Annotated in this window: 110 protein-coding genes (2 of these 110 running past the window's edge); 28 read left to right on the top strand and 82 right to left on the bottom strand. The window is 64.2% G+C overall.

The features are described 5' to 3' along the window. On the top strand, positions 1-1,228 hold the 3' portion of the coding sequence (locus D6B98_RS00840) for a mannitol dehydrogenase family protein (RefSeq protein ID WP_126255063.1). Its footprint begins 257 nt before the window's first position; 1,228 of the gene's 1,485 nt are visible here — the last part of the coding sequence; the start codon falls outside the window, past its left edge; its stop codon occupies positions 1,226-1,228. A gap of 95 nt (positions 1,229-1,323) precedes the next feature. Beyond that, complete coding sequence (locus tag D6B98_RS00835; protein ID WP_126255062.1) at positions 1,324-1,731, top strand: nuclear transport factor 2 family protein; 408 nt, start codon at positions 1,324-1,326, stop codon at positions 1,729-1,731. Between the two features lie 24 nt (positions 1,732-1,755). Here D6B98_RS00835 and D6B98_RS00830 read toward each other — a convergent pair whose 3' ends face one another. Continuing rightward, positions 1,756-2,511 (bottom strand): HAD family hydrolase, encoded by a 756-nt coding sequence (locus D6B98_RS00830; protein WP_164718299.1) that lies wholly within the window; start codon positions 2,509-2,511, stop codon positions 1,756-1,758. Between the two features lie 143 nt (positions 2,512-2,654). On the opposite strand from D6B98_RS00830, the gene D6B98_RS00825 reads away from it, so the two are divergent. From D6B98_RS00825 to D6B98_RS00815, 3 genes are all read left to right on the top strand, one after another. Next, positions 2,655-3,503, top strand: a complete 849-nt coding sequence (locus D6B98_RS00825) for an SDR family oxidoreductase (RefSeq protein ID WP_126255061.1) — start codon at positions 2,655-2,657, stop codon at positions 3,501-3,503. A 118-nt stretch (positions 3,504-3,621) separates the two neighbouring features. Then, a complete protein-coding gene (locus D6B98_RS00820; RefSeq protein ID WP_126255060.1) occupies positions 3,622-4,890 on the top strand; it encodes a serine hydrolase domain-containing protein in 1,269 nt (422 codons plus the stop codon). A 536-nt stretch (positions 4,891-5,426) separates the two neighbouring features. Then, a complete protein-coding gene (locus D6B98_RS00815; RefSeq protein ID WP_126255059.1) occupies positions 5,427-6,005 on the top strand; it encodes a MarR family winged helix-turn-helix transcriptional regulator in 579 nt (192 codons plus the stop codon). 10 nt (positions 6,006-6,015) lie between these two features. Here D6B98_RS00815 and D6B98_RS00810 read toward each other — a convergent pair whose 3' ends face one another. After that, the gene (locus D6B98_RS00810) at positions 6,016-6,978 is read right to left on the bottom strand and encodes a hypothetical protein (protein WP_126255058.1); all 963 of its coding nucleotides are present in this window, start codon (positions 6,976-6,978) and stop codon (positions 6,016-6,018) included. Between the two features lie 816 nt (positions 6,979-7,794). Here D6B98_RS00810 and D6B98_RS00800 point away from each other — a divergent pair. Then, positions 7,795-8,565 (top strand): winged helix-turn-helix transcriptional regulator, encoded by a 771-nt coding sequence (locus D6B98_RS00800; RefSeq protein ID WP_164718298.1) that lies wholly within the window; start codon positions 7,795-7,797, stop codon positions 8,563-8,565. Between the two features lie 399 nt (positions 8,566-8,964). On the opposite strand, the gene D6B98_RS00795 is transcribed toward D6B98_RS00800, so the two are convergent. From D6B98_RS00795 to motA, 37 genes are all read right to left on the bottom strand, one after another. Next, positions 8,965-9,423: a hypothetical protein gene (locus D6B98_RS00795; protein WP_126255056.1), complete on the bottom strand. Its 459-nt coding sequence runs from the start codon at positions 9,421-9,423 to the stop codon at positions 8,965-8,967. Beyond that, positions 9,420-9,932 carry a flagellar biosynthesis protein FlgN gene (locus tag D6B98_RS00790; RefSeq protein ID WP_126255055.1) on the bottom strand — a complete coding sequence of 171 codons (513 nt, stop codon included), beginning with the start codon at positions 9,930-9,932 and terminating at the stop codon, positions 9,420-9,422. Before D6B98_RS00790 ends, D6B98_RS00795 begins: the two co-directional genes overlap by 4 nt. Before the next feature lie 43 nt (positions 9,933-9,975). Next, positions 9,976-10,449 carry a rod-binding protein gene (locus D6B98_RS00785; protein ID WP_164718297.1) on the bottom strand — a complete coding sequence of 158 codons (474 nt, stop codon included), beginning with the start codon at positions 10,447-10,449 and terminating at the stop codon, positions 9,976-9,978. Beyond that, entirely contained in the window at positions 10,446-10,865 is a 420-nt protein-coding gene (locus tag D6B98_RS00780; protein WP_126255053.1) for a hypothetical protein, read from the bottom strand. The genes D6B98_RS00785 and D6B98_RS00780 overlap by 4 nt, the downstream gene beginning before the upstream one ends. A gap of 6 nt (positions 10,866-10,871) precedes the next feature. Then, complete coding sequence (gene fliR / locus D6B98_RS00775) at positions 10,872-11,624, bottom strand: flagellar biosynthesis protein FliR (protein ID WP_126255052.1); 753 nt, start codon at positions 11,622-11,624, stop codon at positions 10,872-10,874. Beyond that, a complete protein-coding gene (gene flhA, locus D6B98_RS00770) occupies positions 11,621-13,702 on the bottom strand; it encodes a flagellar biosynthesis protein FlhA (RefSeq protein ID WP_126255051.1) in 2,082 nt (693 codons plus the stop codon). Before flhA ends, fliR begins: the two co-directional genes overlap by 4 nt. A 77-nt stretch (positions 13,703-13,779) precedes the next feature. Further along, a complete protein-coding gene (gene fliQ / locus D6B98_RS00765; protein WP_126255050.1) occupies positions 13,780-14,046 on the bottom strand; it encodes a flagellar biosynthesis protein FliQ in 267 nt (88 codons plus the stop codon). Then, positions 14,043-14,462, bottom strand: coding sequence for a flagellar hook assembly protein FlgD (gene flgD, locus D6B98_RS00760; RefSeq protein ID WP_126255049.1), 420 nt, complete (start codon positions 14,460-14,462; stop codon positions 14,043-14,045). Before flgD ends, fliQ begins: the two co-directional genes overlap by 4 nt. A gap of 14 nt (positions 14,463-14,476) precedes the next feature. After that, positions 14,477-14,887 (bottom strand): flagellar biosynthesis repressor FlbT, encoded by a 411-nt coding sequence (gene flbT, locus D6B98_RS00755; protein ID WP_126255048.1) that lies wholly within the window; start codon positions 14,885-14,887, stop codon positions 14,477-14,479. After that, complete coding sequence (gene flaF, locus D6B98_RS00750; protein WP_164718296.1) at positions 14,887-15,231, bottom strand: flagellar biosynthesis regulator FlaF; 345 nt, start codon at positions 15,229-15,231, stop codon at positions 14,887-14,889. The genes flbT and flaF overlap by 1 nt, the downstream gene beginning before the upstream one ends. A gap of 54 nt (positions 15,232-15,285) precedes the next feature. Beyond that, a complete protein-coding gene (locus tag D6B98_RS00745) occupies positions 15,286-16,332 on the bottom strand; it encodes a flagellar hook-associated family protein (protein ID WP_126255046.1) in 1,047 nt (348 codons plus the stop codon). Between the two features lie 3 nt (positions 16,333-16,335). Beyond that, positions 16,336-17,811: a flagellar hook-associated protein FlgK gene (gene flgK, locus D6B98_RS00740; RefSeq protein WP_126255045.1), complete on the bottom strand. Its 1,476-nt coding sequence runs from the start codon at positions 17,809-17,811 to the stop codon at positions 16,336-16,338. Between the two features lie 34 nt (positions 17,812-17,845). Beyond that, on the bottom strand, positions 17,846-19,075 hold the full coding sequence (locus tag D6B98_RS00735; protein ID WP_126255044.1) for a flagellar hook protein FlgE: 1,230 nt from the start codon (positions 19,073-19,075) through the stop codon (positions 17,846-17,848). Between the two features lie 121 nt (positions 19,076-19,196). Then, a complete protein-coding gene (locus D6B98_RS00730) occupies positions 19,197-19,781 on the bottom strand; it encodes a transglycosylase SLT domain-containing protein (protein WP_126255043.1) in 585 nt (194 codons plus the stop codon). After that, positions 19,732-21,072 (bottom strand): flagellar hook-length control protein FliK, encoded by a 1,341-nt coding sequence (gene fliK / locus D6B98_RS00725; protein WP_126255042.1) that lies wholly within the window; start codon positions 21,070-21,072, stop codon positions 19,732-19,734. The genes D6B98_RS00730 and fliK overlap by 50 nt, the downstream gene beginning before the upstream one ends. After that, positions 21,069-22,247: a chemotaxis protein gene (locus tag D6B98_RS00720; RefSeq protein WP_126255041.1), complete on the bottom strand. Its 1,179-nt coding sequence runs from the start codon at positions 22,245-22,247 to the stop codon at positions 21,069-21,071. Before D6B98_RS00720 ends, fliK begins: the two co-directional genes overlap by 4 nt. Continuing rightward, a complete protein-coding gene (locus tag D6B98_RS00715) occupies positions 22,244-23,545 on the bottom strand; it encodes a MotB family protein (protein WP_126255040.1) in 1,302 nt (433 codons plus the stop codon). The genes D6B98_RS00720 and D6B98_RS00715 overlap by 4 nt, the downstream gene beginning before the upstream one ends. Positions 23,546-23,551: 6 nt before the next feature. After that, the gene (locus D6B98_RS00710) at positions 23,552-24,235 is read right to left on the bottom strand and encodes a hypothetical protein (protein WP_126255039.1); all 684 of its coding nucleotides are present in this window, start codon (positions 24,233-24,235) and stop codon (positions 23,552-23,554) included. Further along, positions 24,232-25,857 (bottom strand): flagellar basal-body MS-ring/collar protein FliF, encoded by a 1,626-nt coding sequence (gene fliF, locus D6B98_RS00705; RefSeq protein ID WP_164718295.1) that lies wholly within the window; start codon positions 25,855-25,857, stop codon positions 24,232-24,234. Before fliF ends, D6B98_RS00710 begins: the two co-directional genes overlap by 4 nt. Before the next feature lie 301 nt (positions 25,858-26,158). Further along, positions 26,159-27,070, bottom strand: coding sequence for a flagellin N-terminal helical domain-containing protein (locus D6B98_RS00700; protein ID WP_126255037.1), 912 nt, complete (start codon positions 27,068-27,070; stop codon positions 26,159-26,161). 266 nt (positions 27,071-27,336) lie between these two features. Next, complete coding sequence (locus D6B98_RS00695) at positions 27,337-28,242, bottom strand: flagellin N-terminal helical domain-containing protein (RefSeq protein WP_126255036.1); 906 nt, start codon at positions 28,240-28,242, stop codon at positions 27,337-27,339. Positions 28,243-28,484: 242 nt separating this feature from the next. Continuing rightward, positions 28,485-29,225, bottom strand: coding sequence for a flagellar type III secretion system pore protein FliP (gene fliP, locus D6B98_RS00690; protein WP_126255035.1), 741 nt, complete (start codon positions 29,223-29,225; stop codon positions 28,485-28,487). After that, positions 29,222-29,665, bottom strand: coding sequence for a flagellar basal body-associated FliL family protein (locus D6B98_RS00685; protein WP_126255034.1), 444 nt, complete (start codon positions 29,663-29,665; stop codon positions 29,222-29,224). The genes fliP and D6B98_RS00685 overlap by 4 nt, the downstream gene beginning before the upstream one ends. A 42-nt stretch (positions 29,666-29,707) precedes the next feature. Beyond that, positions 29,708-30,415, bottom strand: a complete 708-nt coding sequence (gene flgH / locus D6B98_RS00680) for a flagellar basal body L-ring protein FlgH (protein WP_126255033.1) — start codon at positions 30,413-30,415, stop codon at positions 29,708-29,710. Next, positions 30,416-31,177 (bottom strand): MotE family protein, encoded by a 762-nt coding sequence (locus D6B98_RS00675; RefSeq protein WP_126255032.1) that lies wholly within the window; start codon positions 31,175-31,177, stop codon positions 30,416-30,418. It abuts the gene before it with no gap. A 68-nt stretch (positions 31,178-31,245) separates the two neighbouring features. Further along, on the bottom strand, positions 31,246-32,376 hold the full coding sequence (flgI, locus tag D6B98_RS00670; RefSeq protein WP_126255031.1) for a flagellar basal body P-ring protein FlgI: 1,131 nt from the start codon (positions 32,374-32,376) through the stop codon (positions 31,246-31,248). Next, positions 32,373-32,849: a flagellar basal body P-ring formation chaperone FlgA gene (gene flgA / locus D6B98_RS00665; protein WP_164718294.1), complete on the bottom strand. Its 477-nt coding sequence runs from the start codon at positions 32,847-32,849 to the stop codon at positions 32,373-32,375. Before flgA ends, flgI begins: the two co-directional genes overlap by 4 nt. A 13-nt stretch (positions 32,850-32,862) precedes the next feature. Next, positions 32,863-33,651: a flagellar basal-body rod protein FlgG gene (flgG, locus tag D6B98_RS00660; protein WP_126255029.1), complete on the bottom strand. Its 789-nt coding sequence runs from the start codon at positions 33,649-33,651 to the stop codon at positions 32,863-32,865. Between the two features lie 18 nt (positions 33,652-33,669). Beyond that, entirely contained in the window at positions 33,670-33,999 is a 330-nt protein-coding gene (fliE, locus tag D6B98_RS00655; protein ID WP_126255028.1) for a flagellar hook-basal body complex protein FliE, read from the bottom strand. Positions 34,000-34,001: 2 nt separating this feature from the next. Further along, on the bottom strand, positions 34,002-34,418 hold the full coding sequence (gene flgC / locus D6B98_RS00650; RefSeq protein WP_126255027.1) for a flagellar basal body rod protein FlgC: 417 nt from the start codon (positions 34,416-34,418) through the stop codon (positions 34,002-34,004). Positions 34,419-34,429: 11 nt separating this feature from the next. After that, positions 34,430-34,831 (bottom strand): flagellar basal body rod protein FlgB, encoded by a 402-nt coding sequence (flgB, locus tag D6B98_RS00645; protein WP_126255026.1) that lies wholly within the window; start codon positions 34,829-34,831, stop codon positions 34,430-34,432. 64 nt (positions 34,832-34,895) lie between these two features. Further along, on the bottom strand, positions 34,896-35,984 hold the full coding sequence (gene flhB, locus D6B98_RS00640) for a flagellar biosynthesis protein FlhB (RefSeq protein WP_126255025.1): 1,089 nt from the start codon (positions 35,982-35,984) through the stop codon (positions 34,896-34,898). Positions 35,985-35,997: 13 nt separating this feature from the next. Continuing rightward, a complete protein-coding gene (locus D6B98_RS00635; protein ID WP_126255024.1) occupies positions 35,998-37,038 on the bottom strand; it encodes a flagellar motor switch protein FliG in 1,041 nt (346 codons plus the stop codon). A 2-nt stretch (positions 37,039-37,040) separates the two neighbouring features. Further along, positions 37,041-37,430 carry a flagellar motor switch protein FliN gene (gene fliN, locus D6B98_RS00630; RefSeq protein ID WP_126255023.1) on the bottom strand — a complete coding sequence of 130 codons (390 nt, stop codon included), beginning with the start codon at positions 37,428-37,430 and terminating at the stop codon, positions 37,041-37,043. 74 nt (positions 37,431-37,504) lie between these two features. Further along, positions 37,505-37,819, bottom strand: coding sequence for a hypothetical protein (locus tag D6B98_RS00625; protein WP_126255022.1), 315 nt, complete (start codon positions 37,817-37,819; stop codon positions 37,505-37,507). After that, positions 37,800-38,741, bottom strand: coding sequence for a flagellar motor switch protein FliM (locus D6B98_RS00620; RefSeq protein WP_126255021.1), 942 nt, complete (start codon positions 38,739-38,741; stop codon positions 37,800-37,802). The genes D6B98_RS00625 and D6B98_RS00620 overlap by 20 nt, the downstream gene beginning before the upstream one ends. Continuing rightward, on the bottom strand, positions 38,738-39,634 hold the full coding sequence (gene motA / locus D6B98_RS00615) for a flagellar motor stator protein MotA (RefSeq protein WP_126255020.1): 897 nt from the start codon (positions 39,632-39,634) through the stop codon (positions 38,738-38,740). Before motA ends, D6B98_RS00620 begins: the two co-directional genes overlap by 4 nt. 143 nt (positions 39,635-39,777) lie before the next feature. On the opposite strand from motA, the gene D6B98_RS00610 reads away from it, so the two are divergent. The 5 genes from D6B98_RS00610 to D6B98_RS00590 all read left to right on the top strand — a co-directional run bounded on the left by D6B98_RS00610 (position 39,778) and on the right by D6B98_RS00590 (position 45,369). Further along, complete coding sequence (locus tag D6B98_RS00610) at positions 39,778-40,566, top strand: DUF1217 domain-containing protein (RefSeq protein WP_126255019.1); 789 nt, start codon at positions 39,778-39,780, stop codon at positions 40,564-40,566. A 3-nt stretch (positions 40,567-40,569) separates the two neighbouring features. Further along, positions 40,570-41,298, top strand: a complete 729-nt coding sequence (gene flgF / locus D6B98_RS00605; protein ID WP_126255018.1) for a flagellar basal-body rod protein FlgF — start codon at positions 40,570-40,572, stop codon at positions 41,296-41,298. A gap of 43 nt (positions 41,299-41,341) precedes the next feature. Then, positions 41,342-42,667 carry a flagellar protein export ATPase FliI gene (gene fliI, locus D6B98_RS00600; protein ID WP_126255017.1) on the top strand — a complete coding sequence of 442 codons (1,326 nt, stop codon included), beginning with the start codon at positions 41,342-41,344 and terminating at the stop codon, positions 42,665-42,667. Positions 42,668-43,414: 747 nt separating this feature from the next. Continuing rightward, positions 43,415-44,050, top strand: coding sequence for a MarR family winged helix-turn-helix transcriptional regulator (locus D6B98_RS00595; RefSeq protein ID WP_126255016.1), 636 nt, complete (start codon positions 43,415-43,417; stop codon positions 44,048-44,050). A 254-nt stretch (positions 44,051-44,304) separates the two neighbouring features. Beyond that, positions 44,305-45,369, top strand: a complete 1,065-nt coding sequence (locus D6B98_RS00590; RefSeq protein ID WP_126255015.1) for a ketopantoate reductase family protein — start codon at positions 44,305-44,307, stop codon at positions 45,367-45,369. A 29-nt stretch (positions 45,370-45,398) separates the two neighbouring features. Here D6B98_RS00590 and D6B98_RS00585 read toward each other — a convergent pair whose 3' ends face one another. Further along, a complete protein-coding gene (locus D6B98_RS00585; protein WP_126255014.1) occupies positions 45,399-45,983 on the bottom strand; it encodes a LysE family translocator in 585 nt (194 codons plus the stop codon). A 271-nt stretch (positions 45,984-46,254) separates the two neighbouring features. On the opposite strand from D6B98_RS00585, the gene D6B98_RS00580 reads away from it, so the two are divergent. Continuing rightward, positions 46,255-47,766: a helicase HerA domain-containing protein gene (locus D6B98_RS00580; protein WP_126255013.1), complete on the top strand. Its 1,512-nt coding sequence runs from the start codon at positions 46,255-46,257 to the stop codon at positions 47,764-47,766. Positions 47,767-47,769: 3 nt separating this feature from the next. Here the strand turns inward: D6B98_RS00580 and D6B98_RS00575 are convergent, their stop codons facing one another. The 8 genes from D6B98_RS00575 to D6B98_RS00540 form a co-directional block, all read right to left on the bottom strand. Then, on the bottom strand, positions 47,770-48,510 hold the full coding sequence (locus D6B98_RS00575) for an ABC transporter ATP-binding protein (RefSeq protein WP_126255012.1): 741 nt from the start codon (positions 48,508-48,510) through the stop codon (positions 47,770-47,772). Continuing rightward, positions 48,507-49,352, bottom strand: coding sequence for an ABC transporter ATP-binding protein (locus D6B98_RS00570; protein ID WP_164718293.1), 846 nt, complete (start codon positions 49,350-49,352; stop codon positions 48,507-48,509). The genes D6B98_RS00575 and D6B98_RS00570 overlap by 4 nt, the downstream gene beginning before the upstream one ends. Next, positions 49,352-51,175 carry an ABC transporter permease gene (locus D6B98_RS00565; RefSeq protein ID WP_126255010.1) on the bottom strand — a complete coding sequence of 608 codons (1,824 nt, stop codon included), beginning with the start codon at positions 51,173-51,175 and terminating at the stop codon, positions 49,352-49,354. The genes D6B98_RS00570 and D6B98_RS00565 overlap by 1 nt, the downstream gene beginning before the upstream one ends. A 54-nt stretch (positions 51,176-51,229) precedes the next feature. Further along, positions 51,230-52,387 carry an ABC transporter substrate-binding protein gene (locus D6B98_RS00560; RefSeq protein WP_126255009.1) on the bottom strand — a complete coding sequence of 386 codons (1,158 nt, stop codon included), beginning with the start codon at positions 52,385-52,387 and terminating at the stop codon, positions 51,230-51,232. Between the two features lie 58 nt (positions 52,388-52,445). Further along, entirely contained in the window at positions 52,446-53,021 is a 576-nt protein-coding gene (locus tag D6B98_RS00555; RefSeq protein WP_126255008.1) for an alkylhydroperoxidase domain protein, read from the bottom strand. Positions 53,022-53,033: 12 nt separating this feature from the next. Next, positions 53,034-53,633 carry a CMD domain protein gene (locus tag D6B98_RS00550; RefSeq protein ID WP_164718292.1) on the bottom strand — a complete coding sequence of 200 codons (600 nt, stop codon included), beginning with the start codon at positions 53,631-53,633 and terminating at the stop codon, positions 53,034-53,036. A gap of 37 nt (positions 53,634-53,670) precedes the next feature. Further along, entirely contained in the window at positions 53,671-54,705 is a 1,035-nt protein-coding gene (locus D6B98_RS00545) for a putative FMN-dependent luciferase-like monooxygenase (protein WP_126255006.1), read from the bottom strand. A 171-nt stretch (positions 54,706-54,876) separates the two neighbouring features. Further along, the gene (locus D6B98_RS00540; protein ID WP_126255005.1) at positions 54,877-55,671 is read right to left on the bottom strand and encodes a MetQ/NlpA family ABC transporter substrate-binding protein; all 795 of its coding nucleotides are present in this window, start codon (positions 55,669-55,671) and stop codon (positions 54,877-54,879) included. Between the two features lie 12 nt (positions 55,672-55,683). Between D6B98_RS00540 and D6B98_RS00535 the strand changes: the two genes are divergently transcribed. Next, positions 55,684-55,929: a hypothetical protein gene (locus tag D6B98_RS00535; RefSeq protein ID WP_126255004.1), complete on the top strand. Its 246-nt coding sequence runs from the start codon at positions 55,684-55,686 to the stop codon at positions 55,927-55,929. Between the two features lie 236 nt (positions 55,930-56,165). After that, on the top strand, positions 56,166-57,953 hold the full coding sequence (locus D6B98_RS00530) for a peptide ABC transporter substrate-binding protein (protein ID WP_126255003.1): 1,788 nt from the start codon (positions 56,166-56,168) through the stop codon (positions 57,951-57,953). A 407-nt stretch (positions 57,954-58,360) separates the two neighbouring features. Here D6B98_RS00530 and D6B98_RS00525 read toward each other — a convergent pair whose 3' ends face one another. Together D6B98_RS00525 and D6B98_RS00515 are read right to left on the bottom strand one after the other, a co-directional pair. After that, positions 58,361-58,648 carry a DUF2934 domain-containing protein gene (locus D6B98_RS00525; RefSeq protein WP_126255002.1) on the bottom strand — a complete coding sequence of 96 codons (288 nt, stop codon included), beginning with the start codon at positions 58,646-58,648 and terminating at the stop codon, positions 58,361-58,363. A 183-nt stretch (positions 58,649-58,831) separates the two neighbouring features. Continuing rightward, complete coding sequence (locus D6B98_RS00515) at positions 58,832-59,035, bottom strand: DUF2934 domain-containing protein (RefSeq protein ID WP_430644555.1); 204 nt, start codon at positions 59,033-59,035, stop codon at positions 58,832-58,834. A 307-nt stretch (positions 59,036-59,342) separates the two neighbouring features. Between D6B98_RS00515 and D6B98_RS00510 the strand changes: the two genes are divergently transcribed. Next, positions 59,343-60,380, top strand: a complete 1,038-nt coding sequence (locus D6B98_RS00510; protein ID WP_126254999.1) for a FecCD family ABC transporter permease — start codon at positions 59,343-59,345, stop codon at positions 60,378-60,380. Then, positions 60,374-61,126, top strand: a complete 753-nt coding sequence (locus tag D6B98_RS00505; protein ID WP_126254998.1) for an ABC transporter ATP-binding protein — start codon at positions 60,374-60,376, stop codon at positions 61,124-61,126. Before D6B98_RS00510 ends, D6B98_RS00505 begins: the two co-directional genes overlap by 7 nt. 27 nt (positions 61,127-61,153) lie before the next feature. Here the strand turns inward: D6B98_RS00505 and D6B98_RS00500 are convergent, their stop codons facing one another. From D6B98_RS00500 to D6B98_RS00455, 10 genes are all read right to left on the bottom strand, one after another. Next, positions 61,154-62,077 (bottom strand): alpha/beta hydrolase, encoded by a 924-nt coding sequence (locus tag D6B98_RS00500; protein ID WP_126254997.1) that lies wholly within the window; start codon positions 62,075-62,077, stop codon positions 61,154-61,156. Further along, positions 62,070-62,831 (bottom strand): 2,3-dihydro-2,3-dihydroxybenzoate dehydrogenase, encoded by a 762-nt coding sequence (locus D6B98_RS00495; RefSeq protein ID WP_245481204.1) that lies wholly within the window; start codon positions 62,829-62,831, stop codon positions 62,070-62,072. Before D6B98_RS00495 ends, D6B98_RS00500 begins: the two co-directional genes overlap by 8 nt. Further along, positions 62,828-66,769 carry a non-ribosomal peptide synthetase gene (locus D6B98_RS00490; protein WP_126254995.1) on the bottom strand — a complete coding sequence of 1,314 codons (3,942 nt, stop codon included), beginning with the start codon at positions 66,767-66,769 and terminating at the stop codon, positions 62,828-62,830. The genes D6B98_RS00495 and D6B98_RS00490 overlap by 4 nt, the downstream gene beginning before the upstream one ends. After that, a complete protein-coding gene (locus tag D6B98_RS00485; protein WP_164718290.1) occupies positions 66,766-67,023 on the bottom strand; it encodes a phosphopantetheine-binding protein in 258 nt (85 codons plus the stop codon). The genes D6B98_RS00490 and D6B98_RS00485 overlap by 4 nt, the downstream gene beginning before the upstream one ends. Then, positions 67,020-67,670, bottom strand: coding sequence for an isochorismatase family protein (locus D6B98_RS00480; RefSeq protein WP_164718289.1), 651 nt, complete (start codon positions 67,668-67,670; stop codon positions 67,020-67,022). Before D6B98_RS00480 ends, D6B98_RS00485 begins: the two co-directional genes overlap by 4 nt. Before the next feature lies 1 nt (position 67,671). Then, the gene (locus tag D6B98_RS00475; protein ID WP_126254993.1) at positions 67,672-69,300 is read right to left on the bottom strand and encodes a (2,3-dihydroxybenzoyl)adenylate synthase; all 1,629 of its coding nucleotides are present in this window, start codon (positions 69,298-69,300) and stop codon (positions 67,672-67,674) included. A gap of 8 nt (positions 69,301-69,308) precedes the next feature. Then, positions 69,309-70,517: an isochorismate synthase gene (locus tag D6B98_RS00470; protein WP_205680429.1), complete on the bottom strand. Its 1,209-nt coding sequence runs from the start codon at positions 70,515-70,517 to the stop codon at positions 69,309-69,311. Positions 70,518-70,581: 64 nt separating this feature from the next. Next, complete coding sequence (locus D6B98_RS00465) at positions 70,582-71,712, bottom strand: ABC transporter substrate-binding protein (RefSeq protein ID WP_126255847.1); 1,131 nt, start codon at positions 71,710-71,712, stop codon at positions 70,582-70,584. Positions 71,713-71,802: 90 nt separating this feature from the next. Further along, positions 71,803-74,172 carry a TonB-dependent siderophore receptor gene (locus D6B98_RS00460; RefSeq protein WP_126254992.1) on the bottom strand — a complete coding sequence of 790 codons (2,370 nt, stop codon included), beginning with the start codon at positions 74,170-74,172 and terminating at the stop codon, positions 71,803-71,805. 155 nt (positions 74,173-74,327) lie between these two features. Continuing rightward, positions 74,328-75,176, bottom strand: a complete 849-nt coding sequence (locus tag D6B98_RS00455; RefSeq protein WP_126254991.1) for a helix-turn-helix transcriptional regulator — start codon at positions 75,174-75,176, stop codon at positions 74,328-74,330. Positions 75,177-75,606: 430 nt separating this feature from the next. Between D6B98_RS00455 and D6B98_RS00450 the strand changes: the two genes are divergently transcribed. Both D6B98_RS00450 and ppsA read left to right on the top strand, forming a co-directional pair. After that, positions 75,607-76,548, top strand: coding sequence for a 1-phosphofructokinase family hexose kinase (locus D6B98_RS00450; RefSeq protein WP_126254990.1), 942 nt, complete (start codon positions 75,607-75,609; stop codon positions 76,546-76,548). 105 nt (positions 76,549-76,653) lie between these two features. Beyond that, complete coding sequence (gene ppsA / locus D6B98_RS00445) at positions 76,654-79,122, top strand: phosphoenolpyruvate synthase (protein WP_126254989.1); 2,469 nt, start codon at positions 76,654-76,656, stop codon at positions 79,120-79,122. A gap of 771 nt (positions 79,123-79,893) precedes the next feature. On the opposite strand, the gene D6B98_RS00435 is transcribed toward ppsA, so the two are convergent. From D6B98_RS00435 to D6B98_RS00420, 4 genes are all read right to left on the bottom strand, one after another. Next, complete coding sequence (locus tag D6B98_RS00435) at positions 79,894-81,843, bottom strand: S8 family serine peptidase (protein WP_126254988.1); 1,950 nt, start codon at positions 81,841-81,843, stop codon at positions 79,894-79,896. Positions 81,844-81,890: 47 nt separating this feature from the next. After that, positions 81,891-82,121 (bottom strand): hypothetical protein, encoded by a 231-nt coding sequence (locus tag D6B98_RS00430; RefSeq protein WP_126254987.1) that lies wholly within the window; start codon positions 82,119-82,121, stop codon positions 81,891-81,893. 62 nt (positions 82,122-82,183) lie between these two features. Then, the gene (locus D6B98_RS00425; RefSeq protein ID WP_126254986.1) at positions 82,184-83,353 is read right to left on the bottom strand and encodes a hypothetical protein; all 1,170 of its coding nucleotides are present in this window, start codon (positions 83,351-83,353) and stop codon (positions 82,184-82,186) included. Positions 83,354-83,449: 96 nt separating this feature from the next. Next, positions 83,450-84,277: an AfsR/SARP family transcriptional regulator gene (locus D6B98_RS00420; RefSeq protein ID WP_126254985.1), complete on the bottom strand. Its 828-nt coding sequence runs from the start codon at positions 84,275-84,277 to the stop codon at positions 83,450-83,452. 1,399 nt (positions 84,278-85,676) lie between these two features. On the opposite strand from D6B98_RS00420, the gene D6B98_RS00410 reads away from it, so the two are divergent. The 4 genes from D6B98_RS00410 to D6B98_RS00395 all read left to right on the top strand — a co-directional run bounded on the left by D6B98_RS00410 (position 85,677) and on the right by D6B98_RS00395 (position 89,001). Next, positions 85,677-85,871: a hypothetical protein gene (locus tag D6B98_RS00410; RefSeq protein ID WP_126254983.1), complete on the top strand. Its 195-nt coding sequence runs from the start codon at positions 85,677-85,679 to the stop codon at positions 85,869-85,871. A 947-nt stretch (positions 85,872-86,818) separates the two neighbouring features. Further along, positions 86,819-87,175, top strand: a complete 357-nt coding sequence (locus D6B98_RS00405) for a hypothetical protein (protein WP_245481203.1) — start codon at positions 86,819-86,821, stop codon at positions 87,173-87,175. Positions 87,176-87,416: 241 nt separating this feature from the next. Continuing rightward, positions 87,417-88,229, top strand: coding sequence for a sensor histidine kinase (locus D6B98_RS00400; RefSeq protein WP_126254981.1), 813 nt, complete (start codon positions 87,417-87,419; stop codon positions 88,227-88,229). A 238-nt stretch (positions 88,230-88,467) separates the two neighbouring features. Further along, positions 88,468-89,001: a DUF1003 domain-containing protein gene (locus D6B98_RS00395; RefSeq protein ID WP_126254980.1), complete on the top strand. Its 534-nt coding sequence runs from the start codon at positions 88,468-88,470 to the stop codon at positions 88,999-89,001. A gap of 10 nt (positions 89,002-89,011) precedes the next feature. Here D6B98_RS00395 and D6B98_RS00390 read toward each other — a convergent pair whose 3' ends face one another. Beyond that, positions 89,012-89,383: a signal transduction histidine kinase gene (locus D6B98_RS00390; RefSeq protein WP_126254979.1), complete on the bottom strand. Its 372-nt coding sequence runs from the start codon at positions 89,381-89,383 to the stop codon at positions 89,012-89,014. A 12-nt stretch (positions 89,384-89,395) separates the two neighbouring features. After that, positions 89,396-89,914: a hypothetical protein gene (locus tag D6B98_RS00385; protein WP_126254978.1), complete on the bottom strand. Its 519-nt coding sequence runs from the start codon at positions 89,912-89,914 to the stop codon at positions 89,396-89,398. 447 nt (positions 89,915-90,361) lie between these two features. Between D6B98_RS00385 and D6B98_RS00380 the strand changes: the two genes are divergently transcribed. Next, positions 90,362-91,039, top strand: coding sequence for a Crp/Fnr family transcriptional regulator (locus D6B98_RS00380; protein ID WP_126254977.1), 678 nt, complete (start codon positions 90,362-90,364; stop codon positions 91,037-91,039). Positions 91,040-91,184: 145 nt separating this feature from the next. On the opposite strand, the gene D6B98_RS00375 is transcribed toward D6B98_RS00380, so the two are convergent. The 9 genes from D6B98_RS00375 to D6B98_RS00340 form a co-directional block, all read right to left on the bottom strand. Beyond that, positions 91,185-91,943, bottom strand: a complete 759-nt coding sequence (locus D6B98_RS00375; RefSeq protein WP_245481201.1) for a DUF1236 domain-containing protein — start codon at positions 91,941-91,943, stop codon at positions 91,185-91,187. A 112-nt stretch (positions 91,944-92,055) separates the two neighbouring features. Next, positions 92,056-92,301: a hypothetical protein gene (locus D6B98_RS00370; protein WP_126254976.1), complete on the bottom strand. Its 246-nt coding sequence runs from the start codon at positions 92,299-92,301 to the stop codon at positions 92,056-92,058. A gap of 98 nt (positions 92,302-92,399) precedes the next feature. Beyond that, positions 92,400-92,753, bottom strand: coding sequence for a phasin family protein (locus D6B98_RS00365; RefSeq protein ID WP_126254975.1), 354 nt, complete (start codon positions 92,751-92,753; stop codon positions 92,400-92,402). A 201-nt stretch (positions 92,754-92,954) separates the two neighbouring features. Next, a complete protein-coding gene (locus D6B98_RS00360; RefSeq protein ID WP_126254974.1) occupies positions 92,955-93,191 on the bottom strand; it encodes a hypothetical protein in 237 nt (78 codons plus the stop codon). A 290-nt stretch (positions 93,192-93,481) separates the two neighbouring features. Continuing rightward, complete coding sequence (locus tag D6B98_RS39640; RefSeq protein ID WP_164718288.1) at positions 93,482-93,646, bottom strand: hypothetical protein; 165 nt, start codon at positions 93,644-93,646, stop codon at positions 93,482-93,484. 167 nt (positions 93,647-93,813) lie between these two features. Beyond that, a complete protein-coding gene (locus D6B98_RS00355) occupies positions 93,814-95,757 on the bottom strand; it encodes a glycosyltransferase (RefSeq protein WP_126254973.1) in 1,944 nt (647 codons plus the stop codon). Further along, on the bottom strand, positions 95,754-97,136 hold the full coding sequence (locus D6B98_RS00350; protein WP_126254972.1) for an HlyD family secretion protein: 1,383 nt from the start codon (positions 97,134-97,136) through the stop codon (positions 95,754-95,756). Before D6B98_RS00350 ends, D6B98_RS00355 begins: the two co-directional genes overlap by 4 nt. Positions 97,137-97,288: 152 nt before the next feature. Further along, positions 97,289-99,280 carry a putative bifunctional diguanylate cyclase/phosphodiesterase gene (locus tag D6B98_RS00345; RefSeq protein ID WP_126254971.1) on the bottom strand — a complete coding sequence of 664 codons (1,992 nt, stop codon included), beginning with the start codon at positions 99,278-99,280 and terminating at the stop codon, positions 97,289-97,291. A gap of 6 nt (positions 99,281-99,286) precedes the next feature. Then, a complete protein-coding gene (locus D6B98_RS00340; protein WP_126254970.1) occupies positions 99,287-100,291 on the bottom strand; it encodes a TRAP transporter substrate-binding protein in 1,005 nt (334 codons plus the stop codon). An 849-nt stretch (positions 100,292-101,140) separates the two neighbouring features. On the opposite strand from D6B98_RS00340, the gene D6B98_RS00335 reads away from it, so the two are divergent. After that, positions 101,141-101,401, top strand: a complete 261-nt coding sequence (locus D6B98_RS00335; protein WP_126254969.1) for a DUF1488 family protein — start codon at positions 101,141-101,143, stop codon at positions 101,399-101,401. A 122-nt stretch (positions 101,402-101,523) separates the two neighbouring features. Here D6B98_RS00335 and D6B98_RS00330 read toward each other — a convergent pair whose 3' ends face one another. The 5 genes from D6B98_RS00330 to D6B98_RS00310 all read right to left on the bottom strand — a co-directional run bounded on the left by D6B98_RS00330 (position 101,524) and on the right by D6B98_RS00310 (position 106,143). Then, positions 101,524-101,907 (bottom strand): hypothetical protein, encoded by a 384-nt coding sequence (locus D6B98_RS00330; protein WP_126254968.1) that lies wholly within the window; start codon positions 101,905-101,907, stop codon positions 101,524-101,526. A 256-nt stretch (positions 101,908-102,163) separates the two neighbouring features. Continuing rightward, positions 102,164-103,813, bottom strand: a complete 1,650-nt coding sequence (gene groL / locus D6B98_RS00325; RefSeq protein ID WP_126254967.1) for a chaperonin GroEL — start codon at positions 103,811-103,813, stop codon at positions 102,164-102,166. A 153-nt stretch (positions 103,814-103,966) separates the two neighbouring features. Continuing rightward, complete coding sequence (locus D6B98_RS00320; RefSeq protein ID WP_126254966.1) at positions 103,967-104,284, bottom strand: co-chaperone GroES; 318 nt, start codon at positions 104,282-104,284, stop codon at positions 103,967-103,969. Positions 104,285-104,693: 409 nt separating this feature from the next. Continuing rightward, positions 104,694-105,494, bottom strand: coding sequence for an SDR family NAD(P)-dependent oxidoreductase (locus tag D6B98_RS00315; RefSeq protein WP_126254965.1), 801 nt, complete (start codon positions 105,492-105,494; stop codon positions 104,694-104,696). A gap of 70 nt (positions 105,495-105,564) precedes the next feature. After that, positions 105,565-106,143 (bottom strand): TetR/AcrR family transcriptional regulator, encoded by a 579-nt coding sequence (locus D6B98_RS00310; protein WP_126254964.1) that lies wholly within the window; start codon positions 106,141-106,143, stop codon positions 105,565-105,567. 207 nt (positions 106,144-106,350) lie between these two features. Here D6B98_RS00310 and D6B98_RS00305 point away from each other — a divergent pair, with 207 nt between their 5' ends. From D6B98_RS00305 to D6B98_RS00290, 4 genes are all read left to right on the top strand, one after another. Next, positions 106,351-107,463: an efflux RND transporter periplasmic adaptor subunit gene (locus D6B98_RS00305; RefSeq protein ID WP_349644811.1), complete on the top strand. Its 1,113-nt coding sequence runs from the start codon at positions 106,351-106,353 to the stop codon at positions 107,461-107,463. Continuing rightward, on the top strand, positions 107,460-110,570 hold the full coding sequence (locus D6B98_RS00300) for an efflux RND transporter permease subunit (protein WP_126254963.1): 3,111 nt from the start codon (positions 107,460-107,462) through the stop codon (positions 110,568-110,570). The genes D6B98_RS00305 and D6B98_RS00300 overlap by 4 nt, the downstream gene beginning before the upstream one ends. 12 nt (positions 110,571-110,582) lie before the next feature. Beyond that, complete coding sequence (locus tag D6B98_RS00295) at positions 110,583-110,840, top strand: DUF3551 domain-containing protein (protein WP_245481199.1); 258 nt, start codon at positions 110,583-110,585, stop codon at positions 110,838-110,840. A gap of 168 nt (positions 110,841-111,008) precedes the next feature. Continuing rightward, on the top strand, positions 111,009-112,169 hold the full coding sequence (locus D6B98_RS00290) for an iron-containing alcohol dehydrogenase (protein ID WP_126254962.1): 1,161 nt from the start codon (positions 111,009-111,011) through the stop codon (positions 112,167-112,169). On the opposite strand, the gene D6B98_RS00285 is transcribed toward D6B98_RS00290, so the two are convergent. Both D6B98_RS00285 and D6B98_RS00280 read right to left on the bottom strand, forming a co-directional pair. Beyond that, a complete protein-coding gene (locus tag D6B98_RS00285) occupies positions 112,141-112,488 on the bottom strand; it encodes a hypothetical protein (RefSeq protein WP_126254961.1) in 348 nt (115 codons plus the stop codon). The two genes, D6B98_RS00290 and D6B98_RS00285, sit on opposite strands and share 29 nt — an antisense overlap. Before the next feature lie 196 nt (positions 112,489-112,684). Then, a protein-coding gene (locus tag D6B98_RS00280; protein ID WP_126254960.1) for a winged helix-turn-helix transcriptional regulator crosses the window boundary here: on the bottom strand, positions 112,685-113,138 show its 3' portion. The gene runs 5 nt beyond the window's last position; 454 of the gene's 459 nt are visible here — the last part of the coding sequence; the start codon falls outside the window, past its right edge — the gene reads right to left on this strand; the stop codon is at positions 112,685-112,687.

Below are 113,138 nucleotides of genomic sequence, written 5' to 3'. Positions count from 1 at the left end.
GGTAGCCGTACGCGCCGCCGAAGGCACCGAGCATCGTGTCATCGGCGCGCTGCTCGACAGTGTCGTCGCACGCGAGAAGCCGGCGGCCCTGGTCGAGCGGATGGCCGATCCCGCCACCCGCATCGTCTCGCTCACCGTCACCGAGAAGGGCTATTGCCACACGCCGCAGACCGGCGATCTCGACGAGCGGCACCCTGACGTCGTGCATGACCTGAACAATTTCGACGCGCCGCGATCGGCGCCCGGTTTCATCGTCGCGGCGCTGGCGCGGCGGCGCGCGCTCGGAGCCAAGCCCTTCACCGTGTTGTGCTGCGACAATCTCGCCGCCAATGGCCACACCGCGCAGCGGATCGTGACGCAGTTCGCGGCGCTGCGCTCCAAGGATCTCGGCAAGTGGATCGCGGACAATGCCGCCTTCCCCTCGACCATGGTCGACCGTATCGTTCCTGAAACCACGGATGCCGACCGGGACGCCGTGTCATCCGCGCTGGGCCTGCGTGACGCCTGGCCCGTGATGACCGAGCCTTTCACGCAATGGGTGGTCGAGGACCGCTTCACGGCGGGCCGGCCCGATCTTGCCGCCGCCGGCGTCGAGCTCGTCAGCGACGTCAAGCCGTTCGAGCTGATGAAGCTGCGGCTGCTCAACGCCAGCCATTCGGCGCTGGCCTATCTCGGCTATCTCGCGGGCTATGAGACCATCGCCGACACCATGCAGGATCCGCATTTCGCGCGCCTCGCCGCGCGGGTGATGGAGGAGGCAGCGGTGACGCTGACGATGCCGTCTGGCACGGATCTCGCCGCCTATCGCGCCTCGCTGCTGAAGCGCTTTTCCAATCCGGCGCTGCATCACCGCACCTGGCAGATCGCGATGGACGGCTCGCAAAAGCTGCCGCAGCGCCTGCTCGGCGCGATGCAGGACCGCCTCGCCAGGAACCTTCCGATTGCAACGCATGCGCTCGCGGTGGCCGGCTGGATGCGCTACGTCAGCGCAACAGACGAACAGGGCCGCGCCATCGACGTGCGCGATCCGCTTGCCGCCGAGTTCGCAAAGCTGACGCGCGAGGCGGGGCCCGTCGCGGAGCGGCTCGCGCCTGCGCTGCTCGGGGTGGAGAAGGTGTTCGGACCACTGGGTTCGGAGCCGCGCCTGCGTGAGGCGGTCACCGCGGCCCTCGGCCGCCTCTACCAGGATGGGGCGCGGCGGGCGGTGGAGTCGCTCGTCTCGGCCTGACCACAGCGGGCAATGCTGCACTGCGGTCCAAATTGAACCGAAGTCGAACGGAAGTCGCGCTTGATTTTTGCCCCTCCTTGCCCCACCCGGGAGCGATGGCAAAAGACAGCAAGATCATCGCCGCCAACGCGGCCTTCTACGCCGCGTTTTCAGCAGGCGACTTCGCCGGCATGGAACAGATGTGGGCGGATGACGACGGCATTTCCTGCATCCATCCCGGCTGGCCTGCGATCGTCGGCCGCGCCACGGTGATGGGAAGCTGGCGCGACATCCTGCAAAATCCCGAGCGGCCGCAGATCGTCTGCGCCGAGCCGCAGGCGATCGTCGACGGCGACAGCGCCCGCGTGCTCTGCATCGAGATCGTGGACGGCACCGCCTTGGCCGCCGCGAACCATTTCCGCCGCGTCGGTGACGAGTGGCGCCTGGTGCATCACCAGTCGAGCCCGATCGCCCAGATTGTCGAGCAGGCAGAGGACGATAGGACGAGCCACCGCGTCCACTGAAAGCGGCGAACGAGCGGGCGTGTTCTACTGTGCATGGGGTTGTTTTTCGGTTTCTTGTTTGGCGATGTCGAGTTCCGACAGATCATCCAGCACGAACCGTGCCGCGCTGAAATCCTCGTCGCGGAAGAACATGCTGCGGGTGATCACGACCGGAATGCCGGCGCGTGAGGCCGCGATCAGGCCGTTGGCGGAATCCTCGATGGCGAAGCAGTCGGCCGCACCCAGTTTCAGCCGTGCCAGCGTTTCGAGATAGACGTCCGGCGCGGGTTTCTTGTGCCTGACGTCGTCGCCGGCCACGATGGCATCGAACTCCGCAGCCCAGCTCGCCCCCAGCGCCTGCGACAAGAGCGCATCGATGTTGCCGTGCGAGGTCGTGGTCGCGATGGCGAGCCGCTGGCCGCGTGCCTTGGCCGCGGCGAGCAGCTCGATCACGCCCGGCCTCAAGGCACAGCAGCCGGTCTCGACCAGCTCGGCATAATACGCGGTCTTGATGCGGTGGAGCGCGGCGATGTCCGCATCCGACAGCGGCGGAGCGATCGCCAGCCGGGCGTGGTAGGCGCGCATCCGCTCCTTGCCGCCAGTCACCTGCAGCAGCTCCTTGTAGACGGCGCGGTCCCAGTGCCAGTCGAGACCGTAACGGGCGAAGGCATGGTTGAAGGCCTGCCGATGCAGTTCCTCGGTCTCGGCCAGGGTGCCGTCGACGTCGAAGATCAGCGCGGCCGCGCGCCGGATCAGGTCGGTGGCATTGGCCGGCCCCAAGGCGAGCGCTTCTGCCTGCATGATCGAGACCTCCCTGTGAGAGGCGAACATCGCCTGAGCCAGGAGGCGAGACAAATCGCAATATCTTTTGCCGGACCCAAAAATCTCTTATGAGCGAAGGACGCGCAACTCGCGCGGGAACTTTGACCTTTCGCGGGAGACGCATGCGGCTCTTCATTCTCGGCCTCGGCTACAGCGCCTTGCATTTCGTCCGCAAACACGGCGGCGGCTTCTCGCATCTCGCCGGCACCGTGCGCGATCCAGCGCAGCGGAACGACCTCGCCGGCATCGAGCTCCACGCCTTCTGCGGCAGCCCTCCGTCGCGCGAGACGGTCGAGCAGGTGCGCGACGCCGACGTGCTTCTGGTGTCGATCCCGCCTGGCAGCACCGGCGATCCCGCCATCGCAGCGTTCGGCGACGTGCTGGCGGCGGGCCGGCGCAAGATCGTCTATCTCTCCACCATCGGCGTCTATGGCGATCATGGCGGCGGCTGGGTCGACGAGAGCACCCCGCCACAGGCCACGCTCGACCGTGCGCGCCTGCGGGTTGCCGCCGAGCAGGCCTGGATGGACGTGGCGCACGGCAATGCCGCGATCCTGCGGCTTGCCGGCATCTATGGTCCCAGCCGCAACGCACTGGCAACGCTGCGCGCGGGAACGGCGCGGCGCATCATCAAGCCCGGTCAGGTCTTCAACCGCATCCATGTGGAAGACATCGCCAGTGCAATCATGGCCGCCATAGGACATGGAAGTGGCGGCACCTGGAACGTCTGCGACGACGAGCCTGCGCCGCCGCAGGACGTGATCGCCTATGCCGCGAAGCTGATGGGCGTTGCGCCTCCGCCGGAAGAGGCGTTCGCGACGGCCGAGTTGTCGCCGATGGCCCGCAGCTTCTATGCCAGCAGCGCCCGTGTCTCCAACGCGACATTGAAGCGCGAGCTCGGCGTCGCGCTTGCCCACCCGACCTATCGGCACGGCCTCGATGCGCTGTGGCGCGCGGGCGAAGGACGATAGCGCTCCGGCATTCCTGGCGCCCCAGTCATGCCCCGCCCGTGCTTGACTTCGCGTCGATGCGGACGTGATCTAGGCCTCCAGCGAGCCACCGCATAACGAGCTCGCCTGGGAGGACGCAATGATCAAGACGATCGCCATGATCGCGACGGCGGCTGCCGTCATCGCATACGGCACGGCCAGCGCCGCACCACTGCCCGAAGCCAATCCCGACGACGTCGGCTTTTCCAAGCAGGGCCTGGCACGCCTCGACAATTTCTTCGCGGGCGAGATCGCCGCCAAGCGCGTGCCCGGCGCCGTCGTCGCCGTGGCGCGGGACGGCAAGCTGGTGCACTACAAGGCCTACGGCCTGCTCGATCCGGACAAGGGCACGCCGATGCCGGTCGATGCGATCTTCGCGCTGGCCTCGATGACCAAGCCGATGGCGGCAGTCGCGGGCCTGACGCTGATGGAGCAGGGGCGGCTGCCGCTCCAGGCCAAGCTGTCCAATTACTATCCCGGCTTCGCCGACATGAAGGTCGGCGTGACCGAGACCAACGGTTCGCTCAAGCTCGAGCCCCAGGCCTCGCCGATCTTCATCCACGATCTCTATCGGCACACGTCCGGATTGATGTATGGCGGCCGGCCGGACTCATCGAGCCCGGTGGCGCGGCAATATCCTGACGGCATTGCTCCGGCGATCGAAGGCGACACCCAGGCCTTCATCGACCGCATCACCAAGCTGCCGCTGGCGCACCAGCCCTCGACCGCGTTCGAATACGGCTTTTCGATCGACGTGCTCGGCGCGGTCGTCGAGAAGGTGAGCGAGCAGAAGCTCGGCGACTATCTCGCGGCCAATGTCTGGCAGCCGCTCGGCATGAAGGACGCGACCTTCCACCCGACCGATGCGCAGCGCCCTCGCCTCGCCCGCCCCTTCGCCAAGGATCCGCTGACCGGCAAGCCGCAAGCCATCAAGCTCCTGGACACGCCGACCAGGTTCGATTGCGGCGGCGCCTGCGCGTTCGCCACGATCGGCGACTACCTCCGCTTCGGCCAGATGCTGCTCAACGGCGGCGAACTCGACGGCCAGCGCATCCTTTCCCCGAAGACCGTGCATCACATGACGGCCAACCATCTCGGTCCCGAGATCAAGAACAACGTGGCCAATGTCGAGCCGCATCGTGCCGGCTTCGGCTTCGGCCTTTCGGTCGCGGTCCGGACCAGCGAGGGGCTGTCATCGGTCCCCGGCAACCCCGGCGAGTTTACCTGGAACGGTGCCTACGGAACGCAGTTCTTCTGCGATCCCAGGGAGCGTCTCGTCGTCGTGGTCGGAACGGCGGCGCCGGGCGAGCTCAGGAAATACTACCGCGAGCAAGTGCAGGACATCGTCTATGGCGCGATGACGAAGTGAGACCTGCGCCATTTTGACGGAGAAGGGCGGCCACCTGGGCCGCCCTCGAAATTCAGCATCACTTCCTGAACCCTGCCTGCGCCTGCGAGACTAGCGTGCCGGACTTAACCGTCCAGCTGCGTTGCGCCGCAACATCCGTTAACCGAAAAAGACGGTTCTCTCCCGGCTGATCACATGGCCGGGGACCGCCGGCGATGCAGATGCTCGCGCATTCCACGTGCTCAACTGCAACAAATGGGCACTGCGATGGCCGCAAAGACGCATCATGTTGCTCGCACATCACGCATGACCGCCAGATCACGTGCCAGCCGCCGTCATTTGATTGAAATTTTCAAAGGACTTGAGCCGTGCGATTTACTCGAACTTTCTTTGTGACGTCCTAGTTCCACGGCCGGAAGTTCCAATGGCGAGCTTCTACCCCGCGCACGGTGCACATCCGGCAACGGACGGACGGCGAGGCGGGACTTCATCTCGTCCACTCCGATTGCGCTACAAAAGGCTCAATTGAATAAAGCTTTATCCGACCTGGAATTGAAATGAATTTGGCTCGCGAATCGATTGAACTGTTGGAGCAGGTCGCACGCATCTTGTGGTTCGAAGGCACCAAGCACGGCTTGCGCGACCGCGAGTGGATGGCGCTGCGGTTTCTCTCCCGCGCCAACCGCTTCTCCCGGACGCCTTCGGCGCTCGCAAGTTATGTCGGCACCACGCGCGGCACCGCATCCTTCATCATCGGGGAGCTCGAGCGGCTCGGTTATCTCGAGCGGAAACGCTCAGCCACCGACAAGCGCTCGGTGATGCTGAGCGTGACGCAGCAGGGCAAGAAATTCCTGGTGCGCGATCCCGTCAACGTTCTGGTCGAGGCGATTGCCGGGCTCGACGACGAGGTCAAGATCCGCTTCCGCGACACGTTCCGGCACGTGCTGGATCAGTCGGACACGGCCGAGCAGCGGCACCACACCGACGTCTGCAAGCGATGCATCTTCCTCCGGGAAGAGCGCACCACCACGGACAGCAAGGCGACGGCCGAGTTCAGCTGCCGCCTGTTCCGCTCGCCGATCGCGGAGGCGGAGGTCGATCTGCTGTGCACCAGCTTCGAGCATCACCGCCAATAGAAGGCGGCCTTCAGGGCGTCGCCTTGCGTGACGAATAGACGACGCCCCCGCTGGTCTCCACCACCAGGCGCCCATTCTCGTTCCTGATCTCCTCGATGCGGCCAAGGCCGGGCACCTGCTGTCCCAGCACGGCTTCGATGACGCCGTTCGGACTCTGCAGGATGGCAATTCCTTCGTAGGCCTGACGGACCGACCAACCCTTGATCACCTTGCGCGGCGCCGACACGCGCTCGGACGGAGACACCGAGCCCGTGAACTCGGGCGCTGCGACCGAGGCCATCATCGGTCCTTGCTGTGACGAGGGCTGCGACTGCACCATTGCCGGTGCCGGCGCCTGGACCTGCGCCTGAGCTTGTCCTTGGGCGAGCTTGTCGAGCTTGACCGTCGAGGACGAGCTTACCCGCTCGATGCGATCCAGGTTCTCGGCGAACCTGCCGAACCGATCATTGGTTGCCTTGCTCGATTGATCGACTGCGGTGCGGAGGCCGTCGAGATTTTCCGACACGCCCGACACCTGCTTGCGCAGCTGTGCGACCGTCTCGCGCAGGATCCGGATCTCCGTACTGGCCGCGACGTTGTTCTGCGCGGGCTGCGTGGCGAGATAGGCGATCACGCCGGTGCAGGCGCAGACCACAAGCATGGCTGCGACTGCCAATGTCGCGAGCGGTGCAACCCATGGCGGCCGGGGCGGCGGGGGCTTGGCCACGATCACGGCCGGCTTGATCACGGTCGGCGCAGGCTTGGGTATCGCCATCTTGTCGAGACGCGCTTTGGCGCGAATACGTTTAAGTCCCTCGAGCGCCTCCTTGGCGAGAGCTTCATCGCTCGCCGCGGCCGACGCACGCTTTGCGCCCGCAGCAGGCCTGGTCGCTCGCGCCGTATTGTCCTTTGCATCGCGCGGATCGGGAGCCGGCTTCGCCGTCGCGAAAACATCAGCGGTCGCGTCGGGACGAGCTTGTCCATCGGACAACATGTGAAAATGCTCCGTTCGGTTCGATCTGTCGAATGGTGACGTTATTTGTCGAAGCTTGCCTGAAACGTGCGTATCGGAAGATCTTCATCGCGCGCGCGGCGACATCACGAGGCAACAACCGCGTCACGCACGTGGCGAGAGTGCGACTCGAAAGACACACCCTCGCCAAGATTTCGCCAAGCTGAGTCGCGCCGCCGTACATGAGTCGAATGGCCGCATGTGGAAAAGCGCGGATGCGAGTCAATCCCGGGTTGAAAAACCCTCGGTCTACCTGAGCCGCAGCACCACCCGAAATAGCTGTAATTGTACGGGGATACGGAACTTTAGAACCGTCACGGTGCAAAACTAGTTCAGCTTCCAAATCAACTGATGCGATTGAATATATCAAGAAACAACCCGACACAAATCAACAGCATCAAGCACACGTAGCAATCGCTTTATTACGCACGCTTGATCGGGAATCGGCAATTGTTACGGTCCTAGTCAAGTGATTCTCGCCAGTTGGCGAGGAGATCGACACAGTCAGTGGCGTTCGGACGCAATGAGCAACCTGGCGCAACTGTTCTAAGTCGCTTCTCAATCCGCTCCGCGAGGCGTCCGTAAGACGCCCGCCGGGCCTCACCCAGTAAGCGTTCAGTATCGAGTCGAAGTAGCAGGCCTGCGAGACGCAGGCACTGAAGGCGTAGGGCTGCCCGCGAATGTCGAAACCATAGCAACGGTTCGCGGGAAGGAATGTCGTCAAACAGCACGTTGCCGAGCCGGGGCATCACAACAACCAGCCGGCCGCAACAAGTGCGAAACAGGGGCGAAAGACTGATGTATATTATCGTTGATGATCGCGAGAGCGTCGCGAACAGCTACGTCGGAGGGCTCGTTCGCGAGGGCGTATCCTCGATCGGATTCTCCTGCGGGGAATTCTGGGACTGGCTGCAATCCGCGAGCGAATCGGATCTGGCGGCGGTCGATGCCTTCCTCCTCGGGGATTGCGACGGCCGCGCAAGCCTGCCGCGGGCCATGCGCAAGCGTTCCTCGGCTCCCATCATCGCCGTGAGCGGCCAGAAGATGCTCAAGAACACGCTGGAGCTGTTCGAATCTGGCGTCGACGATGTCGTGCATGTGCCGGTTCACCTCCGTGAGATCCTGGCCCGAACGGCCGCGATCGCGCGCCGCCGGGTGGGCGAGCTGCCCAGGCCCTGCGAGACCAGGATCCAGGTCTTCTTCAACGGCCGCGACCCCGAGATCGCGGGCCACGCCCTCACCCTGCCCCGCCGCGAACTGCGCATTCTCGAATATATGGTCAGCAACCACGGCAAGTGGATCACCAAGACGCAGATCTTCAACGCGGTCTACGGCATCTTCGAGTCCACCTTCGACGAAAGCGTGATCGAGAGTCACGTCAGCAAGCTGCGCAAGAAGCTCCGCGACCGCCTCGGCTTCGACGCGATCGTGGCCCGCCGCTATGTCGGCTACCGCCTCGACATCCCCGCCGGCGACACGATGGAGGAGCCGGAGCAGGAGCTCGACGAGGTCGGCATCCTCCTGAACAGGACGCATGCCGTCGCGGCAGCCTACCCCGCCGGCAACTGAGGCGGCCTCCGGACCAGCAACGGCCTCCGCGAAACACCTTCGCGGAGGGCGTTGCACGTTTGGCGGCGGCGACAATCGGATGAGCCCTGCTGAGCCGCGATGACGGCGCCTTTCCTTCTCCATAAGGCCGGCATTGCAAAGCGGTGACCTGAGCGCACGCCTCGTCCTTCGAGACGGCGCTGACGCGCCTCCTCAGGATGAGGCTAATCGGCGTCGGTGCCTGTTGAAACGACAGCCGCGCACTCGATCCTCATCCTGAGGGCCCGCCAACGGCGGGCGTCTCGAAGGATGGCAACAGCGGAAGTCGATTCCCTATGCGATTGCTCCCACAAGGGCGTCGGGAACGGAGAGAATATCGCTGTGTCGGCCCGGCGCGAGCCGACTTGGGGTCGTCGCGCGCTACGGCTTCTGCTGGAATTCCTCCTTGGAGACGTAGTTGAAGTCCTCGACGAGGACGTCCTGGACGATGTCAGCCTGCATCCGCTCGTTGACGCGCTGCTTGATGGCCGTGGTCAGGATCGAGAGGTCGTAACGGGCGAGCTTCCTGAAGTCGAGACGGTCGTCGGCATAGATCCTGCGGAAGGCCTCGTCGACGACGAACGGCTCCGGCGGAACGTTGAGCTGGTGCATCGTCCGCGCCTCCACGGTGTAGACGAAGCGCGCGACGATATAGCCCTGCACGTTGCCGTTCTCGACCATGGGCACGCTCAGTGCCCGCGTCTTCTGGTATTGCAGCCCATCGAGATATTCGTCCTTTGCCGGCAGCAGGCTGCCGTTTTCCTTCCAATAGGCCACCGCATAGCTCGTGCCTGCGGTGAGGATGCATACCCAGAGCCCGGCCAGCACCAGTCTGATCATGTTCCGTCCTGCGCTGCACGACCGGTATAGGTGCCGTCCGACTCGGCCTCCTTGATCGCCCTGACGATGATGCCGGCGACCTCGCGCACCGCGTCGTAGTGCATTTCGAGGATCGAGCGATTGCGCTCGAGTTTCTCGCGCAGCCGCTGAATCTCTTCGGTGACCTCGATTTCGCCGCCGAGATGCATCCGCGCCCGCATCAGGCGGACGAATTCGAGCATGCTCCGGCTCTTGCGCGCGCTGAAGTCGTCGAAATCGATCTTTTGGCCCGCCGTGAGCGCGGCCGTCTCCTCTTCGACGATGCTCTCGAGCCGGCGGATCGCAGACAGCAGGCCGCGCACCTCGTCCGACCTCGCCGCGTCGGCGCCGTCGACCACGGCCTCGCTGCTCGCGACCGGCAGCAACACGGGCAGCAGCGCATCGTCTGCCGCCGCCTCCGTCGCGATCACCTCGATATCCGCGACCGGCTGTTCGATCACCATGGCCGCCGCGCCGTCTTGTGCCTGCATAGGAAATTCACCCCTCAACGTGTGTCACTTATTCTTCGAATCGTCATCCGGCCTTGCCTGGCGTGCTCGGTGCCGGCGGATGCGCGGCGGCGAGCCGCTCGGCGATGCCGATGCCCTTGCCCTTTGCCAGCTGGTTGCCGAGCTGCTCCGCCAGCATCGACTTCCAGACGCCGCCGGCCGTGCCCTTGCCGAAGACCTCCTCCGATTCCTTCGGCAACATCGTCTCGACGAAACTCTGGAGGATGAAAGCCTCGAACTTCCGATAGACCTCGCCGGACGCCGGCGCCTTGATCACCCGAACCGGCTCCCCGTTCAACGCGTCCGACTGCACCTCGGCCGCCTTTGTTGCGGGTTGCCCGGCGACGGCCGCCTTGCCGGCCTCGGCATCCATCGTGGCGGCGAAGTCGGCATCGGAAGATTTCAGCGCATCGAGCTTCGCGGTCGCCGCGCGCTGCGTCACGGGATCGGCGGCCTCGAGGACGTCGAGAACGAGGTCTGGCGTCGCTGTCACGATCATGTCTTGTTCCGGTTGGCTGGCCGTGGCGTCCACGCGCGCACGGCGGGGCTTGGTCCCGTCATTTCCTCGAGAGCCCGCTTCTCCGCGTCGCGGAGCTTGTCGGCCAGCGCCGCCTTCGCGACCTGCTCGAGCTGCTTCACGCGGCGGTTCTCGGCGCGGACCTGATCGAGCTGCTGTGCGGCCTGCGTCTGCACCGCGCGCGCACCGACGCTCGTCCTGTTCAAGCGCCGCGCGATCGATTCGCTCGACGAGCCCGCCGGCGGCTTGCCGTCGTTCAAGGCTCCCACCAGCCATTCCTGTTCGTCCTGCAGGCTGCGCTCCTGCTGCCGCAACTGCGCAAGCTGCCATTCGGACAGCCGGAGCTGGAGCTTCACCAGCGAGACCATCCGGCCGAGCTTGTCCGCGCGCGACGTCACCACCGCTCACTCCGCAAGCCACGACGAGACGCCGAGCATGAATTGCGTCAGCAGTTCGTCGCTGGTGAGGTAGAGCAGCAGGAAGCCCCCGAACAGCACGAATGGCACGGAGATGAAATAGACCGGGATCGCCGGCGTCAACTTGTTGATCAGGCCGACCGCCAGGTTGACGATCACGGAATAGACGATGAAGGGGCTGGTGATCCGCAGCGTCAGCACGAACGCCTCCGACAGGCGACCGACGAGCTGGTCGAGCGCCATGCTGCCGCCGAGCCTGTCACCGGGATGCCAGACGTCGTAGGAATTCATCAACCCACGCAGGACCTGCCAGTGCTGGTCGGTCATGAAAAACAGCGTGGTGACGGCCGCCATGATCAGCGGCACCAGCGCCGGCGCCGGATCGGTGTCGCCGACCGGCGTGCCCGGGATGTTGCTGAGGCCGATCGCGCTCGCCATCACGGTCGCCATGGTCTGGAGCGCGAGGAAGAACACCCGCCCGCCGAGCCCGATGACGCTGCCGACCAGCAGCTCGGAGCAGATCAGGAGCGCCAGCGTCAGCGGCGCCGCGTTGTCCGTGAGGGGCTTCAGCACCGCGATCAGGATCGGCGCCAGCGCAAAGGTCGTGACCAGCGCGACGAACAGGCGGACCTGAGCCGGAACGTTGACGCTGGAATAGCCGGGCACCAGCATCAGGCAGGCGCCGATGCGGCAGAACACGATGAACGTCACCAGCACGCTGTCGGCGAGGCCAGAGATCACGAGATGGCTCCGAGTGCCCGGATCTCGGCACTGCGCGCGACCTCGACATGCGACAGCACCGGCAATGTCGGGAACACCCGCTCCAGGATCATCCGGACATAGGGACGCGCTTCGGGCGTCACCGCCAGCACCACGCTGGTGCCGCTCTCGGTGAACTTGCGGATCGCAGCGCTGGCTTCGGTCGCGAACTGCTCGATCAGGCGCGGATCGGCGTCGAACTCGACGACGTCGCCCTTGGCGTCGCGCTTCAGGCTCTGGTGGAATGCGAGGTCCCAGCGATTGCCGAGACGGACGACGTTGAGCACGCCGTTGTCGGAGAGGTCGCCGCAGATCTGCTGGGCAAGCCGCATCCGCACGTGCTCGGCAACCTGCTCGGAGCGCCGCACGTGGGGCGCGATCTCGGCGATCGCCTCGAGGATGAGGTGGAGGTTGCGAATGGAGATCCGCTCGGCCAGCAGGATCTTCAGGATCGCCAGCAGACCCGAATAGGAGATCTGCGACGGGCAGAGGTCCTCGACCAGGCGCTTATACTCGGGATCGAGCCGGTCCAGCAGCGCGCGCATGTCCTTGTAGGACAAGAGCTGGGCGAGGTTCGCCCTGATCACTTCGCTCAAGTGCGTGAGCAGCACCGACAGGTTGTCGACCGGCTTGCAGCCCTGCCGCTTGACCTCGTCGGTGAAGGCTTCGGTCACCCACAGCGCCTTCATGCCGAAAGCGGGCTCGATCACCTCCTCGCCCGGCACGTCGGGCTTGCCGTCCTTGTCGACCAGCACCAGCACCTCGCCGAGCCTGAGCTCGCCATGGGCGACGCGGGTGTCGTGGATCCGGATCTGGTAGCCCTTGGGATCGATCGAGAGATTGTCGGTGAGCTTGATCTCGGGAATGACGAAGCCGTACTGCTTGGCGAACTTCTTGCGGATCTTGGCCACGCGGTGCGCGAGCTCGGTGCGCGAGCCCAAGAGATGGACCGAAAGGTGGCCGCCGAGCGCCAGCTCGATCTCGGCGGTCTTGAGCTGCTCCTTGACGGATTCCTTGGCCTCGGTCTGGGCGCGCTCGTCGGCCTTAAGGGCCGCCTCCTTCCGCTCCCGGGCGGCCTGCCGCCTCGGCAGCGTATAGCCGACGAAGGCCATGACACCGCCGAGCAGCACGAAGGGCGCCATCGGCAGGCCCGGCATCAGGGCGAGCACGAACATCATCAGGGCGGCGGCCGACACCGCGCGCGGATAGCCGCCGAGCTGCCGCAGCACCGCCTGCTCCGCCGACCCCCGGGTGCCGCCCTTGGAGACCAGCAGGCCCGCCGACAGCGACACGATCAGCGCCGGCATCTGCGACACCAGACCATCGCCGACGGAGAGCTTGGTATAGACGTCGGCGGCGCGCGTCAGGGTCAGCCCGTGATGGGTGACGCCGATGACGATGCCGCCGAAGATGTTGATCGCGGTGATGATGAGGCCGGCGATGGCGTCGCCGCGGACGAATTTCGAGGCACCGTCCATGGCGCCGAAGAACGCGCTCTCCTCTTCGAGCTCGCGGCGGCGGCGCTGGGCTTCCTTGTCGTCGATCAGGCCGGCGGACAAATCCGCGTCGATCGCCATCTGCTTGCCGGGAATGGCGTCCAGGGTAAAGCGGGCGCCGACCTCGGCGATACGCGTCGCGCCCTTGGTGATCACGACGAAGTTCACGGTGACCAGGATGGCGAAGATGATCAGGCCGATGACGAAATCGCCGCCCATGACGAACTTCGAGAAGCCGGCGACGACGTAGCCGGCGGCGTGCTCGCCCTCCCCGCCTCGCGACAGGATCAGGCGCGTCGTCGCGATGTTCAGCGCCAGGCGCAGGATCGTCGCGATCAGCAGCACGGTCGGAAAGGCCGAGAAGTCGAGCGGCCGCTGAATCCACAGCGCGACCATCAGGATCAGCGCCGACAGCGCGATCGAGAACGCAAGGCCGAGGTCGATCAGGATCGGGGGAATGGGCAGGAACAGAATCGTGAGCATGGTCACGATGCCGGCCGCGAAGAAGGCGTCGGCCCCGAGGCGGCGCGGGCTGGGCAGGCTAGCAGCTAACGTATCGGCCATGGGTCACCGGCAGAGGGGTCCGGTTCGCAATCTGCCGCGCAAAGCTTACGCGAGGGTGGTGGCCGGGGCTGGCGGGATCAGAAGCCGTGCTCGATCCGCGAATAGACCATCTCGGTGAAAGTGGAGAGATGGGCGCCGATGAAGGAACCGGAGACGGCAACGACCAGCAGAATGACGATGATCTTCGGAACGAAGGTCAGCGTCATCTCCTGGATCTGGGTGAGGGCCTGGATCAGCGCGATCACGGTGCCGACCAGCATCGCGGCGCCGACCGCGGGCCCGGAGGCGACGATGATGGTCCAGATCGCCGCCTGGACGATGTCGAGAGCGTCGCGCTCGTTCATGACTGGCTGATCGTGAGCCCGGGCCCGACCGCGACCTTGGTGCCGTCCTGGAGGGTCGCGATGGAGCCGTCGCTGTTGATGGCGACCGAAACGACCTTGCCGCTGAAGCTGGCACCGGTGGAGTCGGTGAAGCTGACCGTCTTCCCGATCAGGCCGTTGGCCTGCGACAACGACTGCGACGACAGCAGCGCGTCCAGCTTCGAGTTCGTCTGCATCGCCTGCTCGACCGTCGAGAGCTGGGCGAACTGGCTCATATATTGCGAGGTGTCCATCGGATTGGTCGGATCCTGGTTCTTCATCTCGGCGATCAGGAGCTGAAGAAACGTGTTGTAGTCGACGCTGTTGCTCGACGTCGTCGTGGTCTGGCTGGTCAAATCGGACTTGCCGGTCGTATCGGTCGCGCTGGTGACGTTCATGTCTCTCTCCGCTATCAGGCAGCCTCGACGGGGGAAACGGGGGTGGCGCCGGCCAGGATCGCCTGCTCCACCGGGAACAGGGCCCGGATCCGCTTGAGCGCCTCGAAGTAGCGCGTCGCCTGGACCAGCTCGTCGACCGCGCCGAGGCCCTCCAGCATCTCGCGGCTCTCGCACACGGCACACAGGGCGGCGTGATGCTGCGCGTAGAGCGCCGCGGCGTCGCGGATGTCGGTCGGATTCATCAGCATGAGCTGGACGATGAAATAGAGCTGCCGCAGCGCCGTGGTGGCGTCGGACGCCTGCATGACCTGCCCTTCGAGCAGGAACATCACGTCGTTGACGAGCTCGACAGAGACCTTGCGGTCCACGCGAAGCACCGCGCCGTTGATGTAGATGCGTTCGCCCGCCCGCAATGAGACTTTCATCAAAGCGCGTCTCGGATCAGGCGGTTGATTTCGATGAGCTGCACCACGTCGTTCGATCTCTCCTCGCGAAGACGGTCGGCTTCCTTGACGACCCACAGGCCGATCGAGATGATGTCGGCGCGCAGCTTGTCCGGCAGCCCGTTTTCCGGGTGCGAGAGATCCTCGATGAAGATCGTCCACAGCCGCCGCACGTAGAGCAGGCTCTCGACCAGGTCCTCGAGGCTGAAGCGCCCCTTCTGGAGTCGTTCGAGCCGATCGATGCCGAGGCTGAGCGCCTGCCGCTCGCGGCCCCGCGCTTCAAAGCCACTCTCGTCGACGACCGCTTCATAGGCTTCAAACGTCATCAGAACCACGCTGCGCAGGAGACCGAATAACAGGACAAGGTTGCGAACCGGACTTTAGAGATAGTTGATGAGGCTGATCTGCTGGAGCTGCGAGGTGAGCGCGAGCGCCGTCTTGATCTGGGTCTGCAAGGTGTTGACCCGGACCGAAGCCTCGGTCGGGTCGACCGCCTCCATCTGGACGATCTGGTTGTTGAGGATGTCCTTCTGTATCTTCAGCTTCTCGGATGCGCCGGTGACCCTTTGCTGGATCGAGCCGACGGTCCCACCGAGCACGGCGAGATCGTTAATCGCACCGCTGACCAGACTGATGGCCTTGTCGACGACGACCTGGAACGTGGCCTTGCTCAGGCCAGTGTTGCCGAGATCGGTGAGCATGGTGTAGGCCTCGGCCAGCTTGCGGAAGCCGGGCTGGTTGGCGCTGACCGAGCTGTCGACGACCTCGGTCGTGGAGATGCGGCTCGACAGCGTCTGGTCCGTGGCCGCCGACCAATTGGTGTTCCAGGCCGGGCTTGCGAACTCGGGATCGAGCACGTTGTCGAGGAAATTCTGCATCTGCGCCGGCGTGATCGTGCTGACGCCTGCCGCGGACTGCGAGAAGCCGAACGTCGCCAGGAAGTCCGCATCGACCTGGTTCTTGCTGGCCGAGCCGGCCGTGTAGCTCGTGACCGGAACGGTCTGCGTGTTGATGCCGCCGAACAGATACGACCCGTTGTAGGAGACGTTGAGCGCGCCGATCAGGTCCTGGAGGTTCGCGGACGCGCTCGGCAGGATGATCTTCGCGCCGCTGTCTGCATCGCGGGCCGCGATCAGGTTCTTGAGGAATTCCGACGCCGTCGTGCCGAGCTGGGTGATCCGGTTCTGGGTCACGTCGAGGCGCCCCGAAACCAGCTCGTTGGTGTCGACCAGCTGATCGGCGAAGTTGAAATCGGCCCGCAGCGCCACGTCGCGGCCCGTTGCCGTGCCGAGCTCAAGGCCGACATCGGCGAACCGGCCGGTGGTCGCCTCCTTCGAAGCCTTGGTCAGCGCGCTCTGATTATTCGTGATCGACGACCTCAGCGACGATGACAGCATCAGGGTCGAGACGTAGTTCGCGCTCATCATGACTCAATTCCCCACGGCGGCCAGCAGGCTCTGCAACATCTCGTCGACGGTCGAAATGATCTTCGACGACGCCGAGTAGGTACGCTCGACCTGGAGCATCAACGACATCTCGTCGTCCATATTGACACCGGCGACGTTGGACAGCGCCGCGGTGCTGCGGTCGAGCAGTGTGTTCTGGTACTTGACGTTGTCGTCCGCGGCCTTGCGATGGCTTTCGATCCAGCTCGCCGAGGACGAGGCGAACTCGATCACGCTGCCGCTCGGCTTGCCTTGGGCGGTGACGTCGAACGGCTGCGGCGCGTTCATGTTGTCGATGAGCTGATGGAGCCGCGTCGAGAAGCCGGCGTTGCCGGTCGTATTGTAATTATAGGCGGCGCTGCCGCTGATGGCGCCGTCGCGCAGAAGGTTGGGGTTGCCGCCCGCGGCCGGATCGACCGATGCAGCGACCGCGATCGTGCCGGCAAGGCCCACCGAGATGGTGGCGCTTGCGGGCATTGCGGGCGCGCCGGGATAGGTGAAGAGGCCGGGCACGTCGGGCAGCGCGCTGGCGGACTGATCGACCTCCCTGAAGGCATCGATCAGGCCGCGCGCGATTTCGTCGAGCTGGCTCTGATACGTCACCGTGTCCTGGTCCCGCAGCTGGGCAAGGCCGGCGAGCTTGCCGGACTTGAGCGGCATGACGGAATTGGCACCGGTCACCGGAACGCCGTCGATGAAGACGGCATTGCCTGTGGTGCCGGCCGTGTAGGCGTTGGTCGGCGCAAAGCTCACGGCGCGCGCCGTCTTGTCGAACAGCACGACGCCGCTGTCGGTATAGAGCGCCGCATCGCCATTGGGACGGAGCGACATGGTGACGCCGACCTCCTGTGACAGCGTCGCGACGATGCTGTCGCGCTGGTCGAGATAGTCGGTGACGTCGTCGCCGGTGATCGTGCCCTTCACGATCGCGGTATTGACGGTCTCGAACTGGGTCAGCAGCTGGTTGATGTTCGCGACCGACGTCGCCATGTCGACGTCCGCTCCCTCGCGAACCGACTGCACGGTCTTGGTGGCCTGGTTGAGCGCGGTCGCCATGTCCTTGGCGGACGTCACGGCGGCCTGCGCCAGGGTCGCATTGTCGGTGGAATTGGCGTATTGCTGCAGCGCCTGCTTCAGCTTGTTGAGCTGGGCGGTCGGCGACTGTTCGAGCTCGGGATCGTCCACCGTCGCGACCGCGATCTTCTGCAGGCCGTCATAGATCACGCTCTGCTTGGCGGACGACGACGTCGCGGTCAGGACGTTGCTGTAGAGGCCGGAAGAGGCCGCGCGCTGGATCGCCGCGACATAGACGCCGGCGCCGGGAAAATTGTCCAGCATGGTGAGCTTGCGCGAATAGCCGGGGGCGCTGGCCCCGGCGATGTTGCGCGAGATCGTCGCCGACTGGATGCCCGACGCCATCAGCGAGGAGCGGGCGGAGTTGAGTGCGGCGGTAATGGACATGACGTGCCCTTGCCCGAAACGAGCGCTGAATTGTTCAGCGCTTCAGGTTGACGACGACGTCGAGCAGGTCGGCGCCGGTCTGGAACGATTTCGAGTTCGCGGTGAAGCCGCGCTGGGCCTCGATCATCGAGGTCAGCTCGTCCGCGAGATCGACGTTGGAATCTTCCAGCGCGCCGGACTTGACGGTGCCGAGACCGCCCTGGCCGGCGAGGCCGACCTGCACGTTTCCGGACTCGAGGTTGGGCGAATAGACGTTGCCGACCTCGGGTGTCAGATGGTCCGGGCTCGGCACGGTGGCGAGGGCGATCTGGAAGCTCGGCAGCGTGGTGCCGTTCTTGAGCACGGCGGTGACGACACCCTTGTCGTCGATATTCACCTTCTCCACGGCGGACGGAGCGTTGCCGTCGACCGTCGCCTTGAAGTCGAAGGAGGCAGCGACCTGGGTCATCGCCGACAGATCGATATTGAAGGCCGCGGAACCGCCGGGGATCGCGACCGTGAGCGACGTCGGGCTCGCCGCGGCCAGCTTGCCCTTGCCGGTCGCAGAGACGTCGAAGGTGAACGTGGTCGCGGGGCCGGCCGTCGTCAGCGCGGTGGCGCCGTTGTAGACCTGGATATCCCAGGTATTGGCGCCCGTCTTGGCGGCGTAGACGTCGAGCGTCACGGCGTTGCCGATGTTGTCGTAGGTCACCATCGACGTCTTCGACGTGTAATTGGCGGGTCCTGCCGGCGCCGCGATCGCGGTGGCGCTCGGATCGAGATTGGCGGCCACGGTCGCCTTGGTCGACGGTGCGGCCTGGAGCGCCATCTGGTTGACGTTGATGACCTGGAGACCGCCGAAGCCGTTGGCGGCGACGTTGGGCACGGCGCCGTTCGCGATGTTATAGCCCATCAGCTGGAAGCCGGCGGTGTTGACGAGGTTGCCGGTGTTGTCGGGCACGAACGCGCCGGCGCGGGTGAGGAAGTTGTTTCCGTTCGCGTCCTGCACCACGAAGAAGCCGTTGCCCTGGACCGCGAGATCCGTCGTCGACGTCGTGAAGTGGTAGTTGCCGGGGTCGGAGATGGCGTAGCGGACCGTGGTCTCGACCGCGCCGGAATCGTAATTGCCCGAGCCGCTCTTCAGGATCAGCGAGGAGAACTCGGTGGAAGCCCGCTTGTAACCAGTCGTGTTGACGTTGGCAATGTTGTCCGAGACCGTCGACAGCTTGTTGGACTGCGCGTTCATCCCGGAAACGCCGGTGCGCATAACACCATACAGGCTCATGAAAGGAGGCTCCTTTGGTAGGTTGCAGCTACAATGCGGGGTCTTGCTTGCGCGGGGCTGATGATTGCGAGCGATGCACAACTTGTCGTCGTGCCGTCACTTGTTGCTTCAGGCCGTCATGTCAGGTCGCTTTCGGCTGACAGAACGAGCGGGCCTTGTCTGTCCAGGCACCGAAGCCGCTGGAGACGAGATGCGCGACGATGTGGCAGACATAGCGCTTCTGCGCCGGCTGATTGTTGGGACCGGCATTGTAGCGCGCGACCGCCATGGTCCAGCTGCCCTCGCGCTGCTTCAGCTCTTTCAGGAAACGCGCGGCGTAGTCGACGTTTCTGGCGGGATCGAACATCGTCCGCACCGAAGCGAACTTGTCGCCGTGATAATAATGGTTGATCTGCATGCAGCCGAGATCGATCAGCTTGATCCCCTTGCTCCGCATCGCCTCGAAATTCGCCATCGCGTCGTTCATGTCCTTGGCAAAGACAGTCTGGCCGTCGGCCCCGAGCGCGAAGGGATGCAGCGCGCCGCGCCGCCCGGTCTCAGTGAGGCCGACCGCATAGAGAATGCCGAGCGGAATCCCGTGCTGCTGAGCCGCGCGCGCCATCTCGCGCTCGCAGGGGCGCGCGTTGTCGGTCGCCGCCGCTGCCGCGGCGCCAGCGTTACAGATAAACAGGGCCGCGGCGATTCTGCTGGCCCAATTCCTGGTCATGAGGCGTCTCCTGGTTGGACTGGCGCTCCTGCCGGGCCTGTCTGGCGCCACCGTCGGACTGCCCCGACGACGTGCCGGCACCGTCGAACGTTCCTTGCGACTGCGACGAGGGTTGTTGCTGGCTGGAGAGCTGCGGCTGCGACTGGCCGGAGCCGCTCTGAAATCCGTCCAGCGAACCGTGCTGGACCGGCGCGACGTCGGCCACATAACCTGCCGACTGCATGAGATCGCGGATCTGGTCGCGCTGCTGGTCCAGCATCTGACTGGTGTCCCTGCGCTCGGCCGCGAGATGGACGGACACTTCGGTGCCGACGAGACGAAGGCGCACGGTGACGTTGCCGAGCGCGGGCGGCTCCAGATTGATGGTCAGGATCTTGAGCGGCTGATCCGGCGCATTGGTCTGGGACGCCGCGAGATCGGGCGCTGCCGGCGCCGTCGGAGCAGCGGAATCCTTCAGCTCGGCGACGACCGCATTGGCGACCTGCTGCGGGGCGTTGAATTGCGCCGGGGGCAGATGGGTCTCCTGCTGGACCACGGTGACCTTGGTCGTCTCGGGCAGTGCGTCACGCCCGGCAGTCTTGGCAGCGCGCTCGACATTGGCCGTGACCGCCTCGAAGCCGGATGCCGCGGGCATTGCGCGCGACGGTTCACTATCCTGTGCAGGCAAGGATTGCGGCGCGGCCGTCGCTTGCGACGCCGCTGCCTGCGAGCGCGTGGCGGTCGGAGCGTCGCCGGACAGGGCGTTATCGGCGGCCACCGCCTTCGCCGTACCTTGAACCTCGCGCTTCGTCGCGGGGGACCGCTCGTCGGGCGCGGGCGCGTTCCTGTCGGCGGATTGCCATTGCATCTGCGGCTTCACGACAGGCGCGGCGGCGATCTCCTGTGCGACCGCCACGGCAATGCCCGACTGGTCCTGAACCTCCGCCCTGGCGGCATGATCGTCCGGCCGTTGTTTCACCGACGGCCTGTCGGCCTTCTTGTCGGAGGACTCCTCTGCGGGCCTTGGTCGCTCGGGCGCCGCCATGAGCTCGTGCGCCGTAGCTTCCTTCTCCTTCTCGGTCGGATGAGTCAGGCGCGCGCGCAGGGGCCCTGCCTTCGCGGCCGTGTCGCTGCCGCCGTCATTCAGAGCCTGCTTGGCGAGGTTCGAAACGGTGTGAAGCAGATCGTTGAACGAGGCGCTTGCCTGCGATTTGGCGCCGGCGCTCTTTGCCGCCCGCGATGTCCCGCGCATGTTGAGGCTCTCGGCGAGGCCTGAAAAAAGCTGTCCGGATGTTCCACTGAGCTTGGTCATGGACGGCGGTCCCTGGTGAGGAGTTCGAGTTCGCCGAGCTGCTTCTGCGCGCGCGCGAGCGTCACGGTCGATGACGCCAGATCGAGACGCGCCGGCGTTGCCGGAGGCTTGTCGGCAGCAATGGCCGCTCCGCCCGGGAACGGCTTGCGCACGTCGAGCGCGAGCTGCACCGTGGCATTCAGAAGCGGGACGTCGCGCTCGGGCAGCTTCGACCGGTCGAGGGCCTTCAGCTCGGCGAGACCACCGTCATATTCGTCGGTGAGCGCACGCGCGGCGCCGCGGAAGAAATGCGCCCGCTCGCGATCGGCAGAGGCGTCGTCGCTCAGCGTCAGCGCCCGCTCGCCGGCAAGCCGCGTCACGGCCAGCTGCCCGCGCACCATCGCCGCGCGCGCGATCACGAGATAGAGCTTGAGGCGGCTCGCGCGCTCGATCTTCTCCAGCATGGCTGCGATCCGTGCGAAGCGGCGCTCGTCGAGCGCCAGGCTCGATTGCGTCAGGCCGGTGGAGAAGCGCTGCCAGAAATCACCGGCATAGATCGAGTTGCGGTAGTGGCGGAGATAGGCCAGGGTCAGGAACTCGAACTTGTCGAAGTCCTCCGCTTGCCCGACCAGCAGGATCTCGCGCCGCAGCGCCGCCTCCTCCACCAGCGTTCCGGGCAGAAGCAGGCGCGCGTCGTCCAGCCGCTCGATCGCGAATGATGCCTCGGCACGCGCGAACAATGCGCCCTGGACCAGCGCGACCTGTCCGCCCAGGCCCGAGGGAATCGTCCGCGGCTTGACGTCCTTGAGCAGCTCCCGCGCCTCCTCCTGACGCCCCTCGACATAGGCGAGCGCACCATTGAACAGCCGCTCGTCCACGTTCATCTTGTCGCGCGGCAGCTTGCGGACGATTTGCGGCGCACCGCCGCTGAGCAGGTAGATCACCACGGCCTGGCTGTTCTGCGGATTGGCCCACACGCCGGGATCGGCGGCGAGAAACTTCTCTCCAATCTGGCGGATCAGCGCGACGTGGCTGCCATGCGCCGCGGTGTCGCCGTTGGCGATGCCGTCCTGCACCGCCTGCAGCGCGCGGACCAGTTCATAGGGCTCGCCCGGCTGGCGCGCGGGCTGAGCCCGCAGGTTCGCCGCCGTGAACGGCAGGAGCAGCAGAGCGGCGCAAAGCAGCGGCCTGATCAAGGGCGCTTCTCACGGACGAGGATCTCGATCCGGCGATTCTGCGCGGCCGCGGGATCGTTCGGAAGCTTCGGCCGCCGATCGGCGTAACCTTCGACATGCTCGATCCGCTGTGCGTCGACGCCGGAGCGAACCAGCATGTAATAGGCCATCTGCGCGCGGGCGGTCGACAGCCGCCAATTGTCGTAAGTCTCCGAGCGATACGGCCGATTGTCGGTATGGCCGCGGACGATGATCATGCCCTGCCGCTTCGTCAGCAACGGCCCGATCTTGTCGATCACGCGGATGAGCTCGGGCCGCGGCTCGGCCGAGCCGACCGCGAACATGCCGAAGCTCGCATCGTCGGTCAGGCTGATCAGGAGGCCCTCCTCGACCTGACGCACCTCGGCCGCCGGTCCTGCGCCCGCCTTGATGTCCGACAGCGCGTCCGCGATCGCGGACTGAAGCTGCTTGAGGGTCGGCTGCTGGATCTGGGCCGCATCGCGCGGCTCGGTTTCCTTCACCGTCTCGCTCTGACGCGCTTGCGCGGCAGCGTTGGCTTGAACGGTGGTTTGGGCGCTGCCCTCGCGTGGGGATTGCGCCGGCGCGGGCCCCGGGGGCAGCAGGGGCAACAGGCTTGCGGACGTGGCGTCCGCGCTGGAAGCCGCGCTTCCGCCGGCATCGTTCGCCTTGGCCCGACGTCCGGGCTGCTCGCCCTGATTGGTGGCGGACGCGGAGGCATTCGGCTTGGTCTCGCTCTCGATCATGCGATCCGCGTCTCTGGAGGCTTGCGGCGCCAGCTTCCAATAGCCGGGGTCAAACGGATCGCGGTAGGCGTCGCCGCCCTTGAGGCCATCCTCTTCGGCGGACGTCAGCGCGCCGGCACGCCGCTGGCCCGAGGCCTGGTTCGCGCTGCTCGCGATCTCGGCGAGCGTCGCGTAGGGATCGCGGAACAGCACCTTCTCTTCATAGAAGGGCGGCTTCTCCGCGGTCGGGGAATCGCCGCGGCGTTCTTCGCTCGGACCGGCCGGCTGACGCTTGCCGTCCTGCCCTTCGAACGACGACGGCTCCTTCTTGGAAAGATCCTTGAGGCCTTTCGGGGCAGGCGCGTTCTCCGCAAGCTTGATCGGGTTGAAATAGCTCGCGACCACCTGCTTCTGGTCCTGGTTGAGCGCGTTGAGCAGCCACATGACCAGGAAGAAAGCCATCATCGCGGTCATGAAGTCCGCATAGGCGATCTTCCATACGCCACCGTGATGCGCCTCCTCGGCGAAGGCGCTGCGCCGGCGGACGATCACGATCTCATGCTTGACCTCTTCCATGTCGGGTTACCGGCGCGCTGCCTTCAGGCGTTCGTTCCAGACCGAGATCTGCGTCTCGATCACGGTCTGGTCCGCCACGACACGAACCTCGAGCGCCTCGGCCGCCTCGTACTCAATGCCGATCCGCCTGGACCCCTCGAGCTGCGTCTTCACGAGGTCGAGCAGCTCGCTTGGGCCGGTGACCTTGAACGCCGGCGCGGACGAGTTGCCCGTGAGCACCGCGATCTGCTCGACCAGCGATCCGATCGCCTTGTCGCGGACCGCGTCGGCGAGGAACGGCAGCAGGATCCGCGCAACCGAGCTTGCGATGTTGGTCTCGATCTCGCGGCAAGCCGCCTCGAAGCCGCTGACGATTGCGACCGCCTGCTGGTCGGACCATTTGGCACGCTCCTCGCCGAGCCGGATCGCGCTACGGACGCGCTCCTCGGCGAGCCTGGCGTCGCCTTCCGCAACGCCGGCCGCATGGCCGCGCCGATAGGCGTCGTCCAGCAGATTGGCCGGCGGGGCTTCCGCCTTCAGCGCCGGCTGGGACGCAGGCTGCGGCTGAGCCTGAAGCTGCGGCTGAGGTTCGCGCACGGCCTCCTTCGGCCTGGTCAACAGGTCCTGGCTCCTGGGCGGCGGAGGCGGTGGTGATTTGGCCCGGCCGTTCGCGTCGAACTGGGTCAGGAGCTTTCCGATCGCCGCGTTCATGCCGCCTCCTCGCGCCGCATCCAGTCTTTAAGGATCGCGGCCGCCTGCGCCTGATCGAGCCGAACGATCTGCTCCAGCCGCTTCTGCGGCGTACGCTGCATCTTGCCTTCGAGGTCCTCGACGAGGTTGAGCTCGGGATCCTGACTTTCGGCCAGCGCCAGGGCGGCGGCGGTTTCGAGCTCCGCGGCCTCGGCGGCCTCCACCTGCTCCTGCTCTGCGCGATGGGTCAGAATGCCGTTGACCGCCGGCCGCAATCCGAACCAGACCAGCATCGACGCAACGGCCAGGATCGTCACCGCGTTGATGACGCTGCCGAGCTGCTTGTTGATCATCTCGACGAAGCTGATCGGGGGCACCGGCGCCAGTTCGCGCGAGCCCTCGATGAAGTCGACGGCCGTCACCTGGATCTGGTCGCCGCGCTGTTTGTCCAGCCCGCCGGCCGTCGCCGCGAGCTGGCTGATCTCGGCGAGCTTGCTGTCGACGATGGCCTGGTTGGTCTTGTCGCCGAGATCGGCGACCAGCCGCGCGCGATTGACCAGGACGGCGATGAAGAGCTTCTTCACCGAATAGCCGTCGCTCACCGTGGTCGTGGTCTTGGACGAGACCTCGAAATTGGTGACGTCCTCGCGGCGGGTCTTGTCCTCGCTGGAGTTTTTGCCGCCGCCGGCGTTCACCTGCTGATCGGGGAGGTTCTGCTGCACCGTGGTCGGCGTCGAACGATCGGCATTCTGCGACGATTCCTTCTCGCGCACGTTCCGCACCGAACGCTCGGCGCGGCTCTCCGGATCGTAGACGGTCTCGTTGATCTGCTTCTTGTCGGTGGAGAGCTGCGGCGCGACGCTGACTTCGAAATTGTCGAGGCCCAGATACGGCGTCAGCGCCTTGCGGATGTTCTCCTGCACCATGCCGCCGACCGTCTTCTGAAGGCTCGCCATCTTGGTCGGCGCGGCGCTGGCCTCGTCCTCTTCGGCGAGCAGCATCGAGCCGTCGGCATCCAGCACCGTCACCTTGTCGCGGCTCATGCCTGGAATGGCGGCGGCGACGAGATGACGGATCGACTGCGCCGTGCGCGCCTCGATCGCGCCGTCGGTGCGCAGCACGACCGAGGCCGAAGGCGGCTGCTGCGTCGCGCGGAACGAGCCGCGCACCGGCAGCACGATATGCACCCGCGCCGCCTTGACGCCCTTCATCAGCTGCACCGTGCGTGCGATCTCGCCTTCCAGCGCGCGGAGCTTGGTGACCTCCTGCATGAACGAGGTGAGGCCGAGCGAGCCGATCTTGTCGAACAACTCGTAGCCGGAATTGGCGCTGGTCGGCAGCCCCTTCTCGGCGAGCAGCATCCGCGCCTGCATGGTCTGGCTCGGACGCACCGACAGCGCGTCTCCGGCCGTATTGACGTCGAAGGTGATGTTCTGCTCGCGTAGCGCCGCGCCCATGCGCGTCACGTCCTCGCGGGTAAGGCCAGTATAGAGCGTCTCGAATTCAGGCCGGCTCAGATAGTACGCCCCGCCGACGACGGTGACGAGAACGGCGAAGCCGATCAATCCCAAGGCCATCAGGCGTCGTGGCCCAAGCTCCAGCAGATTGTTGAGCAGTTGCTGTATCTGCGCACGACTGAGCATATGACCTCGTACCAATGCGAACGGAGAGGACACTCCGCTGCCAACCTTGTCTGAAGGTTGCGCGCGGACATGACGGTGTCAGTTCGCAGGCACGGCGTTGCAAATTTACAAAGCGGGAGGACGGCAATCAGCCGGCGGAACGCGCGAAGCCCCGGGCGCATCATGGTGCGATCGGTTGTGGCGCGCGATATGAGATCTGGGGTCGGGTCGATTGCGAGCACGACATGTGCCGCCATATATTCGCCGGTCACGGCGGGGACCGTGCTCCCCGAGGGAGCACGGTCGTTTTCGAAACCGCCGCTTAGCCGCGGAACAGCGACAGGATGCTCTGGCTGTTCTGGTTGGCGATCGAGAGCGCCTGAACGCCGAGCTGCTGCTGGGTCTGCAGCGCCTGGAGCCGGGTCGATTCCGCGTTCATGTCGGCGTCGACGAGCTGGCCGATACCGCGATCCACCGAGTCCATCAGCGACTTCACGAACTCCGAGTTGTTCGAGATGCGGTTCTTGATGGCGCCGAGGTTGGCGGCGGACTGGCTGACCGTGTTGATCGCGGCGGTGACCTGCGCGATGTAGCCGTCGAGGACGGTCTGGTCGGCCGCCGAGTCGGTCAGCGCACCGATGTTGATTGTGTCGACCGACGCGCTGCCGGTCACCGTGTCCAGGATACCGGCCGTGGTCGAGGTATAGAGCGAGTAGTTGGCAACCGTCACCGTGATGGTGTTGATTGTGGGCGTGCCGCCGACGCGCGAGAACGACGACACCAGGTTGACCGTCGCCGGGGTGGTGGCGTTGGTGCTCAGCCAGTTCACGCCGTTGAACGTCGCCGCGTTGGCCACGTTCTTCATGTCCTGCTGGATCTGGGTGATTTCAGCCTGGATCTTGGTGCGGTCGATACCGGCGGTCTTGGCTTCGACCAGCAGCGCCTGGAGCTTGGTCAGGCCGGAATTCTGGTCGCCGATGACCTTGTTGAGCGCGGTGTACTCGGTGTCGACGGTCGCGGCCGACAGACCGAGCGAGTCGGAGACGGCGGAGAGCGCGGCGTTGTCGGCGCGCATCGAGGTCGCGATCGACCAATAGGCCGAGTTGTCCGAAGCGGTCGAAACGCGCTGGCCGGTGGAGATGCGGTTTTCGGTCGTCTGCAGGCTGGCGCTGACATTCCGGAGGGTCTGGAGCGCAGTCATTGCAGCGGAGTTGGTAAGCAGGCTGGAAGCCATCTTTGATGTCCCTTTGAAAGCAGATTGGATTTTGGGACATACCGGGCTTGCACCGGTACGACAGGGCGGCATCATGCCTTTGGGCTGCGGAATTGCGCATGAACCCAACCCGTCGTAGCGGCCAGACTAGCCGGCGAAGCTTGCGCGGGGCTTGTGGCGCCGTGATCTCTCTGCAACAGGGCAGCCGGAATCATGGCGCGGCGTCGCGCCAAACGAAAGGGCCGCGCTTCGTAGGAAGCGCGGCCCCTCCGCAGAGCGTCTGGGACTTAGCGGAACAGCGACAGGATGCTCTGGCTGTTGTTGTTGGCGATCGACAGCGCCTGAACGCCGAGCTGCTGCTGGACCTGGAGAGCCGCGAGGCGCGTCGACTCCTGGTTCATGTCGGCGTCGACGAGCTGGCCGATACCGCGATCCACCGAGTCCATCAGCGACTTCACGAACTCCGAGTTGTTCGAGATGCGGTTCTTGATGGCGCCGAGGCTGGCGGCGCCCGAAGCGACCGTACCGATCGCTGCGGTGACCTGCGCGATGTAGCCGTCGAGCGTGGTCTGGTCGGCCGCCGAGTCGGTCAGCGCACCGATGTTGATGGTGTCGACCGACGCGCTGCCGGTCACCGTGTCCAGGATACCGCTCGTGCTCGAGGTGTAGAGCGAGTAATTGGCGACGGTCACCGTGATCGAGCTGGTGGTCGGCGTGGCGCCGACGCGCGAGAACGACGACACCAGATTGACGGTCGCCGGGGTGGAAGCGTTCGTGCTCAGCCAGTTGACGCCGTTGAAGGTCGCCGAGCCGGCCACGTTCTTCATGTCCTGCTGGATCTGGGTGATTTCCGACTGGATCTTGCTGCGGTCGATACCGGCGGTCTTGGCTTCGACCAGCAGCGCCTGGAGCTTGGTCAGGCCGGAATTGCTGTCGCCGAGCACCTTGTTCAGCGCGGTGTACTCGGTGTCGACGGTGGCGGCCGACAGACCGAGCGAGTCGGAGACGGCGGAGAGCGCGGCGTTGTCGGCGCGCATCGAGGTCGCGATCGACCAGTAGGCGGCGTTGTCCGAGGCGGTCGCCACGCGCTGGCCGGTGGAGATCCGGTTCTGCGTGGTGGAGAGTTGCGAGCTGACAGACCGAAGGGTCTGGAGCGCGGTCATGGCGGACGAGTTCGTGAGCAGGCTTGACATTGCGAATGTCCCTTTATGTGCGCGTTACATTTTCATCAGGGGACATACCGGGCTTGCACCGGTACAGAGGGGCGGCATCATGCCTTTGGACTGATGTGGGTGAGGTCCAACCCGCCGTGACGCCTTGCTAGCACGCCGAATCTTGCCGCCGGATTAAGGGCGGCTTGAATTCAGCAGCAATATCATATGGTTAATATTACTTTCCGCTAACCATAACGAGCCGGCCGGCGATCGCCCGCGGTTTATGAGAAGGAGCGTACCAGCCCCGAGGCGAGCAGATTCCAGCCGTCGATCAGCACGAAGAACAGCATCTTGAACGGCAGCGCGAGGATCGTCGGCGGCATCATCATCATGCCCATCGACATGGTCAGCGTCGCCACGATCATGTCGATCACCAGGAACGGCAGGATGATGAGGAATCCGATCTCGAACGAACGCCTCAGCTCGGAGATCATGAAGGCCGGGATGATGACGCGCAAATCGACGCGCTTGTCGTCGAACTTCTTGCGGAAGCTCTCCGCGGCGAGCGACTCGAAGGTCTGCAGATCCTTGTCGCGGACGTGGGCCAGCATGAACTCGCGGAACGGATCCGTGATCTTCAGATAGGCCTGCTCTTCCGAGATCTCGTTCTTCATCAGCGGCTGGACGCCGGTCTCCCAGGCCCGGTCGAAGGTCGGCGCCATCACGTAGAAGGTCATGAACAGCGCGAGGCTGATCAGCACCAGATTGGCCGGCGTGGTCTGCAGGCCGAGCCCGGCGCGCAGGAACGACAGCGCCACCGCAAATCGCGTGAAGCTCGTCACCATGATGAGCAGCCCCGGCGCCACCGATAGCACCGTGATCAGGGCCATCAGCTGGATGATCCGGCCGCTGGTCGAGCCGTTCCCGGGCGGCAGCAGCGAGTTGAGGTCCGGGATCTGGGCGAGCGCCACTTCGGGCAGAACGACCATGATCAGCGCCAGCAGCAGGACTTTCACTCTCACTGGATCACCAACGTCTCAATGATCAATTCGCGGACCTTGCCCGACGAGCGGATGGCGGCGCGCTCGGTCAGGTCGTCGCGCAGATGCTGAAGCCCGCGCGATCCCTCGAACTGCGCCACCGACGCGGACCGCAAGTAGGTGACGATGTCCTCGCTGATATGGGCGGCCAGGATGCCGGCGTCCTCGTCGCTCATGCTCTCGGTCACCATGGAGGCTTCGATGCGGGCCCAATTATTCGCCGGCGCGGCGAGGTTGGTCACGATCGGAGACAATTTCCTGAGCCGTGCGCTGGCGGCGTAGCTCGACGCGACCGGCGGCGGGGTCGCGCTCTTCTTCGCGTCGGCGACGCGCTCGGCGGCCGCAAACAGGTGCAGTCCGGCCAGCGCGCCCGCACCGATCGCGACCAGGGTCAGCACCACGATGGCCGCAATCAGGCGCATGACGTCCCCTGCCCTGGCGACACGGCCAGACCGGCGCGCACTTCAGAATGGTGCCACGGCGTCATAGATCCGATGTCCCCATCCAGGCTGCTGCACGTCGGACAGATTTCCGCGACCGCCATAGGACACGCGCGCCTCGGCGATCTTGTCGTAGGAGATCGTATTGGCCCGCGAGATGTCGCGCGGGCGCACGATGCCGCCGACGTTGAGCACGCGCATCTCGGTGTTGACGCGAAACTCCTGCGAGCCGCTGATCATCATATTGCCGTTCGGCAGCACGTCGGTGACGATGGCGGCGATCGAGAGCTTGATGTCCTCGGTGCGGTCGATCTGGCCATTACCCTTGATTTGGGTGTTGGCGCTGAGATTGGCGTTGGCTGAACCCGTGTCGTTCCATCCGGCGATGTCCATCAGCCAGTCGAGCCCGAACTTGACCTGCGAATCGCGCGAGCGGCCGGTCTTGTTGTCGAGCTTGGCCTTGTCCTGCATCGAGATGATCACCGTGACCACGTCGCCGGTGCGCCGGGCGCGGGGATCGCGGTAGAGATCGGTGCCGTCGTCCCAGGTCGAGCGATAGCTGACGGGCGTGCGCATGCGCGGCGTCACCGGGATCGGATCGGCCTGGGTCCTCAGGCCGCTGCCGACCGGCGACATTTGCGGCCCGGTCAGGACTTCGGACGGATCATGGAAGCATCCGCCCAGGAGCACCGAGCCCAGGATGAGCGGGAGGATGAGGATCGGCTTCTTCATCTATTTGGTCTTTCCGTCATCCACGCGGCGCATTCCGCCCAGCAGGTCGGCGAGGTGCGCCGCGCGCGCCGTCTCCATCTCGTTGAAGATTGCGCTCGAGCTCCTCGGGCTGAGCTTGGCAAGCACGGCGGCGGCGGTCTCGTCCGCCATGCCGGCGATCTGGGTCGCGGCGGCTTCGGGCTTCATGCGCGAATAGATCTCGACGACGCTCGCTTCGGCCTTCTTCAGGAAGTCGTCGCGCAGCGCCATCCACTTTTCATATTCGGCACGCTTGGCCTCGACCTCGGCGATCCGCTCGCGGAGCAGGCTCTCGGCCTTCTCCAATTCCTTGAGCTGCCAGGCCAGCCTCGCATCGACGGCCGGATCGGCAACGTTGCTGCAGAACAGGGCGACCTCATTGTCCGCGGACGCCGCGGCCTGCGGCGGCGCGGGCTTCGGCGGCGCCGTGACGCTGCCGGGCTTGGCCGGCCGCGCCGGCGTGGGTGCGGGCGCAGGCGGCTCCGAAGCGGGCATCGCGCCGGTGGTTGCGGGCCCCGAATCTTCGGCCGCCCATGCGGTCGCCCGGATCGACGCATTGTCGCCTGGCACCGCCGCGACCGGCTGCGGCTTCTGCGGTCCGGACGCGCGGCCGCGCGCGAAGGAGAGCAGGTTGAGCGGCTTGGAGGGCCTGGCCTCGTCCAGGGCACGCACCGGCGACGCGCTCGCCAGCATCGATGCCGCGACCAGCAGGAGGAGTGTGGCTTTGTGATCCAGCTTCAGCATCGGGCGGTGCGCGATTCTCGCTTTCAGACCCGAGCATTGAGCGACCAAGCTTGCACGACGCTTATGCATCATTGCACGATGACGTCGGCCTGGAGCGCGCCAGCGGTCTTGATCGCCTGGAGGATCGCAATGATGCCGGACGGCTTCAGGCCGATCTGGTTCAGCCCGCGCACCAGGCGCTGCAGGTCGACACCGCTGAGGATCGCCACCTGCGACCCGGCCTCGTTGGCCTCGACCATGGTCTGCGGGACCACCACCGTCTGGCCTCGCGAGAACGGCGCCGGCTGCGACACCACGGGCATCTCGGTGACACGGACCGTGAGATTGCCGTGCGTCACTGCAACGGTCGAGATCCGCACGTCGCGCCCGATCACCACCGTGCCGGTGCGCTCGTTGATCACCACCCGTGCCGGCGTGTCCGGCTCGACCGTGAGCTCGCCGATCTCGGCGAGGAACCGCACCGGGCCGATGTGGCGCGGCTTCGACAGCACGATGGTGCGGTAGTCGCGCTCGAAGGCGATCTGGGCGCGGTAGCGACCGCCGGCGTAGCGGTTGATGGCGTCGAGGATGCGCGTTGCGGTGATGAAGTCGGGGTTCTTCAGCTCCAGCACCAGGAACTCCATCTCGCGGAGACTTCCCTGCACCTCTCGTTCGACCAGCGCACCGTTCGGGATGCGCCCGGCCGTCGGCGTGCCCTGGCTGACATTCTGCGCCTGGCCTCCGACGCTGTAACCGGCGACCGTGATCGCGCCCTGCGCCACCGCGTAGACGGCGCCGTCCGCCGCGCGCAGCGACGTCATGACCAGCGTGCCGCCGAGCAGCGAGGTCGCATCGCCGAGCGACGACACGGTGACGTCCATGCGCTCACCCGGCCCGATCGAGGGCGGCAGGTCCGCAGTCACCATCACGGCCGCGACGTTGCGCGTGCGCAGCGTGGTCGGACGCGGGGGATTGGTGGTGCTCGTGGTCTCGTTCCTGACGTTGATGCCCATGTTCTCGAGCATCGATTGCAGGGATTGCTCCGTGAAGGGCGCGTTGCGAAGCGTGTCGCCGGTGCCGTTGAGGCCGATGACGAGGCCGTAGCCGACGATCTGGTTTTCGCGCAGACCCTTGATGTCCGCGATGTCCTTGATGCGGACGGCGGCATCGGCGCCGGCGGCCGAAAGCAGCAGGACGAGCGCGAGCAGAAGCCTGGTCATGAGCCGTCCACGACCTTGACGGTGCCGTCCGGCTGGACGATGCCCCTGATGATCACGCCGGTATCGGTATTGCGCACCGGGATGAGCGCGCCGGCCGCACCCGACTGCATCGCCGAGCCGTAGGTGACGATCGACAGGCCGCTGTCTTCCACCACGACCTTGACCATGGCGCCGCGGGCGACGGTCCAGGGATCTTCCACCGCGTTGCTGGGAATGGGCTGGCCCGGCAACAGCGCGCGCCGCGCCATGCGGCCGACCAGGACCTGGCGCCCTTCGATGAACATGGCAACGCCGAGCAGGCTCGGCGCGAAGGCGCGCTCGGTGATCATGTCGTCCCGGATCAGCTCGCCGGCGCGGATCGCAACCGCAGGCACGGGAAGCCGCTTCTCCTCGGCCACCGCGAGGCGCACTGGAGCCAGAATCAGCAGCGCGACGGCCAACCCGCGCACGATCAGGCCCATCCTGTTCAACATCGAGACCCCGGACCTAGCGCATGCCCTTCGAGACCGTCTGGGCCATTTCATCCGAGGCCTGGATGACCTTGGCATTCATTTCATAGGCGCGCTGCGCCGAGATCAGCTCGGTGATTTCCTTGACCGGATCGACGTTCGAGGCTTCGAGATATTTCTGGTTGATCTTGCCGTAGCCGGCATCGCCCGGCAGCCCGACCACCGGCGTGCCCGACGCCGTCGTCTCCTTGTAGAGATTGCTGCCCAGCGGCTCGAGGCCCGCTTCGTTGGCGAAATTGGCAAGGTTGAGCTGGCCGATCTGGCGCGGGTTCACCTCCGTGTCGAGCTTGGCAAACACCTGGCCGGTGGCGTTGACCGTGACCTCGACGGTTCCCTGCGGCACCGTGATCGCCGGATCCAGGAGGTAGCCGTCGATCGTAACGAGCTGGCCGTTGGCATTGGTGTTGAACGAACCCGCACGGGTGTATTGCACCTCGTTGTTGGGGCCGAGCACCTGAAACCAGCCGCGGCCGTTGATCGCCATGTCGTACGGATTTCCGGTCTGCGTCAGCGCGCCCTGGATGTGCAGCTTGCGGATCGCCGCCGACTTGACGCCGAGGCCGAGATTGGCGCCTTCCGGAATCGGCGAGGAGCCGTTGACGTTGGCCACGCCCTGCATGCGGTCCATCTGGTAGAACAGATCGGTGAATTCCGCCCGCGCCCGCTTGTACGACGTCGAGTTGATGTTGGCGATGTTGTTCGCGATGACTTCGATGTTGGTCTGCTGGGCGTTCATGCCCGTGGCCGCAATGGCGAGCGATTTCACTTAACCCACTCCTTCAGATCAAATCGACATCCGAACGACTTCCTGGTAGGCCTGCACGACCTTGTCGCGAACCGCGACCGCCGTCTGCAGTGCCTGCTCCGCCGACATCAGCGCTTCGACGACGCGCCGCGTCGATTCCTTGCCCTGCATCGCCGAGATCGATGCCGCCTCGCCCGCCTTCAGCGTTCCGATCGCGTCGGTCGTCACCTGCTTCATCACCGATTCGAAGCCGACATCGTCACCGGACTGGATCGCCGTCGTTGCCGCGGGCGCGATCGCCTGCGTCTCGGTCGCGCGGGACGCCGCCTGTCCTGCGGAGACCGCCGTGGATGAAATCGCCTCAAGCATTGTCAGCTCCTCAAGAGGTCAATGGTCATGCCGAGCATCGACCTGACCTGTTTCACGACCTGGAGATTGGCTTCATAGGACCGGTTGACTTCGCGCATGTCGGCCATCTCGATCATCATGTTGACGTTCGGCAGCTTGACGTAGCCGGCCTTGTCGGCCCCGGGATGCCCGGGGTCGTACTCGACGCGGTACGGCGTGGTGTCGACGCCGATCTCCTTGACCTTCGCGAGCTGCGCGCCCGAGGCGCGGTCCATCGCGGCATCGAAGGTGATGGTCTTGCGCTGATAGGGATCGGCCCCGGCCGTCCGCCCCGTCGAGGTCGCGTTGGCGAGATTCTCCGAGACGATGCGCATGCGCGTCGACTGCGCTTCGAGCCCGGAGCTCGCGACCGTCAGCGAGGCGCTCAGTGAGTCCAGCATGTCAGTTCACCTCAGGCCTTTGCGCTCGACAGGACCATGCGGTGGAACGACCGCACGATCGCCGAATTCATCGAATAGTCGCGATTGACGTCGCTGCCCTTGATCATTTCCTGCTCGAGGCTGACGGAATTGCCGGAGTGAACCACTTCCCAGCTGTCCTTCTTCGCGGTCGCGCGCGTGTCGGTCTCGGCTGCGGACAATTGTAGGTGCGACGGCGACGTCGTGGCGAGCCTCACCGGCATGCCGTCGAGCACCTTGTTGAAGGGCTCGACGTCGCGCGCCTTGAAGCCCGGCGTGTTGGCGTTGGCGACGTTGGTTGCGATGGTCGACTGGCGGAGCTCGAGGTGGCGCGCCTGCGACGATGCGAGTTCGAAGAGATAAAGCGGTCCCACGACAGCCCCGTTCTGGTCCATTCGGGAGAAGCCTAGGGCGTTAAGCTTTCGTCAAGCTGTTGGGCCGGACGTCATCCTCGGAATTCTACTGGACCTTCTCGGTGCGCGGCGGCGTCTGCTTCGACTGAAGGAAGTAGATGATCTCGGCGACGGGTCGGAAGAATTCGGCCGGAATCACCTGATCGACCTGGACCGCTTCGTAGAGCGCGCGCGCCAGCGCCTTGTTCTCGATGACCGGAATCCGGTTCTGCTCGGCGACCGCGCGGATCTTCAGCGCGATCACGTCCATGCCCTTGGCCACCACGAGCGGCGCGGGATTTTCCTCGCGGTTGTAGCGCAGCGCGATCGCGAAGTGCGTCGGATTTGCGATCACCAGCGTCGCGCGCGCAGCGGAGGCGATCATCCGCTGCCGCGAGCGGTCGCGCGCCAGCGAGCGCAGGCGGGCCTTGATCAGCGGATCGCCCTCGGCCTGCTTGTGCTCGTCCTTGATCTCCTGCTTGGTCATGCGCAGCTCGCGCCGCCAGTGGAAACGCGCCCAGGCGAGATCGATCGCGACCAGGACGATGGTCGCGATGCAGATCGCCGAAACGATCCGCATCGCGATGTTGAGGATCATCTCCGGCAGCGCGACCGGATCGGTGTACATGGCCTCGAACGCCTTCGCCTCCGAGGAGCGCAGCACGAAGACGACCACGGAGCTCACCGCGGCCAGCTTGAACAGCGACTTGGCGAACTCGACGAGCCCTCGCGTTCCGAAGATCCGGCTCCAGCCACTGACCGGCGAGATTCGCGACAATTCGGGCTTGATGCGCTCCAGCACGAATCGCGGCGCATTCTGCAGCAGCTGGGAGGCGAGCCCGAATACCATGAGGATGACAACCAGCGGCACCAGGAAGCGCAGCGCCTGGAGGCCGACCACGGTGAGCAGGTTCTGCGCGTCCGCGCCGGTGGCGAGCGGGAAGCCTTCGGGATCGTCCAGCAGGCTCTTCAGCGTCGGCGTCAATTGCTGCACGCCCTGGCCGATCAGGAACGCCTGGATGACCATCAGCGCGGCCATCGAGGCGAAAATGGAGGCCTCCCGAGAGACCGGGATCTTGCCCTGTTCGAGCGCGTCACGGACTTTCTTCTCGGTCGGTTCTTCTGTCTTGCTGTCCTGATCGGATGTTTCTGCCATGCCCGTTCAGCGGTCAGCGGAAGACCAGCTCATCCTCCTGCTCCGGGTTGAGCTCGATTTCGCCCTTCTCCGCGAGGTCGAGCGCGAGATCGGTGATGACGCGCCGCGCCTCCAGCACGTCGCGCTGGTTCGACGGCTCGCCGATGGCGAGCTCGTGCTCGACGACGCGGCGCACGCGCGATGCGACCGAGGACAGGATCAGTTCGCGGAAATGCTTGTCGGTTCCCTTCAGGGCGACGACGATGCGATCGGTCGGCACCTGGTCGAAGATCATGGTGCGCGCCTTCGGCGTCAGGTTGGTCACGTCGTCGAAGGTGAACAGCAGCTCCTTCAGGACCTCGGCCGACTTCGGCCGTTTTTCCGACAGGCTCTTCAGCATGTCCTCGATGTGGCCGCGCTCCATCTTGTTGATGATGTCGGCGACGCGGGCGTAAGTGTCGGCGCCGAGGTTGCGGGCGAAGTTCAGCGTCAGGTCCTCGTGCAGCGTCTTCTCGAGCACCCTCATGGCGTCGTCGACGATCGGCTTGAGGCTCAGCACGCGCCGCATCAATTCGTTGCGCAGGCTCGAGGGCAGCTGGCTCATGACCTTGGCGGCACAGGCCGGCTTGACCTTGGACAGGATCAGCGCCGCGGTCTGCGGATGCTCCTTGGACAGGTAGCTCGCGAGCGAGTTTTCAGACACCGACGAGACGCGGTCCCACACCGACCGGCTCGAATTGCCGAGCAGGTCGGACATGATCTGCGAGACCTGATCGGCCGGAAGCACGTCACCGAGCACGGCCTCGAGACCGCCGAGCGTGCCGAGGATGTTGGCGCCCATCGAGAACTGCTGGGCGAACTCCTCGACGATCCCCTCGAGCTCCTGCGCCGTGATCGGCCGCAGCTCTGCTGCAGCCTTGGTGACGATGCGGATCTCCTGCGGCTCGAACTGCTGAAGCACGCTCGCGGCCGCCTGCCGGCCCATCGCCAGGAGGAGCGCCGCGACCTTTTCCGTTCCGCCCAGCGTGGCAACGCCTCGCTGCTTGATGGGGGCAATGCCGACCTGTGCCGCCATGGTCAGCTATCACCCTGCCCCAGCGGTCCGACGATCTCCGTGAGCGAGACGCCGAAGCGGGAATTGTCCTCTTCGACGACGACGACCTCGCCGCGGGCGACGATGCGGCCGTTGACGACGACGTCGACGGGCTCGCCGACCCGGTGGTCGAGCGGAACGACCGCGCCGCGACCGAGCTTCATCAGGTTCGCGACCGGAATGGTCGCCGATCCCAGCACCACCTGCATGGTGACCGGAATGCGCAGGATGGCATCGACATTGGCGAACTTGCCGCTCTCCTCCGCCGTGCGCGCGGCGATCTCCGCCAGCCGCTCCAGCGGGCTCGTGTCGACATGCCCCTCCTCGGAGGCAGGTGCTCGCGTGGCAGTGTCATAGTCGAAGGATTGCGCCATGGTATCGCCTCTTGGTATGTCCACTCCCGGAGCGCCTCGGCGTTCCGATCGTATGGTTTCGCCCGGCTTCGGCTTCAGTGCTTGTTCACTTCGGCGCCGCCTGCGGTCGCGGCTGGCGCAAGCCCGGCGCGGGCGTCGAGCGCCGCGATCGCCTCATGGGCCTGATCGATCTTGGTGGTCAGCACGTTGGCGAGCCGCCCGAGATTGGCGGTGGAATCGTGCGCCGCGCTGATGACCGTGTCGAAGGCGCCCGCCGTCTCGTGCACGATGCTGGAGAACTCGCCCTGGTAGCTGCGCAAGCGCGCCAGCTCGCGGTGCATCCGGGTCACCCGCATGCTGGTGAAGGCGAGCGCGATCAGCAACACGGCATCAACGAGATAGGATATCATCGACGAACTCCCGTTTCTGATCCACGGGATCGGCCACCTGCATGGCGTAATAGCCATCAAGTTGGCCGATCTGACACCAGAACAGCACTTGGTTGTTGCTTTCGAGACGGGCCAGCGTGCGCGGCGTAGCTTCGAGCTCGAGCACCTGCCCGACATGGAACTTGACGACGTCGCCGAGGGTCAGCATCTTTTCATCGAGCACCGCGCTCAGCGTCACCTCGGTCCTTTGGACCTCGCTCTCCATCTGCTCGCGCCAGCGCGGATCGGAAGCGCGGCCGTCGCTGACGACGACGTGGGCCAGCTTCTGCCGGAGCGGGTTGAGCGCGGAGTGCGGAATGATCAGGAACATCTGGCCGCCGCGGTACAGCGCCTGCAGCATGATGTTCGCGCAGATCGACATGTTGCCGCTTCGCCCGATCGCCAGCGAAGCCATCGCGGTCTCGACCCGCTCGACGCGGAAGGTGACGTTGGAGGTACCGGCGAAGGCGGATTGCAGCGCCTTGGCGAAGCGCTCGAACAGCGCCTGCACCAGCCGGATCTCGATGTTCGAGAACGCGCGCTCGACGTCGAGCGGCGGCTCGGCACCGTCGGAGCCGAACATCGCTTCCACCATCGTGAACACGAAATCGCGATCGAGCATGATGATGACGCGCGAATCCCACTGCTCGGCATAGAGCACGGCGGCGACCGCGTTGGCCTCGTAGTCCTTGACGATGTCGCCGACGCGGTCGTTGGTGATGCCATTGACCGAGAAATAGCAGGGCGTTCCGGCCATCGGCTGCAGGCTGTCGGTGCACGATGCCGCCATGCGATCGAAGATCACATTGAGCATCGGCATGCGTTCGATCGATATGCCGGCGGCGTCCAGCAGGTAGTTCGGCAGCTGCTTGCGCTGATCGACTTCGACGTCTTCCATCATCATGCGCGGGCAGCCTTGGGTTCGGGCTCGGTGACGGCGGCCTTGGGACCTGCGATCGTCTCGTTCTCGACAACGTCGATCGACGGGCGCTCGCTGCTCGCGATCATCTTGCGGCCGTGCTCGACGGCGATCTGCGGCATCGCGCCGTTCATGAAGGCCAGCAGCGTCTGCTTGACGATGATGTAGGGCCGGCACTTCTTCTCGCGCGTCATCTTGATCTTGATCGCGAAGGGTGAAAGCACGCCGTAGGACAGAAAGATGCCGGCGAAGGTGCCGACCAGCGCCGCGCCGATGAAGCCGCCCAGCAGCTTCGGCGACTGGTCGAGCGCGCCCATCGCCTTGATGACGCCGAGCACCGCAGCGACGATGCCGAGCGCCGGCAGCGCCTCGGAGACCGTCACCAGCGCATGGTAAGGCATCAGTTTGGTCTTCACGATGGTGTGGATCTCCTCGTCCATCAGGGCCTCGATCTCATGCGTGCGGGCATTGCCCATGATGATGAGGCGGACATAATCGCAGATGAACTGGAGCAGCGAGGGATCCCCGAGCACGCTCGGGAACGCCTTGAAGATCTCGGAAGAGGCGGGATCGTCGATATGCGCTTCCACCTCGTTGCGGCCCTTGCCCCTGAGCTCGCGCATCAGGGCATGAAGCGCCCCGAGCAGGTCGAGATAGTAGCGCTCACTCGGCACCGCGCCGGTGATGGCCTGCAGGCAGGCGACGCCGGTGTCTACGACCGTCTTCCACGGATTGGCCACGATGAAGGTGCCGACCGCGGTGCCGATGATGATCACGAACTCCCAGGGCTGCATGAGCACGGCCAGATGCCCGCCCATGGCGGCAAAGCCGCCGAGCAGCGCCGCTACCGTGATGAAAACCCCCACGAAACTGCCCAACGCGCCGCTCCATCGCCGATCCCATCGGGAATATCTAGTCGGCGAGCCTTGCGCGAAGCTGGCTTCCCGCATCGCCAGCCTCGCGCAAGCAATTGGCGGCACCTTGACGCCGCGTCGCAACGGCGGCCAGAGAGGCGCGTGTCATGCTATCCACCATCGCGGACTACACCCGACTGACCAAGGACATGGGCAAGTCGCTGACGCAGGTCGCGAAACAGCCGGACGTCAGCCGCGAGACCGATTACTTCCTGAGCCACATCGGCAACGTGAAGACGATCGACGATTTCCTGAAGGACTATCGTCTCTATTCCTATGCGATGAAGGCCTACGGCCTCAGCGACATGACCTATGCCAAGGCGTTCATGCGCAAGGTGCTGACCGAGGGTATCGCGAACAAGAACACCTTCGCCAACAAGCTGACCGACACGCGCTACCGGGAATTCGCCGCCGCCTTCAATTTCGCCGCCCTCGGCAGCAACGCGACCAAGACCACCCAGGCTACGACCGGAACGGCGACCCAATACGTCAGGCAGACGATGGAGCAGAAGGCCGGCGACCAGAACGAGGGCCTGCGGCTGGCGCTCTATTTCACCCGCAAGGCCTCCACGATCACGACCGCCTACCAGGTCCTCGCCGACAAGGCGCTGACGCAGGTGGTTCAGACCGCGCTCGGCCTGCCCTCGACGATCAGCGCGGCCGACATCGACGCCCAGGCCAAGATGATCACGAACAGGGTCAAGCTCACCGATTTCCAGGATCCGGCCAAGGTCACCAAGTTCGTGCAGCGCTTTGCGGCGATGTGGGACGCGACCCAGGCCCAGAGCGACAACTCGACCAATCCCGCGCTGGTCCTGATCGGCGGCGCGTCGACGTCGGCCGGCATGGATATCGACATGCTCTCGAAACTCCAGTCCATCCGGTTCGGAAAGTAGCACATGCAATCGGCCCTCTATGTGGGATTGTCGGCGCAGGTCGCTCTCGAAAAGCGCCTCCAGACGATCGCCAACAACGTCGCCAACGTGAACACGGCGGCGTTCCGCACCGACGTGGTGAAGTTCGAGACCGTGCTGTCCAAGGCGGGCCCGAACCCGGTCGCCTTCTCTTCGCCCGGCGACAACATCATCTCGCGCGAGATGGGCAACATCACCGAGAGCGGCAACCCGCTCGACGTCGCCGTGGTCGGACAGGGCTGGATCGCCTTCGCCGGTCCGAACGGCACGGTCTATACCCGCGACGGCCGCCTCCAGATCGCCCCCAACGGCGATCTTCAGACCGTGAGCGGCTTTCCGATCGTCGATTCCGGCGGCGCGCAGATCACGCTCGACCCGAACGGCGGGCCGATCTCGATCGCCCGCAGCGGTGCGATCACCCAGGACAACAACGAGATCGGCACCATCGGCCTGTTCAACATCCCCGCTGATGCCAATCTCGAACGCTACGGCAATTCCGGCGTGACGCCGGACCGGCCCGCGACCGCCATCGCCGATTTCTCCCGCGACGGCTTCAAGCAGGGCTATGTCGAGGGCTCCGGGGCCAATCCCATGATGGAATTGACCAAGCTGATCGCGGCCTCGCGCGCCTTCGACGGCACCAATTCGATGATCGAGGGCACCGAGAGCTCGCTTCAGAACGCCATTCGGACGCTGGGCGAACCCGGCAAGTAGAAGCGCGCCTCGCGCGCACCAGGATTGAGGTTGGACGGTTTCCTTGAACGCTCTTCGGCAACTCGAGTGGGCGCTGCTGGAGCTTCAGCAGAGCACTCCCCTGGCAAGCGTCAGCGGTGCGATCTCCGAGATCGCGCCGACGCACTTCCGTGTCTCCGGCCTGTCGCGCTTCGTCAGGCTCGGCGAGCTCATCGGCGTCAATTCGGCCGGTAAGCCCCAGATCGGCGAGGTGGTGCGGATCGACAGCGACGGCATCGTTGCCAAGCCGTTCGACCGGCACTTCGCCGGCGGCCTCGGCTCGGCCGCCTACCGGATGCCGCCCTTGTCCTTTGCGCCCGATCCGAGCTGGAAGGGCCGCGTCATCAACGCTCTCGGCGCGCCGCTCGACGGACAGGGTCCCCTCACGCCGGGCTCCCTTACGGTCTCGGCAGAGGCCGAGGCGCCGTCGGCCATGAAACGCGCACGCGTGCACAAGCCGCTGCGCACCGGCGTGCGCGTCATCGACCTGTTCGCGCCGATCTGCGCCGGCCAGCGCGTCGGCATCTTCGCCGGCTCCGGCGTTGGCAAATCGACGCTGCTGGCGATGCTCGCCCGCAGCCAGGGTTTCGACACCGTCGTGCTGGCCCTGGTCGGCGAGCGTGGCCGCGAGGTGCGCGAGTTCATCGAGGACGTGCTGGGCAACGACCGCCAGCGCGCCGTCACCATCGTGTCGACGGGCGACGAAAGCCCGATGATGCGGCGGCTGGCGCCGAAGACGGCGATGGCGGTCGCCGAATATTTCCGCGACCGCGGCGAATCGGTGCTGCTCATGGTCGATTCGATCACCCGATTCGCCCACGCCGCCCGCGAGGTCGCGCTCGCGGCCGGCGAGCCCGCGGTCGCGCGCGGCTACGCGCCGTCGGTCTTCACCGACCTGCCGCGCCTGTTGGAGCGCGCCGGCCCCGGCGAGGAAGGCTCCGGCACCATCACCGGGATCTTCTCCGTGCTGGTCGATGGCGACGATCACAACGAGCCGATCGCGGACACCATCCGCAGCACCCTCGATGGACATATCGTGCTGTCCAGGCAGATCGCCGACCAGGCGCGCTATCCCGCCGTCGACGTTCTGGCCTCGGTCTCCCGCCTCGCCCATAACATCTGGGACCCCGAGGAGCGCGAATTGGTGAGCAAGCTGCGCGCCATGATCGCGCAATACGAGGACACGCGCGATCTTCGCCTGATGGGCGGATATCAGTCGGGACGTGATTCGGGTCTCGACCAGGCGGTCGACATGGTTCCGAGAATCTACAACGCGATGCGGCAAGGCGCTTCGGCTCCGCCGAGCGCTGATCCGTTCCGCGAGCTGCGGGACATGCTCAAGGGCGACTAGCAGCTCGGAGCGCCTGCCGGCGCACGGTGCCTCGCATCGCTCCGCGTTATCGACAAGCGATTGCGCATGCGCGCCACGCTTCCAGCGCATGCACGTGCACGGCCGCCACCGACTTCCAGTGCCCGCACATCGGGCGACAGAACAGGACGGTGACGATGGATGGGGCGATTCGGGGCATGCGCCCAAACAACCGTCGCGTGCAATTTCTGTGAGTTCCCTGATCATTCGCCTTGGAGATCGTACGATTGTGAATGACCTCGCGATAGACATCGTCGTCGTGCACAAGCAGCGATCAACTTGCATCAACGACAGACAACAACGCGCCGTGCAATCAAACCGTCGCACAGTTGCGTACATGCTGCTCGTTGCGCAACGTATCGCGTTCGCCGCGTTCACCATCATGTGTTCCGACGAAGGAGATTGTCTTGAACGTTACATTCGAGTGCAACGACATCCAGTCTCCCCGAGTGTCTTGACTTGATTTTGTTGAGAAGCTCATTCATCGTTTTGGTTGAATACAGAAACGTCTGCTCGTGACTGAACTTTAGGGGCCTCGGTTGAACTACTCCGATCCATCGTCTGCTCGCGGCGGCGACTCGGGCTCCCGTGCAACGACGACGCTAGAGCTCGGCACGATTCTCTCATCGGACACCTTCAGCCGTCCGGCGTCTCTCGACGGATTCGTGAGCCAGGGCGCAAAGCGGCGTCGAGACGCCGCAGACGAAGTTCCGGGGACGAGGTAGATTCATGCCATTGGCACGAGAGGCCGTCGAGCTGCTGGTTCAAGCGGCGAGGGCTTGGTATTTCGAAGGCAATCGGCATGGACTGCGCGATCGGGAATGGATGGCGCTGCGCTTTCTCGGCCGAGCCAACAGGTTTTCGCGCACGCCGTCCGCGCTTGCCGGCTTCATCGGCTCCACCAGAGCGACTGCATCGCAAATCGTGAAGACGCTGGAGAGCAAGTCCTATCTGGTGAGGAAGCCGTCGCAGGAGGACAAGCGCTCCGTCGTCCTGCACGTCACCGCCCAGGGCGAGAAATGCCTCAACCAGCACGACCCGATCAATCACGTGGTGAATGCGGTAGCGGCACTCGGGAACGACGGATGCGTCGGGCTGCGCGACTCGCTCCGCGACGTCCTCAATCACCTCGACGCGGCCCATCAGCGGCTCGATGCCAGCATCTGCCGTGACTGCATGTTTCTCGCCGAACGCGGCCCGGCTACTCCCAAGGGACGCGCAGGCGCCGAGTTCATGTGCCGGCTGTATCGCGCCCCGGTCTCGCTCGAGGAAACCGAATTGCTGTGCACCAGCTTCGAGCGCACCCGAGACCGCCCGAAGATCGAGGAGCATCTCGACCGCGCGCGGATCGCGAGCCAGGGCTGAAGCGCGCGCGATCTCCGGGCGAATAGCCCGGGTAGCGCCTTCATCCTCCTTGCGGCGAGCCCTTGCGACGAAGCAATTCAGAATCCCCCGCGGGCAATTCTGGATTGCTCCCGCGCTCGCCCCAGGCATCGCGGCCTTGTATGCATTATCCCAGTTGCCATCCCAGCGCACTTCGCTTTACATGCCGGCAACTCGCCCGCGGATGACGGCCGAGGCTGAAAAATCGCACAGACAGATTGTCAAAGGGACGGAGCATGGCGCGCAACATATTGATTCTCGGGGCTTCTTACGGCTCGTTGCTGGGCACGAAGCTGCTGATGGCCGGCCACAACGTGACCCTGGTCTGCCGCGCCAAGACCGCGGAGCTGATCAATCGCGAAGGTACCGAGGTGCGCATCAAGTTGCGTGACGAGGCCGTGCACCGGGCGATCCTCTCGCGCAACCTGCCCGGCAAGCTCGACGCGGTGACCCCCGCCAATGTCGATCTCTCCCGCTACGATCTGGTCGGCCTTGCGATGCAGGAGCCGCAATACACCAACCACACGGTGCGCGTGCTCATGGTCAAGATCGCCGCGGCGAAGCTGCCGTGCCTGTCGATCATGAACATGCCGCCGCTGCCCTATCTGAAGCGGATTCCGGCGCTCGCCGACATGGATCTGGAAGAGGCCTACACCAACGCTCAGGTGTGGGAGCGGTTCGAGCCGGGGCTGGTGACGCTGTGCTCGCCCGACCCGCAGGCGTTCCGTCCGCCGGAAGAAGCGGCGAACGTGCTGCATGTCGGCCTGCCCACCAACTTCAAGGCGTCGGTCTTTGCCGACGAGAAGCACAACAAGGTGCTGCGCGAACTCGAAGCCGACATCGATGCGGTGACGCTCGACGGCCACGACGTTCCGGTGAAGCTGAAAGTATTCGATTCCCTGTTCGTGCCGCTGGCGAAATGGTCGATGCTGCTGACCGGCAATTACCGCTGCATCACCCCGCACGAGCCGCAGTCGATCCGCGACGCCGTGCACGGCGACCTCAAGCGCTCGCAGACGATCTACGACCATGTCGACGCGATCGCGCGCCGCCTCGGCGCCGATCCGCAGGACCAGGTGCCGTTCGCAAAATACGCCAAGGCCGCCGAGAGCCTGCTCAAGCCGTCCTCGGCCGCACGGGCGGTCGCAAGCGGCGCGCCCTTCATCGAGCGCGTCGACCTCCTGGTGAAGCTGATCTCGCATCAGCTCGGCGTGCCCAACGCCGAGATCGACCGCACGGTCGACACGGTGGACCAGAAGCTGAACGAGAAGATCGTGCAGGGCGGCTCCGGCGCGCAGTAGGCGCGCCGTTACGGGCGGGGCGCGGCGCTTCAGGCCGTCAGGAAGGATTGAAGCCAGATCAGGCCGGTCACGGCAACCAGCGTGACCGCGCCGATGCGCGTGACCAAGTGGGGTTGGCCGAGGCGACGGGCGCCACGGCCGAGAGTTGCGCCGAGCGCGATCCACGCGGCGCCAGCCGTGAGAATCTGAAGCGCGATCGCGCCGAACCAGGGCAGCAATTCGAGCGGCCCAGCCTCGAGCGGCAGGAGCAGGAAAGCGAACACGAGCGCTTTCGGGTTGAGCAGCGTCGCAAGCAGCACCTGGCCGAACGTCACCGGTGCACCATCGCGAAGCTCGCGTGTGTTGACCCGCCAGAGCATGAAGGCGAGGCAGAGGATATAGACGGTCACCGCGACGCGAAGCACGAGCGCCGCGATCGGGATGTCGCTGACGATGGGGCCGAGCGCGAGCCGCAGCACGGCAATCGCCAGCAGATAGCCGCACAGCTCGGCAACGAGCAGATGAAGCGAGCGCGCCATGCCGATCCCCGCGCCCGATGTCGCGAGCAAGGTGTTGGTCGGCCCGGGCACGGCGAGCAGGAAATAGGTCGCTGCGAGGAAGGTCAGAAAGCTCATGCGCCTGATTACCAGGCCCGGGGCCAGGCTGGTTTGATCTTCATCATCGAATCCGGTCCCCAAAGCCCGGAATCGGCGCCGAAGCCGCCGAAATGCCCGCGAACGAGGACGATCTGCAAGCCCCCCTCTCGTCCCGCACTTCTACGGCAAATCGAATCAGACCGGGAACGCCGCCGTGGGCAACGCGGCATGACAGCCCCGTGCCGCTCGACGCGCTGCGACGGGATTGATAAGCCGCTGTCCGCGAATGACGAGGACTTGAGTCGGGGACATGACGGTTGCGATCGAGATGGGGCAGACCACGGCGGGCGCCGCGGCCGCCATGGACCTCGAGGAACTCTTGGCGACCCGCCTCCTCGTGCAGGGCAATTCCGGTTCCGGCAAATCGCATTTGCTGCGGCGGCTCCTGGAACAGAGTGCGCCCTGGGTGCAGCAGGCCATCATCGACCCCGAAGGCGATTTCGTCACGCTGGCCGAGCGCTTCGGCCATCTGGTGATCGAGGCCGAGGATCACACCGAGCGCGGCCTTCAGGTTGCCGGCGAACGCGCGCGGCTGCATCGCGTCTCCTCCGTGCTCAATCTCGAAGGTCTCGACGCGGAGAACCAGATGCGGCGCGCCGCCGCGTTTCTCGGCGGCCTGTTCGACGTCGACCGCGACCATTGGTATCCGATGCTCGTGGTCGTCGACGAGGCGCAGCTGTTCGCGCCGGCGGTGGCTGGCGAAGTCTCGGACGAAGCGCGAAAGCTCTCGCTCGGCGCCATGACCAACCTGATGTGCCGCGGCCGCAAGCGCGGCCTCGCCGGCATCATCGCGACGCAGCGTTTGGCGAAGCTCGCCAAGAACGTCGCGGCGGAAGCCTCCAACTTCCTGATGGGCCGGACCTTCCTCGACATCGACATGGCGCGCGCCGCCGATCTGCTCGGCATGGAGCGGCGGCAGGCCGAGGCCTTTCGCGATCTCGAGCGAGGACAGTTCATGGCGCTGGGACCTGCGCTGTCGCGACGTCCGCTGCGCCTGAACATCGGCCCGACCGACACCTCTCCGCGCAACTCGACGCCGCGCCTGATGCCGCTGCCGGAAGCGACGCTGGAGGATGCGCGCGCCGTGATCCTGGCCGCGCCGCCGCCCGATGCCAGCCGGCCGCAGCGCCGGCCGGCGCCGGATCTGCTGGAGCAGCTTCGTGCCGCCAAGGCCGCCGCCCCGGTGATCCAGCCGGAAGCGGTCGAGGTGCCGGTCAGCGCCGAGGAGCTCGCCGAGCGGCGCGAGCGCGTGGACCGTACGCTGCGGGCCGTGCTCGCCGCGCCCGACGCGGGCTTCCGCGCCATCGGCGTGCTCTACCAGGAGTTCGTGGTCCGCTGCCGCATCGAGGGCCTCGGGTCGGCGGTGCCCGACCTCAACGAGTTTCGCCGCATGCTGACGCATGCGCGTGCCGGGCTCGGCACCGATCTCACTGAAGACGACGCCTGGCAGGACGTGTCGCTGCGCGCGTCGATTCTGCCCGACGACATGCAGGGCGTGTTCATGATGATCGCGCGCGCCGCCAAGGAAGGCTGGCCCTGCCCCGGCGACGCCGCGATCGCGCGGGCCTATGGCTCGCATTCGCTGCGCCGGGCGCAGCGGCTGCTCGGCTACATGGAGGAGCAGGGCCTGATCGTGGTCCAGCTCGACGGCGGCGGTCGCCGCATCGTGACGCTGGTGGAGCTGGCCTGGGCCACCGCGCCGGGCGACCCCAACGGCGATGATTTGCCGGCCGAGCAGGTCGCGAGCGCGGCGTCGGCCTGAAGGTCAGGCCGCCTCGGAGCCGCCGAGATAGGCGTCGCGGATGCGGGGGTCGTCCTTCAACGCCCGCGCCGGGCCCGACAGCACGATCTTGCCGGTCTGCAGCACATAGGCCTCATGCGCGATCTCGAGCGCGAGGCTGGCGTTCTGCTCGACCATGAACACCGAGACGCCCTCCTGGTTGATGGTCCTGATCAGCTCCAGCACGCGATCGACATAGAGCGGCGACAGGCCCATGGTCGGCTCGTCCATCACGATCATGCGGGGGCGGCTCATCAGCGCGCGCGCCATCGCCACCATCTGCTGCTCGCCGCCGGAGAGCGAGCCGGCACGCTGCGACAGCCGCTGGCCGAGCTTCGGAAACAGTGTCAGCATCCTGTCGAGATCCTGCGCGATCGCCTCGCGATCGTTGCGCACGAAGGCGCCCATCAGGATGTTCTCGCGCACGCTCATGTCCGCAAACAGCCGCCGCGCCTCCGGCACCGAGGCGATGCCGCGCCGGACGATCTGCGGCGTCGTCAGCCCGATGAGCGAGGCGCCGTCGAAGGTCACCTCGCCCGAGCGCGGTTTGACGAGCCCAAGGATGATCTTCATCGTCGTCGACTTGCCGCTGGCATTGCCGCCGAGCAGGCAGACGATGTGGCCGCGCGCGACCGTGATCGACAGGTCGAAATGCACCTGGGCCTGGCCGTAGAACGTATTGACGTTCGACAGTGTCAGCAGCGGTTCCGGGGCGCTCGTCGTCATGCCGCGCTCTCCTGCTCCGCCGTCCCCGACAGTCCGTGGCCGAGATAGGCCTCGATCACCTTGGGATCGGTCCGCACCTGCTCGCCCGGCCCCTCCGCGATCTTCTTGCCCTCGTCCATGACGATGACGCGGTCGGACAGGCGCATCACCATCTCGAGCTTGTGCTCGATCAGCAGGATGGTCAGCCCTTCGGCTTTCAATTCGGCGACGAGCCCCTGCATCTCCGCGGTCTCGGTCGGGTTCATGCCGGCGGTGGGCTCATCGAGCAGCAGCAGCCGCGGCTTCAGCGCCAGCGCGCGCGCGATCTCGACGCGGCGGCGGTTGGCGTAGGACAGGCTATAGGCGGGCTGGTCGATCCGCGGCAAGAGCCGCTCGCCGAAGCGCGCGAGAATGGCCCTCACCTCGTCCCGCAGCCGCTCCTCCTCTGCCTTGACACTGGCGGGACGCAACAGCGCAAGGCCAAGCTCCAGCAGCGGGCCGATGACCGGCACGGCCGGCTTCACCGCGCGCAAGCGCGTGTGCGCGCCGATCAGGACGTTGTCCATCACGCTGAGATTGCCGAACACGCGGCCAAGCTGAAAGGTGCGCGCGATGCCTTCGGCCGCGAGCCGCTCCGGGGACAGGCCGGTGATCTCCTGGCCTTCGAAGTGAACCGTACCCGCGTCGGGCCGGTCGAGGCCGGTGACGAGGTTGAACAGCGTCGTCTTGCCGGCGCCGTTCGGGCCGATGATGCTGACCAGCTCGCCCTTGGCAAGGTCGAGGTCGATGGCGTCAACCGCGGTGAGGCCGCCGAAGCGGCGCGTCAGCCCGCGCAGGGACAGCATGGGTGCGTGCTCCGCCATCAGATCGTCCCCAGCAGGCCCTGCGGCCTGAACCGCACCAGCAGCAAGAGAACGATGCCGTAGATCAGGATGCGGTACTCAGCCGCGATCCGAAACACCTCAGGCAGGCCGACCAGCGCGACCGACCCGACGATCGCGCCGAGGACGTTGCCGAGGCCGCCGAGGATGACGACGGTCAGCGCCAGGATGGATTGCTGCGTGTTGAAGGTCTCGTGGTTGATGTAGGAGTAGAGATGCGCGGCGATGCCGCCGCTGACGCCGGCGGCGAAGCCGCCGAAGATGAAGGCGAGCGACTTGTAGCGATTCAGGCTGAGGCCATAGGCGCGCGCGGCGATGTCGTCGTCTCTGATAGCGCGAAAGCTGCGGCCGAGATGCGAGGTGAGCAGCCGCCCCTGCAGCAGCGCCAGCACGACCATCACCGCAAGGCTGAACCAGTAGACCGAGGTCGGGCTGATCAGTTCATAGCCGAACAGAGCCAGCGGTGGGATGCCGGAGATGCCGATCGGGCCGCGGGTCACGCTCTCCCAGTTCAGGATCACCAGCGCCACGATCTCGCCGATCGCGAGCGTCGCGATCGACACGTAATGACCGCGCAGGCGGAAGGACGGCGAGATCAAGAGGGTGCCGAGCGCAGCGCTCATCAGGCCACCGCCGATGACGGCAAGTCCGGCCGGAACGGCCAGCGTCAGCGACAGCAATGCGGAGGTGTAGGCGCCGATCGCAAGCAGCGCGGCATGACCGAGCGAGACCTGCCCCATCGTGCCCGCAACCAGCGTCAGACTGAGCGCGAGCATGCCAAGCAGCCAGGCATTGATCAGGGTCTGGAGCACGTAGAAGGATACCGGAAACAGCGGCAGGATCGCAAAGCCGGCAACGGCGACCAACAGCGCCCAGCGCGGAATATTCACCGGGCGGCTCGGCGCGATGAACGTGCCGGTGAGCGGCTCGGGCGGTGCCTGCCGGGGACTGACGAACAGGCCATTCGGCCGCAGCACCAGCACGAGGACCAGCAGCAGGAACGCGAACAGATTCCGGTAGCTGGTGCCGAGCACGGCAACGCCATAGCTCTCGACGAGGCCCAGCAGCAGGCTACCGATCACCGCGCCCGGCACGTTGCCGGCGCCGCCGACGACTTCCGCGACGACGCCCTTGAGGGTCGCCTGAAGGCTCATCGCCGTGTCGATCTGGTTGTAGTACATGCCGACCAGCATGCCGGAGACGCCGCCGAGCGCCGCCGCGATACCGAACACGGCTTGATTGACCCGGTTGACGTCGACGCCCATCTGCATGGCGGCGTCGCGGTCCTGCGCGGTGGCACGCACGGCCCAGCCGAGCTTGGTGTAACGCAGGAACATAAACAGCAGCAGCGCACTGGTGAGGCCGACGCCGGCAATGAGCAGATCAAGTGGCCCGATCGTCCCGCCACCGACCTGGAAGCGGACATCGGGTAACTGGCTCGGCAGCGCGCGCGGATTGGGCGAGAAGATCAGCATCACCAGCTGGTCGAGCACGAAGCTGATGCCGATGGTCGCGAGCAGCGGCGCGATCCGCACCGAATTCTGCAGCGGCCGCAGACCGAACCGCTCGATGATCAGACCGACGATCGCCGCGGCCACGGCGACCACGATGATGGTGAGAGGCAGCGGCGTGTGCAGCTGCACCACCGCGATCCAGCCGATATAGGCCCCGACCAGATAAATCGACCCTTGCGCGAAGTTGATCAGCCGGCTGACGCCGAAGATCAGCGCGAGCCCGACTGCAACGAGCGCGTAGACATTGCCGACGATCAGGCCGTTGATGGTGTGGTCGAGCCAAGAGGACACGCAGCATTCCTAATCAGGGAGAAAGCGGCCGGAGCGCGCGCTCCGGCCATCGGGTCAGGTCGGCTTGCCGTCCCACAGCGTGAATTGGCCCTTGCGCACGACGAGCTCGGCGTTCATCGCGCCCTTGACGCGGCGACTCTCGACGTCGAACGTCGCCTTGCCGAAGATGACGCTGGAGACGTCCTTCACCTTGGCGAAGGCGTCGCGGATGGCGCGGCGGTCGGTGCCGCCGATCTTCACCACGGCAGCGGCCATGTTCATCGCGTCATAGGAATAGGCGTTGAAGGCGTCGGGCTCCTGCCCGTTGTACTTGGCCTTGAAGCCCTCGATGAACTTCCTCACCTCGGGCCGCGGATCCTGCGGGAAATAGCGCGTGCCGAGATGGACGTCCTCGACCGCCTCGCCGCCGAGCTCCAGGAATTTCGGCGAGTACACCGAGCTGGCCGCGCAGATCGTCTGCTTCAGGCCGACCTGGCGGGCCTGGCGCGCGATCAGTGCGCCGTCGGAATAATAGGCGATCAGGATCAGCCCGTCCGGGCTGGCGTCGCGCACGCGCACCAGGGTGGAGCGGAAGTCGCGTTCCTCGGCGATGTAGCCCTCTGTGATCGCGACCTCGGCGCCGTATTCCTTGGCCGCCTTGACGAAATGGTCGCGGCTGGTGCGGCCCCAATCGGTGTTGAGGTGCAGCACGGCAAGCTTCTTCAAGCCGAGCCGCCTGACGGCGTAGGACGCCAGCAGCGGCTGCTCGTCGGCCTGGCTCACCGACGTGCTCCACATGAAGTCGCCGCCCTTGGTGAAATCGGGGTGCGAGTTGGTGAAGCCGAACTGCACGAGGCCGCCGCGCTGGTAGATCGGCGAGGCCGCCATCGAGGCGGGGCTCGAGAAATCGCCGAGCTCCATGACGATGCGGGGATCGGAGACGAATTTCTGGGCGATCGCGACCGACTGGCGCGGATCGCTCTGGCTGTCCTCGAACTGGTAAGCAAGCTTGCGGCCGTTGATGCCGCCGGCGGCGTGAATCTCGTCAAGCGCGAGATCAAAGCCCTGCTTCCACTGCGCGCCATATTGGGCGTTCGGGCCCGTGAGGGGGCCGCTGACCCCAAGCAGGATCGGCTCGGCGGATTGCGCCAGTGCGGCGCGCGAGAAGGCTGTGCCCGCCATCATGGCGGCAAGCGATCCTTTGACCAGGGTACGGCGATCGATGTTGCTCATTCACGGCTCCATCCATTCAATGTTGATACAGCAGCAATTCTCGTGCCGGTGAGATTGCCTATTTCGAGGGCTCGCCGAGCGACAGCATCAGCCGGTTGGCCCAGTTGAAGAACGAGGCGCCGTTGATGACGTCGACGATCTCGGCATCGTCGAGACCGGCGCGGCGCAGCTCCGCGATATTGTCAGGACCGAACGCGATCGGCGTCGCGGCCAGCGCCACGGAGGCCTTTACCACGGCATTCCAGCGCTCGCCGAGATCGGCCCCGACGCCCTCGTCGAGCAGGCGCTGTACGTCCTCGCGGCGCCTGGAATAGGTGCTGGCGAAGCGCGCATGCACCGAGGCGCAATAGATGCATCCGTTGTAGCGCGAGGTCGCGGCCGCCGCGAGCTCCCGCTCGGCACGCGGCAGGCCGTCGGCAACGTTGTAGAAGATGTCCTTGTCGGTCTTGGTGCGGGCTTCCAGCACTTCGGGATCGCGCACCAGGAGGCGGAAATAGTCCGACTTGGCGCGGGCGCGATCGACCAGGCCGGCGTAATGCCGCTCGGTCAAGTCGGCCTCGGGCAGCGGATCGATCCAGGAGACCCAACCGAGTTCATCCTGGGTGAAGACGACAGGGGGATTGACGGTGCTCATGATTGCGGTCTCCTAAGCGCTTGCCGCAGCGAGCGTGCGCAGGCCGCTGACGACCCGCAGCTGGAATGACAGGAACGCGACGAGCTGGGAGAAGGTGACGATGCCGGTGGTCGACCAGCCGGCGGCGAGCAGCGCCTTCATGTCGGCGGACGCGGCATCGCGCGGCCGGAACACCAGCAGATGCGCATGCTCAAGCGCCGCAACGAGCCGCGAACCGAGGGCGGCCTTGCGCTCCGCACTCACGCGGTAGATCAGCCCGGCCTTGTTCTCGATCGACAACGGGCCAGCCGGAAAGGCGCCGTACGGGCCCGACGTCCTGCCCCCCGCGATCTCGGCGTCGATCGCCTCCGCCAGGCGTGCGGTTTCCGCGTTCGCTGCAAGCTTCTCGCGATAGAAGGCGGCGACGGGCGATTCGCCATGAAGCCCGGTCACGAAGGCCGCGACCGCGGCACGTTCGGCAAGCGAAAAATCGCTCGCATCGATCGGCTCGAACAAGGAGAGATAGCTCTTCTGCGCATTCTCACGCGCCTGCAGGCGGCGGGCTCGGATGACGTCGAGCGCCGAGCCCGGCTCGATCCCGGCGAGCGTGTCGATGATATCTTCGGTTGGCATCATTCAGCCCCGTGCAACGCGATCACATTCATTCCGGCTAGACCGCCAGCGCCACTTCGCCCGCCGTCCGGGTCCAGCCCAGCGCCGGCGCGACCTTCTCCGCGACCAGCTCGATCGAGCGCAGGACGTGAGGGTGCGGCGCATCGACCGAATGCACCTGGAAGACGAGATCGGTCACCCGTTCCAGCGTGGCGTCGGCCCGCAGCGAGGCAATGACGTGATCGGCATCGCCGACATGGGTGTCGAACGCAATGATCATCTCCTCCAGCGTCTCGCCGGGCTTGGCGTGACCGCCCTTCATGAATTGCGGTAGCGCGCGGCGCAGCCCAATGTCTGCGAGCCGCATTGCCTCGCGATGATCGTCGGCGACGAAGACGCTGCGTGAGGCCATGATGCGCGGCTCGGCCCCCTTGGGCAGCGCGTCCAGATAGGCATCGATCACCGGATTCTGGATCTCGGCCAGTGTCGCCTTCGGCGCCTCCTTGGTCCGCGGCTGGGTGCGCGACAGCAACAGGCCATCGCCCGCTTTGCCGGCGCGCGCCCCGCCGGCCACCGAGAACGTCGCCTGCCAGATCCGCTTGTCCAGTTGCGGCCGTTGCGGATAGATCGTGTCGCCGCCCGCGAGCGGCTTGCCGACCAGCGCGGTGCGGACGACCTCGAGATTGCTGGCAAAAATCTCGTTGCGCTGGGCGCTGTCGAGGCCGAAGGCGGCAAACGCCGACGGATTGCCGCCGGTGCCGACGCCGAGCTCGAAGCGGCCGTTGCAGAGGAGATCGAGCACCGCGGCGTCCTCCGCCACCCGCACCGCGTTCTCTAGCGGCAGCGTGACGATGCCGGTGCCGAGGCGGATGCGCGAGGTTTGCGCTGCGACGTAGCCGAGAAAGGTGAAGGGCGACGGCAGGCCGCCCTCACGCTCGTGAAAATGATGCTGCGCGATCCACGCGGAATCGAGGCCCGCCTTTTCGGCGCGCACGATCTGCTCGGCCGCGAAGCGGTAGCGGTCCGCCGGCGGGGCCTCGTCGAGCAGCCGCGTGAAAAATCCCAGGCGTTTCAGGTTTGCAAAGCGCTTCATACGACCCCTGTCGGACGAGGATGGCCAGTCCGCCGATGATGTCGGTTACTGTTGCTCCAGACAAGCGGACATTGCGCAAGGCTCATACGCAGGGCTCATACGTCAGGCGCATACGTAAGGCGGCCCGCCGGGATCGATCGCCCTGCGCTGGGCTTTGCATGGGCAGACTGCCTACCAGCTCGGCAGCACCGCGCCCTTGAACTTGGTGAGGACGAACTCCTTCACTTCAGGCGTGTGGTAGCTGTCGACGAGGATCTTGACCCAGGGCTTGTCCTTGTCAGCCGCGCGCACCGCGATCAGATTGACATAGGGGCCCTTGGGGTCTTCGCGCAGGATCGGATCCTTGACCGGATCGAGTCCCGCCTGGGTTGCGTAATTGGTGTTGATCGCGGCGGCATCGACGTCGTCGAGCGCGCGCGGCGCCTGCGCCGCGTCGACCTCGATGAATTTCAGCTTCCTGGGATTCTCGGTGACGTCGAGCACCGTCGGCTTGAAGCCGACACCATCCTTCAGCTTGATCACGCCCTTGTCGCGCAACAGCAGCAGCACGCGGCCGCCATTGGTCGGATCGTTCGGGATCGAGACCTTGCCGCCCTCGGGAATGTCGGCGAAGGCCTTATGCTTCTTCGAATAGACGCCGATCGGGAAGTTCACGGTCAGGGCGACCGACTCGATCTTGTAGCCGCGATCGGCCTTCTGGTTGTCGAGATAAGGCTGGTTCTGGAACGAATTCGCCTGGATCTCCCCGGCATCGAGCGCAGCATTCGGCACGACGTAGTCGGAGAATTCGAGCAGCTGGATGTCGAGGCCATTCTTCGCCGCGATCGGCTTCACCGCCTCCAGGATCTGCGCATGCGGCCCCGGCGTCACGCCGATCTTGATGGTCTCGGCCGTGACAGGGGCCGACCACAAGGCGAGCGCGGTGGACAGAATCAGGGGGAGGCGGAACGACATCTTGGTCTCCATGGCACGGCGAGAATGATTGGAACCGTATTCGCTGCTCTGCAGGCCGAAATCAATGAAATGGAAATTCATATTGAGCTGCTGTCGCGGGCACGCTTTCTCCATTCGGCGGCAAACGCGAAACGAATTGACGGCGGCCGCGACGCCTTCCGCGTCGGCGTGGCCGGCATCAGGCAGGTGCCGGCTGTCCCTGGGGTCATGTGTGGCGATGTCGTGGCGGCTGCAATGAATCTCCGGCCGCCGCAACATCACGAAACTTGATGCGCCGGGAGTGACCGCGTTAGCGTTGCGGCGCGGCCTTAGAACTTCCCCAAGTTCAGTCAAGTACGCACTGGATCGTCGCCTGGGTTTCTCAGGCGGCGATCCAGGTCTCGGCCCACAGGGGCTCTCCACTCGTCATTTCGTCGCAGGGCGGCCTTGCCGGCATTGCCGCCTCGCGCCTGATGCAACATGATGGTTGCCAGCGATGATTTGTCTTCGAGGTGGAGGGTCAATTGATGAACGAGAACGAAATCCGGGGTCTGGTCGGACAGGTGAAGCAAGGCACGCTGTCGCGACGCTCGTTCATGCAGAGGGTGGCCGCGCTCGGGATCGCGGCCCCGATCGCGAGCCAGATCCTGGTCTGGCACGACGTCGCGATGGCGGATGCCACGCTGCCGTACAAGCCGACCAAGGCCGGCGGCGGCGGCCCGCTGAAGCTGCTGTTCTGGCAGGCGCCGACCCTGCTCAATCCGCATTTCGCGATCGGCACCAAGGACCAGATGGCCTCGCGCGTGTTCTTCGAGCCGCTCGCCGGCTGGGACAGGGAGGGCAATTTGATCCCCTGCCTCGCCGCCGAGGTCCCGACCAAGCAGAACGGCGGCCTTGCCGCCGACGGTACGAGCGTGATCTGGAAGCTGAAGCAGGGCGTCAAATGGCATGACGGCAAGCCCTTCACCGCCGACGACGTCGTCTTCACCTGGGTCTACGCCGCCGATCTCGCGACGGCGGCCTACACCACGGGATCCTACAAGGACATCAAGGTCGAGAAGATCGACGACCATACGGTCAAGGTGATCTTCAAGGCGCCGACGCCGTTCTGGGCCGACCCGTTCGTCGGCTCGGTCGGCCCGATCCTGCCAAAGCATCATTTCGGCGACTATACCGGCGCCAAGTCGCGCGAGGCGCCGGCCAATCTGAAGCCGGTCGGCACCGGCCCCTACAAATTCGTCGAGTTCAAGCCCGGTGACCTGATCCGCGCCGAGCGCAATCCCGACTATCACATCAAGAACCAGCCGCATTTCGACACGCTCGAGATCAAGGGCGGCGGCGATGCGGTCTCCGCGGCGCGCGCCGTGCTGCAGACCGGCGAATATGACTTCGCCTGGAACATGCAGGTGGAGGAGGAAGTCCTCAAGCGCATGGAGGCGAGCGGCAAGGGCAAGCTCGACATCACGCCCTCCGGCAATGTCGAGTTTATCATCCTCAACACGACCGACCCGTGGACCGAGGTCGACGGCGAGCGTTCGAACGCCAAGACCAAGCATCCGACGCTGTCCGACCCGGCCGTGCGCCGGGCGATCAACCTGTTGATCGACCGCGATTCGATCCAGAAATTCATCTACGGCCGCGGCGGCATCGCCACCGCGAGCTTCGTCAACGCGCCCAAGCAGTTCAAGTCGCCCAAGCTGAAATACGAGTTCAGCATCGACAAGGCCAACAAGGTGCTCGACGAGGCCGGCTGGAAGAAGGGCGCGGACGGCTTCCGCGAGAAGGACGGCAAGAGGCTCAAGTACGTGTTCCAGACCTCGACCAACGCGCCGCGCCAGAAGACCCAGGCCATCATCAAGCAGGCCTGCGAGAAGGCCGGCATCGAGATCGAGATCAAGGCGGTCACCGCCTCGGTGTTCTTCTCCTCGGACGTCGGAAACCCCGACACCTACTCGAAATTCTATGCCGACATGGAGATGTACAACACCACGCAGCCGCAGCCCGATCCGGAGCGCTTCCTGAACCAGTGCGTCTCCTGGGAGATCGCCACCAAGGAGAACAAATGGCTCGGCCGCAACATCTCGCGCTGGTCCGATCCCGAAGCCGACAAGGCCTACAAGGCCGCGCAGAACGAGCTCGACCCGGCCAAGCGCGCCGCGCTGCTGATCAAGGTCGACGAGATCTTTTGCGAGGCAAACGTCTTCCTGCCGCTGCTGTCCCGCAACGTCGTCAACGCCCACGTCAACAGCCTCGTGATCGACATGTCGGGCTGGGACGTCACGACGTGGAATTTGGCGGCGTGGTATCGGGTGTGATCCATTGTCCCGGACAAGCTGCAACGCGCAAGCGTTGCAGCGCCGAGCCGGGACCCAGAGGCGCTACGGTACAATGCGGCGACATGGGCCCCGGCTCAGCAGCGCACCGTCGAAGAGACGCTGCGCTGCGTCCGGGGCACGAGCGGAATGGTAACGCTTCGCAAGTGCTCTACCCATCCTCCAGTCCCGAGCCCTCACGCATCATCCTCCCAATGTGTGCTTCAGATCACAGCCGAATCGCGCGCCCTCGCCTATAAACACCGTGCATGGCCGCAAACAAGGTAACGGCGGTACGCGTAAGGCTGCGGAGGCAATCAACAGCTACGGACTTTTCGAGGCCGCCAGGGTGAGGAACCCGGCGGCCTTTTCTTCGTTGCAGGGCGCACTATTGCAACGCAGCACTGCTGCTATCGCTTCGAGGACGCGTCGGAACCTTTCCGTTCTTCGCGTTCGTCCTCGATCTGCCGTTCCGCTTCGAGCCAGAACTCCAGCTCGCGATCGGCCGGCCGCCCAGCCTGCTCCCAGAGTTCGTAGGCGCGCGCGCGCACCTTGCCGCGCCGCATCATGCGACCGAGCTTTCGCTTCAGCTCCTCGGCAAAGCTTCGGAAGCGCTGCCCGGTGGTTTCATCCCTGACGAGCGCGGCCGCTCGCGTTGCGAGTTCGATCTGGTGCTCTAGCTTCTTCTGCTCGTCCACCGCCGACACTGCCGTGGCAAAGGAATATCTTCAGGGCCCGTGCGTTCAGACACTGAATTCCCGTCCGTGATGGTCTGTTCCCCAAGGTGCAGCTCGCATCGCCGCGCTGTTCGCTCCAGGCCCTGAGCGGATGGTTTTCGCAGGCCCATCCCGGACCCCGGCAGAATGGGCAGGCCTTGTCGGTCACAGCGCATCCGGCGTCCGCAACGTGTTGGACCTGTCTTCGTTGCGCAGTTCCTGCTCGGCGGCCTGCCAGAACTCGTCCTCGCGGCCTTCAGGCTTGCCGGCCTGCTCCCACAGGCGGTGCGCGCGTTCTCTGATCTCTTGCTCGGTCGGGTCGGACACTGGCGCCTCCTCTCGTGGCGCACGGCCCACCCTGGGGGGCATGGGGGCTTTGGAGGCGGGCCGTGCAGGCCAGCAATCGACGGCGACTCTGGCCCGCTGATTCAAGCGCCGGCGGTGCGCGGAAGTTCCTAGTCGCGGGTGAGCGCAGCGACGCAGGGCTCGCCAGTATGGCAGCGCGCCAGGCCCTCTCCTTATAAGCATTCTAAGCAACAGGCCGCTCGCTGCCAGACCATCACTGATATGAAGAGCGGACCGGACCTTTGGTCCAACCCGCCTCAAGTCAATCACCCCCTTCGTGAGCCGCATGATACCGGCGAGTCAGACTGTCCAAGGAAGCTCCGAAATCGTCATGACGGGACGTGACCAATATCGCGCGCGCGTCTTTCGTCGGCTTGTCATCCTGGCGCTTCTCAGCCTTGCGCTTTGCATCAGCATCGCGTGCGACATGGCGCTCGGGCCGGCCAACTATGCCCTGCGGCAAGTGCTGTCCGCCATCTTCGATCCCGCCGGCGCGGAGGCTCAATTGCACGTCGTCATCTGGGATATCCGAATGCCGATCGCGTTGATGGCGGTCCTCGTCGGCGCCTCGCTATCGGTCGCCGGCGCCGAGATGCAGACGATCCTCGCCAATCCGCTGGCGAGCCCGTTCACGCTCGGCATCTCGGCGGCGGCAGCCTTCGGCGCGGCCCTTGGCCTCGTCGGCGGGATCGCGCTGTTTCCCGGTGCGGTCGCGTACATGGTCCCGGTCAATGCCTTCATTATGGCGATGGCGGCCGCCCTGTTCATCCACCTGGCCTCGACCATGCGCGGCGTCAGCGTCGAAACGATCGTGTTGCTCGGGATCGCGCTCGTGTTCAGCTTCAACGCGGCGCTGTCGCTGCTCCAATACCTGGCTTCGGAGCAGGCCCTTGCGGCGGTGGTGTTCTGGACCATGGGAAGCTTCGCCAAGGCGACCTGGTCCAAGGTTGCGATGATCCTGGCGCTGCTGGTCCTCGTCGTGCCATGGCTCATGAAGGACGCCTGGGCGCTGACGGCGTTGCGGCTCGGGGACGACAAGGCCGCGAGCATGGGCGTCAACGTGCGCACACTGCGCCTGCGGGTGATGATGCTCGTCAGCCTGCTCACGGCGATCCCGGTGTCCGTCGTCGGCACGATTGGATTTGTCGGCCTCGTCGGTCCCCATATCGCACGCATGATCGTCGGAGAGGACCAGCGCTTCTTCCTGCCGGCCTCGGCGATCAGCGGCGCTCTGCTGCTGTCGGGCACCTCCGTCCTCAGCAAGACTCTCGTCCCCGGCCTGATCCTGCCGATCGGCATCATCACCGCGCTGATCGGGGTCCCGTTCTTCTTTGTCCTGATCTTCGGCAGCAGGAGGCGCGCATGGTAGCCTTGGCGCTCCAGGGCGTCGGGGCCTCCTACGGCAAGACGAGCGTGCTGGCCGACGTGACACTGGCTGAGCTGCGAAGCGGCACCGTCACGGCGGTGATCGGCCCGAACGCGGCCGGCAAGTCGACCTTGTTCAGGCGGATCGCCGGACTGATCAAGGGGCCGGGATTGGTCGAACTGTCCGACACCGCGCGCGGACCGCAGGCGATCTGCTACATGCCGCAGGACACCGGCGCGAACGCGGTTCTGACCGTCTATGAATCGGTGCTGCTCTCGGCCAAGCAGGGCAGCAGCTGGCGCGTCAGCGACGCCGAGCTTGCGCAGATCGACGGCCTGTTGAAGGCATTGCGCATCGACAATCTGGCGTTTCGCGGCCTCGGCGAGCTCTCCGGCGGCCAACGCCAGCTGGTTTCGCTGGCACAGGCGCTGGTCCGGCGCCCGGAGGTCCTGCTCATGGACGAGCCGACCTCGGCGCTGGATCTGCATCGACAAATCGAGGTGCTGGGTCTCGTCGGCGATCTTGCCAAGCGCGACGGAATGATCGTCATGATCGCGATCCACGAGCTCAATCACGCGCTCCGCTACTGCGAGAACACGATCGTCATCGCGCACGGCAAGATGGCGGCGAGCGGGGCGACGGCCTCGGTCATCACGACCGAAATGCTGCGCAACATCTATCGGATCGATGCGCGCGTCGAGACGTGCTCGCGCGGCACGCCGTTCGTCGTCGTCGACGGCCCGGTCTGAGGCGCCGCCGAGGCGCGGCGTCCGCGCTCAGACCGAAGGCGCGGCTCCGACGAAGCGGAGCGCCTGGCACAGCATTGCCGTGACGATGGTTGCATGATCGTCATTCTCGCCGAGCTCGAAGCGCACGCCGGCCAGCGCGCCGAAGACGGCCCCGACCTCGCCTGAGATTTCGCGCGCATTGTCGATCATGCGGCGAACCTTGCGGATCTCGTGATAGCGCGCACTGAAATTTTCCCGGGCCTGCCACGGCGCAAGCTGCTGCTCCCAGCGCCCGACCGCAGTGTAAAGCCGGATTGGACGCGCGAGGGCGCTCGCCGCGGCCAGCGTCCTCGACAGGCCGGCCCTGTCCCACCAGATCGACGGGCTGAAGCTGATATAACCGTTGAACATGTCCGGCCATTGCGACAGCAGGTCCAGCACAAAATAGCCGGCCAGGGAATGCCCCAGAAGGATGCGGCGGTCCGGATCGACGTCGAGCCAGGCCTGGATATGCGGCAGCAGCTGATTGCGGAGGAAGCGGACATAGGCGGCCTGGCCGCCGCAGGCATCCGTCGCCTTGTCCGGAAACATACCAGCATCCGCAGGCCCGCGGGTGAAATCGAGATGGCGGCGGTCGACATTGTATCCGGTCGTATTGGGATAGCCGATGCCGACCACGATCGAGGGAACGATGCCGGTGGCCATCGGACGCCGGGAGACGCGCCGCACGGTCTCGGCGACAGTGATGAAATCCGAATTGCCGTCGAGAACATAGATGACCGGAAAGCCGCGAGCCGGCCGCTCGACCTCCGGAACATAGACGAAGATCTCGTAGCGCAGACCGGTTTCCGTCGCGCGCAGCGCGAACGTCCGGCAGCCCGGCATCACGAGCGCTTGCAGCGCCCGCATGTCCTCCGCGTCGCTGTCCGTCGGCACGCGCTCTGACGTGTTTCTCAGCGCCTTGTCATGCATGCAGCGTCGCACCTCCATCGACATAGAGTTCGGCCATGGTGATGTGCCCTGCCTTCTCCGACAGCAGGAACAGCACCGCGTTGACGACGTCCTCCGGCGTGGCGAGCTTGCGCAGCGGAATGCCGGTCTTGAAATTGGCAAGCGACCCTTCGATCACCCGCTCGCCGCCGCGCGCGTCGCTCCACATGCCGGTCTGCATCGGCGTCAGCGTCGATCCCGGCGCCACGATGTTGCAGCGAATGCCATATTCGGCCAGTTCGAGGCCGAGGCAGCGGGTGAACATGGTCGCCGCCGCCTTCGAGGCGGCGTAGGCCGCCATATCCTTGCGCGGCACGCCGGCCGCATTGGAGCTGACGGTGACGATGCTGCCCTTGCCGCGAGGCGCCATGTGGCGAGCGAGCGCACGCGAGACGTGGAAAACCCCGCCGGTGTTGACGGCGAAGACGCGCTCCCATTCGGCATCGCTGGTGTCGACCACCGCAGTCGTCGACAGCACGCCGGCGATATTGATGCCGAAATCGATACCGCCGCATTGAACGGCAGCCTCCTCGATCAGGCGCTCGACTTCGGCGCTATCAGTCACATCGAGCGGACGCGGCAGGAGATTGTCGCAGGCAAGCTCCGCCAGCGCGTCCACCGCGAGATCGGTGGCAATGACGTTCGCCCCCTCCCGCAACAGCGCCTTGACCATGGCAAGCCCGATCCCGCCGGCCGCGCCGGTCAGGAACGCGGTCCGGCCTTCGAAGTCGCTCACGATGCGCCTCCTTTCCCGTCTGCCTCGCGCGCCAGCAGCGCAGCTTTCAAGGCCGGCGCGAGATGGCGCACGGCTTCCGCACCGATCATGTCGGCATGAACGAGGGGCACGTGGTGGATATCGAGCGATCCGACGTAGGGCATCCAGCTTTCCGGCCGCAGGCGCGGGCCGTTCTGGTTCTTGGCGGCCCGGAAGTGCAGCACCGGCCCATCGTAGCGGCGATGACGGTGGCCCCGCACCAGGCGATTGTTCACGGCGACGACGCGCACCATGCCGTCGAGCGCCGCCGCGGGCAGCCGACCGAGCGGACTTCCGCTTTCGGCGAGAAACGCCGTGACTGCCTGACGCGTCAGCGGCAGATCTGGCAACGCATCGGGATCGTAGCCGCCGATCGCGAGCAGCGCCTTCAGCGCGGCCCCCGGCCCCGGGTCCGGCTCATCGCGCCAGCAATCACAGGGATAGGCATCCAGCATGGCGACGACACCGACCTCACGCCCCGTCTCCGCGAGGTGAACCGCGATGGCCTGCGCGAGGATGCCGCCGACCGACCAGCCGATGAGGTGGATCTTGTCGCGGTCTGCAATGAAGGCGATGCGACGCGCATAGTCGCGCGCCATGTCGTCGAAGCTTTGCGGCGCCTGCGCATCCGGGTCGAGCGCCAGGGCCTGAACGCCCCAGGCAGGCCTGTCGGCGCCGAGCGCCCGGGCAAGGCCGTTGTAGCACCAGCTGAGCCCGCCGGCCGGATGAAGCATGAAGACCGCCGGCCGGTTCGGATCGGCCGCGTTCAGCCTGAGCAGCGGCTGCAGGCCCGTCCCCTCGCCCGCTGTCCCCCGATCCAGATATTGGGCGAGCCTGCCGATGGTGGAGTGCTCGAACAGCACGCCGATGCCGGGCTCGTGGCCGGTCGTTTCGCGCAGGCACAGCAACAGCTCCACGGCCAGGAGCGAATGGCCGCCGAGATCGAAGAAATCATCGTCGACCTGCAACGGCCCCTGCGTCTGCAAGACCCGCGCGAACAGCATTGCCACCAGCTTCTCATTGTCGGAGGCAGGCGCCCGGCCGCGACCGCCTGCGAAGACCGGCGCCGGCAGCCTTGCGCGATCGAGCTTGCCATTGCCGTTCACCGGCAAGGCGTCGAGCACGACGACAGCCGATGGCACCATGTACTCCGGCACGAGGCGTCCGGCATGGGAGAGAATGTCATCCTCCACGTCGCTCTCCGCCTCGCCGCGCTCGAGCGTGGCGTAGGCAACGATGCGCTTTTCTCCCGCCCGATCCTCATGCAGGGCAACCACCGCCTGCGTTACCGCCGGATGGGACAGGATCGCGGCTTCGATCTCGCCGAGCTCGATGCGCAGTCCGCGCAGCTTGATCTGATGATCGGAGCGTCCGAGATAGAGGATGGCGCCGTCGCCGCGAACGCGCGCCAGATCGCCGGTGCGGTACATGCGCTCTCCCGGACGGAAGGGATCGGCGACAAAGCGTTCCGCCGTCAGATCGCTCTGGCCGAGATAGCCGCGCGCCAGTTGGACGCCGGCGAGATAGAGATGCCCCTCGACGCCGACCGGGACAGCGCGCAGATGGTCGTCGAGCACGTAAAGGCCCGTATTCCAGACCGGATAGCCGATCGGGACCGGGCGGGAGGAATCGCCGGCGGCAGCCGGCCAATAGCTGACATCGACCGCGGCTTCCGTCGGGCCATAGAGATTGTGCAGCTCCGCCGTCATGCGCGCGTGAAACCGATCGCGCAGATCGGCCGTGAGCTCCTCGCCGCTGCAGAAGACCCGCTTCACCGAAAGCCCGTGCGAGCTCGGCTCGGCGAGAAAGGCCGACAGCATGGACGGCACGAAATGCAAGGTCGTGATCTTCTCGTCGCGAATGAGCCGCGCGATCGCCCTCGGATCCTTGTGCATATCCGGCGGCGCGACCACCAGCCGTCCGCCGCAAAGGAAAGCGAGGAAGAACTCCCAGACGGACACGTCGAAGGTCATCGGGGTCTTTTGCAGGATGACGTCGTCCGCCCCGAAATCGTAATGCTGCCGCATCCATTCGAGCCGGTTGACGATCGCCGCGTGCTCGACCATCACGCCCTTCGGCTCGCCAGTCGAGCCCGACGTGTAGATCACATAGGCGGCGCTGTCGCCGGCGGTCGGCGCAAGGCCGCGACCGTGCGGCGCGGTCGGCCAGTCCGTCGGCGGCAACGTCTCGAGCCCAGCCAGCGGCGGGCTGTCCCCGGTGCCAAGGACGAGAACCGGCTGCGAGGACGCCAGGATCCTGTCCAGCCGCTCGCGCGGATGAGTAACGTCGAGCGGCATGTAGGCCGCGCCCGCCCGCAGGATTCCGATCAGCGCCACGACGAGATCAAGCGAGCGCGGCAGTGTCACGGCGACGATCGCATCGCGCCCGGCGCCGCGCGCGGCGAGCGCCTCCGCCAGCGCCGCGGTACGGCGATCAAGCTCGGCGTAGGTGAGAGCCCGGCCATCGAAGCTGAGCGCAGGCCTGTCGGCGAAGGTCGCGAAGCTGTCGTCCAGCAGCTGCGACAGCGTCCTGTCGGTGACTGGATGCGCGGTGTCGTTCAGCTGCTCGAGCAGCCAGCGACGCTCCTCATCCGTGACCGTCGCGACATCGCGTAACGGCCGCCCCGCAAGCGCCGCCTCGACGGCGGCGCGGACGAAAGCCGCAAGCCGCCTGGCGTGGCTCTCCGCCTCGCCCTCTCCGTAAAGAAGCGGATTGGTATCGACCTCGAGGCCAAGATTGTGCGCGACCGCGTCGCCGCGAAAGGTGAAGGTGAGATCGTCGACCGGCCCGGTTCCGAGAACGGTCAGCCGCGTGTCCAAGCCGGCCAGCCTGGGCGGTGCATCGAAGGGCAGGATGTTGACGAGCGGGCCGTAGAGCCGCCGTTGACCGCCAACCAGGCCGAGATCGCGACGCATCTGTTCGCCGCGATAGCGGCCGTGGCGGCGATCGCGCGCGATGCGTCCGGCCGCCTGCGCCAGCCATCCGGCCAGCCCGGCCTCTTCATCGACGACGAGACGCAGCGGCAAGATGTTCATCAGCATCGTCGGGACGCGGGCCGCGGCCGAGCCGAAACGCCCCATGAACGGCACGCCGATGGTGACCTCGTTGCGCCTGACGTGGCGGGCGACATAGGCGCCCGTCAGCGCCGTCAGGATATCGGCCCAGGACAGTCGCGTTGCCGAAGCAAGCCGGAGCAGGCTGCGGCAGATATCCGGTTCGACCCGGCTTTCGACATGGCCGTAGGATGATGCGGAACGCGCCAGCCCCGGCGCCAGGCCGGTGACCTCGGCCATGTCCTGCAGGGCATCGCGCCAATAGGCCGCATCCCGCACAGCCCGCTCCGATGCGCGATAGGCGCTCTCGTCGTCGAGAGCGACCGCGTGATGGGTGAGTGGCGCACCGGGCGGCTCGTCGGCGACGGAGGCGTTATAGAGATCCGCAATGCGCTGCGTGACGAGGCCCGTCGCAAAACCATCGGTCACCACGTGATGCATGCGCTGATACCAGATGAAGCGGTCCGCGCCGAGGCGAAACAGCACCTGGCGCGCGAGCGGTCCGCTTGCCATGTCGAGCGGCGTGGTCATGTCCCTCTGCATCGCCGCAAGGGCCACGCTCCTGGAATCGTCGCATCGCGAAAGGTCTTCGATCTGAAGCAGCGGCCGATTGCGCTCCTCCACGATCTGCATGTCCTGGCCGGCGATGCGGACGGCGAGGCTGTCCGCCTCCATCGCGACCTGGCGAACCGCGCGCTCGAACGCCGCCACATCGAGCCTTCCGCCGATTTCGACGAAATGTCCGGTGTTGAAGACGGGATTGCCGGGATCGATGCCCTGCGCGAACCAGATGCCGGACTGAGCCTGCGTCAAGGCGAGCCCGCGCACGGGCTGGTCGGGAACGGATCTCGCGGTCCGTGCCGTCATGATCGCGCCTCCATGATTGCGTCCATGCGTTGGCGGGCAAGCTGCCACCAGCCGGCCAGCGTCGGACGCTCGGCCATGCGAGCGAAATCGAGATGCACCCCCCGCTCCTGCCAAAGCAGCACGAGATTCATCGCGCGCATCGAATCCAGCCCGAGATCGGCCAGATTGTCATCCTCGCCGATCTCCTCCGGATCGATATGGATCAGCGCGGCGATGTCCCGGCGCATGAGATCGCGGCTGAGAAGGATCGTCATGCGGCTGCCCTCCGCTCCATCGCGGAGACAAGGGCATCGACCGACAAGGGGATACCGCAGGTGGCGGCGACATAGTCCAATGCCATCTCGTGGCGCTCGCGCGAGAAATCGGCGACCGCATCGGCGGCGAAGAACGGCTTGATATCGCGCTGGAATGCCTCGCCCGCCGTCATCAGGCAGCCGATATGCGCGTAGATTCCGCTGATGACCAACTGGTCGCGGCCGCGCACCTGCATGACGTGGGCGAGATTGCTCATCTGAAAGGCGCTATAGCGATGCTTGACGAAAACGATATCGCCTGCCGTCGGACGCAGCGGATCGATGATCGGCTGATGGTCCGGCGTGTTGCTCATCCCGGCCCCCCAGAGATCGGCCTGCAGTCCGCGGTCGCGGCGATCCTGGTTGCCGGTCTGCGCGGTGTAGAGCACCGGCATGCCCGCCGCCGACGCTGCCGCCTTCAGGCGCGCGATGTTGGCGATGACGGGGGTAATCGGAGAGGCGTCCGGCACGAAAGCGCCGACGAAGTAGTTCTGCATGTCATGGATCAGCAGCGCGGCCCGGCCGGGATCGAATGCCCATCTGGCGCGCGCGGCTGGAATTTCCGCGACGGTAGGAAGGTTGTAATTCGCTATTCTCGGCAGCCCCACGTCAGACCTCCTCCGGTACGCTTTTGAGAAATTGCTCGCGAAGCTGCTGACGCAACACCTTGCGGCTGACCTTGCCGACCGCCGTCGTCTGGAATGCATCGACGAAGACGATCTGGTCCGGCACCTTGAATTCAGCCAGGCCCCGGCCGCGCACGAAGGCCTTGAGCGCCACGATTTTCGGCCTTTGCTCCCGCGGTATGACGAAGGCGCAGCTCCGTTCGCCGAGATAGGGATCGGGGACCGAGACCACCGCAGCGTCGAACACGCCTGGATGCGCCAGAAGATGATCCTCGATCTCTTCGGAGGAGACTTTCTCGCCGGCCCGGTTGATATGGTCGCCCGCCCGTCCCCTCACCACGAGATTGCCTTCCGGCGTGCGCGAGACGATGTCGCCCGTGCGATAATAGCCGTCCGGCGTGAAGGCACGCGCATTCGCAGCATCGTCGTTGTGATAGGCACGGATGGTATAGGGGCCCCGCGTGAGCAGGAGGCCGGGCTCCCCGTCGGCGACGGCATCGCCGTGATCGTCAACGATCAGCACCTCGTCGTCGGGGCTGATCGGCCGGCCCTGCGTGTTGACGATCGTCTCTTCCGGATCGTCAAGCCGCGTGTAGTTCACCAATCCCTCGGCCATGCCGAAGACCTGCTGCAGGGTGCAGCCGAGCGTGGCCCGGACGCGGGACGCTGCTTCGGGCGCGAACTTCGCGCCACCGACGAGCAGGACCTCGAGGCTCGAGACGTCGTACCTGGACGTTGCCGCCGCCTGCATCCACAGCAGCGCCAAGGGCGGGACCAGGCCGGTTATCGTGACGCGCTCCCGTTCGATCAGAGCGAAGGCCGCTTCTGCGTTCGGCGAGGAGCACATGACGATGCGGGCACCGGCGAAGAGCGCACCGAACACACCGGGCGAGCTCATCGGGAAATTATGCGCGACCGGCAGAGCCACCATGAACACGCTATCCGTGGTCAAGCCGCAAATGTCGGCGCTGGCGCGGAAGCTGTAGATATAGTCATCGTGGGTACGCGGAATGAGTTTTGACAGGCCGGTGCTGCCGCCCGATATCTGCAGGAAGGCGACCGCGGAGGCCGAAGGGGGCGGCGGCAATGTCACCTCGCCGCAGGATAGGCCATCAAGCGCGTGGAACTCCTGGGCGTCGCCGATCACGATGACATGGCGAAGGCCGCCGGCCCGCGCCCTGACCTCGCGGGCAAGCGCACGGAAGTCGAAATCTCCATCCCCGGCCGCGATGACATAGGCGCTCGCTTCCGCCCTCTCGACGATGTGGGAGATCTCGGCGAGGCGATGGGCAGGAAGCGCGAAGACCGGGATGAGGTTGGCGCGGAACAGCCCGAAGACGACGGACAGGAATTCCGGAATGTTCGGCAGTTGCACCACGACACGATCGCCGGGACGAAGCCCGAGCGCGAGAAAGCGAGCGGCGTTCCGTTCGGCCCGTTCAATCAGGCCGGCATAGGTCCAGCGTTGGTCGCCGCCGACAACGGCCAGCCGATCGGGAATCTCGCGGGCCCGCCGCTCGAGAAAGCCGAACATGGTTTCCCCGCGCCAGTAGCCCTTGTCGCGATAGCGCCGAGCATATTCCTCAGGCCAGACTTGCTTCAGTTCGAGCATGGCGGGCCTCACGCGTCGAACCTGCTGCCATCGATGCCGAAGGCGTCCAGCATTGCGCGGAACTTTGCCGAGGTTTCGGCCAGCTCACCCTCCGGCGTGGACCCCGGCACGATGCCGGCGCCGGCATAAAGCCGCGCGTGTCGGCCCTCGATCTCGGCGCAACGGATCGATACATGCCAGCGCCCGTCGCCCGCGGAATCGCACCAGCCGACGGCACCGGCGTAGAACTCCCGGTCATAGGGCTCGAGCTTGACGATCTGGTCGTGCGCGAGCCTGCGCGGCAGGCCGCAGACGGCAGGCGTCGGATGCAGGAGCCCTGCGAAATAAATCGACGACAGCGAAGCGTCCTTGAGTTGGCCGACGATACGCGTGCCGAGGTGCCACATGCTCGACGTTGCCCTCAAACAGGTGCCCTCGGGCGCCGACAGACCGACGCAATAGGGTGCGAGCGTATCGAGAACGGACTCGACCACCAGCTTGTGCTCGCGGCGATCCTTGTCGGAGGCGAGAAGTCCGGCGCCGGCCTTGCGGTCCTCCTCCGTGTCCCGATGGCGACGGGCGGAGCCCGCGAGCGGATGGGAGCAGATCTGCCCGCCCCGCTTCTCGACGAGCAGCTCCGGCGTTGCGCCGATCAGGCTACGGCGCTGATGCCCGCGGGTCGGCAGAGGGGTCGCAAACACCGTAACGCTGTCGTCCGCGGAAAGCCTGCGCATCAGGTCGGCCGCCGAGAAATCACGGTTCGCCGTCACCTTGAGGCTGCGCGACAGGACCACCTTGCGCAAGCTGGCGTCCGCCGCAGTCAGCTGGCCGAGCGCGACAGCAACAGCATGAGCAAACTCGGCGGCAGCCGGATCCGCATCGACCGACAGGATCCCGGCCGCGCCTGCTCTCGCGGATGCGAGCCCGTCAAGGCCGGGGATCGCGCCGATATCATGCCTTCCCTGGACGCGCAGAACGCGCTCGGGCTGGACAAGATGCGAGGGGCGCCCCGGATCGAATGGCAGGGCGCCGACCAGGACGTCCGGGCCCTCCGTCCGCTTCTCGAAGAAGCCGGCGGCACGCGCCGCGAGGTCGGCAAGCGGACCATCGCCCAGCGTCGCGATCTGGCCGAGCGCGAGCATCGTCTCCCCTGCCGTCTTCATGACAAAGGGAATCGGACGGGCGAGGGCGGTCTCGGTTGACGCCTGTTCGTCGATCCAGATCAGGGGGGGCGGCATGCTGCTCTCCAGTCTTCTTCGTGGATTGGGAATGTCGGTTGCCCCTGCCCCACCGCGTCGATCGTCAGTCGGTCCAGTAGGTCCCTGTGAGCGGCACGGCCATGAGGCTGTTGAGCGTCCCTCGCGTCGTCTCGACATCGAGATCCTCAAACAGCTCCGGATGGGTCCATCTCGCGATCAGTTCGAGCGCCAGCACGTCGAGCGGCGAATTGAAGATCTGCTGCGACAGGCCGTGGACCGCCCCTTTCGTCGCGGCAGGGATCGTGCGAAAGCCCGGCCGGGCGAGAAGCCGCGCCATGGAGTCGCGCGTCTGCTTCGCATCGTAGTTCGGACCGATGAGAAGGCCGCCCCGATGGGCCATGTATTCGCCGCCGCCTGCGATGTAGACCTCAGGCTTCGAGGCGAGCACATATTCCAGGCTGATCTGCCCGGACGGCTTGCCGGCCAGGATATCGCCGATATTTCGTGCGGCCGCGAATTCGATGAACTTGCCGACACTGCCGGAACCGGGCGAATTGCAGCAGGGCTCCTGCATCGAGGCATGCGTCTCCATGAAGACGACGGGGCGGCCGGATCGATCCGACTTGGCGATGCGCGCCGAGATCAACGCCTTGTGGTGCTTGCGAAACGCGATGACCCTGTCGGCCTCGGCCTGCCGACCGACGGCCTTGCCCAGGATGTCGAGGCTGCGGTCGGAATTGGCCAGGGGATCGGCGACGAAATCGACGAAGATAACGGGAATTCCGGCCTGCTTGAGCTGCCCGAGCTGCTGCTCGGCCGGATGCGAATAGAGCGACAGCACCACCAGATCGGGATTGGCGGCGATGATCTGCTCGGCGATCATGTCCTGGGCGCTGCTCGCCGACCTCGGCAAGGTTGCGATCGCCGGAAACCTTTGCCGATAGGACGCATAGAGCTCGCGGCCGAAGCGGTCGACATCGTGCGGCCAGGCCGCGACGAGGCTGACGGGATCGTCGGTCAGAAACGAGAGCGCGAGGATCAAGCGACCATCATCCACCACCACACGGCGCGCCGGTGCTTCCAGGGCAACGGTCCGCCCCTTGAGATCGTTCAGGACGATCTCGGCGTGCGCGAACGCCGGCATCGCCAGCGCGATCAGCAATGCGGAGATCACCGCGATCGGCCTTCGCGGAACGGTACGTGCCCTGACGGGGAAAGTCGCCTTGTCCATCATGATCGTTTCCAGCTTCGAGATCTCAGCGGCAACTTTCGTCAGACAGCCCAACCCCGGCACGCCAGCCTCGAACCATTGCATCACGCAAGCTCACCATTGATATTTGATCGTTCCCATCGTCGCGCGGCCGCTGCCGTAAAAGCACTGCGTCGAGGACGCGCAAGCCGAGACGTATGTCTTGTCGAAGACGTTCGTCATGTTGAACGCCAGTTTCCAGCCCTTCAGCTGCGGCGATAGTCCGTGGAGATCGTAATGCAGCATCAGATCGGCGAGCGTGTATGCCGGAACGATCATCGCCATCGAATTGATGTTGTCACCGTAGGATTCACCCACGTAGCGGATGCCACCGCCAAAGCCGAAGCCCGCCAGCTGTCCGCTCTGGAGCGTGTAGTCTGCCCACAGTGAAGCGGTATTGGCGGGAGCGCCGACGGGCACCTTGCCCTGGATCGCGATGCCGCTGACCACCTGCGTGCTCCTGGTGATCTCGATGTCGTTGTGGGAGAAAGCTGCAATGAGGTCCAGGCCCGGCAGCGGCGAGACCTTTGCACTCAGTTCGATTCCCTTGGAGCGCACCTGACCCTGTTGAATCTGGCAATAGAGGCCGGACTGCGTACATGCGGGATATTTGGAGTAGAGGTGCGTCGAGTCCATCGTCAGGACGTTGTTCTGGGTGATGTCGTAGAGAGACAGCATGAACATGCCGTTGAAGCCTGTCGGCTGGTACTTGACGCCGATCTCGTACTGCTCGCCGGTCGTGGGCGCAAAAGCCGCGCCAGTGTAGTCCGTCCCGATGGTCGGCTCGAACGAGGTCGAATAGCTCGCATAGGGCGCAAGGCCGTTATCGAACAGATACGTCGCTCCGGCGCGCCAGGTCGTAGCCGAATCCGAGGGATGGCTGCGATTGGTATAGGCGCCGGTGGTGATCGTGCGAGTATCCGAGAACGCGTTCGCCCAGTCGTTGCGAACACCGAGCACCAACGCCAGCTTGCCGAGCCGCATCTGGTCCTGAAGATAGACGCCGGTCTGCTCGCGGTTCTGCACCGTCTTGGTCGTCAGGTTCGGCGCGACGATCGTTCCGTAATTGGGGTTGAGATAGTTGACGTTGGTGGACGTCCCGTTGCCGAAGGTCGCATCGGCGGAGGATGTCTGATAGTCGGCTCCCATCAGCACGGTGTGCTGCAGCCAACCGGTTGCAAATCTGGCTTCAACCTGATTGTCGATCGCGGCGGCCTGCAGCGTTTCGAGATAGTGCGTGGTTGTGCGCGCAAGGCAGAGGTTGGCTGTGGTGCCGGCGCCGCAGGTCGAGCCGGCGCCAAACCCGGTCACCGACAGGGCCTTGAAGTCACTCGATATGTTCATGTAGCGGAAGTTTTGTCGGACCGCCCATGTATCGTCAAAGCGATGCTCGAGCTCGTAGGCGATCGAATCCTGAGTACGGTCGTAGGTGTTGTAGTTCGGATGACCTGCAAAGAAGCTGCGCGGGATCTGTCCGTTCGGGTTGGCCTGCAGCGTGCCAAGCGCGGGAAGCGTGTTTGGCTGATAGCTCGATGGATCGCGATCGTGGACGGCCCGCAACGTGAACGTGGTGTCGAGCGTCGGCCGCCAGGTCACCATCGGCGCGATCAGCTCGCGTTCGGTCGTCGTATAATTGACTTCGGTATCGGCTTTGCGGGCAAGTCCGATCAGGCGATACAGCAATTGCCCGTCCTTGGTCAGCGGTCCGCCGACATCGAAGCCGCCTTCGATTCTGTTGTGATCGCCAAACCGCGTCATCACTTCGCCCTGCGGCACCGACGTCGGGCTCTTGCTGATCAGATTGACCATGCCGCCGAGATTGTTCTGGCCATAGAGTACCGAGGCCGGCCCGCGAAGGACTTCCACCCGCTCGAGCAGGTAGGGATCGATCGACGGCATGGCGTAGGAGACGCCGCGCGCCAAGCGCAGACCGTCCCAGAAATGCAGGAAGTTTGCGTTGGCGCTGAAGCCGCCAAAGCCGCGGATGAACACGCCGTCGAAGCGATCGCCGACGCGGGTCTCGGAGACGACACCGGGCTCATAGCGCAGCGCCTCGGCGACGGTGCGGACTCCCTGGGTCGCCATCTGCTCCCTCGTCACCACGGTGATGGATTGCGGGACCTCCAGGATGGACGCATCGGTCTTCGAGCCGGTCGCGCTACGGTGCGCCACGACGCCGCGCACCGGTCCGCGCGCCGTCTCGTTCGCCGCGCCGGATTCCGGCGCCGGCTTCGGCTGTGCGGTCGCGGCGCGAGGTGCCGCCGGCGGAATTGCGTGCGAGGTCCTGCGCGCAGGCCGCGGCTTTGAATGCTCGACCACGACCGGCGGGAGGCTTGTGCTGCTGATGGCCTGGGCGCTCGCGACGCTGACGGCTTCGATCAATTGGCCGGTGGTGACCAGCACAGAAACATGGAGAAACCACTTTGCGCGAAACGTCCTCATCATCCTCAAACCCGCACGACCCCGGCGGAAACAACTTCCGCACGAGGGCCGTACTGACACGGCGCCCGCAGGCGAACCAGAGGCGGACTTTCGTTTGCCGGACTCTCGCTTTCGATCAAGTTTAGGAGACCTACAGACTGCCCGGCATGCGCCCGTTGTCAGCGCAGGCGGCTGGGCGAGACGCCGAAACGTTTGCGGAAGATGGTCGCGAAATGGGCAGCGCCGTATCCGACATGGAACGCCGCCTGCGACACACTCATCTCGCCGGTCGATATCAGCTGGTAGGCCTGCTCCAGTCGATATTCCTGAAGGAAGCCGAAGACGCTTGCGCCATAAAGGCTACGAAAACCCGCGCTGAGCTTTCTCACGTTCAATCCGACCTGCTGCGCCAGCGCCTCCAGGCTTGGCGGCTCGCTCATTGTCGCAACCAGGATATCCCGTGCGCGACGAATCCGTTCGATATCCCGAGATGCCAGGTTGGCATCGCAAACGGCGTCGCTGATACAGGATGAGATCGCAACCGCCACGAGCTGCATGGCCTTTCCGCACAGATACAGTTCGCGTTCCGGGCCACGGATCGGGCAGTTCGTGATCTGCGCGACAAGGGCCCGAAGCGCGTGCCCGACCGGACGTGACGCCAGCCTGGCCCCGGTGCCGCCGCGAGTCGCGAGCGCCTCGAGGGATTGGTCAAGCGCCGCTGCCGTCTGCGATCCAAGGACGCTTTCATCCATTTGCACGATCAAATAGCGTATCGGGACGTTTGCGGCGAAGACCTGATCACGGGCAGCATCCGCCGAGCTCCGGATCACCAGGACGGTCGGCCCGCACACCTCGCGCGCGCTGTCGCCTCCGATGCTGATCTGGAGCCGGCCGCTCAAAAGGACCACCGTCTTGATGCCCGCACGCAGGGCTACGTTGACCCGCTTCGGCTCGTCAAAGCGATTGACGCCGGCAGACAGGATCATCGCCCCGGAAAGCATGAAGAACCGCTCTTGCGCACTTTCCATGTTAGCTGCAATCGTAGGCCTTATCACCGCGCCCCGCCAATCAAGCTGATTGCGTACCCGTCTCCCATGGAGATCGGCCAGCACAACAGGTGTGCCATTGAGCTATTTTAGGTCTATCGGCCATACCAGCGCTACGACAGTACACTAAATCGCTAAGATGTGACGACCGATCGTCGAATAGCAGATATCAAGATACTCCAGAATAGCGACGCGCCGCAGTCTTGTAGGTATTCTAATCTACGAACAGTTCGAAGAGGTTCCGCCAGCTGATCGCCCGCTGCCGTGCCAAGTGAGCGGCAATGGCTCCTCGGCTCGATTCTTCGACGGACCGACGGCGCAACATCGGCCTTGATCCAGATTAAACTGGCGCATGCTCTGCCGGATATCCTGCGAAGCCGATATTCCAACTCCAAGCTGATACAGACAGGTCATGCCGGACATCGCCACCGTCACGATCAATCCCGCGGTCGATGTGTCGACTTCGGTCGAACGGATCGTTCCCGTCGCGAAGCTGCGCGGCACGTCGCAGCGGCGCGATCCCGGCGGCGGCGGCATCAATGTCGCGCGCGTGATCAAGCGGCTCGGCGGCCGCGGCGTGCGCGCGATCTATCCGGTCGGCGGCGCGACGGGCGATTTGCTGCGCCGCCTGCTCGACGCGGAGAGCGTTGACAGCCAGACCTTCCAGATCGCGGGTGAGACGCGGGAGGATTTCTTTGTCCACGAGCAGTCGACTGCGTTGCAGTACCGCTTCATCCTTCCGGGGCCGACACTCGTTGACCGCGAATGGTCGGAGTTCCTGCAGCTGATCGCCTCGCTCGATCCCTTTCCCCGCTTTGTGGTCGCAAGCGGCAGCTTGCCAGGCGGCGTACCTGACGATTTCTATGCGCGCATGGCCGCGATCACCAAGCGACGTGGATCCCAGATCATTCTCGATACGTCGGGAGCGGCGCTCGCTGCGGCCGTTGCAGAAGGCGTCGACCTGATCAAGCCGAACTTGCGCGAGATGCGCGAATTGACGGGCACGGAGCCTCGGGACGCCGGTGAATGGGTGGCGGCCGCCCGACGCATCGTCGAGATGCGGCAAGCGTCGATCGTCGCGCTGACCATGGGACATCTGGGCGCGGCGCTGGTCACCCGGGACCGCACATGGCGGGCAAAGTCTCTGCCGATCATCCCGCAAAGCGCGGTCGGGGCCGGTGACAGTTTTCTCGGCGCACTGGTGCTGCGGCTCGCCTCCGGCACCGATCTGGGCGCCGCCTTCCGCTACGCGATGGCAGCGGGTGCCGCAGCCCTGCTCAATCCCGGCACCGAGCTGTGCCGGACCGCGGATGTCGAACGGCTGGCCGAACAGGTGGTGATCGAAGAAACGTAGCTGACGCCTCCATTGATCTTTCGCAACACTGTACAGCCCGCCTCCCCCCACATTGTCGATGCGGATCGCGCCCCCGACCGGTGCCCTGGAATGCGGAGCAAAGAGATGAGCAGAAATCCCTATGTTCGCTGGTTCAAGGACATTGGCCTTCACGATGTCGGCATGGTCGGCGGCAAGACCGCCTCGCTGGGCGAGCTCTATTCGACGATGTCGCGGCGCGGCATCTCAGTGCCGAACGGCTTTGCGCTGACGGCAGCCGCCTATCGCGCCGCCCTCCTGCAGCAGGGCGCCTGGGAGGAGTTGCGCAAGCTGCTTGCAGGCCTCGACAAGCGGCGTATCGCTGACCTCGCCCGGCGGGGTGCGGCGGCGCGGGACATCGTGTACGCCGCAACGGACGTCGTCGAGCTGAGGCAGAAGGTCGTGGAGGCCTATCGGCAGCTCGAGCAGGAATACGGGCCGAACGTTGCGGTCGCAGTCCGCAGCTCGGCCACCGCCGAGGATCTGCCGAACGCGAGCTTCGCCGGACAGCATGACAGCTTTCTCAACGTCCGCGGCGAGCGCGCGCTGTTCGAGGCTTGCCGCCGCTGCTTCGCGTCGATCTTCACGGACCGCGCGATCTCCTATCGCATCGACAACGGCTTCGACCATTTCAAGGTCGCGCTCTCGGTAGCCGTCATGAAGATGGTCCGGTCCGACCTCGCGTCCAGCGGCGTCATCTTCACTCTTGATACGGAATCCGGGTTTCGCGACGTGGTGTTCGTGACCGGCGCCTACGGGTTGGGCGAGAACATCGTGCAGGGCGCCGTCGAGCCGGACGAGTTCTATGTCCACAAGCCGACCTTCAACGCGGGCTTCCGCGCGGTCCTGTCGCGCCGGATCGGCGCCAAGGACAAGAAGATGATCTATGCGCGGGGGCGCACCGCCACGCGCAACGTGCCGACGTCGCGCCGCGAGCGCGAGGGCCTTTGCATCTCGGACGACGACGTCCTCAGCCTCGCCGAGAGCGCGATCATCATCGAGGACCATTACTCGAAGAAGGCAGGACATCCGCTGCCGATGGACGTCGAATGGGCCAAGGACGGGACCGACGGAAAGCTCTACATCATCCAGGCCCGGCCCGAGACGGTTGCATCCCGCCGCACGCCCGAGGCGCTGGAAAACTATATCCTGAAGCCGAACTCCGCGGCTTTGCTCGGCGAAGGCCGCGCCGTCGGGGAGAAGATCGCCGCCGGCAAGGTCCGGCTGATTGCCAGGAAGCAGGATCTGCGCGCATTCAAGCCGGGCGAGGTCCTGGTCGCGCCGGCCACCAGCCCCGACTGGGAGCCGGTCATGAAGATCGCCGCCGCGATCGTCACCGAGCATGGCGGCCGGACCTGTCATGCCGCCATCGTCGCCCGCGAACTCGGCGTTCCCGCCGTGGTCGGGATTGCAGGCATCACCAGGAAGGCGAAGACCGGGAAAACCGTGACCGTATCCTGTGCCGAGGGCGATATCGGCCATGTCTATGCCGGCCGCCTGCCCTTCGACGTCGAGCGAGTCGCGACCGGGGCACTGAAGAAGCCGCGCACCAGGATCATGGTCAATCTCGGCAATCCGGAACTCGCCTTCAAGACCGCCATGATGCCGAACGACGGCGTGGGCCTGGCGCGCATGGAATTCATCATCAACCAGCACATCGGCATTCACCCCATGGCGCTGGCAAAGCCGAAGCAGGTGAAATCCGCCAGGGACCGGCGAATGATCGAGCAGATCACCCGGCGCTACAAGAAGCCCTCGGACTTCTTCGTCGAGCGCCTGTCGGAGGGCGTGGGCACGATCGCGGCCGCGTTCCATCCGCGTCCGGTCATCGTTCGCCTGTCCGATTTCAAGACCAATGAATATGCCAATCTCAAAGCCGGCGCGGATTTCGAGCCGCGGGAGGAGAACCCGATGCTCGGCTTCCGCGGCGCGGCCCGCTACGCCCACCCCGCCTACGCCGCGGGCTTTGCACTGGAATGCGCCGCACTGCGGCGCGTCCGCGACGACATGGGCCTGACCAACCTGAAGGTCATGATTCCGTTCTGCCGGCGGGTCGAGGAAGCCCGCAATGTCATCCAGACCATGGCCGGGCATGGCTTGAAACAGGGCGAGAACGGGCTGGAGATCTACGTGATGTGCGAGATTCCCAACAACGTCATCCTGATCGACCGGTTCGCGGAGCTGTTCGACGGCTTCTCGATCGGCTCGAACGACTTGACCCAGCTCACGCTGGGCGTCGACAGGGATTCGGACATCGTCGCCTTCGACTTCGACGAGCGCGATCCCGGCATGCTGGAAATGCTGAGACTCGCCGTCGAGGGCGCCAAGCGCAACCGCCGCCATATCGGCATCTGCGGCGAGGCACCGGCGAACTATCCGGAGATTGCACGGTTTCTGGCCGGGCTTGGGATCGACTCGATCAGCGTCAATCCGTCCAGCATCCTCCGGACCATCGGCGTCGTGTACGAGGCCGAGCAGAATGCCGACAATGCCGGGGAGACGAGCCGAAGCGGCCAAGGATTTGACGCGCTGAATCACGCGTCCCTCAGACACTGATCGTGGCAGCTATGAGGGGACTTCAGGGATTGGGTCACGACTTCGCATCCTCGCGACGATTTTCGCCCGAGCTTTGCTGGTTTACTTCACCCTCTCGTTCAAGAGGGCGCAGGGAAGACCGGGTGCTGACCTCGCACCCGCGGTCTGCTGCGCAAAATGCACGCGCAGAAAAACCGCACAGCAGCATACAGGTGGTGCCGATCACTCGGCCTTCCCTGCGCGGTGGTCGGACGGCTTATGCCGTGCTCTCCCGGGAGCCGAACTTTCCTTCTGGCCTCCCTCGTCCTCGCGGAATTCACCGACACCGCGCCGGTTGACGCAGATGCCGCCTCCGCAAGAGCTTGACCGTAGCAACGACGGCCAGGACCACACGGTTTTGCCGTACGCACGGCCCGCCATGTCGCCGCAGTTTTCCCGGCCCTGTCGACGGAGCCGGAAACTTACAGACGAGACGAAACCTAGCAGCGCCGTTCGTCCGCGCGCGGCCACGGGCTCACCGGGGACTACCCGCCCTGCCCGCGCCTCTCGCGCCCGACGCTGCCGCGTCCACCGCAAGCCCGGCTCGCGAACAAGACGACGACGTGATCGCCCCTCAAGGTGAGCCGGGATGGGCGGTGGTATACGTCATTTCCGAATTTCGGTAAAGTGGAATATTTTTGCGGCGAGGGGTTGACGGGCGGCGACACAGGCATTTGATTTCTTGCCACGGCGCAATAAGAGCGCGGGGCACAGCTCGTGCTGTGCCCCGCGGCAAGGTCACAAGGACGCGCGTTACAGCAATCCGACCTTGTGCATGATCTGCCGGATCTGAGCTGGATCAGGATCCATCATCATGGGGGCGACTGTCGCGCTCGCGATCTGTGCCGGACCGCGCATGACGTGGCTCGAACCGTTCTGCATGGGACTAATGGAATGCGGTGCCGGCGCGCTCGCCGGAATCATGCTCGGTGCTTCGACCGGCCGCAATCCAAGCAGACGACGCAGCGTTGCCAGCGAGGGATCGGTTCCGGACGCAGCGGCGGCAACCGGCGCGATTCCAGTTTCCAGGCCGAGCGCCCGCATCGCGTTCGGCAGTCCCGCGCCGGCACGATTGGGGTCACCGAATTGCAGCGGCGTCGCGGTATCCTTCAGGATCTGGAATAGCCGCTCGACCCGGCGTGCATCGCGATTCTGGAAGCTGCCTTTGGTGAAGTCCGGATGGTGCGCCAGCACAAGCGCGGCCAGGCCCGTGACATGTGGCGTAGCCATCGAGGTACCGTCCCATGCACCGAAACCATCGGCGGGAAGCGATGAGACGATCGCCACACCCGGCGCGCAGACGTCGATCTCCGGCCCGAAGCAAGAGAACTTCGCCGGGAAATATCCATCGCGGCTCTGGAAACCATCGAGGGCTTGCTGCGAATGATAACTGTCGTCGGGAAACTCGCCCCACTTGCCCAACGCGGCGACCGCCAGGCAATGCGGCGTCGAAGCCGGAAACTGCACCGGCCCCGAGGAATTCCCGGCAGCAATGATGCAGGCCATGCCCCTTTCCTTGGCGCGGACGATTCGTTCCTCGATGATCCGCGACGGCTCGCCGCCACCAAGGCTCATGTTGGCGACGTCGATGCCATGCTCCATGCAATAATCGAGCGCAGAGACGAGATCGCTGAACCGGCCACCCGGGAAGATCCGGCAGACATGGATTTCCGCCGCGGGAGCGAAGCCGCGGATACCGCCGCCTGAGCCGATGGGTCCGCCGGCGATGATTCCAGCGCAATGCGAGCCGTGGCCGATCGTGTCAATGGTCCACGCCGTCTTGTCATTGCCGACAATGCTGGTGCCTTCCCTGATGCCGCGCAGGTTGCGATGGGTCGGCGCCAGGCCGGAATCGATGACCGCGATCTTGATACCGGCGCCATCAAAGGACGGCGGCAGACGATCAAGGCCCATCGCGCGCTCACCCCAACCCGTCAGTTGCTGGCCGGGGAAGCTCCGCAAGACCGCGCCAAGCGCCCTCACAACGATCCGGTTGACACTGTTGGGAACGAGCTGCGGACGATCGAGCCAGAAGGTCCAGTAATCGACTTTCGGTTTGACGAGAATCGAGCGGATAGTCTCCGGAGTTTCGCCCTGGAGTGTCAACGTGGCACGGCCGGTGGCGTCGGTGATGCCCTGTGCCGGCCACATGCTGCCGAACACATAGACCTCGGCTTCGGGCAGCGGACCGTCCTGGCCCAATACTTCGATAGTCGCAGTGAAGCCGTCAGCCAGCGGCGTCAGCACCCCCGGATTGGGAAGCTGCGGCGTGGTGGGGTCGAGCATGTAGGTCAGCCGCTCGTCACGCTCCACCGCGCAACGCTGTCCTGCCTGGGTCTGCAGCAACCTGGCCTTGTCGGGAGTCATCTTGGCGAGGACCAGCGGACTGAGCGGCACTTGTCCGAGATCTGCGCTCTGAAATCCGAACAGGCGCGGCGCAGGCACCGTCTTCACGACTTCGATGTCGGGGCTGCTGGTGAGCTGCTGGGTCAGAAAATCGATGCTGAAGGTCGCAAGCCCGGGTTGCTGCTGCGGCGCGATCATGAATTGCGCCGGGCGCGATCCGATCGTTGCGGGCCCCTGCCCGCGTGCCGGTGACGGGCTGGTGCCTTGTTCGGGAAGCGCACCGTTGCCGTTTGTCGTCAGTTCGGACGCGCCGTGCTCGCCCTGCGCGGAAGTTCCTGATTTGCCTTTTGTGGCCATCTGCGGCCTCCTTGATGTTTTGCGTGTCCAATGTTTGCCCACCGAAATCAGTCGGCATCGAATGGCTTCAGCGCTGAATCCGGTTCAACCACGAGCGTGGCAAACCTCGATTTCAGGCGATCGGCCTGTGTCTGCGTCATCGAAAGGATGACGACGTCGGGTGCGACCTGCGCGACTCGCTTCACGCCGGGTTCACGCTGCAAGTGTTCGCTGAGCTGACCGGATTGGACCGGGTCTCCCTGCACGATGAATTGCTGCGACGCGTTTGAATCCGCCATCTGGTTTCCATTCTCGTCTGTGCGTAGAGGGCGGGCGTTCGCCCGCCCCCTGCGCGTTGGGTCTAGTGCATCGTGCCACCGGGCTGGCCGGCGTTGAAGACGCCGAGCTGGCGGCCGATATCCAGGCCGGTCTGGGCACCCTGGCCGATCTTCTTGAGCACGCTCCAGAAGCTCTGCAGCTCGATGTCGGAGACCTGCGCCGCAGCAGGTTGAACGCCGGGCTGGCCGGCGTTGAACACGCCGAGCTGGCGACCGATGTCGAGGCCGGTCTGGGCGCCCTGGCCGATCTTCTTCAGCACGCTCCAGAAGCTCTGCAGCTCCATGTCGGAGACCTGTTCCGGCGCGGGTTGAAGTCCGGGCTGGCCGGCGCTGAACACGCCGAGCTGATGACCGATGTTCACGCCGGTCTGCACGCCCTTGCCGATCTTCTTCAGCACGCTCCAGAAGCCCTGCAGCTCCATGTCGGAGACCTGCTCCGTCGCTGGTTGAAGTCCGGGCTGGCCGGCGCTGAACACGCCGAGCTGCTTGCCGACATCGAGGCCGGTCTGCACGCCCCGCCCCAGCTTCTTCAGCACGCTCCAGAAGCTCTGCAGCTCGATGTCGGAGACCTGCTCCGTCGCGGGTTGAAGGCCGGGCTGGCCGGCGTTGAACACGCCGAGCTGGCGACCGATGTCGAGGCCGGTCTGGGCGCCCTTGCCGATCTTCTTCAGCACGCTCCAGAAGCCCTGCAGCTCCATGTCGGAGACCTGCTCCGGCGCCGGTTGAAGGCCGGGCTGGCCGGCGTTGAACACGCCGAGCTGCTTGCCGACATCGAGGCCGGTCTGCACGCCCCGCCCCAGCTTCTTCAGCACGCTCCAGAAGCTCTGCAGCTCGATGTCGGAGACCTGCTCCGTCGCGGGTTGAAGTCCGGGCTGGCCGGCGTTGAACACGCCGAGCTGCTTGCCGACATCGAGGCCGGTCTGCACGCCCTGGCCGATCTTCTTGAGCACGCTCCAGAAGCTCTGCAGCTCCATGTCGGAGACCTGCACCGAACCTTGCGGCGTTTCCGGACCGGCGGAAAGCGGCAGGAAACCTCCGCCGATGTTACCTATCATGCCGCCGATATTCTTTCCCCTTTTGCCGCCGAGCAGGTTGCCGATAACCCGTCCGGCCGCACCGCCGAGGATGGAGCCGAATATCCCCTGCGGATCCAATTGGCCGTAGTCCTCATATCCTTGCTGTGTTCCAGTCATGATCAAAGTCTCCTGATGAAGTGCCTGACCCGCGAGCGACACGCGTTCCCTAAAGGGAGTCGGGATCACTACGCACGATTGTGCGAGCGGCTAAGGCTACGACCAGGATCGTGATGCAGGCGTCACGCCGAGCGTGAAAGTTGCGTCAATGTTTTTGGCTCGATGCAATTTGAGTGAGGCAGACCGCAGGGGGGCAGCGTGGAACGTGCGGCGGATTTCGCGCTGCAGCTGCTCGGTCTCCCGCTCCGGCACTGCGCGAACCTCCCGCCACAGCACGGAGCGGCAAAGATCGTACTGACGCAACGCGTCGGTCCGGCGGCCTTGCTGCGCGTAGCAGCGCATCAATATACGATGGACTTCCTCCTGAAGCGGGTCGACCGCAAGAATACGCAGCGCGAGTGCGATCGCTATATCCGCGTGTTCGCGCCCGTCGGCGTCCAGCAGGCCCGCAAGCGCCTGCATCGCCTTCGTCCTCAGTCGTTGGCGCTCGGCGGACAGCCAGGCTTCGAACTGGCATGAGGTCGAACTGATGCCCTCGAGAAGGTCACCCCGATAAAGCATCGCCGCGCGAGCCAGTCGTTCGGGATCTCCATCCGTCAGGAGCCGCTCGAACTCCGCGACGTCGGTACTTATGGCGTTCGGGCAGATGCGGATGTCGTCGCGTTCGGCCGAGATCACATCGGAATATTGCGGCAACTCACGCCGCAATGTGAGCAGAGCTTGTCGAAGGCTGGCGCGCGCGCGATCGCCGAACTGACCGTCCCACAACAGGGTCGCGAGCTTGCCGCGAGAAATGGCCCGAGGGGAACTGAGCGCCACATAGCCCAGAAGAGTTGCAGCCTTGCGACTGGAGATCAAAACCGACTCGCCGGAAACGCGCATGACTTCGACACCGCCGAAGAGATTGATCTGGAGCAGCGACATTGTCCTAATCCTTCGGTCATTGTCCTCTGTCCCTCATTCTATCCACGGCCGAACACTTTTCTTGTGATCATGATCACCAACGATTCGGACAACGCCTACCGTCCGTACGTCATCGACCAAGTCGAAATGCTCTTACGGCCACCATACAACCTGAGTTAGACAAAGCAATGGAAGTCGCTTGGCGCCGATTCAGCAATTTGTGAGACCACTTATTCTCAATGTGTGAGATAGCCCATAGGCAAAATGCGAGTTGTCGGCGCCGCGATCGGTCGCATTGACGCGTTCATCGACGACGAAGATGGAACCGCTGAAGGACGTTGGCACGATATGGCACACCCAACGCCGTGCAATGGTCGTCACCTCGTGCGGCGGTTGCGTGTGAATGGCGCACCATTCGGAAATAATAATGCGAACTCTTATGCAACTGAAAATCAATATGTAATTCAAGACCGACCGCTTAGAGGTGGAGCCGATCTTCAACAGGATCGGCACGCCGGCTGGAAGGACATTGGAACGAGAGAAGGCGAGTGACCTCAGTGCCGTCATGCATCCGGTGCACCCGGTCGGCGGCGCGATCCGTTGGTCGGGGGCGACGACAGGGAATGAGCAGCAGGGACGCCCGCCGTTAATGTCCTTCAGTCAGATTTGCTGCCAAACTTCGCAACTCTGCGGGCGTGCTCCCATAGCTCAACATTGCTGAAATTCGTGAGCTGCTCGGCAAGTCTCTTTGCAGCGTCATCGTCGACACACTCAAGGTCGACAGCTCTGATGTGGTGGCCGTCTCGAGAAATGAGGTATGCTTTGTAGTTCGACATAGCCAATGCTCCGTGCTTGGGCGGGAGCCTGCAGCACTCTCTGTCACCGCTAACGGCCGACGACGGACGGTGATGCGTCAATGTGCTCTGGCTTTGTGTTCAGACCGCGTCCGAACTCGATCATCGGGGTAGACCGGCCTCGAGCGCCTCAGTTGCTGTCCGCGCTGACTTCAATTATTCGCTTTCGATCCAGTTTCGCTTGCCACACTCGCAGGTGAACATGCGGATTGTGCGCGCTGTCCGGGGCACCAGGATGCTGGTGACGAACTTGGGTCGCCTCCCGCAAGCTGAGCAGGTCAGTGCGATCGACGCCTGTGACGGTTGGTTTTCCATGGGTGCCTCCCTTTCATGAGCGGGAGCACTGTCGGGTCTCTCAGCCACCGAAAGCCCAACGGACAGGGCCGGTGATCACGACAGAACGGCCACGAGGCCATATGGTTGCAAATCATCGATGGATGGCTTGTGGGACAGGGGCACTGTCTCGCATTTACTTCCCTGGCCGACAATAAGGCTTGCGTTTGCTGCGCAAGAGGCAGCCATTAATGATCTCGCGCGCCACGCTGCCAAATCCGTTGGAGGGCGCAATGAACGACTACATCAATCACGAAAATATCCGGCGCTACAAGAAGCTCATCGCCATCGGCGAAGGTGACCCGCATCGGGATGAGGCTCGTCACCAGACGTTGATCCGGCTTCTAGCCGAAGAGGAAGCCAAGCATACGAAGCCAAATGACTGGCCCGACGACGTGGAGGCCGGCGTCCCCGGCCGTCGGAGCTGACAATTGGCGAACTGGGTGGAGCCCAGGCTGCGGCATGGATGATCCGGCCACCTCGGTTCCGTCAGGCATCTCGCCTGCGGCCACAGCAGGCCAATTGCGACATCAAGCAATGTCCGCCCGCCTTGCGCGGTGCCACCGGCACGCTCAGTGCCGGATCCAATCGGGAAGTGCTCGACGCCGAAGTCAGTTCCCCGGGGCGAAGCTGCCTACGGTTCTCCCTTTGGAATTCATGGCGAGTGAGCAAAACGATACAGCGGCGGAACTCCGGTTGGTCCATTCTTGATGGATGTCCCAGATCTCCCCGCTCTCAACGAGCCGCTTCCCAACCACTCCCCATGGCCACAAACCTGTCCGTGACGATATGCTTTGCGGCTTTGAGTTCCCTTCCTTTGAAGGACCAGGGCTGGACTCCGAGAAAGCTCGAGCTCTGGAAGACCCGATCCGGTCACTCATCTGGCTTGGCTGGATCGACGGAATTTCAGGCATTGAGAAGTGACGCAGATGCCGCCCACTCTCCTGATGGAGGAATCGGAGATACCGTCGCCGCCCTGCGACAAATGTGGCGTGCCTATGAGGCATCTCGTCGATCTTCGCAGCGCTGGCACCCGCCCGGCTCAACGGATATTCCGTTGCGATAATTGCTGCCAAGTCGTTTCAGAGCCTGGGTGAACGCGTCCGGCAATCGTCGGGGACGGCTTATGTCTCAAGAATGATGCGAACTCAGGCATCACGGGACTCCATCTACGCCTCGATCAAGCCACGCTCATGAACCGGCTTATCGCAGGCTAGAACGACCGCCGGATCCGGCCTTTGGAGCGGAGCGGGACGCGCTCTTGACGTTGCCGGCGGATGAGGAGGCGAAGGAGCCTCAGCCGAAAGGAGGCGTTCTCTTGCCGCGTTGAACCGCATCAAGGAACGGCGTGCTCCAAGTTCGAAAGGATACGATCATGAACCACCAGATAACAAAAGGCGCGGCTGCCGTCGCGCTCTTCGGTGCGGCGATGCTCGGCTCGGTGCTGCCTTCGGGGGCAGCTCCGATCTCGGCGAGCATGGCGCTTCCGACACAGGCGGCTTCTTCATCCGAAGTGACCGAGGTCTACTACAGACGCCACCATCGTGGCCGCTATTACCGCGCTCCGGGGGCCGCAATCGGTCTCGGCATCCTGGGCGCTGCGGCTGGAGCCGCCGCCTACGGAGCCTACGGCAGTGGCTATTACGGGCCGAGTTATTCGCCGGGCTACTACACGCCAGGCTACTACGGCGACCCGTATCCCTATCGCCGCCAATACTACGCCCCGTACTGAGCGCACGATCGACGTTGTTGTGCGACGGTCTTCATCATGGACCGTCGCACTCAACACGGCTGCGAGGCTCATCAGGAGGCCCCGCCTACTAGCGGGTACCGGACACAGCGAGTACAGCGAGCCCAGCGAGCAAGGCACAACGTCGGGTGCCGGACATAGTTAATTTGCACTAGCTTGATCTTCTTTTGCCGTTCCAGTTCATCCCGCAGTTGCAGTGAGAATTTCCCAGGGGACCGACGTCATGATCGACGAAGACTCGTCAGGCGGTTCGGAACCACCTCCGGGCGTGATTTTTCAGGATCCGGATCAATGCCTACCCGCTGCGGAGCTGACGGATTACCGGCTCATCGCGGCTCGACTGCGAAAGGCGCTTGCGAAGAGCGAGGCGCTGCTTCTTCAAAAGGACGAATTGATCCGCAGGCTGGAACTGTTGAAGGCGGAATCCGACCATCGGCTGTTGAACGATCTCCAGATGACCATCAGCCTTCTTTCGCTGCAGAGCCGTAATTCGATCAACTCCGAAGCGGCTTCACAATTGAGCGCGGCAGCCAGTCGTGTCTCCATGATTGCGCGCATCCACCATCGCCTTCATTCCTACGACGGTGTGAGAACCATCGAGTTCAAGAAATTCCTTCAGGATTTCGGCCTCGAATTTTCTGCGATGTCGTCGTCGGACGCCTCCACCGGAAGAGTCAGCGTCGAAGGCAGTCAGATCGATCTGCCGGCCGTCACCGCCATTCCGCTCGGCTTCATCGCCAACGAGTTGATCACGAACGCGGCAAAATACGGCAAGGGCCGGATCGCGATCAGGTTGGAGCCGGATCCGGAACATGGCTATGCGCTGTCCATCTCCAATGATGGCCCGGCTCTGCCCGAGGGCTTCGACCCCGGCGAAAGCAAAGGGCTGGGAATGAAGATCGTTCGATCATTTACCGACCAGATCGGCGGCGAGTTGCGGATCGAACGTGGCGCCGACGGTCAGGGCGCGCGATTTACCGTGCTGTTTCCGGCACCGGTCGTCCAGCCGCTTTCGCCAACTGCCGCGACCAGCTGAGGCGGCGCTGAAATCCTTGCGGTACACTTCTTCTCCTGGCCCGGCGCGACTACCCGGATCGACCAGCGAACCTACCGGCGATCGTACGACGCATCCGTGGCCGCTTTCCTGCAATCCAGGCGATTGCCACCGCGCTGGAACGCGTGTTTCCTCGTTCCTGACCGAAGCCGGACTTCGTCGAAACGTGCAATTCGCAACCTCTTTGTTTGGCAGGCCCTCTCAACTGTGGATGCAACAAATGAGCAATGAGCAAAGCCACAAGGTGCACCTAAGTCCCGAAGACCAAGAGCGGCTGCGAGAACTTCGGGCGCAAAAGCCAGCCCGCAACGTACCCAAGCTCGCACTGACGCCAGGCGCGATGCTTGCCGACCGGGTTGCCGAAACAGTTGGTTCTTGGCGCTTCATCATCATCCAAAGCGTGCTACTTGGCATTTGGATCACGCTGAACATGATGGCATTCATCAACCGCTGGGACCCTTATCCCTTCATCTTGCTCAACCTGGTTCTTTCTTTCCAGGCCGCTTACGCAGCGCCCATCATCATGATGAGCCAGAACCGTCAATCCGAGATCGACCGCAGGCACGCAGAACACGACTATCGGATAAATGTGAAGGCTGAACTCGAGATCGAACTGCTGCACAACAAGATTGACGCCTTGCGTGAGCAGGAAATCCTGCAGCTACTGAACATCATTCAGCGTTTGTCCGCACACCTTGCGCCCGAGCTTGTCGCAGCGATCGAGGCCGAAGCGGTGCCCGGCAAGACGAAGTGACCCTGCGATCTCAGGCCATCCTATGAAATGCCGGCGGCAATGCCTCTCGCACGAGTTGACTTAGATTGAGAGCCTCGCCGCTCTCCGTAATGTCAGAGAAGAGTATCTCGACAAAGGGATGCTGCCGGTTGAAGGCAGGGCCTCGCTGATATTTCGCGCTCGCAATGCGCTGAAGTGCGGCAAGGTTCAGCCTGCCGAGGGCATTGTATTGATCGCGAAACAGACTTTGTCGTCCTCCGCGATGCTCGACCGACTCCGCCCAGACGTCCATCACCTTCCGGCCCATGAACGCCTCGACCTGCTCATTTCCCTCCTGAGCAAGCAGCCGCAACCCGTCCATGGTATGTGGTCCGTCATCGACCCGAAACTGTGTAAGTGACATGGAAACCTCCTGTTATGGGCGTCCGGTTAGATCGGGCAGCCCGTCGCCAACTGCGCCTCCCTCATCGTCCCACCGTGACAGAGCCAAAGTGAACGATCTCGCTTCGGCGGGCATGTCGTCCGCCAGAGGCCTTCTGCCGCGACCGGCGTCGTCCTTGTGGTTATGAAGAAATCGCGCGATCTGGCCGCGGAGCGCCGCCGTCTCCAGCAACTTGCCGATCGACCCGGCGGTGTCGAAGATCTCCCGTTGCAGCGTCGTCGGCAGGGCGTTCCACTGCATGATGATGGCTGCGCCAAGACACCGCAGAATAAGCTCTTCTTCGGCCGCAAGGGCTAAGCCGTGCGATCTGCCCTGTTCCGCGACCTGCACTGCATTGTCATACTCGTCCGCCAGTCCCTGCTCGTTGTCGGCGAGCGAGGCAAATCGGTCCTGCTGCTCCTGAAGTCTGAGGATCTCATCCGGGTCGGTCGAACCCTTGATCAGCTCGTCGTACTCGGCTGCCTTTTCGCGGTATTGCTGAGATCTGAACATGCTGGGCTCCTTCGCTCGAACTCTCGGCCCATCGCCGGCCACCCCCGACCGTCAGACTGAAATAGATGTGGGGATCGAAGGTTCGAATAACGAGCCCCGGCGGACAAATAAGACAGCACGAGAGTGAGCAATATTGACCAGCGCGCCGGGCTGCCGAGCCCGCATGCTGCCCGTCGCCGCACGATCATCTGCATCGATGCGCACCGCCTCGTTCTCCCGATCTCAGGCAAGGCAATCGCATATGCGAGCGATCTCGCCTGTGGCCATCCTTCGAGACGCCCGCCATTGGCGGGCTCTCAGGATGAGGACCGGGTGCGATGCGCTTGGGGACGCGCAAAGTCGGGTTTCCTGTAGAACTGATGAAGATCGGCAGGTAGTGTTTGACAGCAGGGCAACCCCCGCAAGTTGACCGAGGTCGGACAAGTTTGTGAGTCAAAGGAGGCTCTCGTGGCAAAGCCAACCAAGGACGTCTTCGACCCCAAAAAATTCCTCGCCAAAGTGGGCGCGGGGAAAGCGATTCTCGAGCTTCCCAGGAACCGGCACGTGTTCCAGCAAGGCGATGTCGCAGACTCCGTGTTCTACATTCAAAAAGGGAAGGTCAAGCTGACGGTCGTATCTGAGCAGGGTAAGGAGGCGGTTGTCGCAATTCTGGAGCCCGGCCAGTTCTTTGGCGAAGGATGCATGAACGGTCATCCGTTACGCATCGCGACGACGACAACGATGGAAGACTGCGTTATCACGTCGATCACCAAGGATGCGATGATGGGGGCTATTCGTGACGAGCCGAAATTTTCACAGCTCTTCATGTCGTATCTCCTGACCCGGAACAGTCGGATTGAGGAGGACCTGATCGACCAGCTCTTCAATTCGAGCGAGCGGCGGCTTGCTCGACTGCTGTTGCTGCTCGCGAATTTCGGCAAGGAAGGCAATCCGCAGCCGATCAGCGCGAACATTAGTCAGGAGACATTGGCGGAGATGATCGGGACCACGCGATCTCGCGTGAGCTATTTCATGAACAAGTTTCGCCGGCTCGGCCTCATCAGCTATAATGGACACATCGAGGTCCACAATTCGCTTCTGAGCGCTGTCTTGCACGAGAAGCCCCTGCTCCGAGAGCGCGACTAGCAGGACGGTTCAGATGGAAGACTCCTGCTCCGCCCGCGGAGGAGAAAGCAACACCACGCGCAGCATCCGGTTCAGATATTGAGGGCGGCTCTCGAGCCGCCCTCTCGCGTTTTGCAGCCGCTTGTCGCGAGGCTGGCGAGCTAGCCTAACCCTCGATGATGTAGACGATCTCATGCGTGCGCGGGCGAAGGACAAGGTACTTGCCGTTCACCAGGATGAAATCGTATCCACGCCATTCCGGATAGATTTCCACGATACGTGACGGCATCGGATAATAGCGGACGCCGGCGGGGACAGCCGTTCCGATCGAGAGACTGAAGTTGACGTTCGTTACTTCCTCGACCTTCTCTTGCTTCATTGCCGAGGTTATCTGCGAGCGCTTCTCGGCGGGAGGAGCTGCCGTCGCCGCGGTTGCCGCATGTCCCGTCGTCCCACTGTCGGAGGTCGACGGCTTGGTCTCGGCAGTCGGGGTTTTCACGTCCTTTGAGGTGGCGGTCGAATCGACTGCCTTTGCCTTGCCGTCTGCTTTCAGCTCGCTTGCCGCCTTGCTGTCAGGAGGTGACTTCGATTCAGCTGTCGGATTCTTCATATCCTTCGAAGCGGTGGTCGGAGCCGTCGAGTCCGGAGCCTTCGACTGGCCCTCAGCTTTCTTGTCGCCCGTCGTCTTTGCATCCGGCTTGCCCTGCACATGTTGAGGCTTGCCCTCTTTTGACGTAGTGCCGGGCGGTAAGGTCTCGGCTCCCTTTGCCGCTGGTGCGTTCATCGGCATCGCAGCATCGCCTTTAGGCGAGGTGGCAGCCGGAGATTCCTTCGCGGCTCCCTGATTGACGCCCTGCGCTGTCGCCAGCCCTGTCGTGGCCAATAGCGCCGCGACAGCCGCAGAAACCATTAAGGACTTCTTCATCTGATATTTTCCAATTCAAATTGCATTCAAGCCGACGAAGATCGGCCATAGGAAGGAACGGGTCTAACAAGCCATAGTTCCGCTGCCGTCTTCGGTTGCGAGCTCGGCGCCGTCAATGACGATGCTGCCGGTAGTCGAGCGCGGTCAGTCCATGGATGGCACGCTCGCACAGCTTGTCGGCATCGCGCTCGCCGTCGCCTGCAGCCTGCACAATTCTCCTGGCTATGATCTCTCGATCTACCTCCAGCTGGCCGATGTGCTGAAGCGTTCGACACGCCAGCTCGTACGCCGCGTTCACGGCGGTTACCTGCTCCGGGTCAACGGACAAGCTTTCGAAAATCGGATTGACACTGGTCATAACGCTCCTCACGGCCCGCTCGCTTGCGACGCTCGTTATGCCTCGCGATGAACCAGAGCCACTTTGCTCCGGCACCGCGGGACAGACATGCAGACATGTCACCGATTTGTCGGCGCCATCTTCGCAACGAGCTCAGCGAACGGCTTGTAGGACTGCTTGGCAAGATCGCCGTAGAGCGCGCCGATCTTCTGCGACTCCGCAACGAACGTGTCATAAGTTGACTTGGCGAAGTCGGCCTGGACCTCCATCGCCTTGTCGAGCGACTTCACGCCCGAGAGCTTCTCGACAAACAGCCTGGTGTCCTCAACCGACTTCTTCGTGTAGTCCCCGTAGGCAGTGGCAATCGCAAGGAAGCCCCCGGGAAAGGCGCTGGACGGAGCTCCTGTATCGGGTTGATCGTTGCCATTCGGTTGCTGCGGCACATTCTGCTTGGTCCGGATTTGATCTGACATTTGTGTTTCCTGTTGGTGGTGGTTGATCAACGTCGCCCACCACCGATGGTTGCTTCAGGGCCCTCAGTTCTCACCGGTTTGTAGCGCGGCTTGCGGTCGTGCGACGAACAGCCGCTGTGACTGCGCGGGCCGCGACATTTTCATCGCTGGTGGCTGACGATGTGCCGGCGGTGGCCATGAGAGCGGCCTGACAATCGTATTCTAAAAATGACTCGAAACGTGAAAGCGGGTGTTTGGGGTAACCAACGCGGGTTCGGGGAGGTGATCAATATTGGTCAGCGCAGCAGCAGGCATGGTTCCAAGATGGCGCATCACCGCTCCAAGTGGCATCCACCGGTGACTGGGAGTTTCGCGCTCCCGCCTGATCAAGGCCAGCTCCATGACCGTCCAGCCATCGATGCGTCGCAAATGCCAGACAAGCCTGATGCTGGCGCGCATGACGCCCGGTCCCGCCGGGTTTTGCATTGATACCTTCGAATCTCCCGCTGGTGATCTCCACCGGCTCCTCGACGAGGCAGTCGACCCGATGAAATGCGCAAATACTCTAGCTTGGCTCCGGGGCGAGCTGCGGGCGCCGACATAGCCCGCGCGCAACCGAAGCGATCAAGCGCTGAAAGCCTCGACGTGGGCATTGCGGCCACGAAGAACCGACTGCGAAGCCTGGCTTCGCAGCGGCCGTGACCGCTCAGCTCCAAGGCAATATCTGGTCAGCGCATCTTTCCGCGAACTCAGCGCCGCCCTTCGACATATCGAAGGATGGTCTCCGAAAGACGCACGACGAGCTGTTTCAGCTCCTTATTCTCTTTTTCGAGAGAGCGAACGGCGACCGTCATTCGCTTCTCATCGTCCGGACCATGTGGCCAAAAGGTGGGCGGATTTCGCTCGGCGATCATTCCTTCCTCCCGACAGCGCCAGCCCCCTAGGATACATGCTCTCAGACGCACCGATTCGCTGGTCAATATTGCTCAGCTTCATGATAGGACAGCCGTGCTGCCCAACCCCGTCCATGCAGCCGCCCGAGCAATGGCGCCCGACCCGACGAAATCGCCGGCAGACGTCGTCAGCCGAAGATCCGCATCATGATTGCTTTGCCGAGGGGCGCGGCGCGTATGCCGGTGAATGCAGTGACGTAGTCACCGGAATAGAAGGCTCGAATGAGATCGACGCGCGCGTTGTGGGTTTCATCGAACCGGATCGCAAATCCATCCCCGGTGCGCCGCACGACCAGAGCGGCGACAGTTCTCCCCCGAAGAGTGCAATGAACGGCAGTCCCGACAGGCGGAGGATTGTCGCTCACGAAGCGGGCCCCCGTAATCGAGATATCGGCCAAACGGTAGATGCCGGACCGCTCACCGATACTGAAAAGAACCGGCTCAGTGCGCTCGAACCGCTCGGCTTTTCGCCGCCGCGGCTGCTCGATGGTTACCAAGCAGATGATGGTCAGGATGACCGCATTGTATAAGCTCCAGGCCAGTGCCAGGCCGCCATAGGCGATTGCGTCGCCTTGCGCATGAAGCACGAAGGCATGGGCAATTCCGGCGAGCGTGATCACCAACGCGGAGCCGTAGACCCTGAACAGCGACCATTCGATGAAACCTTGATTGCGATCCCCGCCCTTGGCGGTGACCTCGAATTTGTGCCCCCGCGGCTTCAGCAGTCCCGTCGCGACCGCTTTGAGAACGGCCGGCAGAGCAATGTATTGAGCGACGTCGGACATCACCGCCATTGACCGTCCGCGGGAAATCCAGGCCATGGTGAGCGAGTACCAGACATAAAACGGCAGGAAATATCCGAGGAGCACGAAGAGATCCGCCTGAACGGCTTTGACGCCGAACAGAAGATAAAGGCTCGGAACGACAAGACCGAATACCTTGACGACATAGGTCGAAGTCCAACTCAGGAATGCTTCGACGAGGGACAGCCTGTCGACAAAATCCAGCCGCGACCTTCGGGAAAAGGGGCCGCTGCGCCCACGAATGATCTGCATGAAGCCAAGGCACCATCGGCTGCGCTGAGTGATGTACTCCTTGAGTCCCTCGGGGGCTAACCCCAAGGTCAGACGCTCGTTCAGATACACCGTGCGCGCGCCAATTTCCTTCAGCCGCAGCGTCAGGAGATAATCCTCCGTCACGGAATCGGTCGGAAAGCCGCCAATTTTCACGAGTGACGAGCGTCTGACGACCGACGACGTGCCGCAACAGAAGGCCACGCCCCACGCGTCCTTCGCTGGCATCAGAATATCGAAGAAGAAGCGCTGCTCGTCCGGCCAGACCTTGGTCGCGGCCAGGTTGGTCTGGATCGGATCCGCATTGATGAAATGCTGAGGCGTTTGCACTACACCCACGCCAGGGTCGCGGAGCAGGCACATCGCGCGGGCGAGAAATTCGGGCATGGGGACGAAATCGGCATCGAGGATCGAAATGAAGTCGGGGGGATCGACGAGCCCCGTCACATGCCGCAGAGCATGGTTGATGTTGCCGGCCTTGGCGTCCTTGTTGTCGGGTCGTGCCAGATAGCGGCAGCCGAGGTCGCCTGCAAGCTCTTCGAGCCAGCGGCGCCGCCCGTCGTCCAGCACCCAAACTCGATAGTTCGGATAGTTCATTCCAGTTGCGCCGACGATCGTGCGCTCGAGAATCGAGACTTCCTCGTTGTAGGTGCAAATGAACACGTCGACCAGAGGAGCGTCCTGTTCGGCAAGCCATAGCCTGTTGGCTTCGACTTGCGGCGTTCGATCGGTCGTGCGGCTCAGGAACAGCAGCGAGAGTGCACTCGCCGCGAGTGCCGCAGCCTCGACGACGAGGAACAGCGCTCCCACGACGAAATCGGCGGTCCAGCCGACGGGCGGGACCGTGAACGCAAGGCGCCATCCAAAATAGCGGATCATGAGCAACAACACGATTGCGATCATCAGCAAACGCGCCGCAGTGCTCCCAAGCCGGAGCCAGGGCAGGATGGCAAGGCAGAACCCGAGCGCGATAAGGCCCGGTGTCAGCGCGGCGATCATGGCCCTCTCGCACTATCTGCCGAGAAGATGACGCGTCCGGTTCGCCCGACCGGACAATTGTTGGAGCCATTGTTGAGAGCGGGGACCGAGATCGTGGCACGATACGGTTCCTTGCTCAGCGCATCAGGATTGATGGCGAGGTTGGCCGGGGCTCCAGCAGATCCGGTGAGATTGACGACGGTGCCGGCCAACTCGGGCCCGCCGGCGCTCGGTCGGAAATGCGCAACCGATCCCAGTTGCAGGCTGTTGTACACACTCTCCGTGACGTTCGCCGTCACCACCGCGCCGGAGCAATCGAGGAGACGAACCAGCGGTTGGCCGGCCCGCACGTCCTCTCCTGCTGCTGTCAGGATCTCCCAGACCCGGCCGGCGACGGGAAATTTGAGCTCCGCCTCCGAGCGGCCGACATAGCGAGATCGCTCGGATTCAATCTCACCCGCAAGCCACGCGATCTGCGCTTCCGCATGCGCCAAGTCCGCTGTGAGCCCTTCCGCCCGCTGCCGCATCTCCTCCTCACGCTGCACGGAACTCGGGCGATCGTTGTAGCTGTCGCCAAGAAACGTACCGTCGCGCGCGGCGGTGAGCTCGACCTGGGTCGCATCCAGGCGGCGTCGCGCGCCGATCTCGGTCTGCAGTGCTATGGTTTGATCTCGCGTCAAGCGCCCAAGCTCGACGGAGGAAACGCTGCCTGACTTGATGAGCGACAACGCTCTTTCCACGGCAGCCGCCGCCTCTTCCCGACGCGCCGCGGCCGCTTCGATCGAGGCTTGGATCTCGGCGATGCGCGCTTCGAGCTGACGTATCCGCCCCTCCGTGAACAGGGCCGCCTGACGCGCCAGATCCTTCTGCGCGGCGCGGGCCGAGGCAATCTTCGAAACCAGGCTTGGCCGCTCGTTTTCCAGCCGAGACATCTGGCTGCGCAGATCATCGAGCCGCACGTGGTCACCGCGCGTGTTGACGACACGAAGGATGAGCGTGCCCTCGGCGACGATGCCTGGATCGCCCGACAGACCGGCGCCGGATGAAATCTTGCCGTCGATCGGCGACCTCAATGTCACCAGTCTCGAGTTGACGATGGCTTCGACGCTTGACGTCTGGAGAAGCGCCCTCAGGGGGAGCCAGCCGAAGACTGCGACGATGGCAATGCCCGCGGCTGCTTTCACAAATCGCAGCGGTATCCGGCTAGGATTGGATTGCGCCACATTCGCCGTCGGAGCGTCAGTCTCCGAAGCCCCGGTCTTGCCGGGATTGAGACGGGCATCCAACTCGTGCTGCAGATCGGACGCGCCATTTGCTCCGTCGATCGATGCCGTGAGAGGTTCGGTGGTGTGTGGACCGCCGCTTTCGGATGCCGGGTCGTAACGGGGTTGATTTTTCATGGTAGACATCACCATCAACGCACAACCTCGGCGAGAGATGCAGGCAACGCGAAAAAATGCCCATCTTGGTAAGAAGAACGCTAAATGAAACGCCAGAATGTTTACATAACAGGCGGCCGGGAGCCGCATCGCCCACAACGCGCAGGTTCGTGCTACCCTTCAGCCCTGGCGTTGACGACGTGCAGTTCGGTCACGGGCGAAGCCGGCGGCATTGTCCTCGCGAAGCCCGCCAGAATGCTGGCGCCGAGTTCCGAGGCCGGCACTGGCCGGCCGAAGAAAAAACCCTGGACCTGATCACCGTCGGCCGTATCGAGAAACGCCGCCTGACTGGCGGTCTCGACGCCCTCGACCGTTACGCGCATATGCAGCTCGCGTCCGAGGGCGATGATCGCTTTGACGACCGCTCCGACCTGGCAATGGGGGCCGTCGAGGCCCTGCATGAAGGCTCGATCGATCTTGATCTTGTCGAACGGAAAGCGCCACAGGTAGTTGAGGCTCGAATAGCCGGCACCGAAATCGTCCATCACGATGGCCACGCCCATCGCCTTGAGGCTCAGGAGCTGCGACACAATTGCTTCGGTGTTGCCGAGAAGCAAGCCTTCGGTAATCTCCAGCTCGAGCCGGTGCGGCGCGAGTCCCGACTCTCTCAGTGCGACAGCCACGATGTCGCTGATGGTGCCCGCCACGAACTGCTGGGGTGACAGGTTCACGGCAACGGTCAGGTGCGCCGGCCAGGTCGCAGCGGTGCGGCATGCCTGCCGCAACACCCACGCCCCGATCTTGTCGATGAGCCGCAAGTCCTCGGCGACCGGGATGAAGGCCAATGGCGGAATCAGTGTTCCGTCCGCCGCCGGCATTCGGATCAGCGCTTCGAAGCCGGCGAGGCGGCGCTGCGGTATTTCGAAGAGAGGCTGGTAGTGCAATTCGAAGCGATCATTCAGTACCGCCTCGCGAATCGCTCTCTCGAGCTCGATGCGCGCCTGTAGCTCGGTATCCATCTCGGGCACGAAGAACCGGATGCAGTTGCGGCCGGCTGCCTTGGCCGCATAGAGCGCGAGGTCGGCACTCTTGAGCAGCCGCTCCGGGGTGGTGCCCTCCTCCATCGCCAGCGCCACGCCGATGCTGGCGGTGGTGAGGATCTCGCGCTGCTTGAACTTCACCGAAGCATTGAGAGCGGTGGCAAGATGGCGCGCAAACGTCTCGGCCTGCCTCCTGCCGGCGATGTCATTCTGCACGACGACGAACTCGTCGCCGCCGAGCCGGGCCACCATGTCGTCGATCCGGACCGCTGCGCGCAGACGCTCGGCGATGGACTTGAGCAGAAAGTCGCCGCCGTCGTGACCAAGGGTATCGTTGACCTCCTTGAAACGGTCGACGTCGATGAAATGCACGGCGAGGCCGCCGCCGCGCATCGGCAGGTGAGCGAGGGCTCTGTCCAGTTGTTCGATCAGATGGAGACGATTGGCCAACCCGGTCAACGCGTCATGGTGGGCGAGAAAGCGGATGCGTCGGTCCGCCTGCTTCACCTTTGTTTCCCGATACCACGCAACTGCGGGAATGGAGAAAGCGAGACCCGACAGCAGGCAAAGGAATGCGGCCGCGGTCAGGAACGTATTGTGAAAACTCCTGCGTTGCTCCGTTTCATCCACGTAGGCCGCAACGACCGCAATGTGGCGACCGTCGGCCTGGACCGGGACATAGGCGCGCGCGAAGAACGCCGGTCGGTCGACCGAATTGCCCTCCGTGACATCGACGATTGGTTGACCGTTGGCGACTGACCGCGCCGCATCGGGGCTATATTCGGACAGGTCGACGAGCGCGATCTTCTCGCGAGTCGACACGAGCTGCGAATAACCATTGCGGTTGAAGATCTCGTAGTGAAACACTTCGCCGGCATTTCGCGCCGACAGGAAGAACGCTATGCTTGCGGCGGAAGGCTGCTCGCCGCCGGCGATCTGCTCGAGATCGGTGACACTGGGCGCCAGGAACCGCGCCCAGCTACGAGCGGCCGACGTCGCATCTTGACGCAGAAGATGATCGGTCGTGATCTTCAAGGTCGCCCCGGTGCCCAGCAGCAGAATGGCAAGCGCGGCGACGATGATGACGATGTTTCGCTGAGGCCAGATGCTGGCGAATGCTGACATCCGTGGCTACCGGGTCGAACGCATTTTTGTGAGCTCGGCCCGGACCGTTTTCAGCAGCTCGGCATTGTGCTGACTCTTCGAGGCCCAATCATCGGCAATGGCCGCGAACACGGCATTTGCCGCATCCAGGTCTGACGGCGAGGGCATGATCACGTGACGCTTGGGATCGGACTTCAGCTCCGCCACAATACTGCTTTCCACGGCTTCGTAGGTATCTACGAAGCGCCCGGCAGACCACGCCCCACTGTATTTGAGGATGATCGCCTGCGCTGATTTCGGTAGCCGGTTGAATGTCTTCCGGTTCATCAAGACCATCAGCGGCGCGCCGCTGATGCCAAGAAGGTAGTGATAAGTCGCAACGCGTTTGACGCCGTAATCGACCACTGAAGCAGGGTTCACGAGGGCGCCGTCGATGCTGCCGTTGCCGATAGCTTCGGAGATCTTGTTGACCGGCAGGAGCACAGGCCGCGCCCCCAGTTTTTCGAGCGCGGCGGCTTCGCCAGGATTGTTGACGCGAAGTCGCTTGCCCTTCAGATCATTCAGCGACGTGATCGGGATATTGCTGTGGATCGTCTCGGGTTCGCTGACATAAGCGCCGATCACGATGTAGTCATCGTAACCTTGCAGCGCGTTGGCTGCCATCAGCCGGGTGAGCACCGCAACGGACTCCCGCATGCTCGCAAACAGGCCGGGCAATTCGAGGATTGCATTATCCGCAAATCGATTGCGCGTCAGGCCTGTGACGACGTAGGCGATGTCCGCCCTACCATCGAGCACGAGCTGGGGCTGCTCAGCCGGGTCCTTGCCAAGCGCGCCGCTGAAATAGGTTTCAACTTCGATCTGGCCTCTGGCCTCGGCGTTGACCGCGTCGACGAATGGCTTGACCGCGGCGAGATAGCTCGTCGAGCGGTCGGAGCTGAAGAACGCCAGTTTGAGCTTGATCGGTTCGGCGGCGGACGCCGACGTCAATACCATGGAGATCAACGCGCATCGTGCCAGCAACTTGAGCATCGGCTTTCCGATCGTGGCGACGGCGCGTCACACAATCGTGCGAGGTTGTGCGAGACGCCGATTTCCTCTGGTCTCTAGCGAACCCTCATAGATAGACATGCTGCAGACAACTCTCATAGATAGAAATTGGCGATCCCAGCAGCGAGCAAATCGCGCATCGTGGTTGGACGCGTGTTAACGCCAGCGAGGCAATTGTCTGGAAGAGCGCCAATGCGGCCTGGGCCCACGCATCCTCGCGGGCAGACTCGCGACCGCCCGTGAACTTGGCTTCGGCCCCTTCATCAAAGACGACCGGGAGCCGGCATCCTAGACCGCAGCCGGATGTTTTGCTGAGCAATATTGCTCAGTTCACAAAGCCAGCGCTCGACAGGAATCGTGGACTGAACACGGCTACGGGCCTGCGCTCAGGATGCACCAGATCCTCCGGGGGAAACTACCACCGAATGAGCACTGCAGCAGCGATCAGCAGCACGAAAAAGATCGGCAGCAATACGGGAGGTACCATCCACTCGCGAACACTGAAGTTGGAGATATTCGACATTTGACCGCCTCTTGGTCGCGGCGGGAGCACATTGCTCTCAGTCACCGATAACAGCCGATGGGCGCGCGGTGATGACCCAGATATAGTGCCTATTCGCGGAATAACGAGGTCAAGCGCAACTTTTCTGCCGTCGTCGGCATCGCGCGGCATTGTATTACGCTTCCAGAATGACCATTTGAGGGGTGGCGCAACTGGATCGCTCCAGATCCCTCGCTTGGCGCCAGCTTCGGCCACGTCCGATGTTGTCTGCCTACTGCCTGCACGCGACGTGGGCGTCGCGGAACACCGGCAACTGATCGGCTCCAACCATGATTGAGTTTCCAAATCACAGTCGTTCTTATGATCGCACACGCCGTGCCGTGCGATTTTGGGGATACGACAGCGCTATTGAGGCGTCGTTCTTCATAAACGAAGGCGCGCTGAAGCGACTTCAACCAGGTGCCAGCTACGATGAAGCGGGGTTCCTCTGCGCGTTTGATTCCAATCGTGACGTGATCTGTGCCGCCGCTGCCAAGGTCTACAGCCGCGGCAGCAGGGGCTCTTACGATCTGGTCGCCGCAAATTTTTGAAACGCTCCTGCTCTTGCAGGCGGTCTTGCAGGCCGGTCTTGCAGGCCGGTTTTGCAAGCTGGTCTTGCAAGCTGGGCCTGACCAGCGGAATTGCGGTCTTTCCGCCGCGCGGAGTTGCCTGACTATCCGCGCAACGCAACAGCTTTCTTGCTATCAAGCGATTCGGCGCAAGCTTTTGCGACGGCCGAGTTTGGCTCGGTGCTTCCCGGCATCGTGGCCCAGCCGCCCTTTTCGACGAATTTGCTCTGGTCCCAGGCGTAGGTCGCCTTCTTCATCTCGACCAGGTTCGCGGGTGCATCCGCGGCTTGTCGAAATTTCTCAACGCAGATCGGTGTGAGAGCTGCGACGACAGCCATCGCAGCACTGTTCCTCGCGAGCGTCTCGGCGGTCCCGCCTGTCACCCAGCCGCCCCAGCTGAAGCCCATGATTGCCAGAGCGATTGCTCCGGCCGCGGCTCCCCACAGCGCCGACCGCACGGCAGCTTTTGTCTCCCCGGAGATCTCCATCGCTTTCACCCTGACCTAGAGGTAAGTCGAGCTTCACCTGCCAAAGCGCGATGCGATGAGGATGAATCGTCATCGCGCTTTAGGTTGTCGTTTGAGCATGATCTTTTCGGAAAACCGCTGCGCACTTCTCCGGATCATGCTTTAGGGAGGCTAGACACGTCGAGCGATCGGCGTCTGTACCAAATTGCTCACGCAATCGCGCGCGGACACTCGCGCGATGCCCGATGCGCCGGTTCGGCGTCGTGAGCCGGCTCGCTTAGAAATCCATACCTCCCATGCCCCCCATGCCGCCGCCGCCCGCAGGAGCGCCGCTGCCCGCGTTCCGCTTCGGCCCCTCGGCGACCATGGCTTCGGTGGTGATCAAGAGAGCCGCGACCGAGGCCGCGTTCTGGATCGCCACCCGAACCACCTTGGTCGGGTCGATGATGCCTTTGGTGACCAGGTTGACGTATTCGCCGGACTGGGAGTCAAAGCCGTAGCCGTATTGATCCTTCTCCAGGATCTTGCCGACGATCACCGAGCCGTCTTCACCGGCGTTGATCGCGATCTGGCGCGCCGGATAGGACAGCGCCTTGCGCACGATCTCGACACCGGTCTTCTGGTCGTCGTTCTTGGTGCGCAGCCCCTTGAGATGCTCGGACGCGCGCAGCAGGGCGACGCCGCCGCCCGGCAGGATGCCTTCCTCGACGGCCGCGCGGGTCGCATGCATCGCGTCATCAACGCGGTCCTTGCGCTCCTTGACCTCGACCTCGGTCGCGCCGCCGACGCGGATCACCGCGACGCCGCCGGCGAGCTTGGCCAGACGCTCCTGGAGCTTCTCGCGGTCGTAGTCCGAGGTGGTTTCCTCGATCTGCGCCTTGATCTGGGCCACGCGCGCCTCGATGTCGGCCTTCTTGCCGGCGCCGTTGACGATCGTGGTGTTCTCCTTGTCGATCATCACCTTCTTGGCGCGACCGAGCATGTTGAGCGTGACGTTCTCGAGCTTGATGCCGAGGTCTTCCGAGATCGCCTGGCCGCCGGTCAGGATCGCGATGTCCTGCAGCATGGCCTTGCGGCGATCGCCGAAGCCCGGCGCCTTGACGGCCGCGACCTTCAGACCGCCACGCAGACGGTTGACGACGAGAGTTGCGAGCGCTTCGCCTTCGACATCTTCCGCGATAATCACCAGCGGCTTGCCGCTCTGCACCACGGCTTCGAGCAGCGGAAGCAATTCATTCAAGTGAGACAGCTTCTTCTCGTTGATGAGGACGTAGGCGTCGTCCATCTCAACGCGCATCTTGTCCGCGTTGGTGACGAAGTAGGGCGAGATATAGCCGCGGTCGAACTGCATGCCTTCGACGACCTCGAGCTCGGTCTCAAGCGACTTGGCTTCTTCAACGGTGATGACGCCCTCGTTGCCCACCTTCTTCATGGCGTCGGAGAGGAACTTGCCAATTTCCGCGTCGCCGTTGGCCGAGATGGTGCCGACCTGGGCGATTTCCTCGTTCGAGGTGACCTTCTTGGAGTTCTTGACGAGGTCCGCGACGACGGCTTCCACGGCGAGGTCGATGCCGCGCTTCAGGTCCATCGGGTTCATGCCGGCGGCAACCGCCTTGGCGCCTTCACGGACGATCGCGGCGGCGAGCACGGTCGCGGTAGTGGTGCCGTCGCCGGCCGCGTCGGCGGACTTGGAGGCGACTTCGCGCACCATCTGGGCGCCCATGTTCTCGAACTTGTCCTCGAGCTCGATCTCCTTGGCGACGGTGACGCCGTCCTTGGTGATGCGGGGGGCCCCGAACGACTTGTCGAGAACGACGTTGCGGCCCTTGGGGCCGAGCGTGACCTTGACCGCATTGTTGAGAATTTCGACACCGCGCAACATCTTGTCGCGGGCATCTACGCCGAATTTGACTTCTTTGGCCGACATCATGATCTCCGTTTTCGACTGGTCAGATCCCAAGGATCTCCCAAGGATCGCGCGCCTGGGCGGGCTCTCGAGGAGCGGGATTGAACTTGCGGGCCTCATCCTGCAAGACGCCGGCTGCGCCGACGGCTCAGGACAAGGAAGACTGACTGGAGCTTAGGCGACCTTCTTCTTGGCGACGGGCCGATCGACGAGAACGCCCATAATGTCGCCTTCCTTCATGATCAGCAGGTCCTGACCATCGAGCTTGACCTCAGTACCGGACCACTTGCCGAACAGCACGCGGTCGCCGATCTGGAGGTCGATCGGAATCAGCTTGCCGGCTTCGTCACGACCGCCTGGACCAACCGCCGTGATCTCGCCCTGCGAGGGCTTTTCCTTGGCGCTGTCCGGAATGATGATGCCGCCGGTGGACTTGTCTTCGGCTTCGATGCGCTTGACCACGACGCGGTCGTGAAGCGGACGGAATTTCATGCTGTCCTCCTGTTTTCTGGTTGTTGTTGCTTTGGATGAAATAGCAGTCGTGGCCAGCAAGTGCTAATCAGCACATAAGCCGCCGCAGGGGGCGTACAAGACCGAGCCGAACCGATATTCTGAGCGCTGCGAACGGCACGACGCCGGCCCGGCCTAATGGCGTCAAACTGGCAAAGCACGCCCACGAAGTTCCCAAGCCGAGCCCCGCGCTTTCGTTCCAGCGACTTGGCTGGAATGTGGTAGCGGATTTGACGGTGTTACATCTCACCCCCGGATGTATCACCTGCCCGCGCCCCGGAAAGGCTCATACGTGCTCGTCCCTTCTACCTCGCCCGGCGCGGTGACGGTCGCGCCTTCCTGCAGATTCGGTTTGGGGAGTCAGAATTCCGCAGAGAGGTACGGCCAGGCGTTAGGCGTCCATTATTCTCTTCATCGTGGCCCTTTGCATTGATCGCGGCGTCAAACGATTTGAAAAGGCGGCCATCTTGTTCAATGGACCTGCGACCGCCATGGCCCTTCCTTGCAAAAGCGCCCGAATCCCGCTCGCCGCGACCGGACGCGGCTTCATGGTGAGGAGGCGCAGCAAGCTTGAAGCGGTTGCGCCAGCTGCCGCATCGAATCCCGTCGCGGTGTGCCCCGGGCAGAGACTGGTCACGACCACACCGTGCGGGCGGAGTTCGTCATGCAGGGCCTCGCCAAAGGCGAGTACATAAGCCTTGGTCGCGGCATAAGCTGCGTAGCTGGGAACGGCCTGGAAGGCCAGAAGGCTGGCGATGAGGAGGATATGTCCGGATCGCCGCTTGGCCATGTCGCGGCCGAACAGATAGGTCAGCTCTGTGACCGTGGTGATGTTGAGCTGGATCATGTTCGTGGTCTGCTCGATCGGCGTGTCCAAAAAATCGCCGTGCAAGCCAAATCCGGCATTGTTCACCAAGACGTCGATCGTCACCGACCTCGCATCGAGACTGCTTTTCAGGCGGCTGGCCGCGTCCGGCGCGGCAAGATTGATCGCCTCGACCAGGACATCCACCCCGTATTTGCTGCGGAGATCCGAGGCAAGCTTGTCCATCGACTCTCGCCGTCGAGCCGCCAAGACGAGATTGACTTTCTGCGCCGCCAGCAGATCTGCGAATTCAAGGCCGAGGCCACTCGACGCGCCCGTGACCAGCGCCCATTTTCCGGCGAAGTTGTCCGTTGCTTCTTTTGACATCGTTCTCTTTCTAATTTGATCAGCGAATGGGCCGTGCGGATTCTCACTCCGAACACCGGCCCCTCCCCATTCAAGCGGCAGCGGCGTCTCGGACCTGTTCGGCCGCGGCATCCAAAAGCGCTTGAGCCAGATCGGGGTCGTTGACGACGCGCGAGAGCGTCACCGCGCCGACCATCGTCGCGAGAATGCCCATGGCCTTGCCGAGCGAGGCCTCGCCGTCGTTTCCGGCGATGAAGCGGCCGAGCACGTCGAGATGGGCTTTGATTCCCTCTTCGAATTCCGCCTTCACGTCGGGGCCCTGCCGGGCGGCGTCCGAGCCGAGCGCCACGATCGGGCAGCCGTCCATCTTCTCTCCGCGATGGTCGCCGCTGAGGTAGAACCCGATCACGGCGCCGAGTGGATCGTCAGGATGCGCCGCGGCCGCGTCTGACCATCGGCCGGATGCGCTTTCCAATGCGCGCCTGGACGCCTCCACCGCCAGATCCTCTTTTGAAGCGAACTGCTTGTAGAAGGCGCCCTGAGTCAGCCCGGCCCCCTTCATCAGATCCTTGAGGCCGATGCCATCAAAGCCGCGCTCCCTGAAGAGGCGACTGGCCACATTGATCACGGTTTGGCGGTTCTCGGCCGCCTGGGTGCGACTCACTCGCATCGCGGATCTCCATTTGGATTTCGTTCAACTGCTATATCCGATATAGAGTTCGATTACAATCTATCAATCGACGCGGCGCGATTTCGCGGGCTGCGCGGCGAAAATCCCGGGGTTTTGGATCACGCTCCCGTTACCGCCCCGAAAATTAGATTGCGAACGAAATCTAATCTGATTATAGATGTCGCATGAAATCTAATTTTGAAGGAGATGGTCATGAAAAGGGGTGTTGCGGTGCTCGCCGGTATTCTGGTTCCGGCAGGGGTAGCGACCTTCGTTGCGCTTGCCATTCCCTCCCATGAAGCCTCCGCGGTGATCGACCCCAGGCAGGAGCCCCCGATGGTCCGTCTGGTGACGGCCACTCGGGTCAGCGGATCTGAACGCGGTTTCACCGGGACAGTCGGCGCGCGAGTGGAAAGCAATCTCGGTTTTCGCGTTGCCGGGAAGATCGTCGAGCGGCTCGTCAATGTCGGTGAGCAGGTCAAATCCGGCCAGCCCTTGATGCGGATCGACGAAACCGACCTCCGCCTCGCGGTCACAGCAAAGCGCAATGCCGTCGCCGCGGCGCGTGCAGTTGTCGTTCAGACCGACGCCGACGAGCGGCGCTACGCCAACCTGGTGAGCGACGGATGGACCTCAAAGCAACGCTACGAGCAGGCGAAGGCCGCATCGGACACTGCCAAAGCGCAGCTTGCCGCCGCGGAAGCCGAAGCAGGGGTCGCCGAGAACCAGGCGACTTATTCCGTCCTGGTGGCGGATGCCGACGGAACGGTCACCCAAACGCTCGGTGAGCCGGGACAAGTGGTCTCCGCCGGCCAAGCGGTCGTTCGGCTGGCACAGTCCGGTCCTCGCGAAGCCGTGGTCGCGCTTCCCGAAACGATCCGGCCGGCGATCGGCTCGCTCGCCGAGGCGAGCTTGTATGGGAGCGATGGGCGCCGCTTTACCGCGCATCTGCGCCAGCTGTCGGATTCCGCCGATCCCCAGACCCGCACCTATGAGGCCCGCTACGTGCTCGATGGTGACGCCGCGGCGACACCGCTAGGCGCGACGGTCACGATCCGGCTCGCCAGCCAGGATCATCAGCCGGAAGTCCAGGTGCCGCTGGGCGCCGTGCTCGATGACGGCAGAGCGACGGGCGTTTGGGTCTTCGACAGCGCGACCTCGACCGTGCGCCTGCAGCCCGTCAAGCTGCTGCGCGTGACCAGCGAGACAGCCGTTATCTCCGGATCGAAGTCCGGTGACCAGATTGTTTCTCTCGGCGCTCATCTCCTGCATGAGGGCGCTCGCGTCAGGACTGGCTCGGAAAGCGGGAGCAAATCGTGAGCTTCAATCTCTCCGCCCTCGCCGTTCGCGAACGCGCCGTCACCCTGTTCTTCAACCTGCTGCTGGCAGCCGCGGGCGCCTACGCCTTCCTCATGCTCGGGCGAGCCGAGGATCCGTCCTTCACCATCAAGACCCTGACGGTCACCACCGTTTGGCCGGGCGCGACAGCGCGCGAGATGCAGGACCAGGTCGCCGAACCCCTGGAGAAGCGGATTCAGGAGCTGACCTGGTATGACCGGGTGGAGACGACGACGCGGCCGGGTTATGCCTACATGACGGTGACGCTGAAGGACAGCACGCCGCCGTCCAGCGTGCAGGAGGAGTTCTACCAGGCCCGCAAGAAGCTCGGAGACGAAGCGCGCAAGCTGCCGTCCGGAGTGCTTGGCCCCTTCGTCAACGACGAATATTCGGACGTGAGCTTCGGACTCTACGCGCTCAAGGCCAAGGGCATGCCGATGCGCGAGCTCGCCAGGCAAGCCGAGACCATTCGCCAGGATCTCCTGCACGTGCCTGGCGTCAAGAAGATCAACATCCTCGGCGAGCGTCCCGAACAGATCTTCGTCGAGTTTTCCTATGCCAAGCTGGCAACCCTCGGCGTGTCGGCAACGGATATCGTTGCCGCCCTTCAGCGGCAGAACACCGTCACACCGGCGGGCTCGATCGACACCAAGGGGCCGCAGGTCTTCATCCGGGTCGATGGCGCCTATGACAGCGTCCAGGCGATCGCCGACACGCCGATCGTCGCTGCCGGGCGGACGCTGAAGCTGTCCGACATTGCCGAGGTCCGCCGCGGCTACGAGGATCCACCCACCTACATCATCAGGCACCAGGGCGAGCCCACCATCATGCTCGCGGCGGTGATGCAGGAGGGCTGGAATGGTCTGGCGCTCGGCAAGGCGCTGGAGGAGAGGTCCGCGGCTATTGCTCGGACACTGCCACTCGGGATGACGCTGGCCAAGGTCAGCGACCAGGCCGTCAACATCACCTCGGCGGTCGACGAGTTCATGATGAAGTTTGCGATGGCGCTCGGCGTGGTGCTGCTGGTGAGCCTGCTCAGCCTCGGCTGGCGTGTCGGCATCGTCGTTGCGGCGGCCGTCCCTCTGACGCTCGCCGTCGTGTTCCTCATCATGCTGGAGACCGGCCGGTTCTTCGACCGCATCACGCTCGGCGCTTTGATCCTGGCGCTCGGTCTTCTCGTCGACGACGCCATCATCGCGATCGAGGTGATGGTGGTGAAGATGGAAGAAGGCATGGACCGCATCTCGGCGGCGGCCTATGCGTGGAGCCATACCGCGGCGCCGATGCTGTCCGGAACGCTCGTGACAATCGCGGGCTTCCTGCCGGTGGGTTTCGCGCGCTCGACCGCCGGCGAATACGCCGGCAACATCTTCTGGGTCGTGGGATTCGCCCTCATCGTCTCCTGGATCGTCGCGGTGATCTTCACGCCGTACCTTGGCGTCAAGATGCTGCCCGCGATCAAGCCGGTCGAAGGCGGTCACCATGCGATTTACGGGACGCCCAACTATCAGCGCCTGCGCAGCCTCATCACCCTCGCCGTCCGCCACAAGTTCCTGACCTGCAGCATCGTCGCCGTCGCCTTCGCGCTTTCCGTCGTCGGCATGGGTGGCGTCAAGCAGCAGTTCTTCCCGACCTCCGACCGCCCGGAAGTGCTGGTGGAGGTTAGGCTGCCGGAAGGCACCAGCATCGAGACCACGACGGCCACCGTCGAGAAGCTCGAGGGCTGGCTGCACGATCAACCCGAGGCCAAGATCATCACGAGCTATGTCGGTCAGGGCGCGCCGCGCTTCTTCTTCGCGATGGCGCCGGAGCTGCCGGATCCGGCCTTCGCGAAGATCGTCGTTCTGACGCCGGACGCGGAGGCGCGCGAGGCTTTGAAGCACCGGCTCCGAAAGACCGTGTCGCAGGGCCTTGCACCTGAGGCCAATGTGCGCGTCACGCAACTCGTGTTCGGACCCTATACGCCATTCCCGGTTGAGTTTCGTGTGATGGGGCCTGATCCCGCGCAATTGTACGCCATTTCTCAGAAGGCTCTCGAAATCATGCGTGGTGTTCCCGATGTGCGGCAGGCAAATCGGGATTGGGGCAACCGCACGCCCGTGCTCCGCTTCATCCCGGATCAGGATCGGCTGAACCTGATCGGCCTGTCGCCGGCCGAGGTGGGCCGCCAGCTCCAGTTCCTGCTCACCGGCATCGCCGTGACGCAGGTTCGCGAGGACATCCGCAATGTCCCGATCGTGGCACGCAGCGCCGGTGGCGAGCGGCTCGATCCGGCGCGTCTGGCGGATTTCTCGCTGATGAGCCGCGACGGCCGCTCGATTCCGCTCGACCAGGTCGGTCATTCGGAAATCCGACTTGAAGAGCCGATCCTGAAGCGCCGCGATCGCACCCCGGTCGTCACGATACGCTCGGATATCAATGAGGCGACCCAGCCTCCGGAGGTCTCCAAGGAGATCAAGACGGCCCTCCAGCCGCTGATCGCCTCTCTTCCGGCCGGCTATCGCATCGAATTGGGCGGATCGATCGAGGAGGCAACCAAGGCCAACGACGCGCTGGCGACGATCTTCCCGGCCATGATCGCCGCCATGCTGATCGTCGTCATGCTGCAGGTGCGATCGTTCTCGACCATGGCGATGGTCGTCCTGACCGGACCGCTTGGTCTCGTCGGTGTCGTGCCGGCACTGCTCATCTTCAACCAGCCGTTCGGATTCAACGCGATTCTGGGCCTGATTGGACTGGCGGGCATCCTGATGCGCAACACTCTGATCTTGACCGAACAGATCAAGGAGAACCTTGCCGCCGGACTTGACGACTATCACGCCGTCATCGAGGCCACGGTGCAACGCACGAGGCCCGTGATCCTCACGGCGCTTGCTGCCGTGCTGGCCTTCATCCCGCTCACGCATTCCGTGTTTTGGGGATCGATGGCCTACACGTTGATCGGCGGCACCGCCGTCGGCACGGTTCTGATCCTGCTGTTTCTGCCCGCGCTCTATGCCGCCTGGTTCCGGATCAAGCCGACCGCAGAGGGGACGCATGCGGATGCAATGGAAGAAGCCCAAGCACGGCCAGCAATGGCCGCCGAATAGGATGACGCTTGAGTGCAGGAGACCATATTGAGCAAGCTATTCACCCTCCTCTCGATTGTCTTCGCCGGCCTGGCTGGCGCAGACTACTTGAGCGTTGCACCGGCGGCTTCGCCAAACGCCTACGGATACTGTATTCAAGACCATTCCTCCGACACTCGGACATGCAGCTTCGATACGCTCGAGCAGTGCATCGTCCTCATTTCCGGTCGCGGTGGGAGTTGCGCTCGCCACCCGTGGCCGTCCGAGGGATCCGCTATGGCGGCGAACTGAACCAAGGCTGTCCGCCATATTTTGGTCGAGCCGGGCTTCGCCGAAGCGGAGCTCGGCTCGCAACCACATGGCTGGCCTCGCGATCCGGCACCAGAAAAGATGGCCGTTGCGCCCAGTCACTATTAATACTAAAGTGACTTATATTCAAAAACAGTCGTGGGGAAACAAATGCGCAAGGTTGGGATACATAACTTTCCGGACATCGACCGTGTGGTTTACGGCAAGCCTGCAGCCGAGGCTTTGAATGATGAAGCGGTGCGGCTGAATGCCAATCGCGTTTTCCTCCTGGTCAGCCGTACCCTGAATACGAAGACCGACGAGATCGAAACGATTCGCCGTGCGCTCGGCAACAAGCATGTAGCGACCTTCGACGGGATCGCGCAGCACACGACCCGCAAGCAGGCCGCCGAGGTCGCGCGTCAAGCGAAGGAGGCGCAAGCTGATCTGGTGGTAGCCGTCGGCGGAGGCTCGGCGGTCGACCTCGCGAAGATCGTCATCATGGCCATGGAACACGACATTTTCGATGAGGCAGGCTTCGACCCGTTCGTCATGGGGCCTGGCGTGCCCTTCTCTCCATTCCGTGCGCCCACAGTGCGGCAGATCGCAGTGCCGTCGACGCTGAATGGCGGCGAATACAATGCCGGTGCGCTCGTCACGGACGAGCGCACCAAGCTGAAGCAGATATTCTTCCACCCGCAGATGTCACCCGTGGCAGTCATTCTTGATCCCGACCTCAGCCTTCATACGCCCACGAACCTATGGATGGGATCCGGGACTCGCGCGATGGATCACGGCATCGAAGCCCTGTGCTCGCCAGCGGGCACGCCTTTGGCCGATGAAGTGGTCCTGGCCGGCATCCGTCTTTTGCGCGAGGGGATGCTCCGCACCTTGCAGCAACCGAATGACATGGAAGCGCGACGCCAATCGCAACAAGGCTCATGGCTCGCCGCTTTCGGCCTGCAGGCTCGTGTTCCGATGGGCGCAAGCCACGGCATCGGACACGTTCTTGGCGGCACTTTCGATGTTCCTCACTATTACTGCACGCCCGTCATCATGCCGAGCCTTCTTCGGTACAATAAGGCCTTTACAGAGGACGCGCAGAAGCGCCTGGCGGCGGCCCTCGGCAGCCCTGAGATGGAAGCTGGAGATGCCTTTGCCGGCTTCGTCAAGGCGCTCGGACTACCTACGCGTCTGGCAGACGTCGGCGTCGGCGAAGACAAGTTCGAGAAGATCAGCAAGATCGCGATCAATCATCGCTTCGTTCAGGCCAATCCGCGGCCGTTCAAGAGCGAATCCGATATCATCGATCTCTTGCGAATGGCCGCTTGACCGCACCTGGGCGCTTAGTCCGCGCCGAGACTTTACGCGGCGCTTTTGCGATTCCAGGGACCTGGGGCTCGCTGCCCAGGACATATTCGCGAGCTACGCTCATTATCTCCGATGAGAATTCCGGTTGATCCACCGCGCGCGCCAACAGCAGGGCACCGACGATCTCGGAGACGACGGCAATCGCTTCTCGCTTCGATGGGCCGTTCACGTCCTCCGACAGAAAGTCGATCATCTCTCTCAGGCGGTTTGAAAACGCCCTTCTGATGCCCACGCCGGCCCGCGTGACCTCGGCACAGCCCGAGGCGGTTTTGGGCCACATTCTGCCTTTTCTCAAGAGCTGACGGCGTCAAGGCGCCGCGCGCGCCTGCCTTTCCGTTCAAAGAATGCCCAGTCACATCCTTCCAAAAGGAAGCGTCGATGGCCAAACCGTGTCCCATCCTGATGACCGGCGCCGGCGGAGACGTAGGCTCCATCAGCAAAACGATGATCGGGCCACTCGCATGGTGGCTCGCGGCTCAATTCCTTGCGCCTCTCGCTGTCTTTGCCGCCGGCTTGCCAGCGGATTTCACCCGTTGCACCGGACGGCGGATCAAGGCCTCGGAGGCTTTCTGCAGGTGACGCAAGCACTCATCGTGCTGCAGGCCGGGGCTCAATTTCCCGCCGAGGTGCCGTAGACCCCATCGACCGAGCGCCAATACGATGACGCCGAGCTCGCGGCCCGGATCCGTCAGGCTATAGGCGGCCCTGGGAGGGTGATCGCTGTAGAACTCGCGGCGCACCAGGCCGTGTTCCTCGAGTATCTTCAAGCGATCGGAGAGCACATTGGGAGCCATGTGGGGCAGACGCTCCTGAAGATCCTGAAAGCGCATGGTGCCGGGAAGCAAGTCCCTGATGATGAGCAGCGTCCACCGCGCGCCGACGATGTCGAGCGTTCGGGCTACCGGACAAGTTACGTCGAGGCTCTTTCTT

It is taken from the genome of Bradyrhizobium sp. LVM 105 (genome assembly GCF_003957705.1).
GTDB classification, from domain to species: Bacteria; Pseudomonadota; Alphaproteobacteria; order Rhizobiales; family Xanthobacteraceae; genus Bradyrhizobium; species Bradyrhizobium frederickii.
This window is presented reverse-complemented; position numbering and strand designations above follow the sequence as displayed.

Bases quoted from the DNA above. Each gene is read 5' to 3' on its own strand.
- D6B98_RS00515 (WP_430644555.1), bottom strand. From the start codon at position 59,035: ATGCCCCCCAGGGTGGGCCGTGCGCCACGAGAGGAGGCGCCAGTGTCC.
- D6B98_RS00585 (WP_126255014.1), bottom strand. From the start codon at position 45,983: ATGAGCTTTCTGACCTTCCTCGCAGCGACCTATTTCCTGCTCGCCGTG.
- D6B98_RS00835 (WP_126255062.1), top strand. From the start codon at position 1,324: ATGGCAAAAGACAGCAAGATCATCGCCGCCAACGCGGCCTTCTACGCC.
- fliN (WP_126255023.1), bottom strand. From the start codon at position 37,430: ATGGCGCAATCCTTCGACTATGACACTGCCACGCGAGCACCTGCCTCC.
- D6B98_RS00420 (WP_126254985.1), bottom strand. From the start codon at position 84,277: ATGTCGCTGCTCCAGATCAATCTCTTCGGCGGTGTCGAAGTCATGCGC.
- flgI (WP_126255031.1), bottom strand. From the start codon at position 32,376: ATGACCAGGCTTCTGCTCGCGCTCGTCCTGCTGCTTTCGGCCGCCGGC.
- D6B98_RS00810 (WP_126255058.1), bottom strand. From the start codon at position 6,978: ATGTTGTCCGATGGACAAGCTCGTCCCGACGCGACCGCTGATGTTTTC.
- D6B98_RS00500 (WP_126254997.1), bottom strand. From the start codon at position 62,077: ATGCATGACAAGGCGCTGAGAAACACGTCAGAGCGCGTGCCGACGGAC.
- D6B98_RS00795 (WP_126255056.1), bottom strand. From the start codon at position 9,423: ATGATCAGACTGGTGCTGGCCGGGCTCTGGGTATGCATCCTCACCGCA.
- D6B98_RS00715 (WP_126255040.1), bottom strand. From the start codon at position 23,545: ATGGAAGAGGTCAAGCATGAGATCGTGATCGTCCGCCGGCGCAGCGCC.
- D6B98_RS00465 (WP_126255847.1), bottom strand. From the start codon at position 71,712: ATGATGGACAAGGCGACTTTCCCCGTCAGGGCACGTACCGTTCCGCGA.
- D6B98_RS00390 (WP_126254979.1), bottom strand. From the start codon at position 89,383: ATGTCACTTACACAGTTTCGGGTCGATGACGGACCACATACCATGGAC.
- D6B98_RS00745 (WP_126255046.1), bottom strand. From the start codon at position 16,332: ATGATGAGCGCGAACTACGTCTCGACCCTGATGCTGTCATCGTCGCTG.
- flgA (WP_164718294.1), bottom strand. From the start codon at position 32,849: ATGTTGAACAGGATGGGCCTGATCGTGCGCGGGTTGGCCGTCGCGCTG.
- D6B98_RS00620 (WP_126255021.1), bottom strand. From the start codon at position 38,741: ATGATGATGGAAGACGTCGAAGTCGATCAGCGCAAGCAGCTGCCGAAC.
- D6B98_RS00580 (WP_126255013.1), top strand. From the start codon at position 46,255: ATGACGGTTGCGATCGAGATGGGGCAGACCACGGCGGGCGCCGCGGCC.
- D6B98_RS00785 (WP_164718297.1), bottom strand. From the start codon at position 10,449: ATGATCGTGACAGCGACGCCAGACCTCGTTCTCGACGTCCTCGAGGCC.
- D6B98_RS00790 (WP_126255055.1), bottom strand. From the start codon at position 9,932: ATGCAGGCACAAGACGGCGCGGCGGCCATGGTGATCGAACAGCCGGTC.
- D6B98_RS00560 (WP_126255009.1), bottom strand. From the start codon at position 52,387: ATGAGCAACATCGATCGCCGTACCCTGGTCAAAGGATCGCTTGCCGCC.
- D6B98_RS00700 (WP_126255037.1), bottom strand. From the start codon at position 27,070: ATGGCTTCCAGCCTGCTTACCAACTCCGCTGCAATGACTGCGCTCCAG.
- D6B98_RS00800 (WP_164718298.1), top strand. From the start codon at position 7,795: ATGTATATTATCGTTGATGATCGCGAGAGCGTCGCGAACAGCTACGTC.
- D6B98_RS00310 (WP_126254964.1), bottom strand. From the start codon at position 106,143: ATGCGAGTGAGTCGCACCCAGGCGGCCGAGAACCGCCAAACCGTGATC.
- D6B98_RS00335 (WP_126254969.1), top strand. From the start codon at position 101,141: ATGATTGAGTTTCCAAATCACAGTCGTTCTTATGATCGCACACGCCGT.
- D6B98_RS00305 (WP_349644811.1), top strand. From the start codon at position 106,351: ATGGTCATGAAAAGGGGTGTTGCGGTGCTCGCCGGTATTCTGGTTCCG.
- D6B98_RS00475 (WP_126254993.1), bottom strand. From the start codon at position 69,300: ATGCTCGAACTGAAGCAAGTCTGGCCTGAGGAATATGCTCGGCGCTAT.
- D6B98_RS00285 (WP_126254961.1), bottom strand. From the start codon at position 112,488: ATGTGGCCCAAAACCGCCTCGGGCTGTGCCGAGGTCACGCGGGCCGGC.
- D6B98_RS00450 (WP_126254990.1), top strand. From the start codon at position 75,607: ATGCCGGACATCGCCACCGTCACGATCAATCCCGCGGTCGATGTGTCG.
- D6B98_RS00710 (WP_126255039.1), bottom strand. From the start codon at position 24,235: ATGAACGCGGCGATCGGAAAGCTCCTGACCCAGTTCGACGCGAACGGC.
- D6B98_RS00340 (WP_126254970.1), bottom strand. From the start codon at position 100,291: ATGCTCAAGTTGCTGGCACGATGCGCGTTGATCTCCATGGTATTGACG.
- flgB (WP_126255026.1), bottom strand. From the start codon at position 34,831: ATGGACCAGAACGGGGCTGTCGTGGGACCGCTTTATCTCTTCGAACTC.
- D6B98_RS00730 (WP_126255043.1), bottom strand. From the start codon at position 19,781: ATGACCAGGAATTGGGCCAGCAGAATCGCCGCGGCCCTGTTTATCTGT.
- D6B98_RS00470 (WP_205680429.1), bottom strand. From the start codon at position 70,517: ATGCCGCCCCCCCTGATCTGGATCGACGAACAGGCGTCAACCGAGACC.
- D6B98_RS00405 (WP_245481203.1), top strand. From the start codon at position 86,819: ATGAACCACCAGATAACAAAAGGCGCGGCTGCCGTCGCGCTCTTCGGT.
- D6B98_RS00395 (WP_126254980.1), top strand. From the start codon at position 88,468: ATGAGCAATGAGCAAAGCCACAAGGTGCACCTAAGTCCCGAAGACCAA.
- D6B98_RS00625 (WP_126255022.1), bottom strand. From the start codon at position 37,819: ATGATATCCTATCTCGTTGATGCCGTGTTGCTGATCGCGCTCGCCTTC.
- D6B98_RS00820 (WP_126255060.1), top strand. From the start codon at position 3,622: ATGATCAAGACGATCGCCATGATCGCGACGGCGGCTGCCGTCATCGCA.
- D6B98_RS00550 (WP_164718292.1), bottom strand. From the start codon at position 53,633: ATGCCAACCGAAGATATCATCGACACGCTCGCCGGGATCGAGCCGGGC.
- D6B98_RS00815 (WP_126255059.1), top strand. From the start codon at position 5,427: ATGAATTTGGCTCGCGAATCGATTGAACTGTTGGAGCAGGTCGCACGC.
- flgF (WP_126255018.1), top strand. From the start codon at position 40,570: ATGCAATCGGCCCTCTATGTGGGATTGTCGGCGCAGGTCGCTCTCGAA.
- fliF (WP_164718295.1), bottom strand. From the start codon at position 25,857: ATGCTCAGTCGTGCGCAGATACAGCAACTGCTCAACAATCTGCTGGAG.
- D6B98_RS00675 (WP_126255032.1), bottom strand. From the start codon at position 31,177: ATGCTGAAGCTGGATCACAAAGCCACACTCCTCCTGCTGGTCGCGGCA.
- D6B98_RS00460 (WP_126254992.1), bottom strand. From the start codon at position 74,172: ATGATGAGGACGTTTCGCGCAAAGTGGTTTCTCCATGTTTCTGTGCTG.
- D6B98_RS00360 (WP_126254974.1), bottom strand. From the start codon at position 93,191: ATGCGCGCCAGCATCAGGCTTGTCTGGCATTTGCGACGCATCGATGGC.
- D6B98_RS00555 (WP_126255008.1), bottom strand. From the start codon at position 53,021: ATGAGCACCGTCAATCCCCCTGTCGTCTTCACCCAGGATGAACTCGGT.
- flbT (WP_126255048.1), bottom strand. From the start codon at position 14,887: ATGAAAGTCTCATTGCGGGCGGGCGAACGCATCTACATCAACGGCGCG.
- D6B98_RS00430 (WP_126254987.1), bottom strand. From the start codon at position 82,121: ATGGCGGATTCAAACGCGTCGCAGCAATTCATCGTGCAGGGAGACCCG.
- flgD (WP_126255049.1), bottom strand. From the start codon at position 14,462: ATGAACGTCACCAGCGCGACCGATACGACCGGCAAGTCCGATTTGACC.
- D6B98_RS00375 (WP_245481201.1), bottom strand. From the start codon at position 91,943: ATGAAGAAGTCCTTAATGGTTTCTGCGGCTGTCGCGGCGCTATTGGCC.
- D6B98_RS00610 (WP_126255019.1), top strand. From the start codon at position 39,778: ATGCTATCCACCATCGCGGACTACACCCGACTGACCAAGGACATGGGC.
- D6B98_RS00400 (WP_126254981.1), top strand. From the start codon at position 87,417: ATGATCGACGAAGACTCGTCAGGCGGTTCGGAACCACCTCCGGGCGTG.
- D6B98_RS00485 (WP_164718290.1), bottom strand. From the start codon at position 67,023: ATGACGATCCTTCTCAGCCGCGATCTCATGCGCCGGGACATCGCCGCG.
- D6B98_RS00530 (WP_126255003.1), top strand. From the start codon at position 56,166: ATGAACGAGAACGAAATCCGGGGTCTGGTCGGACAGGTGAAGCAAGGC.
- D6B98_RS00540 (WP_126255005.1), bottom strand. From the start codon at position 55,671: ATGGAGACCAAGATGTCGTTCCGCCTCCCCCTGATTCTGTCCACCGCG.
- flhA (WP_126255051.1), bottom strand. From the start codon at position 13,702: ATGGCCGATACGTTAGCTGCTAGCCTGCCCAGCCCGCGCCGCCTCGGG.
- D6B98_RS00735 (WP_126255044.1), bottom strand. From the start codon at position 19,075: ATGAGCCTGTATGGTGTTATGCGCACCGGCGTTTCCGGGATGAACGCG.
- D6B98_RS00830 (WP_164718299.1), bottom strand. From the start codon at position 2,511: ATGCAGGCAGAAGCGCTCGCCTTGGGGCCGGCCAATGCCACCGACCTG.
- D6B98_RS00410 (WP_126254983.1), top strand. From the start codon at position 85,677: ATGAACGACTACATCAATCACGAAAATATCCGGCGCTACAAGAAGCTC.
- D6B98_RS00435 (WP_126254988.1), bottom strand. From the start codon at position 81,843: ATGGCCACAAAAGGCAAATCAGGAACTTCCGCGCAGGGCGAGCACGGC.
- ppsA (WP_126254989.1), top strand. From the start codon at position 76,654: ATGAGCAGAAATCCCTATGTTCGCTGGTTCAAGGACATTGGCCTTCAC.
- D6B98_RS00510 (WP_126254999.1), top strand. From the start codon at position 59,343: ATGACGGGACGTGACCAATATCGCGCGCGCGTCTTTCGTCGGCTTGTC.
- fliQ (WP_126255050.1), bottom strand. From the start codon at position 14,046: ATGAACGAGCGCGACGCTCTCGACATCGTCCAGGCGGCGATCTGGACC.
- D6B98_RS00595 (WP_126255016.1), top strand. From the start codon at position 43,415: ATGCCATTGGCACGAGAGGCCGTCGAGCTGCTGGTTCAAGCGGCGAGG.
- D6B98_RS00505 (WP_126254998.1), top strand. From the start codon at position 60,374: ATGGTAGCCTTGGCGCTCCAGGGCGTCGGGGCCTCCTACGGCAAGACG.
- D6B98_RS00575 (WP_126255012.1), bottom strand. From the start codon at position 48,510: ATGACGACGAGCGCCCCGGAACCGCTGCTGACACTGTCGAACGTCAAT.
- D6B98_RS00635 (WP_126255024.1), bottom strand. From the start codon at position 37,038: ATGGCGGCACAGGTCGGCATTGCCCCCATCAAGCAGCGAGGCGTTGCC.
- D6B98_RS00365 (WP_126254975.1), bottom strand. From the start codon at position 92,753: ATGTCAGATCAAATCCGGACCAAGCAGAATGTGCCGCAGCAACCGAAT.
- fliK (WP_126255042.1), bottom strand. From the start codon at position 21,072: ATGACCAAGCTCAGTGGAACATCCGGACAGCTTTTTTCAGGCCTCGCC.
- groL (WP_126254967.1), bottom strand. From the start codon at position 103,813: ATGTCGGCCAAAGAAGTCAAATTCGGCGTAGATGCCCGCGACAAGATG.
- flgC (WP_126255027.1), bottom strand. From the start codon at position 34,418: ATGCTGGACTCACTGAGCGCCTCGCTGACGGTCGCGAGCTCCGGGCTC.
- D6B98_RS39640 (WP_164718288.1), bottom strand. From the start codon at position 93,646: ATGATCGCCGAGCGAAATCCGCCCACCTTTTGGCCACATGGTCCGGAC.
- D6B98_RS00385 (WP_126254978.1), bottom strand. From the start codon at position 89,914: ATGTTCAGATCTCAGCAATACCGCGAAAAGGCAGCCGAGTACGACGAG.
- D6B98_RS00535 (WP_126255004.1), top strand. From the start codon at position 55,684: ATGATTGGAACCGTATTCGCTGCTCTGCAGGCCGAAATCAATGAAATG.
- D6B98_RS00455 (WP_126254991.1), bottom strand. From the start codon at position 75,176: ATGGAAAGTGCGCAAGAGCGGTTCTTCATGCTTTCCGGGGCGATGATC.
- fliE (WP_126255028.1), bottom strand. From the start codon at position 33,999: ATGCTTGAGGCGATTTCATCCACGGCGGTCTCCGCAGGACAGGCGGCG.
- D6B98_RS00290 (WP_126254962.1), top strand. From the start codon at position 111,009: ATGCGCAAGGTTGGGATACATAACTTTCCGGACATCGACCGTGTGGTT.
- D6B98_RS00570 (WP_164718293.1), bottom strand. From the start codon at position 49,352: ATGGCGGAGCACGCACCCATGCTGTCCCTGCGCGGGCTGACGCGCCGC.
- D6B98_RS00425 (WP_126254986.1), bottom strand. From the start codon at position 83,353: ATGACTGGAACACAGCAAGGATATGAGGACTACGGCCAATTGGATCCG.
- D6B98_RS00330 (WP_126254968.1), bottom strand. From the start codon at position 101,907: ATGGAGATCTCCGGGGAGACAAAAGCTGCCGTGCGGTCGGCGCTGTGG.
- flgK (WP_126255045.1), bottom strand. From the start codon at position 17,811: ATGTCCATTACCGCCGCACTCAACTCCGCCCGCTCCTCGCTGATGGCG.
- D6B98_RS00695 (WP_126255036.1), bottom strand. From the start codon at position 28,242: ATGTCAAGCCTGCTCACGAACTCGTCCGCCATGACCGCGCTCCAGACC.
- flaF (WP_164718296.1), bottom strand. From the start codon at position 15,231: ATGACGTTTGAAGCCTATGAAGCGGTCGTCGACGAGAGTGGCTTTGAA.
- D6B98_RS00590 (WP_126255015.1), top strand. From the start codon at position 44,305: ATGGCGCGCAACATATTGATTCTCGGGGCTTCTTACGGCTCGTTGCTG.
- D6B98_RS00350 (WP_126254972.1), bottom strand. From the start codon at position 97,136: ATGAAAAATCAACCCCGTTACGACCCGGCATCCGAAAGCGGCGGTCCA.
- D6B98_RS00825 (WP_126255061.1), top strand. From the start codon at position 2,655: ATGCGGCTCTTCATTCTCGGCCTCGGCTACAGCGCCTTGCATTTCGTC.
- D6B98_RS00355 (WP_126254973.1), bottom strand. From the start codon at position 95,757: ATGATCGCCGCGCTGACACCGGGCCTTATCGCGCTCGGGTTCTGCCTT.
- D6B98_RS00545 (WP_126255006.1), bottom strand. From the start codon at position 54,705: ATGAAGCGCTTTGCAAACCTGAAACGCCTGGGATTTTTCACGCGGCTG.
- D6B98_RS00685 (WP_126255034.1), bottom strand. From the start codon at position 29,665: ATGCGCCTGATTGCGGCCATCGTGGTGCTGACCCTGGTCGCGATCGGT.
- flgH (WP_126255033.1), bottom strand. From the start codon at position 30,415: ATGAAGAAGCCGATCCTCATCCTCCCGCTCATCCTGGGCTCGGTGCTC.
- D6B98_RS00320 (WP_126254966.1), bottom strand. From the start codon at position 104,284: ATGAAATTCCGTCCGCTTCACGACCGCGTCGTGGTCAAGCGCATCGAA.
- D6B98_RS00315 (WP_126254965.1), bottom strand. From the start codon at position 105,494: ATGTCAAAAGAAGCAACGGACAACTTCGCCGGAAAATGGGCGCTGGTC.
- D6B98_RS00370 (WP_126254976.1), bottom strand. From the start codon at position 92,301: ATGACCAGTGTCAATCCGATTTTCGAAAGCTTGTCCGTTGACCCGGAG.
- flhB (WP_126255025.1), bottom strand. From the start codon at position 35,984: ATGGCAGAAACATCCGATCAGGACAGCAAGACAGAAGAACCGACCGAG.
- D6B98_RS00490 (WP_126254995.1), bottom strand. From the start codon at position 66,769: ATGACGGCACGGACCGCGAGATCCGTTCCCGACCAGCCCGTGCGCGGG.
- D6B98_RS00345 (WP_126254971.1), bottom strand. From the start codon at position 99,280: ATGTCAGCATTCGCCAGCATCTGGCCTCAGCGAAACATCGTCATCATC.